The following is a 115,343-nucleotide window of genomic DNA, read 5'->3' as shown; positions in this document are numbered from 1 at the left end:
CCTAGTTTTGAGGCGGTCAAGGAATTTTTAGCTCTTTTCCCAGCAGAAGAAAACCTTTATCTAAAGGTAGGGATGGAGCTCTATTATGCAACGGGTCCTGATATCGTGTCTTACTTGAAAGGTCTGGGTCATAGTGTCTTTCTGGATCTCAAGCTTCATGACATTCCCAATACAGTCAAGTCAGCTATGAAGGTCTTGTCTCAGCTTGGTGTGGATATGACCAATGTTCATGCTGCTGGTGGTGTGGAGATGATGAAGGCTGCGCGTGAAGGTCTTGGGACACAAGCCAAATTGATCGCTGTGACCCAGCTTACATCAACGTCGGAAAGTCAGATGCAGAATTTTCAAAATATCCAAACCAGCCTGCAAGAGTCTGTGATTCACTATGCTAAAAAGACAGCTGAAGCGGGCTTGGATGGTGTCGTTTGCTCGGCTCAGGAAGTGCAACTCATCAAAGAAGCCACCAATCCAGATTTTATCTGTCTGACACCGGGAATTCGTCCAGCGGGAGCTGCGGTTGGAGACCAAAAACGCGTCATGACGCCAGCGGATGCTTATCAAATCGGTAGTGACTATATCGTAGTAGGACGTCCCATTACCCAAGCTGAGGATCCTGTTGCAGCTTATCATGCTATCAAGGATGAATGGAACCAAGACTGAAATTAAAGAAATAGATTAGAAAAACAAAAGGAGAATACTATGACACTTGCTAAAGATATCGCTAGCCATCTCTTAAAAATCCAAGCCGTTTACCTCAAACCAGAAGAGCCTTTTACTTGGGCATCTGGTATCAAGTCACCGATTTACACTGATAATCGTGTGACACTAGCCTATCCAGAAACTCGTACCTTAATTGAAAATGGCTTTGTGGATGCTATCAAAGAAGCCTTTCCAGAAGTTGAGGTGATTGCAGGAACAGCAACAGCGGGGATTCCTCACGGAGCTATCATTGCTGACAAGATGAACTTGCCTTTTGCCTACATTCGTAGCAAACCAAAAGACCACGGTGCAGGCAACCAAATCGAAGGGCGGGTAGCTCAAGGTCAAAAAATGGTGGTGGTTGAAGACCTTATTTCAACTGGCGGTTCTGTTCTTGAAGCTGTAGCAGCCGCTAAACGAGAAGGAGCAGATGTGCTTGGAGTTGTAGCGATTTTCAGCTACCAATTGCCAAAAGCAGATAAGAATTTCTCAGACGCAGGTGTCAAATTGGTGACGCTGTCTAACTACAGTGAACTGATCCACCTAGCTCAAGAAGAAGGTTACATCACACCAGAAGGACTTGCTCTCCTAAAACGCTTTAAAGAAGACCAAGAAAATTGGCAAGGATAATTTATAAAAAAGACCAGACAAGTTTGAGCGAGCTTATCTGCCCAACTTTTAAAATGAAGGTCAGACTAAAGAAAAGGTCTCGATTAGTGAATTGATTTCCTCTTTTCTTCATAGTCAATTACAGTAAAACTCCTAGAACGATTGGAATATCCATCTTTCTAGGAGTTTTTTATTATGTATTTAATTGAGGTTTATTTGGAATGATTTTCATTCAAATCAGCTTTTCTTTTTAATTGATAGCTGCAAGAAGGTCGTCAGCTTGTTTTGCAAGTGATGAGTCAGCTGCTTTGTCTAGCACCAATTTTCCGTCTGCCCAAGCAGAGTCATTGACACGAGCGGCAGTAAAGTCGCCAACGACTTGTGTACGGATAAATGGCAAGAGGTCTTTGTAAATCGCAAAGAGTTGTTCGTGACCGGCATTGGCTACAGAAGAGACAGTAACAAACTTGTCTTGGAGGGCAGAAGCACTACGTGTATCAGACAAATCAATGGCACGAGAGAGCCAGTCAAGCAAGTTCTTCACTGTTCCAGGGATAGAGAAGTTATAGACTGGAGAGAAAATCCAGATGGCATCGGCAGCAAGGACAGCCTCGCGAGCAGCAGCTACAGCTGGATGAGTTGGAACTTCAAGATCTTGGCTGAAGAGAGGAACAGCTGAGTAATCAAGATAGCTAACTTTCGCTTTTCCGGCAAGTGCTTTTTCAGCTTCGAGTGCCATTTGGTGGTTGAAAGAACCTTGGCGTAGTGAACCGACGATAAATAGTACTTTTTTAGACATGATGTGTCTCCTTTAGTTTAAAATTTAAAGAGCGAACTCTTTTGTCACCATCTATGTTACAACAAATGATACTAATAAGCAATAAATGTGCTCAGCTAAGTTTACTTGTTAGGGGTGGAAAGACTTAGTTCTGAGAAAACAGTATTTGATAGACAGGCAGATATTGTATTTAATTTCAAGGGGAAAATAATCTCGGAATGTTCCTGTCTTCACTTGTAATAAAGGAAGAGAGATGGTAAAATAGACGAGTGAAACTAAGACAGAAAAAAGCAAAAAACAAGCTACTTATACAGTATGGAATCGGCATTGCTTTGGTATTACTAGTCATGACCACTTCCTTTCTTTATCTGATATCTCTCAGCATGAAACCTTATCAAGATGCGAGGGTTAAGGGAGAAAAACTGGCCAAGCAGTATGCAGAATTGGAAAAGGCAGATCAGGTTGATTTTTTTAATGGTTCGGAAGCTTATTACAGCGTTCTGGGGCATAATAAAAAACAAGAGGCCATTGCCGTGCTGATCGAAAAGAATGACCACAAGATTTACATTTATCAGCTTGATAAGGGGATTTCTCAAGACAAGGCAGCGACGATTTCGAGGGAAAAAGGAGCTAGTGACATTGATAAGATCACCTTTGGTCGCTATCAGGACAAGCCAATTTGGGAAGTTAAGTCAGGAAATCACTACTATCTAGTCGATTTTGAAACAGGAGCAGTGATCCAATAAGGAGGGCATATGAAACTATCCAAGCGTGTACTAGAAATGGAAGAAAGTGTTACTCTAGCCAGTGATGCAAGAGCTAAAGCATTAAAAGCTCAAGGAAAGGATGTTCTTTTCTTAACCTTGGGACAGCCAGACTTTCATACTCCTGAAAATATTCAGGATGCGGCGGTGGAAGCGATTCGTGATGGTCGAGCTTCCTTCTATACAGTTGCTTCAGGCCTACCAGAGTTAAAAGCAGCGGTTAATAGCTATTTTGAACGCTACTATGGGTATTCCGTAGCAGCAAACGAGGTTACCTTTGCCACAGGTGCTAAGTTCTCTCTCTACACCTTCTTTATGGCTGTGGTCAATCCAGGCGATGAGGTCATCATTCCTACACCATACTGGGTCAGTTATGGGGACCAAGTCAAGATGGCAGAAGGTGTGCCAGTCTTTGTACAGGCCAAGGAAGACAATCACTTTAAAGTAACGGTCGAGCAGCTAGAAGCAGCCCGAACAGATAAGACCAAGGTCTTGGTCCTCAATTCGCCATCGAATCCGACTGGTATGATCTACACTCGCGAGGAATTGCTGGCTATCGGAAATTGGGCTGTAGAACATGATATTCTCATCTTAGCAGATGATATCTATGGTCGCCTAGTTTATAACGGAAATGAATTTGTTCCAATCTCTAGTCTGTCAGAAGCTATTCGCAAGCAAACCATTGTTATCAACGGTGTATCTAAGGCTTATGCCATGACTGGTTGGCGGGTAGGTTATGCAGTAGGAAATCCTAAGATTATTGCTGCCATGAGCAAGCTAACAGGTCAAACAACCTCCAACCTTACTGCTGTATCACAATATGCTACCATTGAAGCCCTAACTGGGCCACAAGACTCTGTCGAAACCATGCGCCAAGCATTTGAGGAACGTTTGAATACTATTTATCCTCTTTTGTGCCAAGTACCAGGATTTGAAGTTGTCAAACCCCAAGGAGCCTTCTATCTTTTCCCAAATGTTAAAAAAGCGATGGAGATGAAGGGCTATACCGATGTGACGGACTTTACAACGGCTATTCTTGAGGAAGTCGGTCTTGCCTTGATTACAGGAGCAGGGTTTGGGGCGCCAGAAAATGTTCGTCTCAGTTATGCAACTGACTTGGACACCTTGAAAGAAGCGATTCGCCGTTTGCATCAATTTATGGAGGAAGTGTAATGATAGATCATTTCACCCTTAAGGTAAAGAATTTAGAAGTTTCTAAAGCTTTCTATCAAGCCACTTTAACTACTTTAAATTATCACCTTCAATTTGATACGGGGCAGGTCGTTAGTTTCACAGAACCGCGAAATGTGGATCCAGGTGGTGATTTTTGGCTAAGTGTTGGTCAACAAGAGCCGATGCATTTTGCCTTTAGTGCTCAAACTTGTCAAGAAGTAGATGCTTTCTATCAAGCGGCTTTGGCTGCTGGAGGAAAGGATAATGGTGCACCTGGCGAACGTAAAAATTACCATGTGGGATACTATGCGGCCTTTGTGATAGACCCAGACGGAAATAACATAGAGGCAGTTTGCCATAAAGAAGAATAGAAAAGGAAAAATAATGACAAAACGTGTAACAATTATCGAAGTAAAAGACTACGTTGGTCAAGAAGTGACCATCGGGGCCTGGGTTGCCAACAAATCAGGAAAAGGAAAAATTGCCTTCTTGCAATTGCGTGATGGAACAGCCTTTTTCCAAGGAGTTGCCTTCAAACCAAACTTTATTGAAAAATTTGGTGAAGAGGTAGGTCTTGAAAAATTTGAAACGATCAAACACTTGAGCCAAGAAACTTCTGTTTATGTGACAGGAATTGTCAAAGAGGACGAACGTTCTAAGTTTGGCTATGAGTTGGATATTACAGACATCGAAGTGATCGGTGAATCTCAAGACTACCCAATCACACCAAAAGAACACGGAACAGACTTCTTGATGGACAACCGTCACTTATGGCTCCGCTCTCGTAAGCAAGTGGCTGTGATGCAAATCCGTAACGCTATCATTTATGCAACTTATGAGTTCTTTGATAAGAACGGCTTCATGAAGTTTGATAGCCCAATTCTTTCAGGAAATGCGGCAGAAGATTCAACAGAGCTTTTTGAAACAGACTACTTCGGAACGCCAGCCTACTTGAGTCAATCAGGTCAGCTTTACCTAGAAGCAGGTGCTATGGCTCTTGGTCGTGTCTTTGACTTTGGTCCAGTATTCCGTGCTGAGAAATCAAAAACGCGCCGTCACTTGACTGAGTTCTGGATGATGGACGCAGAGTACTCATACCTGACACACGATGAGTCACTTGACTTGCAAGAAGCTTATGTAAAGGCTCTTCTTCAAGGTGTTCTAGATCGTGCGCCTCAAGCCTTGGAAACCTTGGAACGTGATACAGAGCTCTTGAAACGCTACATTGCAGAGCCATTCAAACGTATCACTTACGATCAAGCCATTGACCTCTTGCAAGAGCATGAAAACGATGCTGATGCAGACTACGAACACCTTGAGCATGGTGATGACTTTGGTTCACCACATGAAACTTGGATCTCAAACCACTTTGGTGTGCCAACATTTGTCATGAACTACCCAGCAGCCATCAAAGCCTTCTACATGAAACCAGTTCCTGGCAATCCAGAGCGCGTGCTTTGTGCAGACTTGCTTGCTCCAGAAGGCTATGGAGAAATTATCGGTGGTTCTATGCGTGAGGAAGACTATGATGCTCTTGTAGCTAAGATGGAAGAACTTGGTATGGACCGTACAGAGTACGAATTTTACCTTGACCTTCGTAAATACGGTACTGTACCACACGGTGGATTTGGAATCGGTATCGAGCGTATGGTAACTTTCGCAGCAGGTACAAAACACATCCGCGAAGCTATTCCATTCCCACGTATGTTGCATCGTATCAAACCATAAACTAGAAAAAAAGAAGATGATTTCATCTTCTTTTTTCACTTTTATCTTGCGATCTATCAGTTTTTCTAGTATAATAGTTAATTGTGAGCAAACCTCACTTACCCCTTGCAAAGACTAGGGGTCATTAGACCAAAAGGAGGAACATATCAATGGCTAAATACGAAATTCTTTATATCATTCGTCCAAACATTGAAGAAGAAGCGAAAAACGCTTTGGTAGCACGTTTTGACTCTATCTTGACTGACAACGGTGCAACTGTTGTTGAATCAAAATCATGGGAAAAACGTCGTCTTGCATACGAAATCCAAGATTTCCGCGAAGGACTTTACCACATCGTTAACGTTGAAGCTAACGACGACGCAGCTCTTAAAGAGTTTGATCGTCTTTCAAAAATTAACGCTGACATTCTTCGTCACATGATCGTCAAACTTGACGCGTAAGAAGGTAAACTATGATTAACAATGTTGTACTTGTAGGGCGTATGACACGTGACGCTGAGTTGCGTTATACCCCATCAAATGTAGCAGTTGCGACTTTTACTCTTGCAGTAAACCGTACATTCAAGAGTCAAAATGGCGAACGTGAGGCTGATTTCATCAATGTCGTTATGTGGCGCCAACAGGCTGAAAATCTTGCTAACTGGGCTAAAAAAGGCTCTCTTATCGGGATCACAGGTCGTATCCAGACTCGTAGTTACGATAACCAGCAAGGACAACGTGTCTACGTAACAGAAGTCGTGGCTGACAATTTCCAAATGTTGGAAAGCCGTAGCGTGCGTGAAGGACATACAGGTGGAGCTTATTCTGCGCCAACTGCTAGTTATACAGCACCTATACAATCAGTACCTGACTTTTCACGTGATGAAAATCCATTTGGAGCAACCAATCCGTTGGATATTTCAGATGATGATTTACCATTCTAATGGACAATTAAAACTATAAAGGAGAAAAAACATGGCTCAACAACGTCGTGGCGGATTCAAACGCCGTAAAAAAGTTGATTACATCGCAGCAAACAAAATTGAATATGTTGATTACAAAGATACTGAGCTTCTTAGCCGTTTCGTTTCAGAACGTGGGAAAATTCTTCCTCGTCGTGTAACAGGAACTTCAGCTAAAAACCAACGTAAAGTAACAACAGCTATCAAACGCGCTCGCGTAATGGCTTTGATGCCTTTCGTAAACGAAGATTAAAGAAAAAAAAGACCCCAACGGGTCTTTTTTTCACGAGCTTTGAAATGAGAAGGCGAGTCAGGTCCGAGGGACCTCTTTTTCTGATCCACCCGGGTCTTTTTTCAGATTCGATTGAACCTCTTTTTCAGACTTTTACGGGGTTCTGTTGGACAGAGCTACTTTTGACCTAGTAAGATGCTTTTTTCTTACTAGGTTATTTCTTTTTATTTTTATTATCGTGCTATAATGGTAGGAGAAAGCTTTAAAGGAGCAACTTATGAAGACGACATGTTCAATTAGGAAAATGCAAGAATCTGACATTAAAAATCTCTCTCGAGGATTTACTAGCCAAGGTTGGCCAAGTAGAGAGGAGATTTTAACTCGATACTTTAAGGAGCAGGAAAGTGGAGAGAGGGAAGTGTTAATTGCTGACCTTACCAGTGCTGTAGTGGGCTACATTACTATTTTACCTGATGCTAAGCAGGGACCCTTTGCTGGAACGGCTCCAGAACTGTCAGATTTCAATGTCTTTGAAACCTTTCAAAATCAAGGTATTGGCAATCTCTTGATAGAAGAAGCAGAAAAACGAGTAAAGCTTTTTTCGGACAAAGTGACGTTAGGTGTAGGTTTGCACTCAGGCTATGGAGCTGCCCAGAGATTGTACATGAAACGAGACTATATTCCAGATGGTTCAGGCGTTTGGTATCGAAACCAACCTTTGGAAATGAATGCCACTATTCAAAATAATGATGATTTAGTTCTGTACTTATCTAAGGAATTAGAATAAGAGATAGCGAATTTTTTGGAGATGTGGGATTTCTCTACTTTATGGTATAATGGAAAGAGTTAGATTGAAAGAGGTAGAGAGATGGATGCAAAATTAAAATACAAGGCAAAGAAGATTAAAATCGTCTTTTTTGATATCGATGATACCCTGCGTGCGTCAAAGACAGGTTTTATTCCGGATACAATTCCTACTGTCTTTAAGCAGTTGCGTGAAAAAGGGATTTTGACAGGAATTGCTTCTGGACGTGGCATTTTTGGAGTTGTTCCAGAGATTCGTGAACTCAAGCCGGACTTTTTTGTAACCTTGAATGGTGCTTATATAGAAGATAAAAAAGGAAATATTATTTATCAAAATCGAATTGAGAAGTCAGATGTAGAGGAGTACATTTCTTGGACGAAGGAAGAGGGAATTGAGTATGGCTTGGTTGGAAGTCATGACGCCAAACTCTCCACGCGAACAGAAATGATCAGTGAGGCTATTGATCCGATTTACCCGAACTTGGATGTGGATCCTGACTTCCATGAAAAAGCAGATATTTACCAGATGTGGACCTTTGAAGATAAAGGGGATGACTTGCACTTGCCAGATTCCTTGTCGGATAAACTTCGCATGGTGCGTTGGCATGAACATTCATCTGATATCGTGCCCATTTCAGGATCAAAAGCAAGTGGTGTAGCTAAGGTTGTGGAGCATCTAGGCTTGAAACCAGAAAATATCATGGTTTTTGGAGACGGTCTCAATGACTTGGAACTCTTTGATTATGCAGAAATTAGTATTGCCATGGGAGTTTCCCATGAAAAAATCAAAGAAAAAGCAGATTATACTACAAAAACAGTAGAAGAAGATGGTGTTTTTGATGCCTTAACTAAGTTTGGTTTAGTAGAAAAAGAATTGTATTTCCCACAAGTAGACATTGAAACAGTAGAAGGTCCGCTAGCGACCATTAAGACAAATCACGGAGACTTGCGTATCAAGCTCTTCCCTGAACATGCTCCTAAAACAGTAGCTAACTTTATCGCTCTTTCAAAAGATGGTTACTATGATGGCGTCATTTTCCACCGCATCATCAAGGACTTTATGATCCAAGGTGGAGACCCAACTGGTACTGGTATGGGAGGAGAATCTATCTATGGAGATGCTTTTGAAGATGAGTTTTCTGAAGAACTCTATAATGTTCGTGGGGCTCTGTCTATGGCCAATGCTGGGCCAAATACCAATAGCAGTCAGTTCTTTATCGTGCAAAACCAACACTTGCCATACTCTAAGAAAGAGATTGCGCGTGGTGGTTGGCCAGAACCAATCGCTGAGATTTATGCAGAGCAAGGCGGAACTCCTCACCTTGACCGCCGTCACACTGTTTTTGGGCAATTGGTCGATGCAGAATCTTTTGCAGTCTTGGATGCCATTGCAGCTGTTGAAACTGGTGCTATGGACAAGCCAGTTGAAGATGTAGTAATTGAAACGATTGAAATTGAGGACTAATATGAAAATTGGTGATAAGCTAAAGGGGCGTATTACAGGAATTCAGCCTTATGGTGCCTTTGTCGAATTAGAGACAGGGGTGATTGGGCTGATCCATATTTCAGAGATTCGGACAGGATTTATCGAAAATATCTATGAAGTTTTGAAAATTGGTGAAGAAGTGCAAGTTCAGGTTGTTGATTTGGACGAATTTTCAGGTAAAGCCAGTCTGTCTATTCGCACGCTGGAGGAAGAAAAACACCAACTGCCAAGACGAAGACGTTTTTCAAATGACCGTATCAAGCACGGTTTTGCTCCACTTAGCCGAATGATGCCTGTCTGGACAAGGGAAGCCCTCAACAATCTGAAAGAGAAAAACTAGTCTATTAGATTTCGTATTTTAAAATCAATATATGGAAGAACAATTATTAAAATCAGGAGAGCGCATCAACCAGCTCTTTTCGACAGATATCAAGATCATTCAAAATAGAGAAGTATTTAGCTATTCGGTGGATAGTGTTCTCTTGTCACGCTTTCCTCGCTTTCCTAAAAATGGCTTAATTGTGGACTTTTGTGCTGGAAATGGTGCAGTTGGACTTTTTGCAAGTAGTCGTACCAAGGCCAAAATTCTCTCTGTGGAGATTCAGGAGCGCTTGGCGGATATGGCTGAGCGTTCAGTTCAATTGAATGGTTTGGAAGAGCAGATGCAGGTTATCTGCGATGATTTGAAAAATATGCCTGCACACATTAAGGGAAGTAAGGTGGATATGATCTTGTGCAATCCGCCTTATTTCAAGGTGGACCCGCATTCCAATCTGAACGAGAGTGAACACTACCTCTTAGCTAGACATGAAATTACAACTAATCTAGAGGAAATCTGTCGAAGTGCTCAGAGTATTCTCAAGTCTAATGGCCGTTTGGCTATGGTTCATCGTCCAGATCGACTTTTGGATATTCTAGACATGCTTCAACGTCACAATTTGGCACCTAAGCGCCTGCAATTTGTCTATCCTAAACGAGAGAAGGAGGCAAATATGCTCTTAATCGAAGCTATCAAGGATGGATCGACGAGTGGCTTCAAGGTCTTGCCACCACTCATTGTTCACAATGATGATGGTTCCTATACGCCAGAAATTCAAGAGATTTACTATGGATCATAAGGCTTATATGTACGTGGTGGAGTGCCGTGACGGTTCTTACTATACTGGTTACACGACAGACGTGAAGAAACGCCTTGCCGTTCATAATAGTGGAAAGGGAGCCAAATATACTCGAGCTCGCTTGCCAGTCAAACTCATCTATGTAGAGGGCTGTGCTAGCAAGGAAGAAGCCATGTCAGCAGAGGCTCTCCTCAAACGTAAGAAAAGACCGCAGAAAGAACGATTTCTATCCGAAAATCAAGAGAAAAATCTAGTTAACGATATTGGCTCTTTGTCAACTGTAGTGGGTTGATAAAGAGTCTAAAAAAATCGATTAGCTAAGTCTAGTCGATTTTTTTACTAGTGTAAAAAGTGGATTGAGGTGATAAAGATGAATACTATTCAAGAAATTTATGAAAAATGGCATGAATATGCTAAGGGAAGAGATACAGAAGCATTGATTTCATTATATGCAGAGGACGCTATTTTTGAAAGCCCTTTAGTGCCAGCTATTCTAGATACAACAAACGGCGCTTTGGAAGGGAAAACTGCTATTCGTCATTTTTTAGAAGAAGGTACCAAACGTCGTCCTAATGAACTCGTGAAGTGGTTCCGAACGGGTGAATATCTAACGAATGGAGACATTTTAATGTGGGAGTATCCAAGGATAACAGATAATGGAGAACAAATTGATATTCTTGAGGTCATGGAAATTGAGGAAGGCTTGATTCATAAACATAGGATATATTGGGGCTGGAAGGGATGTATGATGCTAAGTTCGACTTTATCTAAGTTGCTGAAATAGTTTTATTTGACATGAATTATCTTTTTTGTGCTACAATGTAATACAAAAGATAAGTAGAAAACAAATGAGTACAGTGACAGTTAGATTAAATCAAGAGGAAGAAGAATTTTTTAAAAGTTATGCTCAATTTACTGGTCGAAGTCTTTCTAGTTTGTTTAAAAAGTCACTCAAACGTACCATAGAGGACGAATATGACTTAAAACTCTATTATCAGGCTTATAAAGATTACCAGGAAGAGCCTGAAACGATTTCACATGCTGATTTTAAGAAAGAATTAGGATTGTAGTATGTATCATGTTCACTATTCTAAAAGAGCGCAGAAGCAAATTAAAAGGTGGATCCAAATTCTAATCTGAACGAGAGTGAACACTACCTCCTAGCAAGACACGAAATCGCGACTAACCTAGAAGAAATCTGCCGAAGTGCTCAGAGTATTCTCAAGTCTAATAGGCGTTTGGCCATGGTTCATCGTCCAGATCGCCTTTTGGATATTCTAGACATGCTTCAACGCCACAATTTAGCACCTAAGCGCCTGCAATTTGTCTATCCTAAACGAGAAAAGGAAGCAAATATGCTCTTAATTGAGGCTATAAAGGATGGATCGACGAGTGGCTTCAAGGTCTTACCATCGCTCATTGTTCACAATGATGATGGTTCCTATACGCCAGAAATTCAAGAGATTTACTATGGATCATAAGGCTTATATGTACGTGGTGGAGTGCCGTGACGGTTCTTACTATACTGGTTATACGACAGATGTGAAGAAACGTCTTGCCGTTCATAATAGTGGTAAGGGGGCCAAGTATACCCGAGCTCGCTTGCCAGTCAAACTCATCTATGTAGAGGGTTTTGCCAGTAAGGAAGAAGCCATGTCTGCCGAAGCTCTCCTCAAACGAAAGAAACGTCCACAGAAAGAACGATTTTTATCCGAAAATCAAGATAAAAATCTAGTCAACCATATTGATGTCTAACGAGGAGTCTTTTGGCTCCTCTTACTTTTGTCAAAAGAGGAAAAAAGTGCTACAATAAGATGAATAAATTTAAAGAGGTATTATCATGTCTAAGATTCTAGTATTTGGTCACCAAAATCCAGACTCAGATGCCATCGGGTCATCTGTAGCCTTTGCTTACCTTGCAAAAGAAGCTTATGGATTGGACACAGAAGCGGTTGCTCTCGGTACTCCAAACGAAGAAACAGCCTTTGTGTTGAACTATTTTGGTGTAGAAGCACCACGCGTCATCACATCTGCTAAAGCAGAAGGTGCAGAGCAAGTTATCTTGACTGACCACAATGAATTCCAACAATCAGTGTCAGATATCGCTGAAGTAGAAGTTTACGGAGTAGTGGATCACCACCGTGTGGCTAACTTTGAAACTGCAAGTCCGCTCTACATGCGTTTGGAACCAGTTGGATCAGCTTCATCTATTGTTTACCGCATGTTCAAAGAACATGGTGTAGCAGTTCCTAAAGAGATTGCAGGTTTGATGCTTTCGGGTTTGATTTCAGATACCCTTCTTTTGAAATCACCAACAACGCACCCAACAGATAAGGTTATTGCTCCTGAATTGGCAGAATTAGCAGGTGTGAACTTGGAAGAGTACGGCCTCGCGATGCTGAAAGCTGGTACAAACTTGGCTAGTAAATCTGCTGAAGAATTGATTGATATCGACGCTAAGACTTTTGAACTCAACGGAAATAAGGTCCGTGTTGCCCAAGTAAACACAGTTGACATTGCTGAAGTCTTGGAACGCCAAGCTGAAATCGAAGCTGCAATGCAAGCTGCCAACGCAGCAAACGGCTACTCAGATTTTGTTTTGATGATTACAGATATTGTGAACTCAAACTCAGAAATTTTGGCTCTTGGATCAAACATGGACAAGGTTGAAGCTGCCTTCAACTTTAAACTTGAAAACAACCATGCCTTCCTTCCAGGTGCCGTTTCACGTAAGAAACAAGTGGTGCCACAGTTGACTGAAAGCTTTAATGGCTAATAGCCTGAGTGATGATTGAAATGTGGAAACACTTGTTTCCATATAGCTAAAGGAGTCTCGGCTCCTTTTTTTCTAGGAGAGAAAGATGTTAGAAAATGGCTATTTGATTTTTGTGAAGGACCTTTCAGATATGGGGCAGGCCATCCAGGCTTCTACTGGGAACTATAGTCATGTAGCCATCTTTTTGGATGGTTTGATTTTCCATGCTAGTGGGCAAGCAGGTGTTATCTGTCAAGAACCAGCTGATTTTTTTGAACCGACTCATCTCTACGACCTTTATGTCTATCCAGAGATGGAAGCTGACTTGGTGAAGGAGAAGGCTTACAAGCATCTAGGAGCTCCTTATAATAGCTCTTTTTATCCCAATGGGGATGGCTTTTACTGCTCCCAGTACATCGCAGAAATCCTGCCTATTTTTGAGACGATTCCGATGCAATTTGGGGACGGGGAGCAGGAGATTAGTGATTTCTGGAGGGAATATTACAGGAAACTCGAACTTCCTGTGCCTCTGAACCAGCCGGGGACTAATCCCAGTCAGTTAGCAGCATCTCCTCTTTTAGAATGTAAAGAAAGGAATCTTCATGATTCAGATTTTTAATCCCTCTCGTTTGACTCGACAGCCATTTTTTATAGATTTGGTGGACTATCTGGACCAGCATGATGATGTAATCCTCCGAGAAATCAAGGCTCAGTTTCCAGATGTGGCAGTTGATAAACTCATGGAAGAGTATATTAAGGCAGGCTTGATCCTAAGGGAAAACAAACGATATTTTCTCAATCTCCCTTTTCTAGAATCGATAGACAATCTATCCCTTGACCAAGAGATTTTTGTCAGAGAGGATAGTCCAGTCTATCAAGCCTTGTTAGAGAAGACTTTTGAGACGGAATTGCGCAATCAAACCAATGCAGCCATTTTAGTCGAATCTACGGATTTTGCCAGAGAAAAAATGACCCTGTCTAATTATTTCTACAAGGTAAAGAATCAATATCCTTTGACAGAAAAACAGCAGGAACTCTATGCCATTTTGGGAGATGTCAATCCAGAGTATGCCCTCAAGTACATGACGACTTTTTTACTCAAATTCCTCAAAAAGGATCAGCTCATGCAGAAACGGCGTGATATCTTTGTGGACAGTTTAGTCGTCTTGGGTTATATTGTTCAAAACGAAGAAGGGAAATATGAGTTGGCTGTTGATTTTGACAAGGAATGCTTGTCTTTCTATTTGCCTTAATTGTTTGCTTTTGAGCAGATTGTTTGACTTTACTAAAGAATAAGCATAAACTGAATGTAAGCGATAACCATTATCGTATTAAAACAAAAAGGAGACAGAGCTATGTCACTTGAAAATAAATTGGAACAAGCAACTGGTGCTATCAAAGAAGGATTTGGTAAGGTTACTGGTGATAGCAAAACAGAAGCAGAAGGTGCTGTAGAAAAAACAGTTGCCAAAGCAAAAGAAGTTGTTGAAGATGCTAAGGGTGCTGTAGAAGGTGCCGTTGAAGGTCTTAAAAACTCATTTAAGAAAGAAGACTAAAAAAATCAAGGGAGGACTTCCCCTGATTTTTTGATTTTATAGGTAACGTTCTGCAACGGCTGCATCTCCAGGGTAGGATTCTTTCACTCCATTGACGATCTGGTAGCAGTCAGCTCCCTTACCTGCAATAATCACGGCATCGAGTTCTTGGTCTGTAATGGCCATTGCCGCCTTGATGGCTTGTTCGCGATCGGTAATCTTTTCAACAGGATGGCTGATATAGCTACTGATTTCCTCTGCAATCTCCATTGGATCTTCATAGTTGGGGTCGTCGGCTGTGAGAAAGACTTGAATCTCAGGGTGTTGATTGAGGAGGAGACCAAAGTCTTTGCGACGACTTTCCCCCTTGTTTCCAGTAGAACCGAGAACCAGAGCGATTTTTCCAGTTTGATGAGTTTCAACCACATTGATGAGTTTTTTCAGACTGTCCCCGTTGTGGGCATAGTCAATGAAAACCTTAGCTCCATTTTTCTGTGTGAGGACTTCCATGCGTCCAGGAACTCGGGTTGTAGCAATTCCTTTTTTGATGTCCTCTAGACTAGCACCTAGACGAAGGCAGGCAAGTCCAGCAGCAACTGCGTTTTCTTGGTTAAAGTGGCCAATTAGCTGAATATCATAATCGCCAGCGAGTTTTCCTGTAGCTGAAAAGCTAAAGGCTTTGGAATTCTCGATTTGGTTGCCAGACTTACTACCATAGAAGTCATGCTCTTGTTGTTCCACTTGTTCTTTCAGTACAGAGAAGTGGTCCATGTCGCTGTTAATGACAACTGCTCGGCTATTTTTCATCAAGAGACGTTTGTGGTAGAAGTAATCTTCAAAAGTCGGATGCTCAATCGGACCGATGTGGTCAGGAGTGATGTTAAGAAAGACTCCTACATCAAAGGTCAGACCATAGACTCGATGGACTAGATAGGCTTGACTAGAGACTTCCATTACGAGATGGGTTCTACCATTTTTAACAGCCTGAGCCATCATGTCGAAAAGATCGATATTTTCAGGTGTTGAAAAGGAAGATTTAAAGAAGGTCTTGCCATCTAGAGTTGTGTTCATAGTTGACAAAAGGGCTGTTGGGTAGCGTTGAGATAGGATGTTGTATGAAAAGTAAGCTGCTGTTGTCTTACCCTTGGTCCCTGTGAAGGCGAGAATTTTGAGTTTCTCTTGGGGATTACCATAAAATTCCATAGCAATCAAACTCATGGCTTTCTTGATATCGTTCACAATGATAACAGGGATACCGACTTCGTAGTCCTTTTCAGCTACATACCAGGCTAATCCCTGAGTTATAGCAGAAAGAAGGTATTCTTTTTTAAAGGCAGCACCTTTTGCAAAAAAAAGAGTGCCCTCTTTTACTTTCCGGCTGTCGTAACTGATGCTGTCAAAAACAACTTTACTGTAGTTGTAGTGGTAGTGTCCTTGGTCGATAATCTCGCGAAAAAGGCCATCTTTCTTTAAAACATCTAATACATTTTCAATCTTAATCATACTTTCTATTATAAACTTCAAGCCCGAATTTTACAAGTAACAAGGAAAAGTTTATAATGGAAGATAAGGAACTTTGTCCTAGTTATCAAAATTGAATGAGGAAGCTATGTCTAACGAAAACAATCACCAGCAAGCCCAGATGTTGCGAGGGACTGCTTGGCTAACAGCTAGTAACTTTATTAGTCGCCTGCTTGGTGCTATCTATATTATTCCCTGGTATATCTGGATGGGGACCTATGCAGCCAAAGCCAATGGTCTCTTTACCATGGGCTACAATATCTATGCTTGGTTCTTGCTGATTTCAACAGCGGGTATCCCAGTTGCGGTCGCTAAACAAGTAGCCAAGTACAATACCATGCGAGAAGAAGAGCACAGCTTTGCCTTGATTCGGAGTTTCCTAGGCTTTATGACAGGCTTGGGCCTAGTCTTTGCCTTGGTCTTGTATCTCTTTTCTCCTTGGTTGGCAGATTTGTCCGGTGTAGGAAAAGATTTGATACCCATCATGCAGAGCTTGGCTTGGGCGGTCTTGATATTCCCGTCTATGAGTGTCATCAGAGGCTTCTTCCAAGGGATGAACAACCTTAAGCCCTATGCTATGAGTCAAATCGCGGAGCAGGTGATCCGTGTTATCTGGATGTTGCTGGCGACCTTCTTCATTATGAAGATGGGGTCTGGTAACTACCTATCAGCAGTTACCCAGTCGACCTTTGCAGCTTTTGTGGGGATGGTGGCTAGTTTTGCAGTCTTGATTTATTTTCTTTCCAAGGAGGGACTGCTTCAAAAGGTATTTGAAACACGGGACAAGATCAATAGCAAGCGACTTTTAGTTGATACCATCAAGGAAGCCATTCCCTTTATCCTTACAGGATCAGCCATCCAGCTCTTCCAGATTTTAGACCAGATGACCTTCATCAATAGCATGACCTGGTTTACCAACTACAGCAATGAAGACTTGGTTGTCATGTTTTCTTATTTCTCTGCCAACCCTAATAAAATTACTATGATTTTGATTTCTGTCGGTGTCTCGATTGGAAGTGTTGGTTTGCCACTTTTGACGGAAAATTATGTCAAAGGTGATTTGAGAGCTGCTGCTCGTCTTGTCCAAGATAGTATGACCATGCTCTTTATGTTTCTATTACCAGCAACAGTTGGAGTCGTCATGGTGGGTGAGCCTCTCTATACAGTCTTTTATGGTAAGCCAGATAGTCTGGCCATGGGCTTGTTTGTCTTTGCGGTTTTACAGTCTACTATTTTAGGCTTGTATATGGTCTTGTCTCCTATGCTTCAGGCCATGTTCCGAAACCGCAAGGCAGTTCTTTACTTTATCTATGGTTCCATTGCTAAGATCGTCTTGCAATTGCCAAGTATTGCTATTTTCCACAGCTACGGTCCCTTGATTTCAACGACTATCGGCTTGATCATTCCGAATGTCTTGATGTACCGAGATATCTGCCAGGTAACGGGTGCTCGTCGAAAGATTATCTTGAAGCGGACAATTTTAATTACGATTTTGACAATAGTCATGTTTATCTTAGTTGGTTTCCTACAGTGGATTTTAGGATTTTTCTTCCAACCAACAGGACGTTTGTGGAGCTTCCTATATGTTGCTCTTATAGGCGGTATAGGTGGAGCCCTCTATGGCTTCATGAGTCTAGCTATTTGCTTGTTGGATAAAGTAATCGGGAAATCGAAGGCAGAACGCTTGCGAGCACGATTTAAATTATCATAAAAATAAATTATAAATATAGATAAAGAAACAACCTTTCTGTTGTATGAAGGTTGTTTTTATTCTGTTTTTATCAAAAAAGGAGTATTTTTTCTAAAGTTAATAGAGTGAAAATATGTTTTTTAAATTTTTGTTTAAAAAACTATTGACTAAATAAAACTTAAGTTGTATAATAAGTCAAATATTAAAAACAGGAGGTTCTGGAAATGAAAAAGTCTAAGGCCAAGTATCTGACACTGGCAAGTGTCGTGTTAAGCGCAGGGATCCTACTAAGCGCATGTGGGAACTCAACAAGTTCATCAAAAACATATAACTATGTTTATTCAAGTGATCCATCTAGTTTGAACTATCTGGCTGAAAACCGTGCAACAACCAATGACATCGTTACCAATTTGGTGGATGGGTTGATGGAAAATGATCAATACGGTAACTATGTTCCATCATTGGCAGAGGATTGGACTGTTTCTCAGGACGGTCTGACCTATACTTACAAATTGCGTAAGGATGCAAAATGGTATACTTATGAGGGTGAAGAATACGCCCCTGTAACGGCCCAAGACTTCGTGACAGGTTTGAAATATGCTGCTGACAAAAAATCCGAAGCCTTGTACCTGGTTCAAGACTCTGTAGCAGGTTTGGATGACTATATCAACGGTAAAACAACAGACTTTTCAACTGTCGGTGTCAAGGCGATTGACGACCAAACAGTTCAGTATACTTTGACTCGACCAGAACCTTATTGGAATTCTAAAACTACGTCCACTATTCTCTTTCCTGTTAATGCTGATTTCTTGAAATCAAAAGGAGATGACTTTGGTAAGGTGGATCCTTCTAGTATTTTGTACAGTGGACCTTTCTTGATGAAATCCTTTGTTTCAAAATCTGTTATCGAATACAAGAAAAATCCGAATTACTGGGATGCTAAAAATGTCTTTGTGGACGATGTGAAATTGACCTACTATGATGGAAGTGACCAAGATGCCTTAGCACGTAACTTTACAGAAGGAGTATACAGCTACGCACGTCTCTATCCAAATAGCTCAAGTTTTGAAGGGATTAAAGAGAAGAATAAAGACAATATCATCTACAGCATGCAAGATGCCACTTCTTTCTACTTGAACTTTAACCTGGATAGAAAATCTTATAATTTCACTTCTAAAACGACTGACATCGAAAAGAAATCTACCCAAGAAGCAGTTCTGAATAAAAACTTCCGCCAAGCTATCAATTTTGCCTATAACCGTACGGCCTATGGGGCACAATCTCAAGGGGAAGACGGAGCAACGAAGATTATTCGTAACCTGGTTGTACCTCCTACATTTGTAAGCATCAACGGAAAAGACTTTGGTGATGTTGTTTCAGAAAAGATGGTTAACTATGGCCAAGAATGGCAAGGAATCAACTTTGCGGATGCGCAAGACCCATACTACAATCCTGACAAGGCTAAAGCTAAGTTTGCGGAAGCTAAGAAAGAACTAGAAGCCAAAGGTGTTCAGTTCCCGATTCACTTGGATAAGACTGTAGAAATGACCAATAAGACAGAAATTCAAGAAATTAGCTCAATGAAGCAATCCATCGAATCTGTTCTTGGAACTGAGAACGTGGTTATCGATATCCAACAACTGTCAACAGAGGATTATGATAGCTCTGGTTATTTAGCTCAGACAGCAGCCCAGAAGGATTTTGACCTTTACAATGGTGGTTGGAGTGCGGACTACTTGGATCCATCAAGCTATCTTGATATCTTAAATGTCAATAACGGTGGTATGTTGCAAAACCTTGGTCTAGAACCAGGTGAAGTCAATGACAAGGCCAAGGCAGTTGGACTTGATACCTACACTCAAATGTTGGAAGAAGCGAACAAGGAGCAAGATCCAGCAAAACGTTATGAAAAATATGCTGAAGTTCAAGCTTGGCTCGTTGATAGCGCCCTTGCAATTCCAAACGTTTCTAAGGGTGGAACACCTAGCTTGAGAAAGATAGTTCCATTCTCAGCACCATTCTCACAAGCCGGAAATAAGGGTGTCGAATCATACAAGTACCTCAAGTTGCAAGATAAGATTGTAACGACTGATGAGTATGAAAAAGCTAAAGAAAAATGGCTGAAAGAAAAAGAAGAATCCAATAAAAAAGCCCAAGAAGAACTGGCAAAACACGTTAAATAACCAGTCTATTCAACAGGAAAAACGATAGTTTCTCAAGGAACTATCGTTTTTTGTATAGTTTGAAACTATAGCTAGCTCTTGAAAACAAGAAAATGAGTTAGTGAAAATAAGTGGTACAATAGTTACTATAGATTTGGAGGTATTGTATGAGTAAAGAACTACACATCAACACAATTTTGGCCCAGGCGGGAATCAAGTCAGATAAGGCAACAGGTGCCTTAGTAACTCCGCTTCATTTTTCAACAACTTATCAGCATCCAGAGTTTGGCCAGTCTACTGGATTTGACTATACCCGTACTAAAAACCCAACTCGGAGTAAGGCGGAGGAGGTCTTGGCTGCGATCGAATCGGCAGACTATGCCCTAGCAACGAGCTCAGGTATGGCTGCGATCGTACTGGCCTTCAGTGTCTTTCCAGTAGGAAGTAAGATCCTAGCAGTGCGTGACCTTTATGGTGGTTCTTTCCGTTGGTTCAACCAAGTTGAGCAGGAAGGTCGGTTCCATTTTACCTATGCCAATACTGAAGCAGAGTTGATTGCTCAGCTGGAAAATGATGTGGATGTTCTCTATATCGAAACGCCAACCAATCCGTTGATGTTGGAATTTGATATTGCAAAACTTGCAAAACTAGCTCATGCCAAGGGTGCTAAGGTAGTGGTAGACAATACCTTCTACAGTCCGATTTACCAACGTCCGATTGAAGAGGGTGCAGATATTGTCCTTCATTCAGCTACCAAGTATCTAGCAGGGCACAATGATGTCTTGGCTGGGGTAGTTGTGACTAATAGTTTAGAACTATATGAACAACTGTTCTATAATTTGAATACGACAGGTGCTGTCTTGTCGCCGTTTGATAGTTATCAGTTGATTCGTGGTCTTAAGACCTTGTCATTGCGCATGGAGCGTTCGACAGCTAACGCGCGAGAAATAGTAGCTTTTCTAGAAACTTCGCCCGCAGTCAAGAAAGTTCTCTATACTGGTCGTGGGGGAATGATATCCTTTAAAGTAGTGGATGAAAAACGTATTCCTCACATTTTAAATAGCTTGAAGGTCTTCTCTTTTGCTGAGAGTTTGGGTGGAGTGGAAAGCCTAATCACCTATCCAACGACGCAAACCCATGCGGATATTCCGGCAGAAGTACGTCATTCCTATGGTTTGACAGATGACCTTTTGCGCTTGTCAATCGGGATTGAGGATGTCAGAGATTTGATTGGGGACTTGCGCCAAGCTTTGGAAGGGTAAGACAGATATGGGAAAATATGATTTTACAAGCCTGCCCAATCGTTTGGGGCATCATACCTATAAATGGAAAGAGGCAGAAGCTGATCGAGAAGTTCTACCAGCCTGGATAGCGGATATGGACTTTGTGGTCTTGCCTGAAGTTCGACAAGCTGTACAAGCCTACGCGGATCAGTTGGTTTATGGTTATACTTATGCTAGCGACTCTTTGATTGAGTCGGTTCAGGATTGGGAAGCCAGTCAACACGGGTATCACTTTGACAAAGATGCTCTTGTCTTTATCGAGGGAGTGGTACCAGCTATTTCAACGGCTATTCAAGCCTTTACAAAAGAAGGTGAGGCTGTTCTGATTAACACACCGGTCTATCCACCTTTTGCTCGCAGTGTCAAACTCAACAATCGCCGATTGATTACCAACTCTTTGGTAGAAAAGGATGGTCTATTTGAGATTGACTTTGACCAGCTGGAGAAGGAATTGGTGGAGGAAGATGTGAAACTTTATATCCTCTGCAATCCTCATAATCCTGGTGGTCGTGTTTGGGAAAAGGAAGTATTGGAAAAGATAGGCCATCTCTGCCAAAAACATGGTGTATTGTTGGTTTCGGATGAGATTCACCAAGATTTGGCTCTCTTTGGTCACAAACACCAGTCTTTCAATACCATTGACCCTGCTTTTAAAGACTTTGCCCTTATCTTGAGCAGCGCCACTAAGACATTTAATATTGCTGGAACGAAAAATTCCTATGCTGTCATTGAAAATCCAAAACTTCGAGTGGCTTTTCAGAAACGCCAGTTGGCCAATAACCAGCATGAAATTTCAGGCTTAGGTTATTTGGCGACAGAAGCTGCCTATCGATATGGCAAGGCTTGGTTAGGAGAACTAAAAGAAGTCATCGAGGACCACATTAATTATGTAGTGGAGGTCTTGGGTAAAGAAACCAAGATTAAGGTCATGAAACCGCAAGGGACCTACTTGATTTGGCTTGATTTTTCAGCATATGATCTAACGGATGACCGCTTGCAAGAGCTTTTGAAGAATGAAGCAAAGGTTATCTTGAACCGAGGTTTGGACTTTGGGGAGGAAGGAACCCTTCACGCCCGCCTCAATGTTGCCATGCCTAAAACACTTCTGGAAGAGGTTTGCCAACGCATCGTGACTACTTTTGCTACACTTTAAAAATCGAGCCTTCTAGGAGAAAAGTCTTCCTGGAAGGCTATTTTCATAAGGGAAAATGTGGTATAATGAAGAGATAAGATAAAGGGGTAACTATGGCTAAATTGATTCCAGGAAAGTTGCGCATGGAGGGGGTCGCCCTCTATGAGACGGGCAAGATTGAGATCATCAAGGAAAAAGGGAATCGACTCTATACACGTGTGGCGGGAGAAGACTTGCGCTACAGTTTAGAGGATGATCTTGTTTTTTGTGCTTGTGATTTTTTCCAAAAAAGAGGTTATTGTGTTCACCTAGCAGCGCTCGAGCATTATCTGAAAAATGATGAAGAAGGCCAGGTGATTTTACAAGCCTTAGAAAAAGGACATGAAGAGCAAGAAGAGGTCGAAACCAAGGTTAGTTTTGGTGGAAGTTTTTTGGAGCGCGTTCAACCTCAAAAACGAGAAGAGACTTACACTTTGTCGGCTCAAGGCCAGGTGGAAGCTGGAACCAATCGCCTCCTTTGGACTCTCCGAATCGGTTTGCTTAAGAGTCAAAAGTATTACGTCATCCGTGATATTCCACTCTTTTTGAAGGTCTTAGTCCACCGAAAACCATATATGATTGGGAAACACTACGAGAATGACTTGTCTTGGGATGCTTTTGATACAGCTAGCCAAGAAGTTCTTACTTTTTTATGTGGCTTGATTGAGGAGGGACTGAGTCAAGACCTCTTTTTCCCTAATCAAGGTCGTCACCTCTTTTTTCCTCTGACCTTTTTTGAGCAGGGGGTGGAGTTGCTGATGAACTTGGAGGATTTTCATTTTGAACACCAGATAGATAGTTATGCAAATCTCCTCTTTCATGATTTAGATCTGGAAGCGAATCTTTTCTCTTTTAATGTGCAGGAGTACCCAGATTATTTTGGAATGGAAATCTCTGAGACTGAACGGGTCAATGTATTCTATGGAGGGGCGGTTCTCTTTCGTAAGGGGAATGTTTATCTCTTAAACCCTAAACAAATCAGTCTTTTGAAGGAAATCAATGAACTTCCTCAGGAAACAAAAGGGAGAAAATGCCTCCAATTTGATACTGGCGATCGGGATCGATTGGCTTCCTGTCTTCCTTTGTTTGGGCAACTGGGCAAGATTTCTGCTCCAGAACGTTTACAAATACGCCCCTTTTCACCGATTTTTTACTTTGACAAGGAGAAGGATGGTCGTATCCGCTTGGATATCGAGTTTGATTATGGAGATATTCAGGTGGCTAGCCATCAACAGCTGGAAGAATTACCTTTCGCTAGTGATGCTGCCGTGGAAAGCCAGATATTTCAAGTTAGTTTAGGGGCTGGTTTTGAGGCTGATTTTCAGTCTTGGAGACAGGCTTTGAAGCCAGAGGCAGTTTATTCTTTCTTTAACCATACGATTCCAGCTTTTGAGAAGTTGGGTCAGGTTTTCTTGTCTGATGAGATAAATCAGCTCTACAGTGTCCAAGCTCCTCAGGTTCAGATTGAGTCCAAGGGGGGACTGTTGGAAATCCAGTTTGATTTCCAAGGGATTGCTCAAGAAGAGATTGATCAAGCTCTTAAAGCCCTGACCAGCAATCAGGATTTCTATATCAGTTCTTCTGACCAAGTGTACTTTTTTGATGAGGAAACCAAGCAGATTCGTCAAAATTTACAGGAACTGGGGGTTGAGCTAAAAGATGGTTCTTTTCAAGCTCGGAAATCTCTAGCTTATAGCCTTTCTCAGCTTTTTGAAGGTCAAGATAGAATCTCCTTTTCGGAGGAATTTCAGCATTTAGCACATGATTTGACCCATCCTGAGGACTTTCCTTTGGGAGATATACGGGTACAGGCGAGTTTGAGAGACTATCAGGAAAAGGGAGTGCGTTGGCTCCAGATGCTTCATCGCTATGGCTTTGGTGGAATTCTGGCAGATGATATGGGACTGGGAAAAACACTGCAAACTATTGCTTTTTTGACAAGTCAGGTGACCGAAGACAGTCGGGTCTTGATTTTAGCGCCGTCAGGTTTAATCTACAATTGGGCAGATGAATTCAGGAAATTTGCCCCACAGTTGGATTTGGCTGTTGTTCATGGTTTGAAAGCGAATCGAGAAGCGATTCTTTCTGAAAATCACCAAATCTATGTGACTAGCTATGCAACCTTTCGTCAAGACAGCGAGCTTTATCAAGAGATGGCTTTTGATTTTCTCTTCTTAGATGAAGCCCAGGTCATGAAAAATGCTCAAACCAAGATTGCTCAGAGTTTGCGCCAGTTTGTGGTGCCAGCAGTCTTTGCATTGTCAGGAACGCCCATAGAAAACCATCTAGGAGAGTTGTGGTCTATCTTTCAAATTGTGCTACCAGGGCTCTTGCCAAATAAAAAGGAGTTTATGAAATTACCGGCTGAGCGAGTGGCGCAGTTTATCAAGCCCTTTGTCATGCGACGTAAGAAAGAAGAAGTCCTTACAGAACTGCCTGACCTAATCGAAGTCGTCTATAAAAACGAACTGGAAGACCAGCAGAAGGCCATCTATCTGGCCCAGTTGCAACAGATGCGAGACCGACTAGCCCAAGTGACCGATCAAGAATTCCAGAGGAGTCGCGTAGAAATCTTATCTGGTCTCATGCGTTTACGTCAAATCTGCGATACTCCAGCTATCTTTATGGACGATTATCAGGGTGCCAGCGGTAAACTCGATAGTCTCCGAGATTTATTGCTACAAGTGGCTGATGGTGGGCATCGTGTCTTGATTTTTTCCCAGTTCAAAGGAATGTTAGAAAAAATCGAGCAAGAACTCCCAGATTTAGGCTTGACCTCCTTTAAAATCACAGGCTCAACTCCTGCTCAAGACAGACAAGAGATGACTAAGGCCTTTAATCAAGGAGAAAAAGATGCCTTTCTCATCTCTCTGAAGGCAGGTGGAGTCGGTCTTAATCTAACGGGAGCTGATACCGTCATCCTAGTGGATCTCTGGTGGAATCCTGCGATTGAAGCTCAGGCTATCGGACGTGCCCATCGTATGGGGCAGGAGCAGAAGGTCGAGGTCTATCGCTTGATTACGAAAGGAACTATTGAAGAAAAAATTCAAGAACTGCAAGAACAGAAGAAACATTTGGTTTCCCAAGTTTTAGATGGTACGGAGTCGCGTGCGAGCCTCAGTCTGGCAGAAATTCGAGAAATTTTGGGAATTTCTGAAGCCAGCACTTGAAAAATCAAGACAATACGCTATAATGAAGTGTTGAAAGGAAATACAAAATGAAACAAGATCGATTTCCATTGGTGTCAGATGACGAGATCATGCTGACCGAAATGCCAGTCATGGACTTGTACGATGAGTCAGACTTTATTAGCAATATCAGAGGTGATTACCGAGATAAAAATCATTTAGAATGGTCTCCTATCAATGAGGAAGAAACCGTAGTTTCTCCAGTGGTTAAAAAGGAGTCAAAGCCGAGCCCAGAACCTAAAAAAGTTGAAAAAACGTATGCTGAACTGGCTCGAGAAGAGGCGCGTGCGGACTTGAAGAAGAAACGTTCAGCTAAGTATTTGACCCAAGATGTTAGCCATACCAGACGACACAATGGTTCAACACTTGTTCGTCAAGGAAACCAACCAACAGCACCATTTCAAAAGGAAAATCCAGGTGAGTTTGCCAAATTTAGTAAAAACTTGAGCCAGTCCCACTATATTTTAGCTGAAGAAGTTGGCCAAGTAACGAATCCAACTCCGAAAACCCAAACGGGAAAAGCTAAAAAGAACAACTATGATTTTCTGAAGAAAAGCCAAATCTATAATAAAAAGAACAAGAAAACAGATCAGGAACGTCAGGTTGCCCAAGAGTTGAATCTGACAAGAATCACTGAATAAGGGAGAAAAGCATGTTAAAGACATATCATTTTATTGGAATTAAAGGATCAGGGATGAGTGCCTTGGCCTTGATGTTGCACCAAATGGGACACAAGGTTCAAGGTTCAGACGTTGAAAAATACTACTTTACTCAACGTGGACTAGAGCAGGCAGGGATTGCGATTCTTCCTTTCGATGAAAAGAACCTTCAAGGTGGTGTAGAGATTATCGCTGGAAATGCCTTTCGTCCAGATAACAACGTTGAAATCGCCTATGCAGACCAAAATGGTATTAGCTACAAACGTTACCATGAATTCCTAGGTAGCTTTATGCGCGATTTTGTCAGCATGGGAGTGGCAGGAGCACATGGGAAAACCTCAACAACTGGTATGTTGTCTCATGTCTTGTCTCACATTACAGATACGAGCTTCTTGATTGGGGATGGAACAGGCCGTGGTTCAGCCAATGCCAAATATTTTGTCTTTGAATCAGACGAATATGAGCGCCATTTCATGCCTTACCATCCAGAGTACTCTATCATCACCAACATTGACTTTGACCATCCAGACTACTTTACAAGCCTAGAGGATGTTTTCAATGCCTTTAACGACTATGCTAAACAAATTACGAAAGGTTTATTCGTCTACGGTGAAGATGCTGAGCTGCGTAAGATTACAGCCAATGCTCCTATTTACTATTATGGATTTGAAGCAGAAGGCAATGACTTTGTAGCTAGCAATCTCCTTCGTTCAACAACGGGTTCGACCTTCACAGTTCATTTCCGTGGACAAGAGTTGGGTCAATTCCACATCCCAACCTTTGGTCGTCACAATATCATGAATGCGACAGCTGTTATTGGACTTCTTTACACGGCAGGCTTTGATTTGAACTTGGTGCGTGAACACCTGAAAACATTTGCCGGTGTTAAGCGTCGTTTCACTGAGAAAATCGTTAATGATACGGTAATCATCGATGACTTTGCCCACCATCCAACAGAAATTATCGCGACCTTGGATGCAGCTCGTCAGAAATACCCAAGCAAGGAAATTGTAGCAATCTTCCAACCGCATACTTTTACTAGAACCATTGCTTTGTTGGACGAATTTGCCCATGCTTTGAACCAAGCGGATGCTGTTTACTTAGCGCAAATCTATGGATCAGCTCGTGAAGTGGACCATGGCGATGTTAAGGTAGAAGACCTAGCTAATAAAATCAACAAGAAACACCAGGTTATCACAGTTGAGAATGTATCGCCACTCCTAGACCACGACAATGCTGTTTACATCTTTATGGGAGCGGGAGACATCCAAACCTATGAGTACTCATTTGAACGTCTCTTGTCTAACTTGACAAGCAACGTCCAATAGGAAAATCAAATGGAAATTCCAATCACCATAAGGCAAGTTACCCTATCAGATTTAGATGAAATTTTGGCGATTGAAGAAGCCAATTTTTCATCAGAAGAGGCATTTAGCCGTCAATCCTTAGAAGAGAGTATCCGTAAGACTGCGGATACCTTTCTTGTAGCTAGGGATGAAAACCAGCTCGTGGGCTATATTTTAGGAGAGGCTCAGTCTCTTCATCCCAAATGGATAGCAATAAAATCATTGACAATTCATCCTGACCATTGTGGACAAGGGCTGGGAAGTCTTCTGATTGCAGCCTTGAAGCAGGTGACAGTCGAACTAGATTACCAAGGTATTTTTTTGCAAAGTCCTGATGAGCTACTATCTTATTTTGAAATGAATGGCTTTGTTGAAGAAGTGACAGAGAGTCATTATGGCAGTGGTTCTGAATGGCATCTGATTTGGGCAAATCCTTTTTATCAGGAGGAAATATGAAAATCAGACAAGCAAGATTTTCGGATTTGGACCGAATTTTAGAGATAGAGCTAGAGAATTTCTCCCTTGAAGAAGCCATTCCGCGTTCGGTCTTTGAGGCTCATTTACGTGAAATTCAGACTAGCTTTCTCGTCGCTGAAAAAGAGGGACGTGTCCTTGGATACATTGAAGGACCAGTCGTCCTACACCGCCATCTACAAGATCAGTCTTTTACGGAAGAAGTAGAGGACCACAGTCACAGATCTGGCGGTTATATCTCCGTTACCTGTCTATCTATTGCCAAGGAAGCGCAAGCTTTGGGTGTGGGTAAGAGATTACTGACCGCCCTAAAAGAAGTTGCTGTAGAGCAGGAAAGAGAAGGTATCAATCTGACATGCCATGACTATCTGATTCTCTATTATGAGAAACATGGCTTTGTTAATGAAGGGATATCTCAGTCAAATTTTGCAGGTGAGACCTGGTACGATATGGTTTGGGAAAATAAGAAATAAGCATAAGAAAGCCATCTATGGTTGCTTTTCTTTACTTTTTAAGATATAATATTATGGATTATCAACAAGGAGGTTGAACCTTTGAGCGAAAATTCGAGAGAAGAAGAAAAATTAAGTTTTAAAGAACAGATTCTACGTGATTTAGAAAGGGCACGGGAAAGAGAACGGTTAGCTGGAGAAGGAGATGCTACGCCTTTCATTCCCCCTATCGAGAATGATACTCTTTCTACTTTTTCTGATTTGGAAATAGAGGATTCGGCTGAGAATGCGGTTGACGATTCTTTAGCTTCTATAGAGGATGTTCTAAAAAAAGCTCCAACTGTATTGCCACGTAAAGATTCTGAACCAAGTGAAATAGTGGAACTGAAACAGGAAGATTCAGAGCCGGAAGAAGTTACTCCGACTAGGATTGAAGCTGTAGAACCTAAAAAAGACGAAAAAGCTTTTAACGAAGTAACGACAAGAATAGCCGTTTCGTATAAGACTGCGGATAAGGTGGAAGCAGTTTCTTCTCTTACGGGAAATGAAGAAACATTCTCATCTGAAGCTACTGATCGACAAACTGATCTTCCAAGCCGTAGTCGTCGTGAAGGAGTAAAGCCAGCTAAGAAAAAGAAGAAATCAAAAGCTAAAGGTTGCTTGCTAACTTTCCTAGTTTTCCTAGTTCTTGTAGCTGTTGGAGGGTACTTTGGTTATGGTTATGTTCAAGAATCCTTGAAACCAGTTGATGCAAGTTCTAAGGACTATGTAACGGTTCAAATCCCAGAAGGTTCAAATGTTCAAGAAATTGGGAGCACTTTGGAAAAATCTGGTTTGGTAAAACATGGACTCATCTTTAGTTTGTACGCCAAGTATAAGAACTATTCTGATTTGAAATCAGGTTACTACAACTTGAAGAAGAGTATGAGTACGGATGAGTTGATTCAAGAATTGCAAAAAGGTGGAACACCTGAACCACAAGAGCCTATCCTTGCAAGTTTGACTATTCCAGAAGGATATACTTTGGAGCAAATCGCTCAAACAGTAGGGCAACTTCAAGGTGAATTTAAAGAGTCGCTTACATCGGAAGCTTTCTTGGCTAAGGTACAAGATGAGACCTTTATCTCACAATTAGTAGCCAAGTATCCTAACTTACTTGGAAGTCTTCCAACAAAAGATAGTGGTGTTCGCTATCGCTTAGAAGGTTACCTTTTCCCAGCAACTTATACCATTAAAAACAGCACAACAGTTGAAAGTTTGATTGATGAAATGGTTGCAGCTATGGATAAGGCGCTATCGCCACATTATACGACTATAAAAGATAAAGGCCTCACAGTAAACGAATTGCTCAGCATTGCTTCTCTTGTAGAAAAAGAAGGGGCTAAAACGGAAGATCGCAAGACCATTGCAGGTGTCTTCTATAACCGATTGAATCTCGGTATGCCACTTCAAAGCAATATTGCTATCCTGTATGCTGAAGGCAAGCTTGGGCAAAAAATTAGCCTAGCTGATGACGCTGCAATTGATACAAATATCGATTCACCATACAATGTCTATACGCACCTTGGCCTCATGCCTGGACCAGTTGATAGTCCAAGTTTGGATGCTATTGAAGCAAGTGTAAACCAGACAAAGAGTGACTACTTGTACTTTGTAGCCAACGTAGAAGATGGTAAAGTATACTTTGCAGCGACCAAAGAAGAACATGATCAAAACGTTGCAGAACACATCAATAGCAAATTAACACAATCAAGTAGTTCAAACTAAAATTATGTGGTTTTCCACATAATTTTGTTTTAAAAACAAATTAAGAAAAGAAAGTTGAGAAAAATGGCAGAAAAAACTTACCCAATGACCCTTGAAGAAAAGGAAAAGCTTGAAAAAGAATTAGAAGAATTGAAGCTCGTTCGTCGTCCCGAAGTAGTAGAGCGTATTAAAATCGCTCGTTCATACGGAGACCTTTCAGAAAATAGTGAGTACGAAGCAGCGAAAGATGAACAGGCTTTTGTTGAAGGACAAATTTCTAGTCTGGAAACAAAGATCCGCTATGCCGAAATCGTCAATAGCGATGCAGTAGCACTGGACGAAGTTGCGATTGGTAAGACTGTAACTATCCAAGAAATCGGGGAAGATGACGAAGAAGTTTACATCATCGTTGGTTCTGCGGGTGCGGATGCTTTCGCTGGTAAGGTTTCAAATGAGAGCCCGATTGGACAAGCCTTGATCGGTAAAAAGACTGGTGATACAGCGACCATTGAGACACCAGTTGGTAGCTATGATGTAAAAATCTTGAAGGTTGAAAAAACAGCTTAATGAGAATAAAAAGGAGTAGGGGAGGCTTTTCACCTCGTTCAACTCCTTTTTGGTTTTTTAGATGAAATGGGAGACTATATGAGTGAAAATAAGAAGAAAAATAAAATGGAGCGTGGATTAACCAATCGCCACGTTCAGGTGATGGCCATTGCTGGGACAATTGGAACTGGGCTTTTCCTAGGTGCCGGTCGTTCTATCAGCCTTACTGGGCCTTCTATCATCCTGATTTACATGATTACAGGAGCCTTTATGTTTTTGATGATGAGGGCTGTTGGAGAGATGCTCTATCAGGATCCAGAACAACATACTTTTATCAACTTTATCACCCGTCATTTGGGGAAAGGCTGGGGTTATTTCTCAGTTTGGTCTTATTGGTTGTCTGTCGTCTTTATCGGTATGGCAGAAATCACTGCGATTTCGCATTATGTTCAGTTTTGGTTTCCTAGCTGGCCTAGTTGGTTGATTCAGATTGTCTTTTTAACGATTCTGGCCTTGGTCAATCTGATCGCGGTTAAGCTCTTTGGAGAAGTCGAGTTTTGGTTTGCAATGGTTAAGATTGTGGCTATTTTGGCTATGATTGCAACGGGAGCCTTTATGGTTTTAACTGGATTTGAGATGCCGCATGGGGCTGCAAGTTTGGCAAATATCAGCGATCAGTTCTCTCTTTTTCCAAACGGAGTCATGAACTTTGTCATGGCCTTTCAAATGGTATTTTTTGCCTATCTGATGATTGAATTTATCGGGGTGACAACTTCTGAAACGAAAAACCCTCGGGAGGTTCTTCCCAAGGCAGTTAAGGAGATTCCTCTCCGAATTGTCTTCTTCTATGGTGGAGCTCTATTAGCCATTATGTCTATCATTCCCTGGAGAGAACTTGCTTCTTCAGATTCACCATTTGTAACGGTCTTTGAACTGGCAGGTATCAAGTGGGCAGCGGCTCTGATTAACTTTGTCGTTTTGACGTCGGCAGCGTCTGCCCTTAACTCAACTCTCTACTCAACAGGGCGACACTTGTATCAGATAGCCCATGATTCGCCCAATCGCTTCTTAAAGGCCATTAAGGCAGATACTCTTTCTCGTCACAATGTTCCGCAAAATGCCATCATCGCCTCAGCAATTTTAATTGCTCTGGCTGCCTTTATCAATGTGTTGCCGGGTGTCTCGGATGCTTTTGCTTTAATTACGGCATCTTCATCAGGTGTCTATATTGCAATTTATATCTTGATTATGGTGGCTCACCTCAAATACCGCAAGTCACAAGACTTCATGGCTGATGGCTATCTCATGCCTCAGTATCGTTTGCTCAATCCCCTAACGATCCTCTTTTTTGTCTTTGTTTTTGTGACTCTCTTTTTGCAAGAGTCTACTTTTATGGGGGCAGTTGGTTCAGCCATCTGGATTCTTGTTTTTGGGATTTATAGCCAGTGGAAATTTAGGAAATAAAGGTTTTTTATCAACTGAGTCGGTTAACGAAAGGTCAGATTCAGGAGAGAACCATGGTGGTTCTCTCCTTTTTATATTCAAGGAAATAAGGATTCTAGTAGTTTGTAAGATTGAAGGTATAGGTTCGTATTTCTTAATAATGTTACAGGGATTTTCCCAGCAGGATAAATACCAACGACCTGTTATTGGAAGTTACCAGTATGATGATAATGTAATTTTCTAGGGACAGCATTCTCCTCTTGCCTTACTATGACCTAGCATAGATATAAGCTACTTTTAGCATAGTCTGCATAGATGTTAGCTTTTTTTGAGGATATGAAAACTCCCCTATCGTTTCTAGTGAGTCGTAGCCTCTTCACTATCCGCTATAAGGGGAGTATATCATTTGGTTTTTCTACGGAAGACATGGGATTCGAACCCACGCACGCTGTTACACGCCTACCGCGTTTCCAACACGGCCTCTTAAGCCTCTTGAGTAATCTTCCAATACTTACTCAAATAGTCTACCATAAAGCTACTTATCTTGCAATAAAAATGTTGGAATTGGCAAAAATGATAGTTTTTGAAAGAAAATGATAAAAAATGCTTGACTTTGGTAGAAAATGTGCTAGAATGAATAGTGTAAACGATAACAGGAGGTGATTTGGTGTTAAAAACTGAGCGGAAGCAACTGATTTTAGAGGAGTTAAATCAACATCATGTAGTTTCCCTAGAAAAATTGGTTAGTCTATTAGAAACATCAGAATCAACGGTACGAAGAGATTTGGATGAGTTGGAGACAGAAAACAAGCTTCGCCGTGTGCATGGTGGAGCAGAATTACCCCACTCCTTGCAGGAAGAAACTATTCAAGAAAAATCTGTCAAAAACCTTCAAGAGAAGAAGCTACTGGCTCAGAAAGCAGCCTCTCTTATCAAGGAACAAGATGTTATCTTTATTGATGCTGGAACGACAACTGCTTTTTTGATCAAGGAATTGATTAATAAGAACATCACAGTTGTGACCAACTCCATTCATCATGCGGTTCAGTTGGTTGAAAAACAGATTCCGACTGTCATGGTTGGAGGAAGTGTCAAGATGGCAACAGATGCATGTATCGGTGGAGTGGCTCTTAACCAAATCAATCAATTGCACTTTGACCGTGCCTTTATCGGGATGAATGGTGTGGACGATGGTTATTATACAACTCCCGATATGGAGGAAGGAGCTGTTAAGCGTGCTATTTTAGAGAATGCCAAACAGACTTATGTCTTGGTGGATTCGTCAAAGATTGGTCAAACTTGCTTTGCCAAGGTAGCACCACTCAAACGCGCTATTGTCATCACAAGTCAAGGGCACGAGCTCTTGCAGGCTATTAAGGAGAAAACGGAGGTAATAGAAGTATGATTTATACAGTCACACTCAATCCATCCATTGACTATATCGTGCGCTTGGACCAAGTCCAAGTCGGCAGTGTCAATCGTATGGACAGTGATGATAAGTTTGCTGGTGGAAAAGGAATCAATGTCAGTCGTGTTTTGAAACGCTTGGATATTCCTAATACTGCGACTGGATTTATTGGAGGCTTTACTGGTAAATTTATCACAGATACCCTTGCAGAGGAAAAAATCGAGACGCGTTTTGTCCAAGTAGCAGAAGATACTCGTATCAATGTTAAAATTAAAGCAGACCAAGAAACAGAAATCAACGGAACGGGTCCAAATGTCGAACCAGCTCAGTTAGAAGAATTGAAAGCTATCTTATCTAGTCTGACTGCAGATGATACGGTCGTGTTTGCGGGTTCAAGTGCTAAGAATCTAGGCAATGTTATCTATAAGGATTTGATTGCATTGACACGCCAGACTGGTGCGCAAGTCGTTTGTGACTTTGAAGGACAGACCTTGATTGATAGTTTAGACTACCAGCCACTTTTGGTTAAACCAAACAATCACGAGCTTGGAGCTATCTTTGGAGTGAAACTCGAAAGTTTAGATGAAATCGAGAACTATGCTCGAGAATTGTTGGCTAAAGGTGCTCAAAACGTTATCATCTCTATGGCTGGAGACGGTGCACTTCTTGTCACATCTGAGGGAGCTTACTTCGCTAAACCAATCAAGGGAACAGTGAAAAATTCAGTGGGAGCTGGTGACTCTATGGTTGCTGGATTTACAGGTGAATTTGTCAAATCCAAGGATGCGGTAGAAGCCTTCAAATGGGGAGTGGCTTGTGGAACAGCAACCACCTTCTCGGATGACTTGGCAACAGCAGAATTTATTAAAGAAACATATGAAAAAGTTGAGGTAGAAAAACGATGAAAATTCAAGACCTATTGAGAAAAGATGTCATGTTGCTAGATTTGCAGGCGACTGAAAAAACAGCAGCTATCGAAGAGATGATTCATAGCTTAGTAGATCATGGTTATGTGACGGATTTTGAAACCTTTAAAGAAGGAATCTTAGCGCGTGAAGCTCTCACTTCCACTGGCTTGGGTGACGGAATTGCTATGCCTCACAGCAAAAACTCAGCTGTCAAAGAAGCAACGGTTCTCTTTGCAAAGTCAAACAATGGTGTTGACTATGAAAGTTTGGATGGGCAACCAACAGACCTCTTCTTCATGATTGCAGCTCCAGAAGGTGCCAATGACACTCACTTGGCAGCCTTGGCAGAATTGTCTCAATACTTGATGAAAGACGGATTTGCTGACAAACTTCGTCAAGTAACATCTGCAGATCAAGTTATCGAACTTTTTGACCAAGCTTCAGAAAAAGCTGAGCAGCCTATTCAAGCACCTGCCAATGAATCTGGCGACTTTATCGTAGCTGTTACAGCTTGTACGACAGGCATTGCCCACACTTACATGGCCCAAGAAGCCCTTCAAAAAGTAGCCGCCGAAATGGGTGTTGGGATCAAGGTAGAAACCAACGGTGCCAGCGGTGTTGGGAACCAACTAACATCAGAGGACATCCGTAAGGCTAAAGCAGTTATCATCGCAGCAGACAAGGCTGTTGAGATGGATCGTTTCGACGGCAAACCATTGGTTAATCGTCCAGTTGCAGACGGTATCCGTAAGACAGAAGAATTGATCAACTTGGCTCTTTCAGGAGATGCTGAAGTTTACCATGCTGCTAATGGAGCAAAAACCGCAGCAACAAGTAACGAAAAACAAAGCCTTGGTGGTGCCTTCTACAAACACTTGATGAGTGGTGTATCTCAAATGTTGCCATTCGTTATCGGTGGTGGTATCATGATTGCCCTTGCTTTCTTGATCGACGGAGCTTTTGGTGTGCCACAAGATAGTCTTGGCAATCTCGGATCCTACCATGAGCTAGCTTCTATGTTCATGAAAATTGGTGGCGCGGCCTTTGGCTTGATGCTCCCAGTCTTTGCAGGATATGTTGCCTACTCTATCGCTGAAAAACCTGGTTTGGTAGCAGGTTTCGTGGCTGGTGCTATTGCCAAAGAAGGTTTTGCCTTTGGTAAAATCCCTTATGCTGCAGGCGGAGAAGCAACTTCAACTCTTGCAGGTGTCTCATCTGGTTTCCTAGGTGCCCTTGTTGGTGGATTTATCGCAGGAGCCTTGGTTCTTGCTATCAAGAAATACGTTAAAGTTCCTCGTTCACTTGAAGGTGCTAAATCAATCCTTCTCTTGCCACTTCTTGGAACAATCTTGACTGGATTTGTCATGCTAGCTGTTAACATCCCAATGGCAGCAATTAACACTGCTATGAATGACTTCCTTGGCGGTCTTGGAGGTGGTTCAGCTGTCCTTCTCGGTATCGTTCTTGGTGGAATGATGGCTGTTGATATGGGTGTGGTCCAGTTAATAAAGCAGCCTATGTCTTTGGTACAGGTACGCTTGCAGCGACTGTTTCTTCAGGTGGTTCTGTAGCTATGGCAGCAGTTATGGCTGGAGGAATGGTTCCACCACTTGCAATCTTTGTCGCAACTCTTCTTTTCAAAGATAAATTCACTAAGGAAGAGCGCAACTCTGGTTTGACAAACATCATCATGGGCTTGTCATTTATCACTGAGGGAGCGATTCCGTTTGGTGCAGCCGACCCAGCTCGTGCTATTCCAAGCTTCATCCTTGGTTCTGCGGTGGCAGGCGGACTCGTTGGTCTTGCAGGTATCAAACTCATGGCGCCACACGGAGGAATCTTCGTCATCGCACTTACTTCAAATGCCCTTCTTTACCTAGTCTTTGTTTTGATTGGAGCAATTGTAAGTGGTGTGGTTTATGGTTACCTACGCAAACCACAAGCATAAAAAGAATTCATATACCAAAATGACTGAACACGAAAGTGGGTAGTCATTTTTTTGATAATGGAGTTAGGGATACTGGGCTTTAAAGTGATATAGAAGTAGATCGTAGAGATTTTCACTCTTCATTTAAACGATAGAATACTAAAGTTTGTATAAATACTATGGAGGTGAAAAGTGTCTTGAATGATTCTAGAAAAGAAGCCAGAGAATGAAAAGTTCCGTAGTCAAAGTATTCTAAATGAAGAGTTACAAGCGACCCATGTCAGTATGGTGGAGGAGAATTTTCCCGATTCTAAATGAACCAATTTTATAGCTGATTTAGGTAGGAGACGAGAAATAACTAAAAGCTTTATATCTCAATAAATAATTGATATAATAATAGTTAAAGAATTACTAGAGGGAGAGATAAATTAATGGAAAGAGAATATAAATTTCGAGCACTTACTTCAAATAAAGATGTTGAAATAAAGCCAGTGACAGAAAGAGCACTTGAATTTGCGATTGACAAAAATTCGGAAGTAACCAACGTAGCTATTACTGGGAATTATGGAGCGGGGAAAAGTAGTGTTGTTGAGAGTTTTGAGAGGAAATGTACAGATAAAAAATTCATTCATATTTCTTTGGGGCAATATGATGAAATGAAAAGTAGTGAAAAAAATGGACTCGATAAGCGCGAAATTAATACCATTGAAGGAAAAATAATCAATCAATTGCTTCATCAAATAAATCCTAACAAAATAAGGAAATCCATTTTTAAAACTCTTGATGCTGAATCACAGATCAACCCCCTCAATATTACACTATATCTAAGTTTAACAATACTATTATCTTTGTATCTTTTTAATATTTCTTCATGGAGTGAATTGGTTTATAACTTTTGTTGGTTATCTTGGACTACGAAACCTATTATTTCCCTTCTTGTACTAATAATTTTATTTGTTTTAATTGTATATGGAATTTATTTTTTACTGAAGCTACAAAAAGATTTTGGTTTTATCAAAAAATTATCCTTAAAGGCAGAAAAAATTGAAACTGATATTGAAATCTTCTCAAATGAAAGTTCAAGGGTATCTTATTTTGATCGCTATTTAGATGATGTACTTTATTTATTCAAGCAATCAGGAGCAGATGTTATAGTATTTGAAGATATTGAACGTTTTAATGACTCTAGAATTTTTGAAAAATTGAAGGAATTAAATATAGTTATCAATAGAAATAGAAAGGCAAATCACAAACGTAAACTGGTGTTTTTCTATCTTGTAAAGGATGATTTGTTTGAATCACAAGAAAGAACGAAGTTTTTTGATTTTATTATTCCTATAGTCCCTGTTGTAACTGCTTCTAATTCTCATGACATATTAAAAAAATTGCTAACAGAAATGTGGGAATACGATAGTTTAGACAAGACGTTTTTATTTAATATTTCTTTATATCTTGACGATATGAGATTAATCAATAATATTTGTAATGAGTATCTTACTTATAAAGACACATTAAATACTTTAAAGCTAGATTATGAAAAACTATTTGCAATGGTAGTCTATAAAAATATTTTCCCTAAAGATTTTTCACTTTTACAAAGAAATCAAGGATATTTATATGAATTGTTGAACTCAAAAGAAATATCATTAAAAAATCTTAGAGAGGAGTTAAATAATAAGAAGAATGCTTTGGAGAGAAAGATAGAGAATGCTGAGGAAGAACATTTAAACGATGAAGTTGAATTATATGGAACTATATTAAAAATACCATCTGGAAGAAAAATAATTAAAGTAAATGGAAAATTTGAAAAAGATTTTTCAACACGTTATGATTACATAAAAGAGTTAATTGCAGGAGATAGTGAAATTTATTCCTTTGATAGTTATCATGATGCAGAGTATAATCAATATAAGCGAAATGAGGATATTGATTCTTTATTTCCTAGTAGGAATACTCCAGAATTTCAAGAGCGTTTAAAGAATACTAAAAATAAAAAAATAATAGAAAAATTAAAAGAAGAAATTAAGAAAATAAACGATGAGCTTGGGAAACTAGATAGTTATAGATTATCAGATGTTTATCAATATGCTACAGATATTGATGATTTTAAAAGTGATTTTACAAAAGAAATAAGAAAGAATCCTCAATTCTCAATAATCTCTTTCCTAATTAGAAATGCTTATATTGATGAGAGCTATCAAGATTATTTGAATCATTTCTATGAGAATACGATAACGGTAGAAGAAAAAGAATATTTAAGAAATGTAATTTCTGGCAGACAGAATAAATATAATATTTCTCTAAAAAATTTTGATGAAATCTTTAATTATTTAGAATTAAAAAATTATAAAAGTAGTAATGTGTTAAATTATGATTTATTTAGATTTCTGTTATATTCAAATGAACATAATGAGAAGTTGAAATTAATCTTTTACCAAGATAATATTTTGGAATTTTTACTGGACTTTTATAACGAATTATTTAGATTAAATGTTGAAAATAAATCGTTTTTCTCAGAGCGTGATATAAGGGTATTTTTGAGAAAATGGCTACATCATAACTCGGATCTCTTCAACGAATATATTAACCAAGAACATGGCGATTTTATTTACGTTGATAAAAGAAAATTGATATTATCTTTAATGAATTTAGTTGATTTGAGTGATTGTACAAAAGAAACAAAAGAGCAGATTTCTAAATATCTAGAGATGACACAAGAGGTTTTTCTTAACATTTTTCATAATAATTATTGTGATTTTGAGAAGTTTAATTTTAATTTATCGGCTATAGATTTTAAAATTAAGGAATTTGATTTTGAGAGTTCAGGATATGAGGAAAATGTGCTGAATTATATTTATAAGAATGGCTTATACGATATTTGCAAATCTAATGTACTATTTTTCATGGAACGGTATTCTGATATGGGTACAGAGTTATCAGATGTAAAACATAAAAATTATGAAATCATGACTAGTCAAAATGGATTAAAACCTTTACTAGATTATTGTCAATCTTCTGATGAAGAATTTCTAAAGTATATTCTAATGTATGTTACTTTATCAGAGGGAGAGATGCGTGATAAACCTGAGTATATTGAACAATTATTAAATAATAATGTTGTATTTAATCATCAATTATCTCAAGAAAAGTTAGGAAGTGATGAATCTGACGAGTCAGATAATGATGAAAAAATTAAAAATGTTACATTAGTAGAAAAAATTATCGCTAGTGTCCCAGAATTTTATATAACTTATACTCAAGATAAATTCAATGACCTATCTAGTGAAAATAGAGAAATACTAGTACAAAATCTTGTTAATGCTCAAAAAGCAGAAGTAAATACTGAAATTGTTTTAGAATATTTTAGTCAATATAAGAAAGATGGTAATTTCTTGGTAGATTTTATTAATCAAAAACCTAATTTTGAGTTTGATAAAGAGATCTATTTGAGGTTTGATAAGGAAATACAAGAAAAATTTGTATATTTTGTTTTAGAAGAGTCGAACATGAATAAAAATATCAGAATTAGATTAGTGAAAGAAATAGGATATCCTTATTATGAAACATTTAATGAAATTGATGAGGATGATAATCAGATGGACCATCTCATAAAATATAAATTGATAGATTTTAATGAAGATAATCTTGAGTTTATACGTCAGAAATACCCAAAACATTTAGCCTCCTTTATTAGGATGAATAAATTTGATTATTTAAATACTGCAAAAGATATTCGTGATGAAGAACAAATTAGAGAATTGCTAGAGAATCTGTATCTATCTGAAAAATATAGAGCAGAAATATTAGTGTTTCTTTTAGATAATAAATTTGATGAGTATGACTTTTACAACTTAATAAATCAAAATAGCTATGATTCGTTAGATGTGACGCTTCAAAATAAAATACAAAAAATAGTTAAAAAATATATAAGACAATTTATAGCATTAGATGAAAATGAAATTAGCGTTCCATTGTATGAATCTATACTAAATTCGAATGATGTTTTACTTGAACATAAGAAAGAACTTTTTGAAAAATTAATTTCTAATTCGGGAAGTCAAATAGAAGTAGATAAGCTTACTTTGCTAGGTGATTATTTAGATTTATTAGAATTACCGGATATTATGCAAATCTTGAAGGAACAAATAGATTATGATATCTACACTGAATGGGAAGTTGCCTTGGACAAACTAAATCAAAATGAAGATAATAGTGGAAATGGTAATCAGGAAGCGAAAGTGTCGTATTCTAAATTTAACGAAAAACTTCTTGATTACTTAAAGAAAAAGAAATTGATTTCTAATAAATCCAAACATGAAAATTCTGTATTAAAGCTATATGGATTAAGAAAGAAGCAGATTGAATATAGTGATGAAGCAGAAGAAAAGCAATAGTTATCACATTCAAATGACTGAACACAAAAGTGGGCAGTCTTTTTGATTTCTCTAGAAGTTTCTGAAATATGGTATAATAAAAGAATGGCAAACAAGAATACTACAAAAACAAGACGGAGACCGTCTAAAGCAGAACTCGAAAGAAAACAGGCTATTCAGAGGATGTTGATTTCCTTAGGGATTGCCTTATTGTTGATCATTGCAGCCCTCAAGCTCGGTGCGGCAGGTATCACCCTTTATAATCTCATTCGACTGGTGGTCGGAAGTTTGACCTATGTGGCCATTGGTGCCCTCCTCATTTATCTCTTTCTATTTAAATGGATACGCAAGCAAGAAGGACTTCTGTCAGGATTCCTCTGTATCTTCGCTGGCTTACTCTTAATTTTTGAGGCTTATCTTGTCTGGAAATATGGCTTGGAGCAGTCAGTTCTAAAAGGGACCTTGTCTCAAGTTATGACGGACCTTACTGGTATGCGGGTGACTAGTTTTGCTGGTGGAGGCCTGCTTGGTGTCGGACTTTATATCCCCATAGCCTTTCTTTTTTCAAATATAGGCTCTTACTTTATTGGAGTTCTCTTGATTCTGGTTGGGGCACTCTTGGTCAGTCCCTGGTCTATTTATGATGTTGCAGCCTTTATTGGAGCGCAGTTCAGATCCTTCATGGAAAAACAGGAACAGAGAAAACAGGAACGCTTCATCAAGAGAGAAGAGGAGAAGGCTCGTCAAGAAGCTGAAGAAGCTGCCAGAATTCAGAGAGAACAAGAAGAACAGGATGCGCTACCACTTCCTCCTGTAGATCCTGAAACGGGAGAAATCTTATCAGAGGTACCAGACTACGATCTCCCCCCAATTCCTGAGGAAGAATGGATCGAACCGGAGATTATCCTCCCTCAAACTGATTTTGACGTTCCAGATGTGGAAGAAGACTTTGAGGATGAAGAGGTGCAGGTTGATTTTTCTGCCAAGGAAGCCCTCGAATACAAACTGCCAAGCTTGCAACTCTTTGCGCCAGATAAACCCAAAGATCAGTCCAAGGAAAAGAAGATCGTCCGAGAAAACATCAAAATCCTAGAAGAAACCTTTGCTAGCTTTGGTATCAAGGTGACGGTGGAACGAGCTGAAATCGGCCCATCAGTGACCAAGTATGAAGTTAAGCCAGCAGTTGGAGTCCGAGTTAATCGCATTTCTAACTTGGCAGATGACTTAGCACTAGCTCTGGCGGCCAAGGATGTCCGGATTGAGGCTCCAATACCTGGTAAATCCTTAGTCGGGATTGAGGTTCCTAACTCTGAAATTGCGACCGTTTCCTTCCGTGAACTCTGGGAACAGTCTCAAACAAAACCAGAAAATCTCCTTGAAATACCTCTAGGTAAGGCTGTCAATGGAACTGCTCGCACCTTTGACCTTTCCAAAATGCCCCACTTACTTGTTGCAGGTTCAACGGGATCAGGGAAGTCAGTCGCAGTTAACGGGATTATCGCTAGCATTCTGATGAAAGCAAGACCAGACCAGGTCAAGTTTATGATGGTGGATCCAAAGATGGTTGAGCTATCGGTTTACAACGACATTCCTCACCTCTTGATCCCAGTTGTGACCAATCCACGCAAGGCTAGCAAGGCTTTGCAAAAGGTTGTAGATGAGATGGAAAACCGTTACGAACTCTTCGCTAAGGTTGGTGTGCGAAATATCGCTGGTTACAATGCCAAGGTCGAAGAATTTAATAGCCAATCTGAGTACAAACAAGTACCCCTGCCTTTGATTGTTGTCATTGTGGATGAGTTGGCTGATCTTATGATGGTGGCCAGCAAGGAAGTGGAAGATGCCATCATCCGTCTCGGACAGAAGGCACGTGCTGCAGGGATTCACATGATTCTCGCAACGCAGCGCCCATCGGTTGATGTCATCTCTGGTCTTATCAAGGCCAATGTCCCTTCTCGTGTGGCATTTGCAGTTTCATCGGGTACAGATTCACGAACTATCTTGGATGAGAACGGAGCTGAAAAACTGCTTGGTCGAGGGGATATGCTCTTTAAACCAATCGATGAAAATCACCCAGTCCGTCTGCAAGGGTCCTTTATCTCGGATGATGATGTTGAACGTATCGTAAACTTCATCAAGGCTCAGGCAGATGCGGACTACGATGATAGCTTTGACCCAGGAGAAGTCTCTGAAAATGAAGGAGAATTTTCTGACGGCGAAACTGATGGCGATCCGCTTTTTGAAGAAGCCAAGGCTCTGGTTATCGAAACGCAGAAAGCCAGTGCTTCTATGATTCAGCGTCGTTTGTCGGTTGGATTTAACCGCGCGACTCGTCTCATGGAGGAACTAGAGATGGCAGGTGTCATCGGTCCAGCTGAAGGAACCAAACCACGAAAAGTATTGCAACAATAGAATAAACATGTGTGAAACTTTCTCTTAAAAAGGAACTATTCTAGCTCCATTTTTGAGAGTTAGTTTCATTTTTTATTGCTTTCCCAAACTCTTATTCAGCAGGGGTTGAAACTGGATTTAGAGTTGTCTAATATTTTGATTATACTTTTACTACTTTTACCTATTAAGCTATTGATTTTTTAAGCTGTTTTTGATATATTGAATTGGAATAGAAAATATTTGTTTAGAAAGTAGTGTTTAAAAATGGAGGAGGTTATTTTTTTAGAGAAATATGCAAACGCTTACTTTTTAAACTAGGAGGAACAAAAATTTATGAATAAAGGATCATTTGAAAAACGTTGTAAATATAGTATTCGGAAATTTTCATTAGGTGTTGCTTCTGTTATGATTGGGGCTGCATTCTTTGGAACAAGTACAGTTCTTGCAGATAGCGTGCAGTCTGGCTCCACAGCGAATTTACCAGCGGATCTAGCTACTGCTCTTGCAACAGCAAAAGAGAATGATGGGCGTGATTTTGAAGCACCAAAGGCGGGAGAAAATCAAGGGTCTCCAGAAGTTACGGATGGACCTAAGACAGAAGAAGAACTATTAGCACTTGAAAAAGAAAAATCAGCTAGTTCAGATAAGTTACCAGAAGGTTTAGGGGGCAAATTAGATAAGGCTGAAGATAAAGGGAAAGAAGTTGACAAGGATCAATTAGCTAAGGATACTGAGAATCTCGTTCCAGAAAATGTAGCTAAAACCAAGAATGGTGAATTAAACTACGGAGCAACTGTCAAAATCAAGACACCATCAGGTGAAGGTAGTGGGATTGTCATTGGCGAAAATCTTGTTTTAACTGTTTCACATAACTTTATAAAAGACGTTCCAGATGGGAATAATCGCAAGGTCGTTGACAATGATAATGGTGATGGAGATATCTATAGCATTTCCTATCCAGGACTACCAGATGTTAAATTTAGTAAAAAAGACATTATTCACTGGGATCGTGAAGGTTTCCTAAAAGGCTACAAGAATGATTTGGCTCTTGTTCGATTGCGAACTGTTCTGGAAAATGCTCCAGCAGAAGTGACTGAAAAACCTGCAGTGAAAAAGGTTGGAGATAAATTGCATGTCTTTGGCTATCCAACTGGAAAATTATCACCAGTGCTCAATACAACTGTTGAATTAGTCGAATCCTACGGTGAGGGTGTAAAAGGGATCGGTTATCAAGGTAGTCATCCAGGTGCTAGTGGTGGTGGTATCTTTGATACAGAAGGAAAACTTGTCGGTGTTCATCAAAATGGAGTTGTTGGCCAACGTAGTGGTGGTATTCTCTTCTCACCTGCTCAATTGAAATGGATCCAAGATCACATGAAGGGGATTTCAAGTGTTAAACCAGCAGACTTGGAAGAGAAAGAAAAACCAGCCGAAGACAAACCCAAAGAGGACAAACCAGCTGCTAAACCTGAAACACCTGAGAAAGTGACAGCTGAATGGCAAACGGTAGAGAAAAAAGAACAACAGGGAACAGTCACTATCCGAGAAGAAAAAGGTGTCCGCTACAACCAACTATCCTCAACTGCTCAAAATGATAACGCAGGCAAACCAGCTCTGTTTGAAAAGAAGGGCTTGACCGTTGATGCCAATGGAAATGCAACTGTTGATTTAACTTTCAAAGAAGATTCTGAAAAGGGCAAGTCACGCTTTGGTGTTTTCCTGAAATTTAAAGATACCGATAATAATGTTTTTGTCGGTTATGACAAGGATGGCTGGTTCTGGGAGTATAAATCTCCAACAACTAGCACTTGGTATAGAGGTAGTCGTGTTGCTGCTCCTGAAACAGGATCAACCAACCGTCTCTCTATCACTCTCAAGTCAGATGGGCAACTCAATGCAACGAATAATGATGTGAAGCTCTTTGATACAGTAACTCTACCAGCTGCGGTCAATGACCATCTTAAAAATGAGAAGAAGATTCTTCTCAAGGCAGGCTCTTATGGCGATGAGCGAACAGTTGTTAGCGTTAAAACGGATAACCAAGAGGGGGTAAAAACAGAGGATACCCCTGCTGAAAAAGAAACAGGAGCTGCGGTTGATGATAGCAAGGTAACTTATGACACTATTCAGTCTAAGGTTCTCAAAGCAGTGATTGACCAAGCCTTCCCACGTATTAAAGAATACAGTTTGAACGGGCATACCTTGCCAGGACAAGTTCAACAATTCAATAAAGTCTTTATCAACAAACACGAAGTCACACCTGAAGTCACCTACAAAAAAATCAACGAGACAACTGCAGAGTACTTGATGAAACTCCGTGATGAGAAAAATCTAATCAATGCGGACATGACGGTTCGTTTGCAGGTTGTGGATAATCAGTTGCACTTTGATGTGACCAAGATTGTCAACCACAATCAAGTTACTCCAGGTCAAAAGATTGATGATGAAAGAAAACTGCTTTCTTCTATTAGTTTCCTTGGCAATGCTCTAGTCTCTGTTTCAAGTGATCAATCTGGTGCTAAGTTTGATGGGGCAACTATGTCAAACAATACCCATGTCAGCGGAGATGATCATATTGATGTAACCAATCCAATGAAAGACTTGGCCAAGGGTTACATGTATGGATTTGTTTCTACAGATAAGCTGGCTGCAGGTGTATGGAGCAACTCTCAAAACAGCTACGGTGGAGGTTCTTATGACTGGACTCGCTTGACAGCCTACAAGGAAACAGTCGGAAATGCCAACTATGTTGGAATTCATAGTTCTGAATGGCAATGGGAAAAAGCTTATAAGGGCATTGTCTTCCCAGAATACACCAAGGAACTTCCAAGTGCCAAGGTTGTTATCACTGAAGATGCCAATGCGGATAATAAAGTAGACTGGCAGGATGGAGCCATTGCTTATCGTAGCATTATGAACAACCCTCAAGGTTGGGAAAAAGTCAAGGATATCACAGCTTATCGTATCGCGATGAACTTTGGTTCACAAGCACAAAACCCATTCCTCATGACTCTGGATGGTATCAAGAAGATCAATCTCCATACAGATGGTCTTGGGCAAGGTGTTCTCCTTAAAGGATATGGTAGCGAAGGCCATGACTCTGGTCACTTGAACTATGCTGATATTGGGAAACGTATCGGTGGTGTCGAAGACTTCAAGACCTTGATTGAGAAAGCGAAGAAATACGGGGCTCATCTAGGTATCCACGTCAACGCTTCTGAAACTTATCCTGAGTCTAAATACTTCAATGAAAAAATTCTTCGTAAGAATCCAGATGGTAGCTATAGCTATGGTTGGAACTGGCTAGACCAAGGTATCAACATTGATGCTGCTTATGACTTGGCTCATGGTCGTTTGGCACGTTGGGAAGATTTGAAGAAAAAACTTGGTGACGGACTCGACTTTATCTATGTGGACGTTTGGGGTAATGGTCAATCAGGTGACAACGGTGCCTGGGCTACTCACGTTCTCGCTAAAGAGATCAACAAACAAGGCTGGCGCTTTGCAATCGAGTGGGGTCATGGTGGTGAGTACGACTCTACCTTCCATCACTGGGCAGCTGATTTGACCTACGGTGGCTACACCAATAAAGGTATCAACAGTGCCATCACCCGCTTTATCCGTAACCACCAAAAAGATGCTTGGGTAGGGGACTACAGAAGTTACGGTGGTGCAGCAGACTATCCACTTCTAGGTGGCTACAGCATGAAAGACTTTGAAGGCTGGCAAGGACGAAGTGATTACAATGGCTATGTGACTAACCTCTTTGCCCATGACTTGATGACCAAATATTTCCAACACTTCACTGTAAGTAAATGGGAAAATGGTACATCAGTGACTATGACCGATAATGGTAGCACCTATAAATGGACTCCAGAAATGCGAGTGGAATTGGTAGATGCTGACAATAATAAAGTAGTTGTAACTCGTAAGTCAAACGATGTCAATAGCCCACAATACCGCGAACGTACAGTAACTCTCAACGGGCGTGTGATCCAAGATGGTTCAGCTTACTTGACTCCTTGGAACTGGGATGCGAATGGTAAGAAACTTCCTACTGCTAAGGAAAAAATGTACTACTTCAATACGCAGACTGGTGCAACAACTTGGACCCTTCCGAGCGATTGGGCAAAGAGCAAGGTTTACCTTTACAAGCTGACTGACCAAGGGAAGACAGAAGAGCAAGAACTAACTGTAACAGATGGTAAGATTACCTTAGATCTTCTCGCAAACCAACCATACGTTCTCTATCGTTCAAAACAAATCAATCCTGAAATGTCATGGAGTGAAGGTATGCATATCTATGACCAAGGATTTAACAGCGGTACCTTGAAACATTGGACTATTTCAGGCGATGCTTCTAAGGCAGAAATTGTCAAATCACAAGGCGCAAATGAAATGCTTCGTATCCAAGGCAATAAGAGCAAGGTCAGTCTCACTCAGAAATTAACTGGTTTGAAACCAAATACCAAGTATGCTGTTTATGTCGGTGTCGATAACCGTAGTAATGCCAAGGCGAGCATCACTGTAAATACTGGTGAAAAAGAAGTGACTACTTATACCAATAAGTCTCTCGCTCTCAACTATGTTAAGGCCTACGCCCACAATACACGTCGTGACAATGCTACAGTTGACAATACAAGTTACTTCCAAAACATGTATGCCTTCTTTACAACTGGTTCTGACGTATCAAATGTCACTCTTACTTTGAGTCGTGAAGCTGGTGATGAGGCAACTTACTTTGATGAAATTCGTACCTTTGAAAATAATTCAAGCATGTACGGAGAAAACCATGATACAGGTAAAGGCACCTTCAAACAAGACTTTGAAAATGTTGCTCAGGGTATCTTCCCATTCGTAGTGGGCGGTGTCGAAGGAGTTGAAGATAACCGTACTCACTTGTCTGAAAAGCACGATCCATATACACAGCGTGGTTGGAACGGTAAGAAAGTTGATGATGTTATCGAAGGAAAATGGTCACTCAAGACCAATGGACTGGTTAGCCGTCGTAACTTGGTTTACCAAACCATCCCACAAAACTTCCGCTTTGAAGCTGGTAAGACCTACCGTGTAACCTTTGATTATGAAGCAGGTTCTGACAATACCTACGCCTTTGTAGTTGGTAAGGGAGAATTCCAATCTGGTAACCGTGGTACGAAAGCAAGCAACTTGGAAATGCATGAGTTGCCAAATACCTGGACGGATTCTAAAAAAGCCAAGAAGGCAACCTTCCTCGTGACAGGTGCAGAAACAGGCGATACTTGGGTAGGTATCTACTCAACAGGTAACGCAAGCAATACTCGTGGCGATTCTGGTGGAAATGCCAACTTCCGCGGTTATAACGACTTCATGATGGACAATCTGCAAATCGAAGAAATTACCCTAACAGGTAAGATGTTGACAGAAAATGCTCTGAAGAACTACTTGCCAACTGTAGCCATGACCAACTACACGAAAGAGTCTATGGATGCTTTGAAAGAGGCGGTCTTTAACCTCAGTCAGGCCGATGATGATATCAGTGTCGAAGAAGCACGTGCAGAGATTGCCAAGATTGAAGCCTTGAAGAATGCTTTAGTTCAAAAGAAAACATCCTTGGTGGCAGAAGACTTTGAAAGTCTCAATGCTCCTGCACAAGCTGGTGAAGGCTTGGGAAATGCCTTTGATGGTAATTTGTCTAGTTTATGGCATACATCTTGGAGTGGTGGAGATGTTGGTAAATCAGCAACCATGATCTTGAAAGAACCGACTGAAATCACAGGACTTCGCTATGTTCCACGTGGTTCAGGTTCAAACGGTAACTTGAGAGATGTGAAACTGGTTGTGACAGATGAGTCTGGCAAGGAGCACACTTTTACTGCAACGGACTGGCCTGATAACAATAAGCCAAAAGACATTGACTTTGGCAAGACAATTAAGGCTAAGAAAATTGTCCTTACAGGTACCAAGACTTACGGAGATGGTGGAGATAAATACCAATCTGCAGCGGAACTCATCTTTACTCGTCCACAAGTAGCAGAAACACCTCTTGACTTGTCAACTTATGAAGCAGCTTTAGCTAAAGCTCAAAAATTGACAGACAAAGAAAATCAAGAGGAAGTGGCTGGAGTTCAGGCAAGCATGAAATATGCGACGGATAATCATCTCTTGACGGAAAGAATGATCGAGTACTTCGCATACTATCTCAACCAATTACAAGATAAGACTGCTAAACCAGACGCTCCTACAAGCAGCAAAGGTGAAGAGCAACCTCCAGTTCTTGAAGTTCCTGAATATACAGGCCCACTAGGCACGGCAGGAACAGAAGCACCACCTACAGTGGAACTTCCAGAGTACACAGGTCCACTAGGAACGGTAGGAACAGAAGCGGCACCTACAGTGGATTCGTTGAAAGCAGTAGTAGATAAGACCGGAAATATCGAAATTATCGGAAAAAGTCAGGAACTAGCGGATGTTGATCAAGTAGAAAGTAATTCAGAGACTAACAAGAATTTGTCTGGTAAGAAGTATGATGTATATAACCTTCAACTTAAGAACCAAAAAGGACAAGTGGTTAAACCAAACGGTAATCTTCTTGTTAGATTGCCAGTTTCAGGGGAAGTGGAGGCACTTTATGCTATTACTCCAAGCAAGAACTTGCAAGAACTCGCTTACATTATCCAAGATGGTAAACTTGAATTTACAACAGCAGACTTGACCGCTTACGCTATCGTCTATAAGGCAGCAAGCAATGATACTCCTCCAGCTGTTGATGAGAATGTAAATCCTTCTGCTTCTAATAACCAAGAAGAAGAGCAAAAACCTCAAACGGTTGCTGTTGAAGAGAAGGGACAACTTCCAGCTACAGGGGAACAAAACTCAACTGCTCTAGCTTTGTTAGGTGGTCTAGCTTTAATTTTCTCAGCTTCTTTCATCAGAAACAGAAAGAGAAACTAAACGATAAAATTCCTTTGGACAGATAATTTTTGTAAAATCATTTATCCTAAATAACTACAAAAAAATCAGGAACGTCTGTTCCTGATTTTTTCTATGATACGAAAAAACCAGCTCTAAGTGCTGGTAAATGTTTGAGTTTAGGAGCCACTATTACTTGCAGTTGTCCCAGTCTCACTTGTTGGGCTATTTGATGAGGAAGTGTCTTTTTGTTCAATTTTGCTTGTACCGTCCTCTTTTGTTTTCTCCTCTTTACTACTAGAAGGTTGGGTTTCTTCTTTTTGAGGTGCATCTTGGTTTGGAGTTTGTTTTTGCGTAGGGCTATTTGTATCTGTAGGAGCCTCTTTTTGAATTTCTCTAATGACTGTCGTTTGTTGAGGAGTGGTTGGCTCCTCTTTTTTATTTTTATCCATTGCGTTCATGATGGTGATAGTGGCGGTGATCAGACCAAGGATACTACCGATGGTAGCAATCGTTTTTTGAAAGACCGTAAATCCCTTTTTGATGTGTTCAGTTTTTGGTTTTGAAGTTCTACGATAGTTAGACATGATACTCTCCTTTGATTATGATTTATTATACCTCATTTCTTTAAAAAAATCTTAAAAAAAGAGGAATTGCCCTTTCTTGTCGCAGGTCTCTTTTCGTGATACAATAGAGTGAGTGATTTTAGAAAGCGTGAGAAAACATGATCTACTTTGATAATTCGGCGACAACTAAGCCTTATCCTGAAGCTCTAGAGACCTATATGCAGGTCGCTTCGAAAATTCTAGGAAATCCTTCTAGCCTCCATCGTTTGGGAGACCAGGCAACACGAATTTTAGATGCTTCCCGGCAGCAAATTGCAGATTTGATTGGAAAGAAGAGTGATGAAATTTTCTTTACCTCTGGTGGAACAGAAGGGGATAACTGGGTCATCAAGGGTGTAGCCTTTGAAAAAGCCCAGTTTGGCAAGCACATCATCGTATCAGCTATTGAGCATCCAGCAGTCAAGGAGTCAGCCCTCTGGCTGAAAAATCAAGGTTTTGAGGTGGATTTTGCCCCAGTTGATGAGAAGGGATTTGTAGATGTTGAGGCCCTAGCAAGTTTGATTCGATCAGATACGACCCTCGTTTCGGTCATGGCAGTAAACAATGAAATCGGCTCTATCCAGCCTATTCAAGCTATTTCAGAACTTTTAGCTGATAAACCAACCATTTCCTTTCACGTTGATGCAGTTCAAGCACTTGCTAAAATTCCAACTGAAAAGTATCTGACGGATCGAGTGGATTTTGCGACCTTCTCGAGTCATAAGTTCCACGGTCTCAGAGGTGTTGGTTTTGTCTATATCAAGTCTGGCAAGAAGATTACACCTCTATTGACTGGTGGTGGTCAGGAGCGCGATTATCGTTCGACGACGGAAAATGTTGCAGGAATTGCCGCAACAGCTAAGGCTCTCCGTTTGGCTATGGAAAAGCTGGATATCTTTACTAGCAAGACAGGGCAGATGAAATCAGTTATTCGCCAAGCCCTTCTGGACTATCCAGATATTTTCGTCTTTTCAGATGAGAAAGGCTTTGCCCCTCATATCCTGACTTTTGGGATTAAGGGTGTTCGTGGAGAAGTCATCGTTCATGCATTTGAAGACTATGATATTTTCATTTCCACAACCTCTGCTTGTTCGTCCAAAGCAGGAAAACCTGCGGGTACCTTGATTGCTATAGGAGTGGACAAGGATAAGGCCCAGTCAGCTGTACGCCTCAGTCTAGACCTGGAAAATGATATGAGTCAGGTTGAGCAGTTTTTGACCAAGCTAAAATTAATTTACAATCAAACTAGAAAAGTAAGATAGGAGCATTCATGCAGTATTCAGAAATTATGATTTGCTACGGAGAGTTGTCAACAAAGGGAAAAAATCGTATGCGTTTCATCAATAAACTTCGCAATAACATTTCGGACGTTTTGTCCATCTATCCCCAAGTTAAGGTAACCGCTGATCGCGACCGTGCCCATGCTTATCTTAACGGAGCGGATTATACAGCAGTAGCAACATCACTTAAACAAGTCTTTGGGATTCAAAACTTTTCTCCAGTTTACAAAGTAGAAAAGTCTGTCGAAATTCTCAAAGCTGCCGTACAAGAGATTATGCAAGACATCTACAAGCAAGGCATGACCTTTAAGATTTCTAGTAAACGTAGTGACCACAACTTTGAGTTGGACAGTCGAGAACTCAACCAAACCCTTGGTGGAGCTGTTTTTGAAGCTATTCCAACTATTCAAGCCCAAATGAAAAATCCTGATATCACACTTCAAGTGGAGATTCGTGAGGAAGCGGCTTATCTTTCCTATGAAACCATTCGTGGAGCAGGTGGTTTGCCAGTGGGAACCTCTGGTAAGGGGATGCTTATGTTGTCAGGTGGTATTGACTCACCTGTAGCGGGTTATCTTGCCCTTAAACGTGGGGTAGATATCGAAGCCGTTCACTTTGCTAGTCCACCATATACTAGTCCCGGTGCCCTTAAGAAAGCGCAGGACTTGACCCGCAAATTGACCAAGTTTGGTGGCAATATCCAATTTATCGAAGTGCCTTTCACTGAAATTCAAGAGGAAATCAAGGCTAAGGCGCCAGAAGCCTATCTCATGACCTTGACGCGTCGTTTTATGATGCGGATTACCGACCGTATCCGTGAAGTGAGAAAGGGTCTGGTCATTATCAATGGGGAAAGCCTTGGCCAAGTAGCAAGCCAGACTTTGGAAAGCATGCAGGCTATCAACGCTGTGACCAACACTCCTATCATTCGCCCTGTGGTTACTATGGACAAGTTGGAAATCATTGACATCGCTCAGGAAATTGATACCTTTGAAATTTCTATCCAGCCTTTTGAGGACTGCTGTACGATTTTTGCACCTGACCGTCCTAAGACCAATCCTAAGATAGAGAATGCTGAGCAGTATGAAAAACGGATGGATGTTGAAGGTTTGGTTGAGCGAGCAGTGGCAGGAATCATGATTACTGAGATTACACCTCAAGCTGAAAAAGATGAAGTCGATAACTTGATTGATAATCTCCTCTAATCAGAAAAACCAGAAGAATTCAGAAAGTATATATGAAAAAGTTAGTTATTTATCCTTAAAATGGACATTTACTGACTTTTTTTCTATTTTTATGGTATAATGAGATAAAATTTTGAATATAGAGAGTTTTCTGACAATGAATCATTCCTACTTTTACTTAAAAATGAAAGAACACAAACTCAAGGTTCCTTATACAGGAAAAGAGCGTCGTGTGCGTGTTCTTCTGCCTAAGGATTACGAGAAAGATACAGACCGTTTTTACCCTGTTGTTTATTTTCACGATGGGCAAAATGTCTTTTACAGCAAGGAATCCTATATCGGACACTCTTGGAAGATAATCCCAGCTATTAAACGAAACCCAGACATCAGTCGCATGATTGTTGTTGCTATTGATAATGACGGAATGGGACGGATGAATGAGTATGCGGCTTGGAAATTCCAAGAATCTCCTATACCAGGCCAGCAGTTTGGCGGTAAGGGTGTGGAGTATGCTGAGTTTGTCATGGAGGTGGTCAAGCCTTTTATCGATGAGACCTATCGTACCAAAGCTGATCGACAGCATACGGCTATGATTGGCTCGTCACTAGGAGGCAATATTACCCAGTTTATTGGATTAGAGTACCAAGACCGAATTGGTTGTCTAGGTGTCTTCTCATCTGCTAACTGGCTCCACCAAGAAGCCTTTAATCGCTTTATCGAGCGCAAGAAACTGTCGCCTGATCAGCGTATTTTCATCTATGTTGGAACGGAAGAAGCAGATGATACAGACAAGACCTTGATGGCTGGCAATATCAAGCAAGCCTATATCGACTCATCACTTCGCTATTATCATGATTTGATTGCAGGAGGAGTACACTTGGATAATCTTGTTTTGAAAGTTCAGTCTGGTGCTATCCATAGTGAGATCCCTTGGTCGGAAAATTTACCAGACTGTCTCCGTTTTTTTGCAGAGAAATGGTAAGTTAGGAAAGGAGAAAGCCAATGCATATTGAACATCTTAGCCACTGGAGTGGCCACCTCAACCGTGAAATGTATCTCAACCGTTATGGACACGCTGGGATTCCAGTCGTGGTTTTTGCTTCATCTGGTGGCAGTCACAATGAATACTATGATTTTGGCATGATTGATGCCTGTGCTTCCTTTATCGAAGAAGGTCGTGTTCAGTTCTTTACCCTATCCAGTGTTGACAGTGAGAGCTGGTTGGCCACTTGGAAAAATGGTCATGACCAAGCAGAGATGCACCGTGCCTACGAACGCTATGTGATTGAGGAGGCCATTCCTTTTATCAAGCATAAGACAGGTTGGTTTGACGGTATGATGACGACAGGTTGCTCCATGGGGGCCTACCATGCACTCAATTTCTTCCTCCAGCATCCGGATGTCTTTACCAAGGTGATTGCTCTCAGTGGTGTTTACGACGCACGTTTCTTTGTCGGTGATTACTACAATGATGATGCTATTTACCAGAACTCGCCAGTAGATTATATTTGGAATCAGAATGACGGCTGGTTTATCGATCGTTACCGTCAGGCGGAGATTGTCGTCTGTACGGGTCTTGGTGCTTGGGAACAAGATGGTCTGCCATCCTTCTACAAGCTCAAAGAAGCCTTTGACCAGAAACAAATTCCAGCCTGGTTTGCGGAATGGGGACACGATGTCGCCCATGACTGGGAATGGTGGCGTAAACAAATGCCCTATTTTCTTGGACACCTGTATCTATAAAAGGAGTTGCCTATGAATTACCTTGTTATTTCTCCCTACTATCCACAAAATTTTCAACAGTTTACTATTGAACTAGCCAATAAAGGTATCACAGTTTTGGGGATTGGTCAAGAACCTTACGAGCAACTGGATGAGCCTTTGCGTAATAGCCTGACCGAGTATTTCCGTGTAGACAATCTTGAGAATATAGATGAAGTCAAGCGTGCAGTAGCTTTTCTTTTCTACAAGCATGGTCCTATCGACCGCATTGAGTCCCACAATGAATACTGGCTTGAGTTGGACGCAACACTTAGAGAACAATTCAATGTCTTTGGTGCCAAACCAGAGGATCTCAAAAAGACCAAGTTTAAGTCTGAGATGAAGAAACTCTTCCAGAAAGCAGGCGTACCTGTTGTACCTGGCGCTGTTATCCAGACAGAAGCAGATGTAGATCAAGTAGTCGAGACGATTGGCTTACCAATGATAGCCAAACCTGATAATGGAGTGGGAGCGGCAGCCACCTTTAAGTTGGAAAGTCAGGAAGATGTAGATCGGTTCAAGCAAGAATGGGACCAATCGACCGTTTATTTCTTTGAGAAATTTGTCACTTCTAGCGAAATCTGTACCTTTGACGGACTTGTAGACAAGGATGGCAACATCGTCTTTTCAACGACTTTCGATTATGCCTATACACCACTTGATCTGATGATTTATAAGATGGACAATTCCTACTATGTCCTCAAGGATATGGATCCCAAACTGCGCAAGTATGGTGAGGCCATTGTCAAGGAATTTGGTATGAAAGAACGTTTCTTCCATATCGAGTTCTTCCGTGAAGGGGACGACTATATTGCCATTGAGTACAATAACCGTCCTGCGGGTGGCTTTACCATTGATGTTTATAACTTTGCTCACTCCCTGGATCTCTACCGAGGTTATGCGGCGATTGTAGCAGGAGAAGAGTTTCCAAGATCAGAGTTTGAGCCCCAGTATTGCTTGGCAACTTCACGTCGTGCCAATGTCAACTATGTGTATTCAGAAGAAGACTTGCTTGCAAAGTATAGCCAACAATTCAAGGTCAAAAAAATTATGCCAGCAGCTTTTGCAGAGCTACAAGGGGATTATCTTTATATGCTGACAACTCCAAGCCGTCAAGAGATGGAGCAGATGATTGTAGACTTTGGTCAACGTCAAGATTAATGAAAAGGATGAAAGGAGTTTATCTTCTTTTGTCCTTTTCTTAAACATAGGTTAAATAAAGCGTTTTCCAGAGATTCTTTTAGAAAATCGGTTGCTAAAAGGCCTAAAAATTGATAGAATAAGGATTGTCTAAAAAATTTTAAGGAGAATCTATCAAATGGATTTTACATGGGCTATTAAATATGCCACTGAATTTTTGGGAACTGCCATTTTGATCATTCTAGGAAATGGTGCAGTTGCCAACGTTGAACTTAAAGGTACGAAAGGTCACCAAAGTGGCTGGCTCGTTATCGCTGTTGGTTACGGTATGGGGGTTATGATCCCAGCCTTGATGTTCGGTAACGTTTCTGGTAACCACATCAACCCAGCTTTCACTCTTGGACTTGCTGTTAGCGGACTTTTCTCTTGGGATCAAGTACCATTTTACATTCTAGCGCAAGTTTTGGGAGCAATCTTCGGTCAAGCTTTGGTTGTAGCGACTCACCGTCCTTACTACTTGAAAACAGAAAACCCAAACAATATCTTGGGTACCTTCTCAACAATTTCAAGCATCGACCACGGTACAAAAGAATCACGTTTTGCAGCTACTGTTAACGGCTTCCTCAATGAGTTTGTAGGTTCATTTGTTCTTTTCTTTGCAGCACTTGGTTTGACTAAAAACTTCTTCGGTGCTGAGGTTCTTCAATACATGAAACAAATGGCTACTCAAGCTGGACAAACTGTTGATTTAAGTGAATTGGCAGTGAAAGCTCAAGTAGCTCCACATACAGCTGCTGGGATCTCAGTTGCACACTTGGCACTTGGTTTCCTAGTGATGGCCTTGGTAACTTCACTTGGTGGACCTACTGGACCTGGTTTGAACCCAGCTCGTGACTTTGGACCACGTCTTCTTCACGAACTCCTTCCAAAATCAGTTCTTGGTCAACACAAGGGTGATTCAAAATGGTGGTATGCATGGGTTCCAGTTGTAGCTCCAATTGCAGCAGGTATTGCAGCAGTAGCACTATTCAAACTACTTTACCTATAAGAAATGAAACTGGGGAACCCCAGTTTTTTTACTGGAAATTTTTGTAAAAAATTCTGGAATTTAAGTGGAATAGCTTGTAAAAAATCTTAAAATCCTTTAAAATAAAGAGAGTTGGAGGAAGTTATGAATGGAAATCAAATGATACAAATTATTCCGACTTTGAAGGTCAATAACCGAAAATTAAATGAACGATTTTATATTGAAACCTTAGGGATGAAGCCCTTATTAGAAGAATCAGCCTTCCTCTCACTTGGTGACCAAACAGGTGTTGAAAAGTTGATACTGGAAGAGGCTCCAAGTATGCGTACTCGGAAAGTTGAAGGGCTAAAAAAACTAGCCAGACTAGTCGTCAAGGTGAAGGATCCATCTGAAATCGAGGGTCTTCTTTCACAGATGAAGTCTCTTCCTCGCCTATTTAAAGGAAGTCGTGGTTATGCTTTTGAGATTGTTTCTCCTGAACAGGATGTGATTCTTGTTCATGCGGAAAATCATATTAAAGATTTGGTTCCACTGGAAACTGTTCCTGAATTTTCTTCAAATACAAGTATAAGATATTTGAGTCAATTTGAGATTTCTATGGAGTTGCGCTTACCTGAGGGGACGGAGAGTATACTTGCTCCTGAAAAAGTGGGTACAGTTATCACATTTACTCAAGGGGAAGGGCCAGATTTGGCTGTTGAAAACAATGTTACTTGGGACTTGTCTATGCTGAAATTTTTGGTAAAGGATCTAGATTTAACTAGTCTTCGTCAGAAATTTGAAGGCACAGACTATTTTATTCCAAAGTCTGAAAAATTCTTCCTTGGTAAAGATACCAATAATATCGAATTGTGGTTTGAAGAAGCATGAAGTGGACAAAAATTCTAAGAAAAATAGAAGAACAAATCGAGGCAGGGGTCTATCCCGGGGCCTCTTTTGCGTATTTTAAGGACGGAGAATGGAGAGAATCCTACCTAGGCTTGAGTGATCCTGAGAAAGGATTAAAAACAGAGTTAGGGCTGGTCTACGACCTGGCCAGTGTGAGTAAGGTCGTGGGAGTAGGGACAGTCTTTACCTTCTTGTGGCAGCAAGGCAAATTAGATATTGATCGACCAGTGACGGATTTTTTTCCTGAATGTGATTACCCAGATATTTCTATTCGTCAACTCTTGACCCACGCAACAGACTTGGACCCCTTTATTCCCAATAGGGACCAGTTAGGTGCTGAGGAATTAAGAGAAGCCATGTTTTATCTGAATAGACGCAGTCAGCCTGCTTTTCTATACTCGGATGTTCATTTTTTACTCTTGGGCTTTCTTTTGGAGAAAATCTTTGAACAAGACTTGGATCAGATTATAAAAGAACAAGTTTTGAACCCATGGGGGATGAAGGAAACCATGTTTGGCCCTGTTGAGCTTGCTGTACCGACAGTGAGGGGAAGAGAGGCAGGCAGTATTCACGATCCCAAAGCTCGTCTTTTGGGAAAACATGCTGGAAGTGCTGGTTTATTTTCAACTGTTAAGGATTTGCAAATCTTTCTGGAACATTACTTGAAAGATGATTTTGCTGAAAACTTAAGCCGAAATTTTTCTCCCTTAGATGATAAGGAGCGTTCGCTAGCTTGGAATCTGGAGGGAGCCTGGCTTGACCATACGGGCTATACAGGTACTTTCATCATGTGGAATCAAGAGAAACAGGAAGCTGCTATCTTTTTATCCAATCGAACGTATGAGAAGGATGAACGTGCTCAGTGGATAGTCGATCGAAACCAAGTCATGGATATGATTCGTAGGGAAAGGTAGAGGGAAAGCATGTCAAAAACCGTAAAAGGAACTCTCTTTACAGTAGTGGCAGGGATTGCTTGGGGTTTGTCTGGAACCAGTGGCCAATACCTGATGGCACACGGGATTTCCGCTCTAGTCTTGACTAATCTGCGGCTCATTATTGCAGGATTGGCCCTGGTATTTTTAACTTATGCGACCGCAAAGGATAAACTCCTTGCTTTTTTAAAAGACAGAAAAAGCCTTTTCTCTCTCTTGTTATTTGCCATGTTTGGACTTTTCTTAAACCAGTTTGCCTATCTTTCTGCCATTCAGGAGACCAATGCTGGAACGGCGACGGTTCTCCAGTATGTATGTCCTGTTGGGATCTTGATTTATACTTGTATCAAGGACAAGGTAGCGCCGACTCTGGCAGAGATTATTTCAATTGGTTTAGCAATTGGAGGAACTTTTCTTATTGCTACGCATGGGGAACTTGACCAATTGTCGGTTACACCTGCTGGTCTCTTTTGGGGTCTCTTTTCTGCCTTGACCTATGCCCTCTATATTATCCTCCCTATCGCTTTGATTAAGAAGTGGGGAAGTATGTTGGTGATTGGTGTGGGCATGGTTATTTCTGGTGTCGGGGCTATTCCCTTCACAGGAGTTTTGTGGGCCAGTATACCGGCAAGTTTGGATTTTCTCTTTGCATTTGCGGGCATTATCATCATCGGAACGGTCTTTGCCTACACAGCTTTCCTAAAAGGAGCTAGTCTAATAGGACCTGTTAAGTCCAGTTTATTGGCTTCCATAGAGCCCATCTCAGCCGTTTTCTTTGCCTTTCTGATTATGAAGGAGCAATTCTATGCGATTGATTTTGTTGGTATGGCCATGATTTTGCTTGCAGTCACTATCATTTCTTTGAAAGATTTGTTGCTAGAAAATAAACGGAAGGTTGAATGAGAAACGAGTTACTCGTAAAAAGTGGTTGGTTTGAATATCCTATCGAAATACTGATTGCGGATAAGGAATGGGAGTAGAATTTTATAAAATTTTAAGTTTCTTTTCTTACAATAAACCAATCTTTAACTGCTAGAAGGAGGAGATATGAAAATTTTAAAAAGCATTCACCCAACTAAGCCCCTGCGCTACTTGAGATGGTTTGATATTCTGATTATTACAGTTCTAATGTTTGGCCAGTTTATCATTCGTTCAACGGAGCTCTTTTTAGCAAGTATGTTTCCGACAGATCTGTCAACTACAATGGATACGGTAAGTAATACTGTCGGCGAGGGAGTAGGCTATTCGAGCAACTTCACCTTGCAAGTGATACTTCTGACCTTGACCTTTCTTTACCTTTTGATTCGAAATTATGACTTCAAACAACTTCCCATTCGTTGGACCTGGTCCCTTCTCTTTTGGGTTCCTTTTATATTTGCCATTGTGGGATTGTTTGGAGACTTGGTGACGACACTAACTGGTGAATACAATTACTTAAATCCAGCTCTTTTTGCCCACATAAATCCCATGGAAATTATACGGAAATTCCTAGCGCTTAGTCCGATGGCAATTGCCTATGCCTTGCTAAATGGCTTCTATGAAGAGTTTTTCTTTCTAGGATTATTGACTTCAGTGAAAGAAAAGCACAAGTGGTGGGTTTTGCTTTATTCTACCATCATTCGGATTTCTTTTCACACTTATCAAGGACTGGTGTGGGCACTGGTTATTGGTGTCGTTTATGGCTTATTCTATTACTTCTTATACAAGTATAAATTCAAAAATCTCTTGCCATTTTTCCTCATGCATGCTCTAGCAGATATGTTTGGTTCTAGCCTCATGTATCTCTTGCTTGCGTGGGGAGCATAAGAAAAAAACTCCGTTCAATGTACCGCACCACAAAAGTAAGATTCTTCTGTCTAACTTTTTTGGGGCAGTACATTGCAACGGGATTTTCTTTATTCCAGAATTAGTAAACCATCTTTAACAGCAAACGGATCCTTCTCATTGATACGATCGTAAAACATGATTCCGTTTAGATGATCAATTTCATGTTGGACAACGATGGAGTTGTAGCCTTTGAGCTTGATACGATGTTTTTCGCCGTCCTTGTCAAAGTAATCGACAGTGACGCGGGCATGGCGGACAACGTAGCCTGGCACGTTACGGTCAACAGATAGGCAACCTTCTCCTTCGCCAAGAGCAGCGTCCTGAACAGAGTGGGATACGATTTTTGGATTGTACATAATGGCTTGTAAATCGTAGGCTTCCTGTGGAGTTTCGCCTTCTTCTACAATATTTGGGACCAAGACAGCAATAATACGTTTTGAGATATCCAGCTGGGGAGCAGCAAGTCCAACACCACCACGGAGTCCCATTTTCTCAGCCATAACAGGATCCTGAGAATGTTTGAGGAATTGCATCATTTTTTCACCAAGGATGATATCCTGATCAGATAGCGGGAAAGTGACTTCCTCAGCAACTGCACGCAGAGTTGGGTTTCCCTCACGGATAATATCTTTCATATCAATCAAATGAGCAGCTTTTGTAATACGTTCTATAGCAGACATTTTCTCTCCTTTCATTACCTCTACATGATAACACAAAAAAGGTTAGAAAGAAAGTCGCAGAAGTTCCTAAAAAATAATATAATAAACGGTATTCCCCTTTTGTCTGTGGTATAATAAAAGAAAAGACTTGCAGTAAAAGCAAGGGGGGAATAAAGATGGAAAAGCGACAAAATAGACGGCCTCATGGTCCTCTTTATGGATTGTTGAAGGCTAGTATTAGTTTCTTTAGGAGATATAAATCTTGGACCAATGCCCAGTTTATTACAGTGTTGTTGCTGGCAGTTGCCTTGTCCATGGGGCTGAACTTGTTAGTTCGAGCAGTACAAGGCAACAAGGGAACGAATCCAGTTGATTCTGCAAGTACTTCTAGTCAATTCAAGGAAAATGATTCTGATGAAAAGACAGCCCGTATCATGGCAAATGGTGACCTTCTCTACCATATCCCCATCTACCGAACAGCTCTAAAAGAAGATGGGAGCTATGATTTCCACGAAAATTTTGAGTATGTAAAGCCATGGCTCAAACAAGCGGATTTGGTAATTGGTGATTTTGAAGGAACTGTGAACAAGGATCACTATTTGGCAGGTTATCCTCTTTTTAATGCACCTGGTGAGGTGATGGATGCGATCAAGGATGCAGGCTATCAGGTTTTAGACTTGGCCCACAATCACATCCTCGATTCTCAGATAGAGGGAGTGGTCTCAACAGCTCAAGCTATTGAAAAGGCAGGGATGACGCCTATCGGAGTTTACACAAAGGAACCACGGGACGAGTCTCCCCTTGTTATCAAGGAAGTCAACGGTATCAAGGTAGCTCTCTTGGCCTATTCCTATGGTTTTAATGGCATTGAGCAGTATATTTCTCAAGAGGACTATAATCGCTACCTTTCTGACTTAGACGAAGAAAAGATGAAGGCGGAAATCGAGCGCGCAGAGAAAGAAGCGGATATCACTGTTGTTATGCCTCAGATGGGAATTGAGTACCAGCTGGAACCAACGGAAGAACAGAAGACACTGTACCACAAGATGGTGGACTGGGGAGCTGATATTATCTTTGGAGGGCATCCTCATGTCGTTGAACCTGCCGAAACGGTTGAAAAAGATGGAGACAAGAAACTCATTATCTATTCCATGGGAAATTTCCTCTCAAACCAGCGCATTGAAACCATGCAAGATGAGGAAAATGCCAGGTGGACAGAGCGCGGTGTTCTCATGGATGTGACTATTAAGAAAAAAGATGGAAAGACAAGGATTGAAACTGCCAAAGCGCATCCGACTTGGGTCAATCGAACTCCAAAAGGAACTTATTCACCAGAAGGCTATCCGCTCTTCCTCTATCAGACCTATATCCTAGAGGACTTCATCGAGGGGGGCAGTCACCGTGACAAGTTGGATGAGACGACCAAGGAACGAATTGACACAGCTTATAAAGAAATGAATGAACATGTAGGGTTGAAGTGGTAGAAACTCGCCCTAAAGGAGACGAGATGACGATTAAATTGATTGCAACGGAAATAGAGATTAAATGGATAATACAATAGAAGCAAGAAATTCCTTGGAATAAAGAGAGTTAGAGTTAAGGTGAAATTTGGTGCGAATGAAATAATTTGATTCGCAGAAGATGAAATTTGAAACGTTAAAAGAATTGGTATAAGGCAGTTTATCTTCCACAGGAACAAGCTGCGAATACACCGTCACGTTAGGAGGTAGCTTATGATTGAAAAAACAGTAACAGTTAACGACAAAGAAGTGAAGTTCAAATCATCAGCTACCATTCCACGTTTGTATCGTATCAAGTTCAAGCGTGATATTTTTAAAGATTTAGCTAAACTAGAAAAATCATTTAAAGTCAACGAACAAAGTTTTGAGATTGAAGATTTAGAGATTTTTGAGAATGTGGCATATATTATGGCGTATCACGCAGATAAAACTATTCCTCCAACCATTGATGAATGGTTAGATGAGTTTGAGATGTTTTCAATTTATGAAATCTTACCAGAGATTTTAAAAATATGAGGTAATAATTTACAAACCGATATACAATCTAAAAAAACTTGAAAAAACAAGTCGTGAAATGACAACAGTTCTATTTTTACTCAGAAGTGTTGAAATAGGCATATCAGTAGGTGATTTAGATTTACTCACAATCGGCATGGTGCTAGATATGTGGACAGAAAAAGCTAATGATGATGTGAAGTATCAACGTGTGGCTGGTCAGAGTGAGTTTGATAGGTTTTAGAAATAGGTATTTAGTAGTATAATAAGAGTTACAATACACATGGAGGTAGCTTATATATGAATGTAATATGTTCTGAAATATTTTGGACAGCATTATCTGCTGTAGGGACAATTGGAGCCGTTATTGTAGCTTTATGGCAAATATTAAGACCTAAATCAAGAAAATTATTAGTAAGTAGTACATTCTCTCAGTATCTGGATAAGAAGATGCTGGAGTTTGTAATTACATTGGAAAACATGGGTGATGTTCCCATAATTATAAAAGAATGTGGATTTGGAAAGTTTACAACTAAGGAAGGGAATCAAAAGTTTCTTACAGGTAAAAATGTTAAATTTATAGATAAGAAATTAATAAATGTAATTGATACTTCTATGAATAATTATGTCAATGATGCTAAATTTCCTTTGTTAATAAAATCAGGAGAAGCTGTTTTAATTACTTATGAATATATAAGCGAAAAATCTTTTGAATTTGATGATGAATTTATCACTCAACAAACAGAATATAAGTATTTCACTAAAAGAATAGCAGTAGTGAGAGATTCGAGAAATAAGATTTATCTATAAAACAATACATGATCATGGCATTTAATGAAAAACTCTTCAACACATTAGTGGAAAAAATGGTCATACACACAAAGGATAAAGTAGAAGTCCACTTCAAAAACGGTCAGGTCATAGAAATATGATCTGACTGTTTTTATGAATGGAATGAGACATTCATTTTATGATATAATATAAAGGATTAACAGAGATGAGAAATGATGGGGGTTGCCTAAATCGTTAAAAGATGCACACCCTAAATGCCCTTTGCACACCCCTAATAATAAAAAGGAGCTAATTGTATGATAAAACTCATTGCAACGGATATGGATGGGACCTTGCTGGATCCAAGAGGGCAACTGGACTTGCCACGTTTAGAAAAGATTTTAGATCAATTAGATGAGCGAGGTATCCGTTTTGTCATTGCGACAGGAAATGAAGTCCATCGGATGAGACAATTGCTTAAACATTTGGCGAGTAGAGTTGTCCTAGTCGTTGCCAATGGTGCTCGTATTTTTGAACATGATACATTACTTCAGGCTCAGACCTGGGATGATTCTATGGTTGACAAGGCTTTAGTTCATTTTAAAGGGAGGGAGTGTAGAGATCAGTTCGTCGTCACCAGTATGAATGGGAGTTTTGTCAAGAAAGGAACTGTTTTTACAGACCTAGAAAAATTTATGACTCCAGAGATGATTGAAAAACTTTACCAAAGAACCAATTTTGTGGATGAGCTAAACTCAGACCTCTTTGGAGGAGTACTAAAGATGAGCATGGTTGTTGGTGAGGAACGTTCTAGTTCCGTTTTGCAGGAAATTAATGATTTATTTGATGGTCGTGTAAGAGCTGTTTCTAGCGGTTATGGTTGTATAGATATCCTACAGGCTGGTGTTCACAAGGCTTGGGGATTGGAAGAATTACTCAAGCGCTGGAATTTGCAATCGGAACAAGTTATGGCTTTTGGTGACAGTGAAAATGATGTCGAGATGTTGGAGATGGCTGGTATTGCCTATGCGATGGAAAATGCAGATGATGAGGCCAAGGCAGTTGCGACTGCTCTAGCACCAGCTAACAGCCAAGGGGGCGTTTATCAGGTCCTAGAAAATTGGTTAGAGAAAGAGGGATAAGGTGGCAGTACAGTTATTAGAAAATTGGCTCCTAAAAGAGCAGGCAAAGATTCAAACCAAGTATCGTGAATTGAATCAAATCTCTGTCCTAGAGCCAGATATCATCTTTATCGGCGATTCGATTGTAGAATATTACCCTTTCCAAGAGTTACTCGGGACTGCAAAAACGATTGTCAATAGAGGGATTCGAGGATACCAGACAGGACTTTTACTAGATAACCTTGATGCCCATCTTTATGGTGATGCTGTCGATCAAATTATTCTCCTAATTGGGACAAACGATATCGGAAAAGATATTCCCATGAATGATGCTTTGGATAATCTTGAAGGTGTGATTCAATCGCTTAACCGAGATTATCCGCTATCACAAATAAAGCTCCTTTCGATTCTGCCGGTCAATGAAGGAGAAGAATACAAGCAGACAGTCTATATTCGTACCAATGAAAAGATTAGAGAATGGAATCAGGCCTTTGAGTCTCTGGCAGCTGCCTACATACAGGTGGATTTTGTGCCGATTTATGATAGTTTGACAGATTCAGAAGGACAACTCAAAAAAGACTATACAACAGATGGCCTCCATCTAAGTGTAGCAGGTTATCAAGCCTTATCAGATGCTTTGAAAACGTATCTTTTCTAAAGAATCGGCTTGATTTTGCATTTTTTATGAAGATAGGTTATAATAGTTCTATAATCTTGGGGTCGTTACGGATTCGACAGGCATTATGAGGCATATTTTGCAACCCGTGTGGCGACGTAAACGCTCAGTTAAATATAACTGCAAAAAATAACACTTCTTACGCTCTAGCTGCCTAAAAACCAGCAGGCGTGACCCGATTTGGATTGCTCGTGTTCAATGACAGGTCTTATGATTAGCGAGATACGATTAAGCCTTGTCTAGTGGTTTGATAAGAGATTGATAGACTCGCAGTTCCTAGGCTTGAGTTATGTGTCGAGGGACTGTTAAAACAATACATAACCTATGGTTGTAGACAAATATGTTGGCAGATGTTTGGACGTGGGTTCGACTCCCACCGGCTCCATTTTAAACAGGAATACAGTGTGATTTTTTAAAATTGTATCTTTTGTTGTATCCTATTTATTTTAGTGTGTTAGTGGAGAATTACTCAAGAGGCTGAAGAGGACGGTTTGCTAAATCGTTAGGTCGGATAACCGGCGCGGGGGTTCGAATCCCCCATTCTCCGTTAGATGAACCCAGTGTTTTTCTAAATAACTATCCTTGGAGGTGGCCTCCAAGAATAAATTTTCATAAAGAGGTGAAACATGAAAAAGATTAAGTTACTAAGTATCTTAGCACTTTCAACAGTTATCTTGGGTGCATGTTCTGCATTGTCTAAACAGTCATCTGAAGCTTCTTCTGATAACAAGGAGAAAACAGAACAAGTTGAGAAGAAGGATGAAGCAGCAGAAGTTAAAGAGAAAGTTACAAAAGATGCTGAAATTCTCTTAGATTCAATGCTTACTAGTGACTCTGCCCGATTCAAGAAGATTTATGGTGAAACCTATGAAAAATGGACTGAGGCCATATTTGCAGTTCAAACAAGTGAAAAAATTAAAGAAGAAGGTCTTTCGCCTGCATCTACCTACTCAGTACAATGGCACAAAGATTTTCCTGTAGAAACTCCAGAAGAAACAATTTCAGGTTTCTTGAAAATGAGACGTAGATTATACCAAGATATTGGTTCTTATTCAGTTAAAGATGTGAAGGTAGATGAATCCGGTAATACAGCAACTGTTACTTTTAACTCTAAAAAGTTGCACTCTAAGGGATTGGCTTCATCTACAAGGGAAGTTCTTACGACTCTAATTGGAGGCATTGACAACTTAGGTAAGTACAACCAATCCGGTTCAGATGTTGACATCAAGCGTTATCAAACATTAATCTCTTACTGGATTTTCGAACACCTCTTCAAGAATGATTTCACTATCTATAGCGACGTAGATCCAAATCTAGCTCATACACCTTTTACTACTGGGGATTTTGATACAGAAATCAAATTAACCAAGGACAAGGATGGCAACTGGCTCATTTCTCAAGAAGATTATCGTACTCTAGCAACTGAATTGATTGACTATACAGAAGGATATGACAAAATTGTCCGCAATAATTCTCCAAAGTCTAAAGATAAAACTACGGACAAATCTTCAGATAAAAAAGATAAAAGTAATATCTAACCTTTGATTTAAAAGTAAAGCAAGTAGTTCTATGACAGACTACTTGTTTTTAGATTTCAATGACAGTGGAAGTGAGTGATTCATAACTAAACTCGAGGGAGAATCACCTTGCTTCTCTTTTTCTTGGCATTGAAAACGATGACCATATTAGATTTAAATTTTTGAAGTTTTAATATCTAAAAACTCACTTCTTTCATATTTGTAATGTTTGCTGATTACTTTTAATGTAACTCAGGACAGGGAATTCAAGAGCATTAGTGACGTAAGCTTTATTTTAAATATTTGATTTAGAGCAAGCAAATTCTCTTCTATACAAACCAAAGAAATCTGTCTTCTCTCTTTCCTTGGAAGTAGAAAAATGCATGGTAATTGATTTGAAATCATCAGGTGAATAAAATATTTATGTTTGTCTCTTCTCAACTGATTAAATATGTGGTATTCTTAAGATATCTCATAGGAGCCTTACGAGTGAGTTGATTGAATAACTATCATCATAAGGAGGGTGGAATTTGTTTGATAGACAGAAAAATTTATAATATTTTTAGTATTTTTACTCATTAGAGATATTATTGAGGCATTTTACCCTAAAATCAAAGGAGACAGGGATGTACATTAGATTGGACAATAAGGAGCCCGAGAAAGCGCAAGAAATTGGGAATCAAATTCGTGCTTATAATCGTTCAAAAAGAGAAGAGGCTGAAAGTAAGCCGCTTAACCTTTATGTCGAAGACGAAAAGGGCAATCTCTTGGCGGGCTTGGTAGCAGAGACTTTTGGAAATTGGTTGGAAATCGAATATCTGTTTGTGAAAGAGGAGCTACGAGGACAAGGAATTGGTTCTAAACTACTGCAACAAGCAGAAAATGAAGCCAAGAATCGAAATTGTCGTTTTGCTTTTGTGAATACTTACCAGTTTCAAGCGCCAGATTTTTATCTAAGCCATGGCTACAAGGAAATCTTTACCTTGCAAGACTATCCCTACACAGGGCAAAGATTTTATTACCAAAAGGATTTGTAAGGTGAAAATAGAGAAATATAATAGAGAGTAATTCTTCATATAACCAAGGAGGTGGGCTAATGGACATCATACTAGATATGGGCAACGTCTTGTTAGAATGGAACAAGGATAAGATTTTGCAAGGTGTTTCGGATGCGAAGGAAGAATATTTGATTTTAGATAAGGCCATTTTTCAGTCGGGACTTTGGGAAAGATTAGATCTTGGAACCATGACGAGAGAAGAGTTGGTGCTTAAAGTTGTGTCAATGATTGGCAGGACCTATCAAAAGAAGGTCGAAGAAGTTATCTGGAACTGGCCTAGCTACATTGACATTTATACGAAAGTCTTTCCTGTCTTGTCAGAACTAAAGAAAAAGGGGCATCGCATCTTTGTCTTGTCCAATACCTCAAAGGTATTTTATGACTTGCTGGAAGAGCAGCTATCTCCCATAAAAGAACTTTTAGATGGCTTTGTCTTATCCTGTGATATAAAAGCTATAAAGCCTGATTTGGTAATGTTTAAGGAGATTCTCGATAAATACCAGCTAGATCCTACAAATTGTGTCTTTCTAGACGATATTGAGGACAATACAAACGCAGCTCAGAACTTGGGCATCAAGGCCCATCAGGTCAAGAAAAGAAGTGATGTCGTTGATATTTTGAAATCCTATATTTAAACTCAGAACTCTCTATTATTTTGTGGTAGAGAGTTTTTCGTTGATAGAGACCAATTTAATTTTCCTTAACAGATTAATTATATTATTTCTTTACGTCCAAAAAATTCTATGCTATACTTAGGGTGCATAGTAGAAAAATATTAGTCGGGGGCTAAATTGTTGAAGTCGAATTTAGTAGATAAAATAAAAGAAAAAGAAATTGATTACTGGGACTTTAAAAATGTAACTGCTTCAGGTATACATAAAATTAGTGCTTATCCAGCTACGATGGTTCCTGATATGCAATATGAATTAATTAAATTAATTAAAAGTGAAGATTTATCTATTACAAATATTCTTGATCCTTTTCATGGTTCTGGAACAACACTAGTTGAGGGTGAAAAGAATAACCTTTCTCCGATTGGCATAGATATTAACCCTTTAGCTAATCTTATTACAAAAGTTAAGTTGCAAGGTGTTAACAAAAAATATATAGACATAGCAAATAATAGAATTGAGAAATTTTTAAAAAGTGATAGTTTTGAATTTGACAAACACTATTTTTATAATATAGATAAATGGTATCGAAGAGATTTTATAAATACGTTTAGTAAAATTCGTTGTGCTATTCAGAGAGAAAAATACAGATACGTAAGACAGTATTATTGGGTATGTTTAATTAATATTTTAAAAAAATACAGTAATACAAGAAGTTCAACATTTAAATTGCATATAAAAGAGAAAAATGCTATTGAAAAGATGGAAAATCACATCATTGAAGATTTTTTAAAGAGCATTAACGAATACTGTCAATATTTACCTGATTATAACAGAAGTAAAAAAATTGATTTGAAAATAGGAAAATCGGAAGATATCTTATTTGGAATGAAGAGCGATTCTGTTGATTTGATTGTAACTTCTCCTCCTTATGGAGATAATTCAACTACAGTAACATATGGACAGTATTCTATGTTACCAATTTACTGGATAGACAGAAAAGATATGGAGAGTTTTGACGAGAAATTAATAGAAAATTATTCAAGTATTGACTCGAATAGTTTAGGTGGGAGAATTAGAAGAATTAAACAAAACTATCAATCAGATTGTTTAAATATGTATGTTGAAAGCATAGCTACTGATAAGAGAAAGAAAGTTGTGGATTTTATAACGGACTATTTGGCTGTAATGGGACAAATGGGACGAATTATAAAAAAGGACAAGAGAATTGTTTTAACTTTAGGCAATCGACGAGTTGATAATAAAACGGTTCCATTATCTAAAGTTACTCAAGAATTTTTTGAGAGTATTGGATTTGAATTAGAAGCATCTATCACAAGAAATATACCTATTAAGAGAATGCCGAGAAGGTTATCGAATGTAAAAGATAAATCAGTGGAATCAATGAATCAAGAATATGTTTTGATATTAAGAAAAATAAAGGAGATTTAGATGCCTAATAAAGTTGAACAAGTACCTATTACTGTAGCAGGTAATATATTGAGTGAACTATCAGAAAAAATTCCTAATAATATTATTGCATTAAATGAGTTAATAAAAAATGCGTACGATGCGTTTTCTCCCAGTGTTGATATTATATTGGATTCGAGTTCAAAAACCCTCATTATTCGAGATTATGGTATTGGTATGGATACAGAAGGAATTAAGAAATTATTCCATATATCAAGCAGTGAAAAGCAGTACGGGGCAGTTATTGCTTATGGAGATACTCAACGTTTAACACAAGGTTCAAAGGGGTTGGGATTCTTATCTGTTTTTAGGTTTGGGAACAGAGTACTATGGAAAACAGGTAAAAATAGCCAAATTTTTGAATTTGGAGTTGATTTTGAAAATTTAAAAAATGAGTACAATTTACCAGATCATAAATTAAATATAAAAATTAGTGATCAAGAGTTTAAAGGAACACAAATAGTTATAGATGTAGATGATTATAATTTAAAATCTTTAATAACAACACTAGCTAATGAAAGTAGTAGAAAGAAAATTCTTAATTCTTTTGTATCAAGCAAGGTATCGGATGAAGGAATAAAAATAGATAAAGAATTCATCATTAATTTAACATTGGACGACAAAACATATTCGAGTGATGTAAATTTAGATATTTCAAATCAAGGAAAAAAGGATCATCAACTTTTTAGAATAAAATATTCTTCTAAAGATAAAAAGATTAACTATTATAAAAATAGTATTTTAATTTACTCTAGTGGTTTTGAGTATAGTTTTGATGATTATATAGTTGATATTGATTTAATGGCTTTTGATTTTGGCCAAGGACGTAGCGGAAAAGATAAAATAAATTCAGTATTTTACAAACCTCAAACGACTAATGATATTACGCCGTTAGTATTTATTAATAATAATTTATTTAATAACTATCACTTATTTGATACGGAAATCATGGCTAGTAAACGTGGTTCGTTAGTTTTAAGACAATTGATTGGATATATATCTATTAAATCCAGCAGTCCGTTAATGCAATTTAACTCAGACCGGACACAATTTTCGCAGAATAGACTTACAGATGAAATCACAGATTTTATTAAAAACCTAAACGAGGAGATTCAAAGAACGGGTAGTTCATTAAAGAGTGAGATAAAAAAAATTGAAGAAGCATTCACACAGGATAAAATTCCTGAAGAGGATACTTCAATTTTAAAAAATATTCAAAAATATATTAGGCAGGATTTTAAATTAAAAGATTTTCTAATTTTTGAGAAAAAAGAAAATCAATTAAAATGTACTCTATTTGATAGGGGAGTTTTGCTAGATATCATCCCAAAAGCTAAAGAAACAAACGATTTAGGAACAGTTGAAGTATGGATTGGTAAAGATGAATTAAACAATGAGACTATTAATTTACAAGATCTAATCGCAGAATCAACAGAAATTCGCTTTAATGGTGATAAAGTTAATAAATTTAATGAAACACAAGAAGGTGAATGGTTGATTAAGAAAGAGACAGATTCCACAATAATTTCTATAAAGATAATTTTAAGAAATCCAACTCAGCCTAACATAGATGTAAATAAAATAGATTTATTATGTAATATTGATTACGATTTAGATAGTATTTTCACTTTGTATAATAGTTTTGGAACTGCATGGGAGAGAATAGAGCCCGATATAAAAACAAATGGGAATAATACAATCAGATACGATAATAGAAAAGGAAAAATTAGATTTGGAAGAACTGGAGAGCAAACCATAACAGTAAGTGCAAAGGATAAAGTTACTAATCTCAAGTATGAAGGTGATTTTACTTTTAGGATAAAATCATCTGAGGAGTATGAGATAAAACCTGAACAATTACAACAGTCCTTGATTAGATTGCCAATTACCGGAACTCCAAATTTTTCTCTAGATATTAAAGTTTTAATAAATGAAATTAATGAGTTATTTAAGACCTATTACAGTATTATTCCTGTTATTTCTTATAGAACACTTATTGAACTGACTGTTAATGATATATTAAATAACATTGAAGAAGAAAAGAAAACAGATTTATCAAAGAACTATAATAAAGTTATTTCAATGGCAGAAGATATCATCAAGGATTCACACCTTGATGATAAAGATAAGCAGATACTATTAAACATATATAAATCTATTCAGTCTCGAAGTGAAGTTAATGCTTTTGTTGCATTTTTAAACTTATCTGTACATAATGGATCTAGGATAATTACAAAAGAAGATGTAAAAACAAAAACACAAGAAATACAATTACTCCTTGTATTATTGCACTTAACCTCTCAATGATGTTTAATATTTTTTCTAAAACACTCTCTATTTTTTGTGATAGAGAGTATTTTGTTAATAAAATCTTACAAAATGACATTTATATATTGCATTAAGTTAGATATATGGTATAATGATTTTAAAAAGAAGCGCAACTTTTTAAAAAATCGAAGGAGGATGCTAGTGGCTAAAAATTTAAAGTTAAAACTAGCTCGTGTGGAGCTTGATATGACACAAGGTGATTTGGCAGAAGCTGTGGGTGTTACGCGACAGACTATCGGTTTGATAGAAGCAGGGAAATATAATCCTAGTCTCTCGCTCTGTCAGTCCATTTGCAGATGCTTAGGCAAAACCTTAGACCAACTATTTTGGGAGGAAGAAGATGAAAAATAGATTTTTTTATTATCAATTACTAGACGAAAGAGAAGAACAACTGATGAATAAAGCGGGGGCTGAAAGTTTCTATATCTCTATAGCTTTCTTGCTTTTATCTTATATGATTGCAGTATTAGCACCAAGTCTTTTTAATCCGAGAATGATTCTCATCATTATCATTATTGGAACTTCTTACTTTTTCGGCCGTGCTCGAGATTTGGGTGTGAACTACTATAGTCGTTTTCATTTTACGATTGTAGGGTGTTTGCTGGTAACTCTCGCTATTACAACTCTTTTGATGTTGCAGAATTATCAATTTAACGTAGAAATTTATCAGCACAATCCTTTGAACTTTAAATACTTGTCTGCTTGGACCATTACTTACCTGATTTACCTTCCTTGGGTTTTTATCGGCAATCTCGGGCTTAAAAGTTATGGCGAATGGGCTCAAAAAAAGTTTGAGCAAGATATGGATGAACTTGAGAGTGGAGAATAGTTTGTTAGCTTTTTATCAATATCGATAAAATGTGTTATAATAGTACTAATTTATCAGATGGTTGGAAAGCGACTAAGGGCTTTCATGGCTTATAAACAAGGAAGAAGGAAAACAGATGTATCCAGATGATAGTTTAACTTTGCACACAGACTTGTACCAGATCAACATGATGCAGGTTTACTTTGACCAAGGAATTCACAATAAGAAGGCGGTTTTTGAGGTTTATTTCCGCCAGCAACCCTTCAACAACGGCTATGCAGTTTTTGCTGGTTTGGAAAGAATTGTACAATATCTTGAAGATTTGCGTTTTTCAGATAGCGATATCGACTACTTGGAGTCACTTGGCTATCATGGAGAATTCCTGGACTACCTCCGAAATCTCAAGTTGGAGTTGACGGTTCGTTCCGCTCAGGAAGGGGATTTGGTTTTTGCTAATGAGCCGATTGTGCAGGTGGAGGGACCTCTAGCCCAATGTCAATTGGTCGAAACGGCTCTCTTAAACATCGTTAACTTTCAAACCTTGATAGCGACCAAGGCAGCACGTATTCGTTCGGTCATTGAAGATGAGCCTTTGATGGAATTCGGAACACGTCGTGCGCAAGAAATGGATGCTGCTATCTGGGGAACACGCGCAGCCGTGATTGGTGGAGCCAACGGAACTAGCAACGTGCGAGCAGGGAAGCTCTTTAGTATTCCTGTCTTGGGTACTCATGCTCATGCTTTGGTACAGGTTTATGGAAACGACTATGAGGCCTTTAAGGCTTATGCTTCAACCCATCGTGACTGTGTCTTTCTAGTAGATACTTATGATACGCTTCGCATCGGTGTGCCAGCTGCCATTCAGGTTGCTCGTGAACTGGGAGACAAGATTAACTTTAAGGGTGTTCGTATCGACTCTGGGGATATTGCCTATATTTCCAAGAAAGTTCGTCAACAGTTAGATGAAGCTGGATATCCAGATGCCAAAATTTACGCTTCCAATGACCTCGATGAAAATACCATCCTTAACCTCAAAATGCAACACGCTAAGATCGATGTCTGGGGTGTTGGAACCAAGCTGATCACAGCCTATGATCAGCCTGCTCTTGGCGCAGTTTATAAGATTGTAGCCATTGAAGATGAAAATGATCATATGCGCAACACCATCAAGCTTTCAAGCAATGCTGAAAAAGTATCGACACCAGGTAAGAAGCAGGTATGGCGCATTACCAGTCGTGAAAAAGGCAAGTCAGAAGGTGACTACATCACCTATGACGGTGTGGATGTTGCCAGCATGACAGAAATCAAAATGTTCCATCCGACCTATACTTACATTAAGAAGACTGTTCGAAATTTTGATGCTGTTCCTCTCTTGGTGGACATCTTCAAAGAAGGGAAATTGGTTTACAACTTGCCTAGTTTGACAGAAATTCAGGCCTATGCTCGCAAAGAATTTGACAAGCTTTGGGATGAGTATAAACGGGTACTCAATCCACAGCACTATCCAGTAGATTTGGCCCGTGATATTTGGCAAGATAAGATGGACTTGATTGATAAGATGCGCAAGGAAGCCCTTGGCGAAGGAGAAGAAGAATGAGTTTGCAAGAGACCATTATCCAGCAATTGGGTGTCAAACCAGTAATCGACGCCCAGGAAGAAATCCGTCGTTCGATTGACTTCTTAAAAAAATACCTAAAAAAACACCCCTTCCTTAAAACTTTTGTACTAGGGATTTCTGGGGGACAAGACTCAACCTTAGCAGGACGCTTGGCACAATTAGCTATGGAAGAAATGCGAGCAGAAACTGGTGATGATAGCTACAAATTTATTGCTGTCCGCCTACCTTATGGAGTCCAAGCTGACGAAGAGGATGCCCAAAAAGCCCTTGCTTTCATCCAACCAGACGTCAGTTTAGTGGTGAATATAAAAGATTCTGTTGATGCCATGGCCTTAGCAGTAGAAGCTACAGGCAGTCCAATGACGGATTTTAATAAAGGAAATATCAAGGCTCGTAGTCGTATGATTGCCCAATATGCGCTAGCAGGAGCATATAGCGGAGCGGTCATTGGAACAGACCATGCAGCTGAAAATATCACAGGTTTCTTTACTAAGTTTGGTGACGGTGGTGCGGACATTCTCCCTCTTTACCGACTCAATAAACGCCAAGGAAAACAACTATTGAAAGAACTTGGAGCAGATCCTGCCCTCTATGAAAAAGTACCCATCGCAGACCTTGAAGAAGATAAGCCAGGCTTGGCTGACGAAGTCGCTCTCGGAGTCACTTATGCAGAGATTGATGACTACCTAGAAGGCAAAACAATCAGCCCAGAAGCTCAAGCAAGGATCGAAAACTGGTGGCATAAAGGCCAACACAAACGTCACTTACCCATCACCGTCTTTGATGACTTTTGGGAGTAAAAAGGTCCGGGGGACCTTTTTAGCCCGAGTCTAAATATGGGAAAACGAGGAACCTCCAGTGGAGGTTTTTAGCCTTTTACCCTGAAATAAAAAAGTGAGAGTAGATTCGAGGGATCTTTTTACCCCAAGTACGGAAATAAGGAAGCGAGGTCGCATCATGAAAGAAATCGGTACGCAAATGTTACAGACAGAATGTTTGAACTTAAGAAGATTTGTGGAGAGCGATGCAGAAGCTATGTTTCAAAATTGGGCTTCGTCTGCTGAGAATCTGACCTATGTCACCTGGGCTCCCCACCTAAATGTTGAACAGACTCGAAACTCGATTCGCAATTGGGTTTCCTCCTATGCCAAGCCCAACTATTACAAATGGGCGATTTGTCTCAAAGAAAACCCAGAGCAAGTGATAGGTGATATCAGCATCGTTGCAATGGATGAGAATGATTCTTCTTGTGAAATTGGGTATATTTTAGGAAAAAACTATTGGAGCCGAGGTATGATGACGGAGGCCTTGAAAGCTGTCTTAGACTTCTGTTTTACTCGAGCAGGCTTTCAAAAGGTCAGAGCACGTTATGCCAGTCTCAACCCAGCTTCAGGTCGTGTGATGGAAAAAGCGGGGATGTCCTATCTAAAAACTATTGCCAATGGGGTTGAGAGAAAAGACTACGTTGCGGACCTTATTTATTACCAGATAAGTAGGGAAGACAGGTGATTTTCTTTTCTGTTTCTATCAAAGTCAGATCTTGTCTGGCTTTTTTTGTACCATATTTCTGAATAAACTGATTAAATTCCTATTTTTTCCTATCATTGTCCCTGTTTTTTCTTAGGCTTGGGAATTATAATAGACTTATCAAAAGAAAGAAGGGTGAAAAGATATGGACAATGTATTCTTTTTTATCAGTGTTTTTCTTGCTGGGATTCTTTCCTTCTTTTCTCCTTGTATCTTACCCTTATTACCGGTTTATGCAGGGGTCTTGTTGGATGATAAAGATGGTGCTCAGGCTTCTAGCGAGAAATTTTCAATCTCAATTGTTAGTTTATTGCGAACTCTGGCTTTTATAGCGGGGATTTCCTTTATCTTTATCCTACTGGGTTATGGAGCTGGCTTTTTAGGAAACCTTTTGTATGCCTCTTGGTTTCAGTATGTGACGGGTGCGGTTATCATTCTCTTGGGCTTGCACCAGATGGAGGTCTTACATTTTCAGGGGCTCTACAAGGAAAGGAGGCTACAATTAAAGAGACAGGGACAAAAGGGTAATGGCTATAGTCAGGCATTTTTACTGGGGTTGACCTTTAGTTTTGCTTGGACGCCATGTGTAGGGCCGGTTCTAGGGTCTGTTTTGGCCTTAGCGGCTTCAGGTGGCTCAGGTGCTTGGCAGGGAGCTGGTCTCATGTTGGTTTACACGCTGGGTTTGGCGCTACCATTTTTAGTTCTAGCTCTCGCCTCCAGCTATGTTTTGAAACATTTCCGAAAACTCCATCCTTACCTCGGAATCCTCAAAAAAGTGGGTGGTTTCCTCATTATCCTGATGGGAATCTTGGTGCTTTTGGGAAATGCTTCCATTTTGACTACATTATTTGAATAGAGAGGAAAAAGAAATGAAAAAATGGCAAACATGTCTCCTTGGAGTAGGCTCAATTTGTTGCTTGGCAGCCTGTTCGGCTAAAAACATGTCAGACGAATCAACTATGAAGGAGCAAACCAAAACAGAACAAGTTGGTGCGCAAACTGCGACTAAAGGTCAGGCGGTTGCTGATTTTGAACTAACAGGAGTAGATGGTAAGACCTATCGTTTATCTGACTACAAAGGCAAGAAAGTCTATCTTAAATTCTGGGCTTCTTGGTGTTCCATCTGTCTAGCCAGCCTTCCAGATACGGACGAAATTGCTAAGGATGCTGGTGATGATTATGTGGTCTTGACGGTAGTGTCACCTGGACACAAGGGAGAACAATCTGAAGCTGACTTTAAGAACTGGTATAAGGGCTTAGATTATAAAAATTTTCCAGTTTTAATTGATCCGTCAGGCAAACTTTTGGAAAGTTATGGTGTCCGTTCTTACCCGACTCAAGCCTTTATAGACAAGGAAGGCAAGCTGGTCAAAACGCAACCAGGTTTTATGGATAAGGATATGATTTTAAAAACATTAAAGGAAATGGGGTAGAGAAAGATCATGAATGATAAAGTAAAATTGTTTGTCTTGGTAGGGATCTTTTTCCTAGCCATAACCGGTCTCTATTTTCTATTGATGCGAAATTCAGGGCAGACAGATACGTCGCAAATTGAGAAAGCGTCAGTTAGCCAAGGAGGAAAAACAGTGAAAAAAACAGAAGTCAGTAAAGACGCAGACTTGCACGAGATTTACCTAGCTGGGGGATGTTTCTGGGGAGTGGAGGAATACTTCTCTCGCGTTCCCGGAGTGACAGATGCCGTTTCAGGCTATGCAAATGGTAGAGGGGAAACAACCAAGTACGAATTGATCAACCAAACAGGACATGCAGAGACTGTCCATGTCACCTATGATGCTAATCAAATTTCCCTCAAGGAAATCCTGCTTCATTACTTCCGCATCATTAATCCAACCAGCAAAAATAAACAAGGAAATGATGTGGGGACTCAGTATCGTACCGGCGTTTATTACACAGATGACAAGGATTTGGAGGTAATCAATCAAGTCTTTGATGAGGTGGCTAAGAAATACGACCAACCTCTAGCAGTTGAAAAGGAGCCCTTGAAGAATTTTGTAGTGGCTGAGGATTACCACCAAGACTATCTCAAGAAAAATCCAAATGGCTACTGCCATATCAATGTCAATCAGGCGGCCTATCCCGTCATTGATGCCAGCAAATATCCCAAACCAAGTGATGAGGAATTGAAAAAGACCTTGTCAGCTGAGGAGTATGCAGTTACTCAGAAAAATCAAACAGAACGAGCTTTTTCAAACCGCTACTGGGATAAATTTGAATCTGGTATCTATGTGGATGTGGCAACTGGCGAACCCCTCTTTTCATCGAAGGACAAGTTCGAGTCTGGTTGTGGCTGGCCTAGTTTTACCCAGCCAATCAGTCCAGATGTTGCCACCTACAAAGAAGATAAGTCTTACAACATGACGCGCATGGAAGTGAGAAGTCGAGTTGGAGATTCTCATCTTGGTCATGTCTTTACAGACGGTCCACAGGACAAGGGGGGCTTGCGCTACTGTATCAATAGTCTTTCTATCCGCTTTATTCCCAAAGACCAAATGGCAGAAAAAGGCTATGCTTATTTACTAGATTATGTCGATTAAGAAGTCTTTCCTAAGCAGTTAGAGGAGAATTTTGCTATACTGATACTAGTAAGTGACAAAGGAGCAGAGCATGACCTACACAATCTTAATCGTAGAAGATGAGTATCTGGTAAGACAAGGCTTGACCAAGCTGGTCAATGTAGCAGCCTACGATATGGAAATCATTGGTCAGGCTGAAAATGGAAGGCAGGCTTGGGAATTGATTCAAAAGCAGGTGCCAGACATCATTTTAACCGATATCAACATGCCTCAGCTAAATGGCATCCAGTTGGCCAGCCTGGTCCGAGAAACCTATCCTCAGGTTCATCTGGCTTTTTTGACAGGTTACGATGATTTTGATTATGCCTTGTCTGCTGTCAAACTAGGTGTGGATGACTACCTGCTCAAACCCTTTTCTCGTCAGGATATTGAGGAAATGTTGGGGAAAATCAAGCAAAAACTAGATCAGGAAGAAAAGGAAGAGCAGTTACAAGGTTTATTGACTGCCAAGTTTGAAGGAAATATGGCCCAGAAAATCCAGTCTCATCTATCTGATAGCCAATTCAGTTTAAAGACCTTGGCCAGTGACTTGGGCTTTAGTTCGACTTATCTGAGTTCTTTGATTAAGAAAGAGCTGGGCATGCCTTTTCAGGATTATTTGGTGCGAGAACGTGTCAAACAAGCCAAGCTCTTGCTCTTGACAACGGATTTAAAGATTTATGAAATCGCAGAGAAGGTTGGTTTTGAAGATATGAACTACTTTACCCAACGCTTTAAACAGATTGCGGGTGTGACGCCTCGTCAGTTTAAGAAGGGAGAAGGTCGATGAAGCGTTCTTCTCTCCTAGTCAGAATGGTTATTTCCATTTTTCTGGTCTTTCTCATTCTCCTAGCTTTGGTTGGGACTTTCTACTATCACTCTAGTTCTTCAGCCATTGAGGCTACCATTGAAGGCAATAGCCAAATGACTATCAGTCAGGCTAGTCACTTTATCCAGTCTTATATCAAAAAATTAGAAACAACCTCGACTAGTTTGACCCAGCAGACGGATGTCCTAGCCTATGCTGAGAATCCCAGTCCAGACAAGGTCAAGGGAATCCGAGATTTGTTTTTGACCATCTTAAAGGCAGACCAGGATTTGAAAACGGTTGTGCTGGTGACCAAATCCGGTCAGATCATTTCTACAGATGACACTGTGCAGATGAAAACATCCTCAGATATGATGGCTGAGGATTGGTACCAAAAGGCTATTCATCAGGGGGCTAAGCCCATTTTGACCCCAGCTCGTAAATCAGACAGCCAGTGGGTCATTTCTGTCACTCAAGAACTTGTTGATGCAAAGGGAGCTAATCTGGGCGTGCTTCGTTTGGATATTTCCTACGAAACTCTGGAAACTTACCTCAACCAACTCCAGTTGGGTCAGCAGGGCTTTGCCTTTATAATCAATGGAAACCATGAATTTGTCTACCATCCTCAACACACAGTTTATAGCTCATCTAGCGAAATGGAGGCCATGAAACCCTATATTGAGACAGGGCAGGGTTATACTCCAGACCACCAATCCTACGTCAGTCAGGAAAAGATTGCTGGAACTGATTGGACGGTCCTTGGCGTGTCTTCACTGGAGAAGTTAGACCAGGTTCGGAGTCAACTCATGTGGACCTTGTTTGGGGCTAGTGTCACATCTCTTCTTGCCTGTCTCTGCTTGGTGTGGTTCAGTCTCAAGCGCTGGATTGCCCCCTTGAAGGACCTGAGAGATACCATGCTGGAAATTGCTTCTGGATCTCAAAATCTGCGTGCCAAGGAAGCTGGTGCCTATGAACTGAGAGAGGTGACTCGCCAGTTCAATGCCATGTTGGATCAAGTTGATCAGCTGATGGCAGATGTTCGCAGACAGGAAGAAACGACCCGTCAGTATGAACTTCAAGCCCTATCAAGTCAGATCAATCCGCATTTCCTCTATAATACCCTTGACACTATCATCTGGATGGCTGAATTTCAGGACAGTCAGCGAGTGGTTCAGGTAACTAAGTCCTTGGCGACCTATTTCCGCTTGGCACTCAATCAAGGAAAGGACTTGATTTGCCTGTCTGATGAAATCAATCATGTCCGCCAGTATCTCTTTATCCAGAAACAACGCTATGGCGATAAGCTGGAATATGAAATTGATGAAAATCCTACCTTTGATAATCTAGTCTTACCCAAGCTGGTGTTACAACCTCTAGTAGAAAATGCTCTTTATCATGGCATCAAGGAAAAGGAAGGTCAGGGCCATATTAAACTTTCTGTCCAGAAAAAGGATTCAGGACTAGTCATCCGCATTGAGGATGATGGAGTTGGCTTCCAAGATGTTGGTGATAGTAGTCAAAGTCAACTCAAACGTGGGGGAGTTGGCCTTCAAAATGTTGACCAACGGCTCAAACTTCATTTTGGCGAAAACTATCAGATGAAGATCGATTATGCACCCGAAAAAGGAACGACGGTTGAAATATACATAAATAGAATAGAAACTAGTTAACTCCCAGTTCATTCTGGGAGTTTTACTTTGAAAAATCAGATTGATCAGTTCGCCTTGATAAAATCAGTAAAAAAAGATATGATAGATAGTGACAAAAGAGGTATCAAGTATGACGGAAAAAGACATTCAAAGAGAAACAAGCCAGATTGTAAAAGATGTATTAGAAAAAGCTAATCTGAAGCAAGGAGCTATTTTTGTTTTGGGCCTTTCTTCTAGTGAGGTGATAGGTGGTCAGATTGGCAAGGAATCCAGCCAAGAAATTGGGGAAATCATTGTGAAGACGATTTTAGATATACTGGGAGGGGAAGGAATTCATCTAGCTGTTCAAGGTTGTGAACACGTCAATCGTGCCCTCGTCGTCGAACGTCAGGTGGCGGAGCAGTTTGGTCTGGAAATCGTCAGTGTCCTTCCTACTCTTCATGCAGGAGGTTCAGGTCAGTTGGCAGCTTTCAAGTTTATGCAGGATCCAGTTGAGGTTGAATTTATCAAGGCTCAGGCTGGATTGGATATCGGAGATACCGCAATTGGTATGCATGTCAAGCATGTGCAGGTTCCGATTCGACCAGTTTTGCGTGAGATTGGGCACGCCCATGTAACGGCTCTCGCAAGTCGTCCAAAATTAATTGGAGGTGCGCGTGCGCAGTATCCAGAAGACTTCATAAGAAAGTCATAAGTGGGCGGAGAATGATCATAAGTTAGAGAGACATTACAAGTATATAGAGGTTAAAGTGGAAAATTGTGTTTATATTATTTCGGGTCCCCCGGGTGTTGGAAAGAGCACTGTCAGCAAAGAGTTGGCCTATTCTTTTAACAAAAGTGCAGTTATAGAGGGGGATATGATTTACTTAATGATAAAAAGTGGTCTCGTAGCTCCTTGGAAAGATGATGGATTTTACATGGATTTGTTCTGGGATAATATCATCAGTCTGACCAATAATTTCTTGGATCGTGGTATTACTGTCGTGATAGAGTATGTCATATTTGAAGATCAACTGAAGAAAATTGCAGCCTTCTTAAAGGCAAAACAAATTAAGCTAAAATATTGTGTCCTAATGGCAGAAGAAGAAACCTTGAAAGATAGGGATTCTTCTCGGAAAGAAATTGAGAGAACAGGCGATTTATCAATCCAAGCAAGAAATGAATTCTTAGCTAAAAATAGTGAGAAACATCATTCTCTGTATACGGATGATTTAGATGTCAAAGAAACGGTATGCATCATTAAAACCTCAAATCAATTTTTAATTTCTGAACAGTAAAAGACAGAGAGAGTAAGGGTATAGAAACCAAGACTCTCTCTGTTTTTGTTGTTGAATTCTTGTTAAAAGCACTTCAATGTAGAAAAAAGTAACTTAGAGAATTTTTTCGTTATAGAAATCAGTAAACAAAACTGGATTTAGCTGTTCTAGACCGGCTTTTTTATGCTATACTAAAGGTATGCATAGAAAAACAGTGATTGATTTTAGAGCTTTGGGCGAGAGATACACCTTTACCCAGCCGATTAAAGAGTTAAAAACGAGAAATTTAGCAGAAGTAGCAGATTTGCTGGCACAAGTGGAAAGCTACCAAGAGCAAGGCTATTATGTCGTGGGTTATGTCAGCTATGAGGCTGCGCCTGCTTTTGAGGAAAAACTAGTAGTTCACAAGACTCCTCTACTGGGTGAGTACTTGCTTTACTTTACTGTTCACGATAGGGTGGAAACATCCCCTATTCCTCTGACTTATGAGGAAGTAGATCTGCCTTCAAATTGGCAGGAAGTAACATCTGCTGAGGACTATGAAAAGGCTATTGCCCAGATTCACCATCATTTGCGTCAGGGGGACACCTATCAGGTCAACTACACCGTCCAACTCAAGCAAGACTTAAGTACCAATCCTTTTGCCATCTACAATCGCATGGTGGTAGAACAGGAGGCGGGCTACAATGCCTATGTTGAACATGATGAGATGGCAGTGATTTCCATGAGCCCAGAGCTCTTTTTTGAGCAAAATGACCGAGAATTAACGACTCGTCCAATGAAGGGAACAACTAAACGTGGTCTGACTGACGATGAAGATTTGAAAGAGGCAGCTTGGTTGGAGCAGGATCCTAAAAATCGCTCTGAAAATATGATGATTGTGGATCTCTTGCGCAATGATATGAACCGTATTTCTGAAGTGGGCAGCGAGCACGTGGAGCGTCTGTGTCAGGTAGAGCAGTATTCAACTGTTTGGCAGATGACTTCGACCATCAAGAGTCAGTTGCGAGAGGAAATTGACCTTGTTGAAATTTTCCGTTCTCTCTTTCCTTGTGGTTCCATAACGGGAGCTCCAAAAATTGCGACCATGGAGATTATCAAGGACTTGGAGCCACAACCCAGAGGAGTTTACTGCGGAACGATTGGTCTCTTGCTTCCAAATGGACGACGAATTTTCAATGTCGCCATTCGGACCATTCAACTTTACAAGGGTCAAGCCATTTATGGAGTTGGAGGCGGGATTACTTGGGATAGTACATGGGAGTCTGAATACCGTGAAGTTCATCAAAAGGCGGCTGTTCTCTATCGTAAACAAGCTCGTTTCAAACTGATTACAACGGGGAAAATCAGTCAGAAGAGCCTGCTGTTTGAAGATCAACACTTGGAAAGACTGACAAAGGCGAGTCGTTATTTTGCCTATCCTTTTGATCCAGAAGAACTGAGACAAAAGATAGAGGAAGAGTGTCAATCTTGTGAGGTTAATCAAGACTACCGTTTGCGAATTTCTCTCAATAAATCTGGAGAAATAGAACTCAGTCGCCAAATCTTAACACCCCTCAGTCTAAGCTTCTGCAAAGCCAAACTTTGTCTGCAAAAAGCGGATTTGCAACAAGCATTTACCTACTTCAAAACCACTCACCGACCGCATTTGAGCCTAGGAGAGCAGGAAATCATTTACCATAATGCAGCAGGAGAGCTATTAGAAACCTCTATCGGGAATCTAGTTCTAAAAATTGCTGGAAAACTCTACACACCGCCTACCAGTCTAGGAATTTTGCCAGGAATTTATCGTCAGCATTTGTTGGAAACAGGACAGGTAGAGGAAAAAGTCTTGACTGTGGCGGACTTGAACCAAACAGAAGCTGTCTATGGCTGTAACGCAGTCAGAGGTTTGTATGAGTTGGAAGTGATATAACTATGGATTTTTCAATTAAGTTTTAGATTTATTTGAGAATATTTAATATTTAATTTGAAAGAAAAATTAAGCATATGGTATACTATAGGTATAAATAATTAAAAACAGTGGAGATTTTTATGAAAAAATCAAAAAAATTTTTAGTAACCAGCTTAGCAACTGCAACACTGGGACTTATTTCATTTGCAGATACAACTGGAGACTTTCCTTTTTCGACTCAGCATGTTTCTGCTCAAGAAAAGGACGCATCTAAAAATGGTAAGGTTGTAAAAGAGAAAACAACTTCGGCGTCAAATCAAGCTGAGAAACCAAAAACACCAGCGCAAAAATCTGCTGAGAAACCAAAAACACCAGCGCAAAAATCTGCTGAGAAACCAAAAACACCAGCGCAAAAATCTGCTGAGAAACCAAAAATACCAGCAGAAAAACCCGCTGAGAAATCGAAAACACCAGCGAAAAATCCTGCTGAAAAACCTAAAAATCCAACTCCTAAGGAGGATAAGTCTAAATCTTCAGCTCAGTCTGGTTGGGTAGGCTCATCATACTATCAAGATGGGAAAAAAGTCACTAGTAAGTGGATTTTTGATAAAAAAGCTAATTCTTATTTCTATCTAAATGCTTCGGGGAACTATGCCCAAAATGCTTGGGTAGGTAATTACTATCTTAAATCAGATGGAAAGATGGCTAAGAGTGAATGGATTTATGACAAAAACTATGGCTCCTATTATTATCTAACAGTAGAAGGCAGCTACGCTCGAAACACGTGGGTAGGTAATTACTATCTCAAATCAGACGGGAAGAGAGCTAAAAATGAATGGATTTATGACAAAAACTATGGCTCCTATTATTATCTAACAGCAGAAGGTAGCTACGCTCGAAACACATGGGTAGGCAACTATTATCTAAAATCAGATGGAAAGATGGCTAAGAGTGAGTGGATTTACGACAAAAACTATGGCTCCTATTATTATCTAACAGCAGAAGGCAGCTACGCTCGAAACACGTGGATAGGTAATTACTATCTAAAATCAGATGGAAAGATGGCTAAAGCTGAGTGGGTTTATGACAAGAACTACGCTTCATATTATTATCTAACAGCAGAAGGTAGCTACGCACGTAACAAATGGGTAGGAAATTATTATCTAAAATCAAACGGTAAGATGGCTAAGAATGAATGGATTTATCACACAGATTCCCTCTCTTACTATTATCTAACATCCGAAGGCAGTTACGCTCGTAATACATGGGTAGGAAATTATTATCTCAAATCAGATGGTAGGATGGCTAAAAGTCAGTGGGTAGACGGTGGTCGTTATTATGTTGATCCGAATGGTCTATGGCTACCAAAGTCAACAGATGGAAATCCATACACTGCAGCTTTAAATGAAGCAAAAACTTATAATAGGAATCATTATTCAAAACAAAGAATTTATAAGTTATTAATTCTTTTTGGGTTTAATAGTGATGTTGCACAATACACTATCGATCATTTGTATGCAGATTATAAGGCGAATGCCTTAGCTACAGCAAGGAATTATCGTAAATATACTAACCTCTCAAAAACAGAAATTCATGAGAGACTACTCTCATCCTCATATTTTACTGGTGAATTTACAAAAGAAGAAGCTAATTATGCGATTCAACATCTTGATGACTAATCATTTTGAATAGTGAACTATTTTTAGATGTTGTAATGTTGGCTTTTTAGTACGCAAACCTTTGCACAAAGTTGACGATTTTGTTATACTATATCTGTAAGCATTTTCAATTAAAAAGGAGAAGACGATGAGTCAAAAGATTATTGGGATTGACCTTGGTGGGACATCTGTCAAGTTTGCAATCTTAACTCAAGAGGGAGAAATCCAAGAAAAATGGTCTATCAAGACCAATATTTTGGACGAGGGAAGCCATATCGTAGACGATATGATTGAGTCTATTCAGCATCGTTTGGACTTGCTTGGATTGTCAGCTACGGATTTCCGAGGCATTGGAATGGGATCACCTGGTGTGGTTGACCGTGAAAAAGGGACTGTTATCGGTGCCTACAACCTAAACTGGAAAACCCTTCAACCAATTAAAGAAAAGATTGAAAAAGCCTTGGGTATTCCATTCTTCATCGATAATGATGCCAACGTAGCTGCTCTTGGTGAGCGCTGGATGGGCGCTGGTGACAACCAACCAGACGTTGTCTTTATGACACTTGGTACAGGTGTTGGTGGCGGTATCGTGGCAGAAGGCAAATTGCTTCACGGTGTTGCTGGTGCTGCTGGTGAGCTTGGTCACATCACTGTTGACTTTGACCAACCAATCGCATGTACTTGCGGTAAAAAAGGCTGTTTGGAGACAGTTGCTTCGGCAACAGGGATTGTCAACTTGACTCGTCGCTATGCGGATGAATACGAAGGCGATGCGACCTTGAAACGCTTGATTGACGACGGTGAAGAAGTAACAGCTAAAACTGTCTTTGATTTGGCAAAAGAGGGAGACGACCTTGCTCTAATCGTTTACCGTAATTTCTCACGTTACTTGGGGATCGCTTGTGCCAACATCGGTTCCATCCTCAACCCTTCAACAATCGTTATCGGTGGTGGGGTGTCAGCTGCGGGAGAATTCCTTCTTCAAGGCGTTCAAAAGGTTTATGACGAAAACACCTTCCCACAAGTACGCACAACAACTAAGCTAGCTCTTGCAACTCTAGGAAACGACGCTGGAGTTATCGGAGCAGCATCACTTGTATTGCAATAAGATAATAAAAGGGGAAAAACACTACTTCAAAGCTAGTGATTTTCCTCCTTTCTTTTTTATGCTATACTAGTTAGGACAATAAATGAGGTGAGAGAGAATGACAAAAGCAGATACGATTTTTAAAGAGAATATTGAACGAATCCTCAAAGACGGTGTCTTTTCTGAACAAGCACGTCCCAAATACAAGGATGGGACTGTTGCCAACTCCAAGTACGTAACGGGTGCCTTTGCAGAGTATGATTTGTCAAAGGGTGAATTTCCCATTACAACCCTACGTCCAATTGCCATCAAATCAGCTATCAAAGAAGTTCTCTGGATTTACCAAGACCAGTCAAATAGCCTAGAAGTGCTCAATGACAAGTACAATGTTCACTACTGGAATGACTGGGAAGTGGGAGATACGGGAACTATTGGTGAGCGCTATGGGGCGGTCGTTAAGAAACACGACATCATTAATAAGATTCTCAAGCAGTTGGAGGCTAACCCTTGGAATCGCCGTAATATCATCTCTCTTTGGGATTATGAGGCATTTGAGGAGACAGATGGCCTTCTTCCATGCGCCTTTCAGACCATGTTTGATGTCCGTCGAGTAGATGGGGAAATCTATCTGGATGCAACCTTGACCCAGCGTTCTAATGACATGCTAGTTGCTCACCACATCAACGCTATGCAGTATGTGGCTCTTCAGATGATGATTGCCAAGCATTTTGGTTGGAAGGTTGGAAAGTTCTTTTACTTCATCAACAACCTCCATATCTATGATAATCAGTTTGAACAAGCTCAGGAATTGCTTGGTCGTGAGCCGTCAAACTGTCAACCACGTTTGGTCTTGAATGTGCCAGATGGGACCAATTTCTTTGATATCAAAGCGGAAGACTTTGAGTTGGTTGACTATGATCCAGTCAAGCCGCAGCTGAAGTTTGATTTGGCTATTTAAGAAAATAAAAAGAAGTTGAGATTTCTCAACTTCTTTTGTTGCTTAGTGTGATACGCGACGGCGAGCTGCTTTTTTACGGTTTTCTTCGATGAAAGCTGCTTTTTGCTCTTCTGGCTCAATCACTTTCTTTTTAATTGCGTATACTGCACCTGCAACGGCAGCGACAGTTCCTGCGACACCTGTTACAAGACCTTTAGCGAATCCTTTAGCCATGAGTCTTCCTCCTTTATCTTCCCGATCAGCCAGGCTCCTTAAGTGGTAGCATTTTTCTGACTGACCTTTTTGTGATATAATAATAGTAACGAAAAAATGGGAATTTTTCAAGGAAAAAAGATGAAAATAAAAATAATTGTAATTGTTGGACCGACTGCTGTTGGGAAGACAGCCCTTGCTATTGAAGTAGCCAAGCGCTTTGGTGGAGAGGTAGTCAGCGGTGACAGTCAGCAAGTATACAGAGGGCTGGATATTGGGACGGCCAAGGCTAGCCCAGAGGAGCAAGCAGCTGTTCCTCATCATTTGATTGATGTCAGAGAGGTGACCGAGTCTTACTCGGCTTTTGATTTTGTTTCAGAAGCTAAGAAGGCTATTGAGAATATTCAAAGCCGTGGCAAGCTAGCCATTATCGCTGGTGGGACTGGGCTTTATATCCAGAGCTTGTTAGAAGGCTACCATCTAGGTGGAGAGACGCCCCATGAGGAGATTTTAGCCTATCGAGCTAGTTTAGAGCCTTATTCAGATGAAGAATTAGCCCATCTTGTGGAGCAAGCAAATCTTGAAATTCCCCAGTTTAACCGTCGTCGTGCTATGCGAGCCTTGGAAATCGCCCATTTTGCTCAGGATTTGGAAAATCAAGAGTCCTTGTATGAACCGTTGATTATCTGCCTGGATGATGAACGCAGTCAACTCTATGAGCGTATCAACCACAGAGTGGATCTGATGTTTGAGACTGGGCTTTTGGATGAGGCTAAGTGGCTTTTTGACCATTATCCAGATGTGCAGGCTGCCAAAGGCATTGGCTACAAGGAACTTTTTCCTTATTTCCGTGGGGAGCAGACTCTGGAGGAAGTCAGCGAGAGTCTCAAACAGGCGACGCGTCGTTTTGCCAAGCGTCAGTTGACCTGGTTCCGTAATCGCATGCAGGTGACCTTTTATCAGATAGGAGAGTCTGGAGTGAAGGACCGCATTCTAAGCCAGATTGAGGAGTTTTTGAATGATTGAAACGGAGAAAAAAGAGGAACGAGTCCTGCTCATTGGTGTGGAACTGCAGGGCATGGATAATTTTGACCTCTCCATGGAAGAGTTGGCCAGTCTGGCTAAGACAGCTGGGGCAGTCGTAGTAGATAGTTACAGACAAAAACGTGAAAAGTATGATTCTAAGACCTTTGTTGGCTCTGGTAAGTTGGAAGAGATTGCGCTCATGGTAGATGCGGAAGAAATCACAACTGTTATTGTCAACAACCGTCTGACACCAAGGCAGAATGTCAATTTGGAGGAAATTCTCGGTGTCAAAGTCATTGACCGTATGCAGCTAATTTTGGATATCTTTGCCATGAGGGCTCGAAGCCATGAAGGAAAACTCCAAGTCCACCTAGCTCAGCTCAAATATCTCTTGCCACGCTTGGTCGGTCAGGGAATTATGCTTAGTCGTCAGGCAGGGGGAATTGGTTCCCGTGGACCAGGTGAGAGCCAACTTGAGCTGAACCGTCGTAGCGTTCGCAATCAAATCACGGATATCGAGCGTCAGCTCAAGGTAGTGGAGAAAAACCGAGCTACGGTCAGAGAAAAACGTCTGGAGTCGGGTACTTTTAAGATTGGCTTGATTGGTTACACTAATGCCGGAAAATCGACTATTATGAATACTTTAACCAGCAAGACCCAGTATGAAGCAGATGAATTATTTGCGACTCTAGATGCGACGACTAAGAGTATTCATCTAGGGGGTAATCTTCAGGTGACCTTAACAGATACTGTTGGCTTTATCCAAGATTTGCCGACAGAGTTGGTGTCCAGTTTTAAGTCGACCTTGGAAGAAAGTAAGCATGTGGACCTTCTGGTTCATGTCATTGATGCCAGCAATCCTTACCACGAAGAGCATGAAAAAACAGTTCTTTCCATCATGAAAGACTTGGACATGAAAGATATTCCTCGCTTGACCATTTATAATAAAGCGGATTTGGTGGAGGATTTCACGCCTACCCAAACACCTTATGCCCTCATTTCTGCCAAGTCGGAGGATAGTCGTGAGCAGCTGCAAGCTTTATTTTTAGAGAAAATCAAAGATATTTTCGAACCCTTTACCCTACGTGTGCCTTTTTCTAAGTCCTACAAGATTCATGATTTGGAAAGTGTTGCGATTCTTGAAGATCGTGACTATCAAGAGGACGGAGAACTCATCACAGGCTACATTTCGGAGAAAAACAAATGGAGGTTAGAAGAATTTTATGACTGATATCAAAACCTTAGCTCTAAAATATGGTGGCTATACAAGTCTGGACAGGGTCTATCTAGATCAGCTTTTAGCTGGTAAGACAGAACAGGAGCAGTTGGCTCTCATTACCCCTCCACCTAGTGTCGTCAATGCCTACTTTGCTGAGCTCTACCAGAAAAAGAGTCCTGAAGCTGCGACTGATTACTTTGCAGAAGTCAGTCAGGAACTAAATCTCTACAATGCTGAACCAAGTTTTACTCTAGAAAACAAGCCCTTTATTCGCCTCAACCTATCAGGAAAATCCTTTGGCTTTTGCTATGAGAGTCAAGGTCTTGGTCGGATTTTCTCAGAAGCTGAGGAAGCAATCACTGCTGACTTGTTCTTTGAAATTGCGCAGATTTTCCCCCATCAGCTAGTCTTTGAGGAGTCTGGCAAGATCTACATGAAGGCTGCCGGAGATGAGGAAGTTGTTAGCGTGGAAAATCTTACAGATTTGACAGATTTAGAAAGCTTGGCTGATGGTCGCAAGCGTCTCAAAGGCTACAGCCAAGAGGATTTACTGCAAGAAGCTAGAGCTTTTTCTGGCAAGCGCTATTTCCGATCGGAAAACCGCACGGCCATGTTATATATTGATTAATTAGAAAGTATCGAATGGATATTCAATTTTTAGGAACGGGGGCTGGCCAGCCCTCTAAAACCCGCAACGTTTCAAGCCTCGCCCTGAAACTCTTGGACGAGATCAACGAAGTCTGGCTTTTTGACTGTGGCGAAGGAACGCAAAATCGCATTCTGGAAACCACGATTCGACCACGTAAGATCAGCAAAATCTTTATCACTCACTTGCATGGAGACCACATTTTTGGTTTACCAGGTTTCCTTTCTAGCCGTGCCTTTCAGGCCAATGAAGAGCAGACAGATTTGGAAATCTATGGACCTCAAGGAATCAAGTCATTTGTCTTAACCAGTCTTCGTGTATCAGGTTCTCGTCTGCCTTACCGCATTCATTTTCATGAGTTTGATCAAAATTCTCTAGGGAAAATTCTTGAAACCGATAAATTCACTGTGTATGTAGAGGAGCTGGATCACACTATTTTCTGCGTTGGTTACCGTGTCATGCAAAAGGACTTGGAAGGAACACTGGATGCTGAAAAACTCAAGGCTGCTGGCGTTCCATTTGGCCCTCTTTTTGGAAAAATCAAAAATGGTCAGGATGTTGTTCTAGAAGATGGGACTGAAATCAAGGCTGCTGACTATATCTCAGCTCCTCGTCCTGGTAAGATTATCACTATCTTGGGTGACACCCGACAAACCAATGCCAGTGTGCGACTAGCTGTCAATGCAGATGTCCTAGTCCATGAGTCCACTTATGGCAAGGGCGATGAGAAAATTGCTCGTAGCCATGGTCACTCTACTAATATGCAAGCTGCACAAGTAGCGGCAGAAGCAGGAGCCAAACGCCTCTTACTCAACCATATCAGCGCCCGTTTCCTTTCAAAAGATGTCAGCCAGCTCAAGAAAGATGCGGCCAGCATTTTTGAAAATGTCCATGTTGTTAAAGACTTGGAAGAAGTGGAAGTCTAAAAGATTGAAAAAGGATAAGTATGCGTACGATTCTCATTACAGGTGCTAGCGGTGGTCTAGCCCAAGAAATGGTCAAGCTTTTGCCGAATGACCAACTGATTTTGTTAGGTAGAAACAAGGAAAAACTAGGACAACTCTACGGAAATCATTCTCACACAGAATTAGTTGAGATTGATATTACTGATGACCAAGCCCTAGAAACTTTAGTAGCTGAGCTCTATCAACGATATGGCAAGATTGATGTCTTGATTAACAATGCTGGTTACGGAATATTTGAAGAATTTGACCAGATTTCTGACAAAGACATTCACCAGATGTTTGAGATCAATACTTTTGCTCTGATGAATCTGTCTCGTTGTCTTGGAGCTCGCATGAAGGAGAGAGGAAAAGGGCATATCATCAATATCGTCAGTATGGCAGGTTTGATAGCGACTAGCAAGTCCAGTCTCTACTCAGCGACCAAGTTTGCGGCTATTGGTTTTTCCAACGCTCTACGCCTCGAACTTATGCCCTATAGTATCTATGTAACGACGGTTAATCCAGGACCGATTCGCACTGCCTTTTTTGACCAGGCAGACCCGGATGGTAGCTATCTCAAGTCGGTTGACCGATTTCTCTTAGAACCAGATGCGGTCGCTAAAAAGATTGTTAAAACTATAGGAAAAAATAAACGGGAACTCAATCTTCCACTTTTGTTGAACCTAGCCCACAAATTTTATACTCTCTTCCCCAAGCTAGCTGATAAGTTGGCAGGGAAGACCTTTAATTATAAGTAAAAGAAGTTCCTTACAAAAGGAACTTCTTTATAATCTTTAACGGAGTGTCAAAAAATGTTTGTTTTTGTCCTAAATCTACATTCACATTTTTTGAATCTTCTCCAAATTTTAGAAAAAACAATCAAAATTATGATTTTTTAGTTTTAAGGATTGAAGTTATCTATATTATTTTATAGAATAGATATAAAAGACAAAAGGAGAGTTATCCGCTATCACATAAAAATGGAAGCGGTTACTAAAGGAGGTTTTTATGGATAAAAGCTATTGGAATCGTAAAAGTGTCTACAGTATTCGGAAGTTTTCTGTTGGGACATGCTCAGTACTGATTGGAACTTGCGCTGTTCTATTTGGTGCAAATCTTGCTGGAACAAGCCCTGTTTTTGCGGACGAAACGCCGATTACTGTGAATGCAGAGAAGGGTCTTGAGGAAGCAGTTCTGGAACAAGTCGCTGATACAAGTCAGACAAGTACAGTAGAGGAGACTGTAGCAAAAGAAAAGGAAGAACAAGGCCAAGTTATTAAGGAGGCGAAAGAGATTTCTAAATCTGTTGAAAAGGACACAAAAGTAGAGTTAGAAGCTTCTAGTCAAGAAAAACCTATCAAGGAAGAAGTTAAAGCTGCGACAAATGAAGAAGTAAATCAAATGATTGAAGACAGAAAAGTGAATTTTAATCAAAATTGGCACTTCAAACTCAATGCGAACTCTAAAGAAGCTGTGAAACCAGATGCAGATGTGTCAACATGGCAAAAATTGGACCTTCCACACGACTGGAGTATCTTTAACGATTTTGACCATCAATCACCTGCCCAAAACGAAGGTGGACAGCTAAATGGTGGTGAAGCTTGGTATCGTAAGACCTTTAAACTTGATGAAAAAGACCTCAAGAAGAATGTTCGTGTGACCTTTGATGGTGTCTACATGGATTCTCAAGTCTATGTCAACGGCCAGTTAGTGGGGCATTATCCAAATGGTTATAACCAGTTCTCATACGATATCACCAAATACCTTCACAAAGATGGTCGTGAGAATGTGATTGCTGTCCATGCTGTTAACAAACAACCAAGTAGCCGTTGGTACTCAGGAAGTGGTATTTACCGTGATGTGACCTTGCAAGTGACAGATAAGGTTCATGTTGAGAAAAATGGTACAACTATCTTAACTCCGAAACTGGAAGAACAGCAACACGGCAAGGTTGAAACTCATGTGACCAGCAAAATCGTCAATACAGACGATAAAGACCATGAACTTGTGGCAGAGTATCAAATCGTTGAACGTGGTGGTCAGGCCGTAACAGGCGTGGTTCGTACAGCAAGTCGTACCTTGAAAGCACATGAGTCAACAAGCCTAGATGCTATTTTAGAAGTTGAAAAACCAAAACTCTGGACAGTTTTAAATGACAAACCTGCCTTGTATGAATTGATTACGCGTGTATATCGTGATGGTCAATTGGTGGATGCTAAGAAGGATTTGTTTGGTTACCGTTACTATCACTGGACTCCAAATGATGGTTTCTCTTTAAATGGTGAACGCATTAAATTCCATGGGGTTTCCTTGCACCATGACCACGGAGCGCTCGGAGCAGAAGAAAACTATAAGGCAGAATATCGCCGTCTCAAACAAATGAAGGAGATGGGGGTTAACTCTATTCGTACAACCCACAACCCTGCTAGTGAGCAAACCTTGCAAATCGCTGCAGAACTTGGTTTGCTCGTTCAGGAAGAGGCCTTTGATACGTGGTATAATGGCAAGAAACCTTATGACTATGGTCGTTTCTTTGAAAAAGATGCCACTCACCCAGAAGCTAGAAAAGGTGAAAAATGGTCCGATTACGATCTTCGTACTATGGTCGAAAGAGATAAAAATAACCCAGCTGTCTTCATGTGGTCAATCGGAAATGAAATCGGTGAAGCCAACGGTGATGCTCATTCTCTAGCAACTGTAAAACGTTTGGTCAAAGTTATCAAGGATGTTGATAAGACTCGTTACGTTACCATGGGAGCAGATAAGTTCCGTTTCGGTAATGGTAGTGGTGGACATGAGAAAATTGCTGATGAACTGGATGCGGTTGGATTCAACTATTCTGAAGACAACTACAAAGCCCTTCGTGCGAAACATCCAAACTGGTTGATTTACGGCTCTGAGACATCTTCAGCAACCCGTACACGTGGAAGTTACTATCGTCCTGAACAGGAATTGAAACATAGTAACGGACCTGAGCGTAACTACGAACAGTCTGACTATGGTAATGACCGTGTTGGTTGGGGTAAAACTGCAACAGATTCATGGACTTTTGACCGCGACAATGCTGGCTATGCTGGACAATTTATCTGGACAGGTACAGACTATATCGGGGAGCCTACGCCATGGCATAACCAAAACCAAACTCCTGTTAAGAGCTCTTATTTTGGTATTGTAGATACAGCAGGTATTCCAAAACATGACTTCTATCTTTACCAAAGCCAATGGGTTTCTGTTAAGAAGAAGCCGATGGTTCACCTCCTTCCTCACTGGAACTGGGAAGACCCTACTCTAAAAGCGAATGTAGCTGATGCAGAAGGTAAGATTCCAGTTCGCGCCTATTCAAACGCTGCAAGCGTAGAATTGTTCTTGAACGGTCAATCTCTCGGAGTTAAGACCTTCAACAAAAAACAAACAAGCGATGGACGCACTTACCAAGAAGGTGCCAATGCCAAGGAACTCTATCTTGAGTGGAAGGTTGCTTACCAACCAGGTACTTTGGAAGCTGTAGCTCGTGATGAAGCTGGTAAAGAAATTGCACGTGACAAGATTACCACTGCAGGCCGACCAGCCGGTGTTCGTCTCATCAAGGAAGATCACGCCATCGCAGCAGATGGAAAAGACTTGACATACATCTACTACGAAATCGTTGACAGTCAAGGAAATGTGGTCCCAACTGCTAATAATCTGGTTCGCTTCCAATTGCACGGACAAGGTCAACTTGTCGGTGTCGATAATGGGGAACAAGCCAGCCGTGAACGTTATAAGGCCCAACCAGATGGTTCTTGGATTCGCAGAGCCTTTAACGGTAAAGGTGTTGCCATTGTGAAATCAACTGAGCAAGCAGGGAAATTCACCCTTACTGCCCACTCTGATCTTTTGAAATCTGGTCAAGTAACTGTCTTTACTGGTAAAAAAGAAGACCAAGAAAAGACTGTTCTCGGAACAGAAGTACCAAAAGTACGTACTGTTATTGAAAAAGAGCCAAAAATGCCGAAGACAGTCGGTTTTATCTACAGTGATGGCAGTCGTGAAAAACGTCCAGTAACCTGGTCTTCAGTTGATGTGAGCCAAGCAGGAGTTGTGACTGTTAAAGGTATGGCAGACGGACGTGAAGTTGAGGCTCGTGTAGAAGTTCTAGCAATTGCGAAAGAACTACCAACTGTTAAACGTGTTGCCCCAGGAACAGACTTGAGTGCTGTTGACAAATATGTTTCTATTGCCGTTACGGATGGAAGCGTACAAGAATACGAAGTTGATAAGTGGGAGATTGCGGAAACTGATAAAGCTAAACTGTCAGTTGCAGGATCACGTATTCAAATGACTGGTCAACTGGGCGGTGAGACTATTCATGCTACGCTTGTAGTAGAAGAAGGCAATCCTGCAACACCTGTAGTACCGACTGTAAGTGTTGGTGGTGAAGCTGTCACAGGCCTTACTAGTCAACATCCAATGCAATACCGCACTCTTGCTTATGGTGCATCCTTGCCAGAAGTCGCAGCAAGTACTGAAAATGCGGATGTTACTGTAGTCCAAGCAAGTGCAGCAAACGGCATGCGTGCAAGCATCTATGTTCAACCAAAAGATGGTGGACCTCTTCAAACCTATGCAATTCAATTCCTTGAAGAAGCACCAAAAATTGACCACTTGAGCTTACAAGTAGAGCAAGCTAACGGTCTTAAAGAAGACCAAACAGTGAAATTGTCCGTACTCGCTCACTATCAAGACGGAACACAGGCAGTTCTACCAGCGGATAAAGTAAACTTCTCTACAAGCGGTGAAGGGGAAGTTGCAGTTCGTAAAGGAATGCTTGAGTTGCATAAACCAGGAGCAGTCACTCTGAAAGCGGAATATGAGGGGGCTACAGGTCAAATCGCCCTCACCATCCAAGCCAATACTGAGACGAAGGTTGCGCAATCCATCCGTCCAGTAAATGTAGTGACAGACTTGCATCAAGAACCAAGTCTTCCAGCAACAGTAACTGTTGAGTATGACAAAGGTTTCCCTAAAGCTCACAAAGTCACATGGCAAGCTATTCCAAAAGAAAAACTAGACCACTATCAAACCTTTGAGGTGCTAGGTAAAGTTGAAGGCCTTGACCTTGAGGCGCGTGCTAAAGTCTCTGTAGAGGGTATCGTTTCGGTTGAAGAAGTCAGTGTGACAACACCAATCGCAGAAGCGCCACAATTACCAGAAAGTGTTCGTACCTACGATTCAAATGGTCACGTTTCATCTGCCAAGGTTGCATGGGATGCGATTCATCCAGACCAATACGCTAAGGAAGGCGTCTTCACAGTCACTGGCCGCCTAGAAGGTACCCAATTAACTACCAAACTTCATGTTCGCGTTTCTGCTAAAACAGAGCAAGGAGCGAATATCTCTGACCAATGGACAGGTTCAGAATTGCCACTTGCCTTTGCTTCAGACTCAAATCCAAGTGACCCTGTTTCAAATGTCAACGATAAATTGATTTCCTTTAATGACCGACCAGCCAACCGTTGGACGAACTGGAATCGTAGTAATCCAGAAGCTTCAGTTGGTGTTCTGTTTGGAGATTCAGGTATCTTGAGCAAACGTTCTGTTGATAATCTAAGTGTCGGATTCCACGAAGACCACGGAGTCGGTGTACCGAAGTCCTATGTGATTGAGTATTATGTTGGTAAGACTGTTCCAACTGCGCCTAAAAACCCTAGCTTTGTAGGTGAGGAAAACCATGTCTTTAACGACCCTGCTAACTGGAAACCTGTTACAAATCTAAAAGCTCCTGCTCAACTCAAGGCTGGAGAAATGAATCACTTTAGCTTTGATAAAGTTGAAACCTATGCTGTTCGCATTCGCATGGTTAAAGCAGATAATAAGCGGGGAACTTCTATCACAGAAGTACAAATCTTTGCGAAACAAGTTGCAGCAGCTAAACAAGGACAAACAAGAATCCAAGTTGACGGTAAAGACTTGGCAAACTTCAACCCTGATTTGACAGACTACTACCTTGAGTCTGTAGATGGAAAAGTTCCAGCAGTAACAGCAAGTGTTAGCAACAATGGTCTTGCGACGGTTGTTCCAAGCGTTCGTGAAGGTGAGCCGGTTCGTGTCATTGCGAAAGCTGAAAATGGTGACATCTTAGGTGAATACCGTCTACACTTCACTAAGGACAAAGACTTACTTTCTCGTAAACCAGTTGCTGCGGTTAAACAAGCTCGTTTGGTACAAGTAGGTCAACCGCTTGAATTGCCAACGAAGGTTCCGGTTTACTTCACAGGTAAAGACGGCTATGAAACCAAAGATTTGGCAGTGGAATGGGAAGAAGTTCCAGCAGAAAATCTAACAAAAGCAGGTCAATTTACTGTAAGAGGCCGTGTTCTTGGTAGTGACCTCGTTGCGGAGTTCACTGTACGAGTGACAGACAAACTTGGTGAAGCTCTCTCAGATAACCCTGACTATGATGAAAACAGTAACCAAGCCTTTGCCTCAGCAACTAATGATATTGACGACAGTTCTCATGACCGTGTAGACTATATCAATGACAGAGATCATTCTGAAAATCGTCGTTGGACAAACTGGTCTCCAACACCATCTTCTAACCCAGAAGTATCGGCAGGTGTGATCTTCCGTGAGAATGGTAAGATTGTCGAACGGACTGTTGCGCAAGCTAAACTTCACTTCTTTGCAGATAGTGGTACAGATGCACCATCTAAACTTGTTTTAGAACGCTATATCGGTCCAGAGTTTGACGTGCCAACCTACTATTCAAACTACCAAGCCTATGAATCAGGCCATCCATTCAACAATCCAGATAACTGGGAAGCTGTTCCTTATCGTGCGGACAAAGACATTGAAGCCGGTGATGAAATTAACGTTACCTTTAAAGCTGTGAAAGCCAAAGCTATGAGATGGCGTATGGAGCGCAAGGCCGATAAGAGTGGTGTTGCGATGATTGAGATGACCTTCCTTGCGCCAAGCGAATTGCCTCAAGAAAGCACTAAATCGAAGATTCTTGTAGATGGAAAAGAACTTGCTGATTTCGCTGAAAATCGTCAAGACTATCAAATCACCTATAATGGACAACGTCCAAAAGTGACCGTTCAAGAAAGCAATCAAGTAGCTTCAACAGTTGTAGATAGTGGAGACGATAGCCTTCCAGTACTTGTTCGCCTTGTTTCAGAAAGTGGAAAACAAGTCAAGGAATATCGTATCCAACTAGTCAAGGAAAAACCAGTTTCTGAGAAAACAGCCCCTGCTATTCAAGAAGAAAATCCAAGTCTTGAGGTTGTCGAAAAAGAACTTGCCTTCCAGACTGTTGAAAAGGAAGATTCAAGTCTATATGTAGGTGAAAGCCGTGTAGAACGAGAAGGACAAGTTGGCAAGGAACGCATTCTTACATCTGTAAGCCCAGATGGAACTCGTGAAGAGAAACTTCGTGAAGTACTTCAGACTCCTGTTAACCGGGTTCTTCTCGTTGGAACTAAGCGAGGTACAGCCCAACCACTTGATGGAGCTGCAGGTTTAGTTCATGAAAAACCAGAACTTCTAGTAGAAGAAGAGAACATTGATTTCCAAGTGCAAGAACGTAAAAACGATAAACTCCCACTAGGTCAAACCCGTGTTCTTCAAGAAGGTCAAAAAGGTATTCGTGTCCACCTAGTAGAAGTCGAAAATGGTAAGCGTACACTGAAAGAAACCTTTGATAAGATAGTTGCGCAAGATCGTATCGTGGAAGCTGGAACTGCTGTAGCACAAGAGAAACCAGAACCGCAAGCACCTGTTAAGCCAGATGAGCGTGAACAGGAACAGACGGAACCAAAACCGCAAAAAGAAAAAGCTAGTCAGACTGGAAAAGACCATCTTCCAAATACAGGAAGTGAGTCCTCTATGTCAATATTAGCAGCAGGATTGGCTCTCTTGGGCTTAGGTACAGGACTTGTAGCATCTATGCGTAAAAAAGAAGACTAAGTTTGGGTAGAAACTAAACAGGATAGTAGAAGGCCAGAGTGATGCTCTGGTCTTTCTATCTGTTGTTCTAATAAAGTTGTCCAGATTTCTTGTGATTCTGTTTGATGACTTAAAATAAGAAGATGAACTGCGAATGATTCTTCTAACTCTGCAATCGGCGTAGCTTTAAAGAGCCAAGTAATGTTTGAAGAAAGTCGCTAAATATGCTATACTAAAGGGAATTAGTGGATTTTTATAGAACGATTCATTCAGGGAAAATAAGAAATAAATCTAACAAAAATAGGTCGTCTTTCAGAGACTTTTATGTCATTTCTTAGATGAAAATGCTTGACAACCAAGGGATTTATCTTGAGAATTAGAACTGACTACAATGAAAAATTGAATGCTAAGGAGATAGAGGGAAATGTTTTACTTTGTACCATCTTGGTATTGTCAAGGTAGGAAATGGTATTCTACAGCTTTGCCTTTTTATTGTTCATCAAACCAGATGATGTTTGATGATACTATGAATTTATTACAGATGTTTCAACCAGAGAAAAAAGATAGTACAATTTTAATTTTGAACTATTCACCCCATATTCGAACCTTTTTTTATCAAGAGAGAATTGAGCCAGCTAGTATGTGGAATCTATTTGATAATCTACAAGGTTTGACAGATGTTTTGCCTCGAAAGCTCGGCTTGGATGATTTGAAATGGCCACAGGGAGCGGAATTCTTTTATACTCCCTTTCTTGTGGATGTTTATTTAAATCAGAACCACTATGCCCAGATTAATTTTTCTCAGACTGGCAATATTTTCGATATTATCTATTTTAAAAATAATCAGATGGATCACCGTTTGGTCTTTGATGATCGGGGCATAGTTTCTAGTGTGATTTATTTTGAAAATAATCAGCCAGACCATCAAGATTATCTGAATCCACAAGGTCAGTGGCAGTTTAGGGAATTCTTGACAAGAGATAATCATCAAGTGCTTGTCAATCCTGAAGTCCAAGAAGCATTCGCAAAGGATGTTTATAGTGACATTGAGGAGCTAATCAAGGAAAAACTGGACCAGTATTTATCTTCTGCCCTAACAAGAGATGATATGCTTATTGTTTCAGCAAATCCTCAACATAACCATCTTTTCCACAAGGCTAAGAGGCATTACAATCTTGCCTTCTCTTTCTTTGGTGAACGCTACCCAATTGAGGATAAAGAAAAAATCCTAGGGGATTTGCAGGGTACACCATTCTTTATTGTTGATAGCTTTAGTAAGGTTCAAAAGATGGATGAACTGATTGGCAAAGCCCAGCTTCCCCCTTATTATGAGGTGGCTCCTTATGACATTCGTCTGCAGGCAGAAGAAAGCCAGCAGGAAAAGCCAGCAACTGTCTATGTCAATGTTGATACTTTACCTCAAGAACATCTTCAAACTGTCTTTAGAACCATATTTGATATGATGCTAGAGAAGGAATGGATGAAGTTACTGATTGGAACCCAGAGTTTGGAGTCTGAAAGAGCGGTATTTATCAGACAATTTCTCAAAGAATATTTATCGTATCAGCTAGGTTCAGAAGAAAAAGCACAAATCCATGAAGATATAAAGCCTAAGGAGAGTAAGGCTCTTTTGGAACGAGGAAAAATTCTCAGAGAGAGAATGGAGATTGAGACACATCGCAGTTCTACTGAATTAGCAAAAATTTTGAAGGAGGTTCGTGTCCTTCTTGATTTGGGAAATCCAGCAGATATGCTTCTACAAATTGCAGGGCTAAGTGGGGGTATTCCTCAGATTAATTTATATAGTTCCTCTTATGTCAAGCATGCAGAAAATGGTTCGATTATAACTGACATTTCTATCCTAAAAAATGTAATATTGTATTATTTGACGGATATAGAGTCAGCATATAAATGCAAGGCTCATTCTTTGAGTAGGATGGAGCAGTACAAAAGGGGAGAAATTGTCGAAATGTGGAAAAACTCAATAAAGGGATTAAGGGAAAATGAGAGAGATTAGTGTTCTACAAATTGCTGATGAGAACTGGCAAGAGCAATATGATATTCCTAGTAATATAAGGTGGAGATTTGTTAAGCCAGAGGATATGGCATCACTTGTACCTACTGATATTGAGATGTTGAGTGGGGGCATAGAAGATAGGGTAAGGCTTGCAAAGATTTATGACCTTATATTGGTGGATACGCTAGAACATTTTGAATACATCACTGTTCTGGATAGCCTGATTCAGCCTTATCGTTTGTTTTACCATGAACGTTGCCAGATTACTACGAAAGATTTGGAAACATTCTTGTTTCGTAAGAAAGCAGTCAAATCTCAATTTGAAAATCCTGAGCAGATTTTGTATCGTTTTTCTCGTGCTTTCTTTCCTCAGCAAAGTGGTTCCAAGCTCAAAGTAAATCATTTAGCAGTTCATTCTCTCTTTAGTGGACAGATTAACTATGAAGGAAGCAATTATCTCAGTTTGGCAGGGGGATTTGGAGAGGACTATCAAACCCTAGCGAACTATCAGTATAATATCTATCTGGATGCAGATACTCCTTTGGATTTGTGGCCAGAATTTAGAATTTCAGGTGACTGCTCAGTCCGCTATGTCATCAAAGGGTATCCTGTCGCGCCTTCACCAATGCAAGAATGGGTTTATGATGAAACGGTCTATGACAAACCTCTAATTTTAGACACGCAGGATTCCTACTATCTAAGCATTAGTATTCAAGCTAAGGGACAAGGAATCGTGAAAATAGGTCCCCTTCATCATCGAGATTCTCATTTAGGCTATGGTGACTTGTTAGTTGGTGGAAATCGCATTATTGATAAAAATAGAGAGGAACTGATTTATTTCTTTCATCCAGGTGATTTGAGACCACCTCTCAATGTATATTTTTCAGGTTATCGTCCAGCAGAAGGCTTTGAAGGGTTCGATATGATGGCTGGTATGGGAGCTCCCTTTTTATTGATTGGAGATCCGCGTTCAGAGGGCGGTGGCTTTTATCTTGGATCGGATGAGTTAGAACAAAAGCTCATTCAAGTGATTCGCCACTGTTTGAATGAATTAGAATTTACAGCCGATCAGCTAGTTTTGTCTGGCTTATCAATGGGGACATTTGGCGCCCTGTACTATGCTTCTAAACTAGAACCTCACGCCGTTATTGTCGGTAAACCCTTGGTAAATTTAGGTGATATTGCTGTAAATGAGTCTTCCCTTCGTCCTGGCGGATTCCCAACGTCTTTGGATATCCTTTATCGTACGATGGGCAAGCTATCTGATGAGACAGCAACAAAACTAAATGAGTATTTTTGGAAAGCCTTTAGAGCTGCTGATTTTTCGAGAACAAAATTTATCATGGCTTATATGTGTCAGGATGATTATGATGGCCGTGCCTATTCTACCTTGGAGGAAGAGCTCGAAAATCGTAATTATAAGGTTAGCCTGATTAGCAAGGGCTTTGAGGGACGACATAATGATGATACACAGGGTGTCGTCGGATGGTTTTTTAATCAATACATAGCACTGCTAATGAATAGTTTTGAAAGGAAATTTAATTCGTGAGATATAAGGAGGAAGTCTATTTTGCTTATTGGGATATGCAAAGTGTATCTCAGTATTTATATGGTTCATCTGTCAGGGTCTTAGAGGATGGTCGAGTTTTATATGAGAATCAATTTATGCCGTCTGGGACAGTTATTCACGAATGGTACTCGAAAGCCAATTATCAGGATCTGAGAAATACAAGTCAACTTCCTGATTTGAAGCGGGGAGAGAAGTATGTCATTGGAAGCTATCTAGAAACTCTTCCTGAGAATTCAACTTACTTAAAAGTTATCTTTATGGATTCGGCTGATGAGGAGATTTTTTCTCATAGTGTGAAACCAGAGGAGACAGCGAGTGTTTATGTACCAACTGACACCCATCATTATAAAATTCAATTGGTCAGTGGAGGCTGTCAGCGCTTCTTGTTTGAGGGGATTTATATTACCCAAGAAGGTGTGGCAGACTATACAGTTAATCGCTATTGGATTTCAGATTTGCTTCATAAGAACAATGAGAAGAATACCATTTACGTTTGCTTTACAGAGCCTGAGTTCAATCGGACAGGTTTTGTTCCAGAAAGAGTGCAGGAACATTTTCCAAATTTGGTAATGGTGAACTCTTCCTACAAAAGTTCACTTTTATATATGGAAAAAGAGTTTTTTGGAATTTTACTCGAAAAAATTGAAAGCCTATCAAGACAGTATTCTTTTGAAAAAGTAGCTTTTATTGGCTATGGACCCATTTCAAATATTGCGGCCCTGTTTTACTCAAAACAATTTTCAACTTCCTATGCTTTAGTGACAGATAGTTTTCTAGCTGAATTAGACTATCATCGCTTACTGGAACGTCATCGAAAACGAGTGAATTATCCGATTTTTAGGGATTTATTGCTATATCGCTTTGATTCAACAAGAGTTAAAGAATATGGAAGTTCGAAGATGGAATCTCAGGACTTATCCAATTTTGTCTATCTGTTAGATCAGTCGGCTTTGTTGAAAAATATAAATCTAGAGACAACTGAAGAGTGGATGAGGGAAAATGTAACCTAAGAATGCCTTTCTATGAATCACTTGTCCTGAAAACCAGTAGGAAAGTCTAATCTGTGTATGACAGATTTTAGCAAAATGTAGTCAATATAAAAATTAGAGTTCAGATTGTCACGACAGTTTACACCTTTTGATGTTGAAAGGCTTTGATGAATTTTGTGAATGAAAAAACAGAAACAGAATGCTATTCACTGTGTAAAATGAGAGTCAATTCTATATTGATATGGATAACAAAAGAAAATTAGCGGTCTTTTCTGGGTAATGCTTTGACAGATTGAACTTCAACCCTTATAATAGTAGTGATAAATAGTTTTTGGGAGAAATAATAATATAATGAGCAAAAAAGAAGAGTTATCAGGATTTCAACGCCTGTTATCGAAGATTAAGCAATTGGTCAATGAGGAAGATAACGATTATGATGATCATCATTCTGATGCAGTCGAACTGAAACCTGTTAGCAAAAAGATGAAGGAACAGAAAGAAATGGTGAGGAAGGCCAGTGAGGACTTTGAATTACCACTAGAGTCTGTTTCGGTTATGGAAGTTTTAGAAGCTTTTCAGGAGAAAAATAGTTTAAACATGGCCGAGTTGATAAAAAATGTTAGCCAGAGTTTATCAACTAGTGCGCTCGCTTCTCTTAGCGACTTCATCGCGATTTCCTACAGTGAATCTTATAGTCAAAGTATTTCTGAAAAAGGCTATTCTCTGCGTAATTCAATGTCTGAGGCTAACTCACTCAGTGATTCTGTTTCGGTGTCAGAATCGCTTACGGCTACGTCTATTCAAGAATCTGTGAGTCATAGTTTATATGTTTCTGATTCGGTGAGTACGAGCATGCTATCAAGCAGTGAAAGTATTGCTAGTCATACTGATTCTAGTGAAGTTTCGAATCAGAGTGAACCTGATTCAGAGAATCTTTCGTCTAGCCAAAGCTCTAGTGTATCTGAGTCAAAATCGCCTAGTCTTTCGCAGTCCTTGTCAGTCATTGACTCTGTTTCAGAGAGTGAAGACCCAAGTGATTTAGACTCAGAATCAATTTCAGAAAGTGTTTCAGACTTTATCTCAGCAAGTGAAAGTCACAGTGACTCCGAATTGGAGCAGGACATCAACTCTGTTTCCACCATCACATCAGACTATGTCCCAGAGAGTGAAGACCCAAGCGATTTAGCATCAGAATCAATTTCTAAAATTTCTTCAGATTTTATCTCAGCAAGCGAGAGCCACAGTGAATCAGAATCCCAACAAGGCATCGACTCTGTTTCCACCATCACATCAGACTTTATCTCAGAGAGTGAAGAGCCAAGCGTTTTAGAACCAGAATCAATCTCTGAAAGTGTTTCAGACTTTATCTCAGCAAGCGAGAGTCATAGTGAATCAGAATTGGAACAAGTTATTGACTATGTCTCAGAGAGTGAAGAGCCAAGCGTTTTAGAACCAGAATCAATCTCTGAAAGTGTTTCAGACTTTATCTCAGCAAGCGAGAGACACAGTGACTCCGAATTGGAGCAGGACATCAACTCTGTTTCCACCATCACATCAGACTATGTCTCAGAGAGTGAAGACCCAAGCGATTTAGCATCAGAATCAATCTCTGAAAGTGTTTCAGACTTTATCTCAGCAAGCGAGAGTCACAGTGACTCCGAATTGGAGCAAGACATCACCTTTGTTTCCATCACCACATCAGACTTTGTCTCAGAAAGTGAAGACCCAAGCGATTTAGCATCAGAATCAATCTCTGAAAGTGTTTCAGACTTTATCTCAGCAAGCGAGAGTCACAGTGACTCCGAATTGGAGCAGGACATCAACTCTGTTTCCACCAGCACATCAGACTTTGTCTCAGAGAGTGAAGACCCAAGCGTTTTAGTATCAGAATCAATCTCTGAAAGTGTTTCAGACTTTATCTCAGCAAGCGAGAGTCACAGTGACTCCGAATTGGAGCAGGACATCAATTCTGTTTCCATCACCACATCAGACTTTATCTCAGCAAGTGAAGACCCAAGCGATTTAGCATCAGAATCAATCTCTGAAAGTGTTTCAGACTTTATCTCAGCAAGTGAGGAAATATTTATTACCGAATCTATCTTTGATAGCTCTTCAGATGAAGTGGATTCAAAACATCTAGTTAATTTAGTAGAAGTTGAAGATAATGTAGGTGAGTTTGTGGATGAGACAAATCCCCCGGTAGCTCTGCCAACGGAGGATTTGGAGAATGAAAATTCATGGATGGGGCAAGAGAGAGAAGAGGATATGCAAAAATCAGATTCTCAGCAGCTATCTCGTGAATTTAAAAATGTCGTAAGTGGATTATCTGGTTTGAGCTCTATTATTCATAACAAGGGCGGAAAGAATCATTCAATAGCTAATGATATTTTTGAATAATAACAATCTAGTTTATAAAGAAAAAAATAAAAGGAGTCGTCATGATTAGAAATTTTTTGTCAAATAGTGGGAAAGGTTTAGGAACAACAGATGTTCTTCCAGTTGGTGAATTTCGTGGAGGAGTATTGCACGGGAAAATCGACTATAAAACAGTACCACTAGGTTTTTACGATTTACTAGGACAATCGAAACCGATTAGTTCAAGAAACTATATTGAGGATTTGAATTTGATTCAATCTATGGGCTTTAATGCCTATCGTATCTCTATCTCTTGGGCTCGCCTATTTCCAACTGGAGAAGAGTTAGAGCCAAGCGAAGAAGGATTGAAGTACTATGAAACGATCATTGACGAAGTTCTGGAGAAAGATATCGAACCAATTGTTACGCTCAGTCATTTTGATATCCCTCTTAACCTACATGAAAAGTACGGTGCCTGGAGAAGTCATCAGATGATTGAACTATTTGAGCGCTACGCAGAAGCTGTTTTCCATTATTTTAAAGACAAGGTAAAATACTGGATTACATTCAATGAATTTAATATTTTGCACCATTTACCATTTTTGGGTGGAGGCTTGTTATTTGAAAATAGAGATAATCGTGAACAGTTAATCTGGCAAGCGGCTCATTATCAATTAGTTGCATCTGCTCGTGTTGTTCAACTAGGAAAAACAATCAATCCAGAGTTTCAGTTTGGTGGAATGCTTGTCGTCAGTCAAAACTATAGCCAGCAAATTGACAATGCTATAGATGCTATGGAAGCTGAAGTTAAGAATCGTGAAAACTATGTATTTACGGACGTTCAAGTTCGTGGTTACTATCCGAACCACTTCTTGCGTCGCTTGGAACGTGAGCAGATTGCTTTGGATATTTCAGATGAAGATCTTTCTAGCTTAAACAGAGGTACAGTTGATTTTATAAGCTTTAGTTATCATGCATCGAATAACTCTGAAGAAGTTTTTGCTGATAAGTATGTAGCTGAGACTAGCACAGAAAAATCAGCTGATCCAGTTGGTCTTCGTTTGGTTATGAATAGTCTATATGACCGTTACCAAAAAGCATTGTTTGTCGTAGAAGATGAACTAGTCTTGGATGGTCCAGATAACTCTGTTATGGAAGAATTGAAAACAAATATTCAAGAAATCGTTAAAACAGTAGAGTTTGATGGTGTTGAACTCCTAGGTTATACACCTCTCAGCTGGGTAGAACTTGATTTTTAAAATAAAATTGGAGCTATTCTATTGAACAGCACCTCAAAAGTTAGATTATTTGTGTCTAATTTTTGGGGTGTTTTCTGATGCCGTAATTTATGAGCCTAAAGTTCATATCTATTAGCTAAGGACAAAAGGAACTAGATTTAATCGCTTATAGAAAAATATAAGCTTATTCTTTCGAATCTTCTGGTTGAAGGCTGTTTGCAACTAAGTGTTTGGATTGAATTTGATCTTACGAATCGTGAAATGCTTCCGCCTTGTCTGCACAATATGAGAAAAACGTCTATACTTATTGCTTCTAAAAGAAGAGGAAGACTATCTAAAATGGGACATATCTAAAGATAAGTTGGGATTAAATGAAAGAATTAGGAAATCTTCAAGCAGAAAATAAAAAAACGATATGCTGTCTAGCATAACGCTGAACTTTATCCTTAACTTAACTATACTGTTCAATTTGTCATGGGCAGTGCATTGAGGAGGTCTTTTCGCCTCTTGAATATACAATATACGTACACTCATGATCTTTGACAAACTCGCCAATCTCAAGTCCAAGTTTGGGAATCGGAATTTCTGGGCGGAAAGTTACTATGTGAGTACAGTAGGACTTAATGGAACAACAATAAAGAAATAGATTCAAGATTAAAGAAATTATCCAGTAAATGATCTCTTCACGAGTATAGAAATTCGAGAACGAGTAAGGCATGATACTGCGCCAGATAAATTAAGTGTAAAAGAATATGAGAATTCCTTTAGGGATAGTGGTAAGTAATTCCAAAGTCTCTTTAAGAGGAAAGTGATGAGTCAAGAGGAATGAGGCTTGAACAATGTAAAAGTGAGGGTCTTTTGGCGCTGGCTGATAATTTGGACTTATAGCCCTGGTCGCTGTGTAAAATGGTATTTTCATAGTATTTCTCTGTAAAGGTCTACTCCAGCATAGCTTTCCCTTGTTCTAAGTTAGGCGAAGTGGAAAGATGATAAGCAATAATTTCGCTGTTAAAGCCATCTAAAACAGGCGATAAATACAGTTTCTGAGCGCCATTTTGAATGGCAAATTCTGTCACATCCGTATAGCATTTTTCCATTGGCCTTGATACTTCAAACTGGCGTTGAATGAGATTTTCTGCTTTCTTGCCAATCTCTCCTTTGTAGGAAGAATACTTCCGTTTCCGACGAATTCGAGCCTTTAAACCAAGGATCTTCATCAGACGTTGAACCTTCTTATGATTCACCATGAAGCCACGATTTTTTAGTTCAAGAGTAACTCTCCGATAGCCATAATTTCCTTTATGCTCACTATAATTGGAAGCATTCCTTGGTTTGGGAGGCCATAATCAAGACTAACACTTCTTTGCGAACGACCTTCAAGAAGAACTTTATCCATTATTTCTCGTTTTAGTTCTGGAGAACAATAACGATTCTTCCCTTTTTTAACGATTTCTATTCCATAACAGTCAATTAATGTCACCATATATTTTAGGCCAGCAATATCCACTCCAAATCTTTTTGAAAGCTGTTTGAAGCTTTGTCCTTGCTTTCTTAGTTCATAGATATGAACTTTATCTTTATAACTCAATTTCATAATAAAATCCCCAAAAGTTAGAGTTTTCTGTCTAACTTTTGGGGTGCAGGTCAAACTGAGTGGAGCTTTTGTATTTAGATGACTAGTCTTTATTTTCGTATGGCAGGATCAAGTTTAAAAGGATACCTGTCATCGCTGATAGGGCAGTACCTGAAAGGGTTACTGGACCGAGTTTAAGAATTGCTCCACCAAGTCCAAGTACCAGCATAGCACTTGCGATGATTAGGTTACGCATCTGGCTAAAGTCCACACGTTCCTTAATCAAGACTTTCAAACCGTTGCTGGCGATAACTCCGTAGAGAAGGATGGACATCCCACCAAGCACAGCATTTGGAATGGTTGAAATCAAGGCAGTGAATTTACCTAGGAAGCTAAGAGCAATTGCGATAAGGGCTGCGTTACGGATAACAGAGACAGAAGCGATGCGAGTCATTCCGATAACCCCTGTATTTTCTCCGTAAGTCGTATTAGCAGGTCCACCGAGGAAGGCAGATACAGATGTTGCAATCCCGTCACCGAGAAGGGTACGATGAAGACCTGGTTCTTTCAAGAATTGACGGCCACAGATTTGGCTCAAGACTGTGTGGTCACCAATGTGCTCTGAAATGGTTACGATAGCAATAGGCAAGATTGCGATAGTTTCAGGACCAAAGTATAAGTTGTACTCTTTAAAGGCACCACCAGTATTAAATGGCAAGTAGAAACCAGGAATTTCGAACCAGTTGGCTTCTAGAACGGGTGTAAAATTAACTAAACCAAGCATCATAGCGAAGATATAACCACCGATAATGGCAAAGAGGAAGGGAATGATTCGTAGGAACCCTTTTCCTTTTGTATTGATAAAGGCGGCAATCAAGAATGTAACAACGGCTACAAGAGCGTTTTTCCAGTTTCCGTCTGCCACAAGCCCAGCATTCGTTACAGCAGAACCAGCAAGACCAAGACCGATAACGATAATCATTGGTCCGATAATGATTGGTGGCAAGAGTTTGTCAATCCATTTCGTACCAGCAAAACGAACACTTGCGGCTACAAGGACATAGACCAAGCCAGTCAAGATAACCCCTGTTTGAGCAGCAGATACATCCCCACCCATCTCTTTCATAGCTAGAGACATAGCCGTGATAAAGGCGAATGAAGAACCTAGATAAACTGGGACTTTAAAGCCAGTTGAAACCATATAAATCAAGGTTCCGATACCAGATGCAAAGAGGGCAACGGATACAGGCATTCCCAAAATCAAAGGAACTAGGATGGTCGCACCAAACATAGCAAAAACGTGCTGGAAGCTGAGGAGGATACCTTTCCCAGCTGAAGGACGTTGATCAACGTCTAGTAACAAATCAACAGTTGATTCCTGTTTCATAAAAACCTCACTTTTGGGCACCAAAAAAGAGCCCATTATTTTACAGCAATAGGCTCTCAGAGTAAGACTTTTTAAAAAATAGCTATCTTTTAAAAATTTATATAAATCTGCGCCTTCGCCACCTCACAGGATGACATTAAAAACCTTTGCTTAGGATAGTATAGCAGAAAAAATTCGTTTTGTAAACGAATTTTTCCCGAGCCTAGAAATAAAAGAGCGAGGCAGATTTTGTAAATCATTTTTTCCCGAGCCCAGAAATGCGAGAGCGAGGTTAATTTTGTAAATCATTTTTTCCCGAGCTCAGAAATGTAAGAACGAGGTTGATTTTGTAAATCATTTTTTCCCGAGCCCAGAAATGCGAGAGCGAGGTTGATTTTGTAAATCATTTTTTCCCGAGCTCAGAAATGTAAGAACGAGGTTGATTTTGTAAATCATTTTTTCCCGAGCTCAGAAATGTAAGAGCGAGGTTGATTTTGTAAATCATTTTTTCCCGAGCTCAGAAATGTAAGAGCGAGATTGATTTTGTAAATCATTTTTTCCCGAGCCTAGAAATAAAAGAGCGAGGCAGATTTTGTAAATCATTTTTTCCCGAGCCCAGAAATGCGAGAGCGAGGTTAATTTTATAAACATTTTTTTACTAAAAAATTTAAAGCGGGCGTTTATTGGGCATGCCAGCCTTTCTAGGATACTTGTTTGGGGTCTCTTTTTTCTTTTCTACCACAGTGATGTAACGTGGATCTCCATTTGGTAGGGCGTAGCTGAGGTTGTCTTCTACCTTGCTGAAGAGGAGATTGAGGGCATTCTTAGCTTCTAGCAATTCCTCGGGGGCATTACTGGCCTTGAGTGCCAAGAGTTTTCCGCCAACTTTAAGATAGGGAATGGTCAGTTCAGACAAGACCTGCATACGAGCAACAGCACGGGCAGTTACCACATCAAACTGAGCACGGAAGTTCTTATCTTGGGCAAAGTCTTCTGCACGACCATGGTAGAAGTGAACACCATCCAAATCCAGCTCCTGAGCCAATAGTTGGAGGAAGTTGATGCGCTTATTTAGCGAATCAATGATGGTCACATCTAACTGGGGATAGAGGATTTTCATAGGAAGGCTAGGAAATCCTGCCCCAGCTCCGATATCAAGAAGTTTGATCGTTTCATTTGAAATCAAGCCTTGTAAGATGGGCGCAAGCGAATCATAAAAGTGTTTAAGGTAGACTTCTTCTTTGTCAGTAATAGCGGTCAGGTTCATCTTTTCATTCCACTCGACCAAGAGTTCAAAATACCGTTCAAATTGTTTTTTTTGCTGGTCTGAAAGTGGAAGATTTTGCTCGGCAAGCAAGCTGTAAAATGTTTCTGGTTTCATAGTAGATTCCTTCTTTAGTCTAATCTTATTTTACCACAAATAATAGAAAATTTGATATACTAGTACTAATCTAAAAGTAGAAAGGAATAGAATATGATTTGGATTGTTCTTGGAGTTTTAGCTCTTATCGTCATTTTTGTGATTGTTAGCTATAATGGTTTGGTTAAAAATCGCATGCAAACAAAGGAGGCTTGGAGTCAGATTGATGTTCAATTGAAACGTCGAAATGATCTTTTGCCAAACTTGATTGAAACAGTCAAAGGATATGCTAAGTATGAAGGTTCAACTCTTGAAAAGGTGACTCAACTTCGTAATCAAGTAGCAGCAGCAACTTCTCCTGCAGAGGCTATGAAGGCCAGTGATGCCCTTACTCGCCAAGTCTCAGGTATTTTTGCAGTTGCTGAAAATTATCCTGACTTGAAAGCTAGTACCAACTTTATCAAGTTGCAAGAGGAGTTGACCAATACAGAAAATAAAATTTCTTACTCGCGTCAACTCTATAATAGTGTTGTTAGCAACTATAATCTCAAACTACAAACCTTCCCAAGTAATATTATTGCAGGACTATTTGGATTTAAAGCAGCAGACTTCCTTCAAACTCCAGAAGAGGAAAAGGCGGTTCCTAAAGTCGATTTTAGCGGTTTAGGTGACTAAGATGTTGTTTGATCAAATTGCAAGCAATAAGCGAAGAACCTGGATTTTGTTGCTGGTTTTCTTCCTGCTCTTGGCCTTGGTTGGCTATGCGGCCGGTTATCTCTTTATGCGTTCAGGTCTTGGAGGCATCATCATAGCCCTAATCATCGGTCTTGTCTATGCCTTAACCATGATCTTTCAATCAACAGAGATTGTCATGTCTATGAATGGGGCGCGTGAGGTTGATGAGCAAACGGCACCAGATCTCTACCATGTAGTGGAAGATATGGCCATGGTCGCTCAGATCCCTATGCCACGTGTTTTCATCATTGAGGATTCTTCTTTAAATGCCTTTGCAACAGGTTCCAACCCGCAGAATGCGGCAGTTGCGGCCACTTCGGGTCTTCTAGCGATTATGAATCGTGAGGAGATAGAAGCAGTTATGGGGCATGAAGTCAGTCATATCCGAAACTACGATATCCGCATTTCGACCATTGCTGTTGCCCTTGCTAGTGCTATTACACTGCTATCTAGTATGGCTGGTCGGATGATGTGGTGGGGTGGCGCAGACCGCAGACGGAATGATAATGATCGTGACGGAAATGGACTAGAGATTATCATGCTTGTTATCTCTCTCTTAGCCATTGTTCTGGCACCTCTCGCTGCAACCTTGGTACAACTAGCTATCTCTCGTCAGCGAGAATTTTTAGCGGATGCATCCAGTGTGGAGCTGACTCGCAATCCTCAAGGGATGATCAATGCCTTGCGCAAGTTGGACAATAGCGAGCCAATGCATCACCATGTCGATGATGCCAGCAGCGCTCTGTACATCAATGATCCTAAGAAAGGTGGCGGACTACAAAAACTATTTTACACTCATCCACCTATCTCAGAACGAATCGAACGCTTGAACCAGATGTAAAAAAATCCAGAGCTCGTCTCTGGATTTTTGCTATATTCAAAATTTATAAATCTTGTAAATCAACGACTTCAAAACCATGTTCTGTCAATCGATAGAGGCTCGTACAGACCTCTTTTAAGAAACGTCGATCATGAGAAACAGTGACCAGCCCACCGGGATAAGTGGCAAAGAGTTTTCGGATTTCTGGTTGAGAGGTGGGAGAGAAATTTCGGGTAGGCTCATCCAGAAGGAGAAAGTTTGGCTTGCTCAGTACTAAATCCAACAGAAGTAGTTTGCCTTGTTGCCCACCAGATAAGGAACGGATTTGGTGTTGCATCTCTGGATAACTGAAATTGAGACTGGCTAAGTGGGATTGGATTTTCTGTAGTTCCTCTTTTTGCCCAGTTTGGCTGAGGTAGGCTACTGGAGATAGATCCAATTCCAGTTTTTTGTGGTAATCT

The 115,343-nt window shown here is 40.4% G+C and carries 96 protein-coding genes, 2 tRNA genes, 1 other RNA gene and 4 pseudogenes (2 of these 103 cut by a window edge); 93 read left to right on the top strand and 10 right to left on the bottom strand.

Annotated features, from left to right (window positions below; all coding sequences use genetic code 11):
- On the top strand, positions 1-660 hold the 3' portion of the coding sequence (gene pyrF / locus DF216_RS02170) for an orotidine-5'-phosphate decarboxylase (RefSeq protein ID WP_129325815.1). Its footprint begins 36 nt before the window's first position; 660 of the gene's 696 nt are visible here — the last part of the coding sequence; its start codon lies off the left edge, out of view; its stop codon occupies positions 658-660.
- Positions 661-699: 39 nt separating this feature from the next.
- Positions 700-1,329 (top strand): orotate phosphoribosyltransferase, encoded by a 630-nt coding sequence (pyrE, locus tag DF216_RS02165; RefSeq protein WP_129325814.1) that lies wholly within the window; start codon positions 700-702, stop codon positions 1,327-1,329.
- Positions 1,330-1,558: 229 nt separating this feature from the next.
- Here the strand turns inward: pyrE and DF216_RS02160 are convergent, their stop codons facing one another.
- Positions 1,559-2,107, bottom strand: a complete 549-nt coding sequence (locus tag DF216_RS02160) for an NAD(P)H-dependent oxidoreductase (protein WP_129325813.1) — start codon at positions 2,105-2,107, stop codon at positions 1,559-1,561.
- Positions 2,108-2,355: 248 nt separating this feature from the next.
- Between DF216_RS02160 and DF216_RS02155 the strand changes: the two genes are divergently transcribed.
- The 20 genes and pseudogenes from DF216_RS02155 (at position 2,356) to DF216_RS02060 (ending at position 14,642) form a co-directional block, all read left to right on the top strand.
- Complete coding sequence (locus tag DF216_RS02155) at positions 2,356-2,832, top strand: cell wall elongation regulator TseB-like domain-containing protein (RefSeq protein ID WP_129325812.1); 477 nt, start codon at positions 2,356-2,358, stop codon at positions 2,830-2,832.
- Positions 2,833-2,841: 9 nt separating this feature from the next.
- Entirely contained in the window at positions 2,842-4,023 is a 1,182-nt protein-coding gene (locus tag DF216_RS02150) for a pyridoxal phosphate-dependent aminotransferase (protein ID WP_129325811.1), read from the top strand.
- Positions 4,023-4,394 (top strand): VOC family protein, encoded by a 372-nt coding sequence (locus DF216_RS02145; RefSeq protein WP_129325810.1) that lies wholly within the window; start codon positions 4,023-4,025, stop codon positions 4,392-4,394. The genes DF216_RS02150 and DF216_RS02145 overlap by 1 nt, the downstream gene beginning before the upstream one ends.
- A 13-nt stretch (positions 4,395-4,407) precedes the next feature.
- A complete protein-coding gene (asnS, locus tag DF216_RS02140) occupies positions 4,408-5,751 on the top strand; it encodes an asparagine--tRNA ligase (RefSeq protein WP_129325809.1) in 1,344 nt (447 codons plus the stop codon).
- Positions 5,752-5,900: 149 nt separating this feature from the next.
- Positions 5,901-6,191: a 30S ribosomal protein S6 gene (gene rpsF, locus DF216_RS02135; RefSeq protein WP_001151782.1), complete on the top strand. Its 291-nt coding sequence runs from the start codon at positions 5,901-5,903 to the stop codon at positions 6,189-6,191.
- Between the two features lie 11 nt (positions 6,192-6,202).
- Positions 6,203-6,673 carry a single-stranded DNA-binding protein SsbA gene (gene ssbA / locus DF216_RS02130; RefSeq protein WP_129325808.1) on the top strand — a complete coding sequence of 157 codons (471 nt, stop codon included), beginning with the start codon at positions 6,203-6,205 and terminating at the stop codon, positions 6,671-6,673.
- A 31-nt stretch (positions 6,674-6,704) separates the two neighbouring features.
- Positions 6,705-6,944 carry a 30S ribosomal protein S18 gene (gene rpsR, locus DF216_RS02125; RefSeq protein WP_000068664.1) on the top strand — a complete coding sequence of 80 codons (240 nt, stop codon included), beginning with the start codon at positions 6,705-6,707 and terminating at the stop codon, positions 6,942-6,944.
- A 256-nt stretch (positions 6,945-7,200) separates the two neighbouring features.
- Positions 7,201-7,710 (top strand): GNAT family N-acetyltransferase, encoded by a 510-nt coding sequence (locus tag DF216_RS02120; protein ID WP_129325807.1) that lies wholly within the window; start codon positions 7,201-7,203, stop codon positions 7,708-7,710.
- 81 nt (positions 7,711-7,791) lie between these two features.
- The gene (locus DF216_RS02115) at positions 7,792-9,192 is read left to right on the top strand and encodes a bifunctional Cof-type HAD-IIB family hydrolase/peptidylprolyl isomerase (RefSeq protein ID WP_129325806.1); all 1,401 of its coding nucleotides are present in this window, start codon (positions 7,792-7,794) and stop codon (positions 9,190-9,192) included.
- A 1-nt stretch (position 9,193) separates the two neighbouring features.
- Positions 9,194-9,553, top strand: coding sequence for a S1 RNA-binding domain-containing protein (locus tag DF216_RS02110; RefSeq protein WP_084971639.1), 360 nt, complete (start codon positions 9,194-9,196; stop codon positions 9,551-9,553).
- Positions 9,554-9,584: 31 nt separating this feature from the next.
- Positions 9,585-10,331: a tRNA1(Val) (adenine(37)-N6)-methyltransferase gene (locus tag DF216_RS02105; protein ID WP_084971641.1), complete on the top strand. Its 747-nt coding sequence runs from the start codon at positions 9,585-9,587 to the stop codon at positions 10,329-10,331.
- On the top strand, positions 10,321-10,623 hold the full coding sequence (locus DF216_RS02100) for a GIY-YIG nuclease family protein (protein ID WP_129325805.1): 303 nt from the start codon (positions 10,321-10,323) through the stop codon (positions 10,621-10,623). Before DF216_RS02105 ends, DF216_RS02100 begins: the two co-directional genes overlap by 11 nt.
- Before the next feature lie 78 nt (positions 10,624-10,701).
- Positions 10,702-11,115: a nuclear transport factor 2 family protein gene (locus DF216_RS02095; RefSeq protein WP_129325804.1), complete on the top strand. Its 414-nt coding sequence runs from the start codon at positions 10,702-10,704 to the stop codon at positions 11,113-11,115.
- A 64-nt stretch (positions 11,116-11,179) separates the two neighbouring features.
- On the top strand, positions 11,180-11,401 hold the full coding sequence (gene relB, locus DF216_RS02090) for a type II toxin-antitoxin system RelB family antitoxin (RefSeq protein WP_129325803.1): 222 nt from the start codon (positions 11,180-11,182) through the stop codon (positions 11,399-11,401).
- Positions 11,402-11,446: 45 nt separating this feature from the next.
- Positions 11,447-11,812, top strand: a pseudogene (locus DF216_RS02085) (tRNA1(Val) (adenine(37)-N6)-methyltransferase); the annotation flags it as partial.
- The gene (locus DF216_RS02080) at positions 11,802-12,086 is read left to right on the top strand and encodes a GIY-YIG nuclease family protein (RefSeq protein ID WP_129325802.1); all 285 of its coding nucleotides are present in this window, start codon (positions 11,802-11,804) and stop codon (positions 12,084-12,086) included. The pseudogene DF216_RS02085 and the gene DF216_RS02080, both read left to right, overlap by 11 nt.
- Positions 12,087-12,171: 85 nt before the next feature.
- Positions 12,172-13,107 (top strand): manganese-dependent inorganic pyrophosphatase, encoded by a 936-nt coding sequence (locus tag DF216_RS02075; RefSeq protein ID WP_084933749.1) that lies wholly within the window; start codon positions 12,172-12,174, stop codon positions 13,105-13,107.
- An 85-nt stretch (positions 13,108-13,192) separates the two neighbouring features.
- A complete protein-coding gene (locus DF216_RS02070) occupies positions 13,193-13,705 on the top strand; it encodes a YiiX/YebB-like N1pC/P60 family cysteine hydrolase (protein ID WP_129325801.1) in 513 nt (170 codons plus the stop codon).
- Positions 13,689-14,339: a DUF1803 domain-containing protein gene (locus DF216_RS02065; RefSeq protein ID WP_129325800.1), complete on the top strand. Its 651-nt coding sequence runs from the start codon at positions 13,689-13,691 to the stop codon at positions 14,337-14,339. Before DF216_RS02070 ends, DF216_RS02065 begins: the two co-directional genes overlap by 17 nt.
- Positions 14,340-14,441: 102 nt before the next feature.
- Positions 14,442-14,642 (top strand): CsbD family protein, encoded by a 201-nt coding sequence (locus tag DF216_RS02060; protein WP_000051185.1) that lies wholly within the window; start codon positions 14,442-14,444, stop codon positions 14,640-14,642.
- 36 nt (positions 14,643-14,678) lie between these two features.
- Here DF216_RS02060 and DF216_RS02055 read toward each other — a convergent pair whose 3' ends face one another.
- Positions 14,679-16,124: a UDP-N-acetylmuramoyl-L-alanyl-D-glutamate--L-lysine ligase gene (locus DF216_RS02055; RefSeq protein ID WP_129325799.1), complete on the bottom strand. Its 1,446-nt coding sequence runs from the start codon at positions 16,122-16,124 to the stop codon at positions 14,679-14,681.
- A 106-nt stretch (positions 16,125-16,230) separates the two neighbouring features.
- Here DF216_RS02055 and DF216_RS02050 point away from each other — a divergent pair, with 106 nt between their 5' ends.
- The 12 genes from DF216_RS02050 to DF216_RS01995 all read left to right on the top strand — a co-directional run bounded on the left by DF216_RS02050 (position 16,231) and on the right by DF216_RS01995 (position 32,323).
- Positions 16,231-17,853 carry a putative polysaccharide biosynthesis protein gene (locus DF216_RS02050; RefSeq protein WP_129325798.1) on the top strand — a complete coding sequence of 541 codons (1,623 nt, stop codon included), beginning with the start codon at positions 16,231-16,233 and terminating at the stop codon, positions 17,851-17,853.
- Positions 17,854-18,056: 203 nt separating this feature from the next.
- Complete coding sequence (locus DF216_RS02045) at positions 18,057-20,015, top strand: peptide ABC transporter substrate-binding protein (protein ID WP_129325797.1); 1,959 nt, start codon at positions 18,057-18,059, stop codon at positions 20,013-20,015.
- A 146-nt stretch (positions 20,016-20,161) separates the two neighbouring features.
- Positions 20,162-21,256, top strand: coding sequence for a cystathionine gamma-synthase (locus DF216_RS02040; RefSeq protein ID WP_129325796.1), 1,095 nt, complete (start codon positions 20,162-20,164; stop codon positions 21,254-21,256).
- A 7-nt stretch (positions 21,257-21,263) separates the two neighbouring features.
- The gene (locus DF216_RS02035; protein WP_129325795.1) at positions 21,264-22,430 is read left to right on the top strand and encodes a MalY/PatB family protein; all 1,167 of its coding nucleotides are present in this window, start codon (positions 21,264-21,266) and stop codon (positions 22,428-22,430) included.
- A gap of 92 nt (positions 22,431-22,522) precedes the next feature.
- Positions 22,523-25,618, top strand: a complete 3,096-nt coding sequence (locus DF216_RS02030; protein WP_129325794.1) for a DEAD/DEAH box helicase — start codon at positions 22,523-22,525, stop codon at positions 25,616-25,618.
- 47 nt (positions 25,619-25,665) lie between these two features.
- Positions 25,666-26,277 (top strand): cystathionine gamma-synthase, encoded by a 612-nt coding sequence (locus tag DF216_RS02025; RefSeq protein ID WP_129325793.1) that lies wholly within the window; start codon positions 25,666-25,668, stop codon positions 26,275-26,277.
- 11 nt (positions 26,278-26,288) lie between these two features.
- A complete protein-coding gene (gene murC / locus DF216_RS02020) occupies positions 26,289-27,623 on the top strand; it encodes a UDP-N-acetylmuramate--L-alanine ligase (RefSeq protein WP_129325792.1) in 1,335 nt (444 codons plus the stop codon).
- Positions 27,624-27,632: 9 nt separating this feature from the next.
- Positions 27,633-28,097, top strand: coding sequence for a GNAT family N-acetyltransferase (locus DF216_RS02015; protein ID WP_129325791.1), 465 nt, complete (start codon positions 27,633-27,635; stop codon positions 28,095-28,097).
- Positions 28,094-28,588, top strand: coding sequence for a GNAT family N-acetyltransferase (locus tag DF216_RS02010; protein WP_129325790.1), 495 nt, complete (start codon positions 28,094-28,096; stop codon positions 28,586-28,588). The genes DF216_RS02015 and DF216_RS02010 overlap by 4 nt, the downstream gene beginning before the upstream one ends.
- 81 nt (positions 28,589-28,669) lie before the next feature.
- A complete protein-coding gene (gene mltG, locus DF216_RS02005) occupies positions 28,670-30,334 on the top strand; it encodes an endolytic transglycosylase MltG (RefSeq protein ID WP_129325789.1) in 1,665 nt (554 codons plus the stop codon).
- Between the two features lie 63 nt (positions 30,335-30,397).
- Positions 30,398-30,880 carry a transcription elongation factor GreA gene (gene greA / locus DF216_RS02000; protein ID WP_084971663.1) on the top strand — a complete coding sequence of 161 codons (483 nt, stop codon included), beginning with the start codon at positions 30,398-30,400 and terminating at the stop codon, positions 30,878-30,880.
- 78 nt (positions 30,881-30,958) lie between these two features.
- On the top strand, positions 30,959-32,323 hold the full coding sequence (locus tag DF216_RS01995) for an amino acid permease (RefSeq protein WP_164978984.1): 1,365 nt from the start codon (positions 30,959-30,961) through the stop codon (positions 32,321-32,323).
- Between the two features lie 397 nt (positions 32,324-32,720).
- Here DF216_RS01995 and DF216_RS01990 read toward each other — a convergent pair.
- Positions 32,721-32,808: transfer RNA gene (locus DF216_RS01990), tRNA-Ser, on the bottom strand.
- A gap of 161 nt (positions 32,809-32,969) precedes the next feature.
- Between DF216_RS01990 and DF216_RS01985 the strand changes: the two genes are divergently transcribed.
- The 6 genes and pseudogenes from DF216_RS01985 to DF216_RS01960 all read left to right on the top strand — a co-directional run bounded on the left by DF216_RS01985 (position 32,970) and on the right by DF216_RS01960 (position 50,242).
- Positions 32,970-33,707, top strand: a complete 738-nt coding sequence (locus DF216_RS01985) for a DeoR/GlpR family DNA-binding transcription regulator (RefSeq protein WP_129325863.1) — start codon at positions 32,970-32,972, stop codon at positions 33,705-33,707.
- Positions 33,704-34,615, top strand: a complete 912-nt coding sequence (gene pfkB, locus DF216_RS01980; protein WP_129325788.1) for a 1-phosphofructokinase — start codon at positions 33,704-33,706, stop codon at positions 34,613-34,615. Before DF216_RS01985 ends, pfkB begins: the two co-directional genes overlap by 4 nt.
- Positions 34,612-36,566, top strand: a pseudogene (locus tag DF216_RS01975) (PTS fructose transporter subunit IIABC). The gene pfkB and the pseudogene DF216_RS01975 overlap by 4 nt, the downstream one beginning before the upstream one ends.
- A 410-nt stretch (positions 36,567-36,976) precedes the next feature.
- The gene (locus DF216_RS01970) at positions 36,977-40,939 is read left to right on the top strand and encodes a YobI family P-loop NTPase (RefSeq protein ID WP_129325787.1); all 3,963 of its coding nucleotides are present in this window, start codon (positions 36,977-36,979) and stop codon (positions 40,937-40,939) included.
- A gap of 84 nt (positions 40,940-41,023) precedes the next feature.
- Entirely contained in the window at positions 41,024-43,330 is a 2,307-nt protein-coding gene (locus tag DF216_RS01965) for a DNA translocase FtsK (protein WP_129325786.1), read from the top strand.
- Between the two features lie 312 nt (positions 43,331-43,642).
- Complete coding sequence (locus tag DF216_RS01960; protein WP_129325785.1) at positions 43,643-50,242, top strand: SpGH101 family endo-alpha-N-acetylgalactosaminidase; 6,600 nt, start codon at positions 43,643-43,645, stop codon at positions 50,240-50,242.
- A gap of 137 nt (positions 50,243-50,379) precedes the next feature.
- Here DF216_RS01960 and DF216_RS01955 read toward each other — a convergent pair whose 3' ends face one another.
- On the bottom strand, positions 50,380-50,787 hold the full coding sequence (locus DF216_RS01955; RefSeq protein ID WP_129325784.1) for a DUF6556 family protein: 408 nt from the start codon (positions 50,785-50,787) through the stop codon (positions 50,380-50,382).
- Positions 50,788-50,924: 137 nt separating this feature from the next.
- On the opposite strand from DF216_RS01955, the gene DF216_RS01950 reads away from it, so the two are divergent.
- The 10 genes from DF216_RS01950 to DF216_RS01905 all read left to right on the top strand — a co-directional run bounded on the left by DF216_RS01950 (position 50,925) and on the right by DF216_RS01905 (position 60,823).
- A complete protein-coding gene (locus DF216_RS01950; protein ID WP_125828236.1) occupies positions 50,925-52,067 on the top strand; it encodes a cysteine desulfurase family protein in 1,143 nt (380 codons plus the stop codon).
- Positions 52,068-52,075: 8 nt separating this feature from the next.
- Positions 52,076-53,290 carry a tRNA uracil 4-sulfurtransferase ThiI gene (gene thiI / locus DF216_RS01945; protein WP_129325783.1) on the top strand — a complete coding sequence of 405 codons (1,215 nt, stop codon included), beginning with the start codon at positions 52,076-52,078 and terminating at the stop codon, positions 53,288-53,290.
- A 136-nt stretch (positions 53,291-53,426) separates the two neighbouring features.
- Entirely contained in the window at positions 53,427-54,251 is an 825-nt protein-coding gene (locus DF216_RS01940) for an alpha/beta hydrolase (protein WP_129325782.1), read from the top strand.
- Between the two features lie 20 nt (positions 54,252-54,271).
- Positions 54,272-55,012 carry an esterase family protein gene (locus DF216_RS01935; RefSeq protein ID WP_084971679.1) on the top strand — a complete coding sequence of 247 codons (741 nt, stop codon included), beginning with the start codon at positions 54,272-54,274 and terminating at the stop codon, positions 55,010-55,012.
- A 12-nt stretch (positions 55,013-55,024) separates the two neighbouring features.
- Complete coding sequence (locus tag DF216_RS01930) at positions 55,025-56,191, top strand: ATP-grasp domain-containing protein (RefSeq protein WP_129325781.1); 1,167 nt, start codon at positions 55,025-55,027, stop codon at positions 56,189-56,191.
- A gap of 157 nt (positions 56,192-56,348) precedes the next feature.
- Positions 56,349-57,218 (top strand): aquaglyceroporin Gla, encoded by an 870-nt coding sequence (gla, locus tag DF216_RS01925; protein ID WP_049477633.1) that lies wholly within the window; start codon positions 56,349-56,351, stop codon positions 57,216-57,218.
- A 123-nt stretch (positions 57,219-57,341) separates the two neighbouring features.
- Complete coding sequence (locus DF216_RS01920; protein WP_129325780.1) at positions 57,342-58,067, top strand: CppA N-terminal domain-containing protein; 726 nt, start codon at positions 57,342-57,344, stop codon at positions 58,065-58,067.
- Positions 58,064-58,999, top strand: coding sequence for a serine hydrolase domain-containing protein (locus tag DF216_RS01915; RefSeq protein WP_129325779.1), 936 nt, complete (start codon positions 58,064-58,066; stop codon positions 58,997-58,999). Before DF216_RS01920 ends, DF216_RS01915 begins: the two co-directional genes overlap by 4 nt.
- Before the next feature lie 9 nt (positions 59,000-59,008).
- Positions 59,009-59,920, top strand: a complete 912-nt coding sequence (locus DF216_RS01910; protein ID WP_129325778.1) for a DMT family transporter — start codon at positions 59,009-59,011, stop codon at positions 59,918-59,920.
- A gap of 144 nt (positions 59,921-60,064) precedes the next feature.
- Positions 60,065-60,823 (top strand): CPBP family intramembrane glutamic endopeptidase, encoded by a 759-nt coding sequence (locus DF216_RS01905; RefSeq protein ID WP_129325777.1) that lies wholly within the window; start codon positions 60,065-60,067, stop codon positions 60,821-60,823.
- An 89-nt stretch (positions 60,824-60,912) separates the two neighbouring features.
- On the opposite strand, the gene def is transcribed toward DF216_RS01905, so the two are convergent.
- The gene (gene def / locus DF216_RS01900) at positions 60,913-61,524 is read right to left on the bottom strand and encodes a peptide deformylase (RefSeq protein ID WP_125847132.1); all 612 of its coding nucleotides are present in this window, start codon (positions 61,522-61,524) and stop codon (positions 60,913-60,915) included.
- Between the two features lie 155 nt (positions 61,525-61,679).
- Between def and DF216_RS01895 the strand changes: the two genes are divergently transcribed.
- From DF216_RS01895 to DF216_RS01760, 29 genes are all read left to right on the top strand, one after another.
- Entirely contained in the window at positions 61,680-62,987 is a 1,308-nt protein-coding gene (locus DF216_RS01895) for a CapA family protein (protein WP_129325776.1), read from the top strand.
- Between the two features lie 249 nt (positions 62,988-63,236).
- Complete coding sequence (locus DF216_RS01890) at positions 63,237-63,539, top strand: hypothetical protein (RefSeq protein ID WP_000570835.1); 303 nt, start codon at positions 63,237-63,239, stop codon at positions 63,537-63,539.
- Between the two features lie 58 nt (positions 63,540-63,597).
- On the top strand, positions 63,598-63,762 hold the full coding sequence (locus DF216_RS10805; RefSeq protein WP_164978983.1) for a hypothetical protein: 165 nt from the start codon (positions 63,598-63,600) through the stop codon (positions 63,760-63,762).
- A gap of 56 nt (positions 63,763-63,818) precedes the next feature.
- The gene (locus DF216_RS01885; RefSeq protein WP_129325775.1) at positions 63,819-64,328 is read left to right on the top strand and encodes a hypothetical protein; all 510 of its coding nucleotides are present in this window, start codon (positions 63,819-63,821) and stop codon (positions 64,326-64,328) included.
- A 278-nt stretch (positions 64,329-64,606) separates the two neighbouring features.
- A complete protein-coding gene (locus DF216_RS01880; RefSeq protein WP_129325774.1) occupies positions 64,607-65,431 on the top strand; it encodes an HAD family hydrolase in 825 nt (274 codons plus the stop codon).
- A gap of 1 nt (position 65,432) precedes the next feature.
- Positions 65,433-66,068: an SGNH/GDSL hydrolase family protein gene (locus DF216_RS01875; RefSeq protein WP_129325773.1), complete on the top strand. Its 636-nt coding sequence runs from the start codon at positions 65,433-65,435 to the stop codon at positions 66,066-66,068.
- Positions 66,069-66,126: 58 nt separating this feature from the next.
- Positions 66,127-66,474: a transfer-messenger RNA gene (ssrA, locus tag DF216_RS01870) on the top strand.
- A gap of 71 nt (positions 66,475-66,545) precedes the next feature.
- A tRNA-Ser gene (locus DF216_RS01865) sits at positions 66,546-66,633 on the top strand.
- Between the two features lie 79 nt (positions 66,634-66,712).
- Positions 66,713-67,624, top strand: coding sequence for a hypothetical protein (locus tag DF216_RS01860; RefSeq protein ID WP_129325772.1), 912 nt, complete (start codon positions 66,713-66,715; stop codon positions 67,622-67,624).
- 605 nt (positions 67,625-68,229) lie between these two features.
- Positions 68,230-68,640, top strand: coding sequence for a GNAT family N-acetyltransferase (locus DF216_RS01855; protein ID WP_129325771.1), 411 nt, complete (start codon positions 68,230-68,232; stop codon positions 68,638-68,640).
- A 59-nt stretch (positions 68,641-68,699) separates the two neighbouring features.
- Positions 68,700-69,296, top strand: coding sequence for an HAD family hydrolase (locus DF216_RS01850; RefSeq protein WP_129325770.1), 597 nt, complete (start codon positions 68,700-68,702; stop codon positions 69,294-69,296).
- A gap of 156 nt (positions 69,297-69,452) precedes the next feature.
- Positions 69,453-70,724 carry a DNA methyltransferase gene (locus DF216_RS01845; protein ID WP_129325769.1) on the top strand — a complete coding sequence of 424 codons (1,272 nt, stop codon included), beginning with the start codon at positions 69,453-69,455 and terminating at the stop codon, positions 70,722-70,724.
- Positions 70,725-73,049, top strand: coding sequence for an ATP-binding protein (locus tag DF216_RS01840; RefSeq protein ID WP_129325768.1), 2,325 nt, complete (start codon positions 70,725-70,727; stop codon positions 73,047-73,049). It begins immediately after the preceding gene.
- Between the two features lie 162 nt (positions 73,050-73,211).
- Positions 73,212-73,421, top strand: coding sequence for a helix-turn-helix transcriptional regulator (locus tag DF216_RS01835; RefSeq protein ID WP_001107501.1), 210 nt, complete (start codon positions 73,212-73,214; stop codon positions 73,419-73,421).
- The gene (locus DF216_RS01830) at positions 73,411-73,899 is read left to right on the top strand and encodes a DUF6773 family protein (RefSeq protein WP_129325767.1); all 489 of its coding nucleotides are present in this window, start codon (positions 73,411-73,413) and stop codon (positions 73,897-73,899) included. Before DF216_RS01835 ends, DF216_RS01830 begins: the two co-directional genes overlap by 11 nt.
- Positions 73,900-74,014: 115 nt before the next feature.
- Positions 74,015-75,475, top strand: a complete 1,461-nt coding sequence (locus DF216_RS01825) for a nicotinate phosphoribosyltransferase (RefSeq protein WP_129325766.1) — start codon at positions 74,015-74,017, stop codon at positions 75,473-75,475.
- Positions 75,472-76,296, top strand: a complete 825-nt coding sequence (gene nadE, locus DF216_RS01820) for an ammonia-dependent NAD(+) synthetase (RefSeq protein ID WP_129325765.1) — start codon at positions 75,472-75,474, stop codon at positions 76,294-76,296. Before DF216_RS01825 ends, nadE begins: the two co-directional genes overlap by 4 nt.
- A gap of 157 nt (positions 76,297-76,453) precedes the next feature.
- The gene (locus DF216_RS01815) at positions 76,454-77,005 is read left to right on the top strand and encodes a GNAT family N-acetyltransferase (protein WP_061453427.1); all 552 of its coding nucleotides are present in this window, start codon (positions 76,454-76,456) and stop codon (positions 77,003-77,005) included.
- A gap of 163 nt (positions 77,006-77,168) precedes the next feature.
- Entirely contained in the window at positions 77,169-77,879 is a 711-nt protein-coding gene (gene ccdA2 / locus DF216_RS01810) for a thiol-disulfide oxidoreductase-associated membrane protein CcdA2 (protein ID WP_061453428.1), read from the top strand.
- Between the two features lie 13 nt (positions 77,880-77,892).
- On the top strand, positions 77,893-78,456 hold the full coding sequence (locus tag DF216_RS01805) for a redoxin family protein (RefSeq protein WP_129325764.1): 564 nt from the start codon (positions 77,893-77,895) through the stop codon (positions 78,454-78,456).
- Positions 78,457-78,465: 9 nt separating this feature from the next.
- On the top strand, positions 78,466-79,578 hold the full coding sequence (msrB, locus tag DF216_RS01800; RefSeq protein WP_129325763.1) for a peptide-methionine (R)-S-oxide reductase MsrB: 1,113 nt from the start codon (positions 78,466-78,468) through the stop codon (positions 79,576-79,578).
- A gap of 70 nt (positions 79,579-79,648) precedes the next feature.
- Positions 79,649-80,386, top strand: a complete 738-nt coding sequence (locus DF216_RS01795) for a response regulator transcription factor (protein WP_129325762.1) — start codon at positions 79,649-79,651, stop codon at positions 80,384-80,386.
- Positions 80,383-82,074, top strand: coding sequence for a cache domain-containing sensor histidine kinase (locus DF216_RS01790; protein WP_129325761.1), 1,692 nt, complete (start codon positions 80,383-80,385; stop codon positions 82,072-82,074). The genes DF216_RS01795 and DF216_RS01790 overlap by 4 nt, the downstream gene beginning before the upstream one ends.
- Positions 82,075-82,183: 109 nt before the next feature.
- Positions 82,184-82,747 carry a TIGR01440 family protein gene (locus tag DF216_RS01785; RefSeq protein WP_164978982.1) on the top strand — a complete coding sequence of 188 codons (564 nt, stop codon included), beginning with the start codon at positions 82,184-82,186 and terminating at the stop codon, positions 82,745-82,747.
- A 55-nt stretch (positions 82,748-82,802) separates the two neighbouring features.
- Entirely contained in the window at positions 82,803-83,330 is a 528-nt protein-coding gene (locus DF216_RS01780; RefSeq protein ID WP_129325759.1) for an AAA family ATPase, read from the top strand.
- A 178-nt stretch (positions 83,331-83,508) separates the two neighbouring features.
- Positions 83,509-85,224 carry an aminodeoxychorismate synthase component I gene (gene pabB, locus DF216_RS01775; RefSeq protein WP_129325758.1) on the top strand — a complete coding sequence of 572 codons (1,716 nt, stop codon included), beginning with the start codon at positions 83,509-83,511 and terminating at the stop codon, positions 85,222-85,224.
- Between the two features lie 119 nt (positions 85,225-85,343).
- The gene (locus DF216_RS01770) at positions 85,344-86,882 is read left to right on the top strand and encodes an Ltp family lipoprotein (RefSeq protein WP_129325757.1); all 1,539 of its coding nucleotides are present in this window, start codon (positions 85,344-85,346) and stop codon (positions 86,880-86,882) included.
- Positions 86,883-87,009: 127 nt separating this feature from the next.
- Positions 87,010-87,969 (top strand): ROK family glucokinase, encoded by a 960-nt coding sequence (locus tag DF216_RS01765; protein ID WP_093587129.1) that lies wholly within the window; start codon positions 87,010-87,012, stop codon positions 87,967-87,969.
- A gap of 97 nt (positions 87,970-88,066) precedes the next feature.
- A complete protein-coding gene (locus DF216_RS01760) occupies positions 88,067-88,906 on the top strand; it encodes a thymidylate synthase (protein ID WP_129325756.1) in 840 nt (279 codons plus the stop codon).
- 42 nt (positions 88,907-88,948) lie between these two features.
- Here DF216_RS01760 and DF216_RS01755 read toward each other — a convergent pair whose 3' ends face one another.
- Positions 88,949-89,119, bottom strand: a complete 171-nt coding sequence (locus tag DF216_RS01755) for a DUF3042 family protein (protein ID WP_001051782.1) — start codon at positions 89,117-89,119, stop codon at positions 88,949-88,951.
- A gap of 120 nt (positions 89,120-89,239) precedes the next feature.
- Between DF216_RS01755 and miaA the strand changes: the two genes are divergently transcribed.
- From miaA to DF216_RS01695, 12 genes and pseudogenes are all read left to right on the top strand, one after another.
- Positions 89,240-90,124 (top strand): tRNA (adenosine(37)-N6)-dimethylallyltransferase MiaA, encoded by an 885-nt coding sequence (miaA, locus tag DF216_RS01750; protein ID WP_129325755.1) that lies wholly within the window; start codon positions 89,240-89,242, stop codon positions 90,122-90,124.
- Positions 90,117-91,355 (top strand): GTPase HflX, encoded by a 1,239-nt coding sequence (gene hflX / locus DF216_RS01745; protein ID WP_125828344.1) that lies wholly within the window; start codon positions 90,117-90,119, stop codon positions 91,353-91,355. The genes miaA and hflX overlap by 8 nt, the downstream gene beginning before the upstream one ends.
- Positions 91,348-91,971, top strand: a complete 624-nt coding sequence (locus DF216_RS01740; protein ID WP_129325754.1) for a cystathionine beta-lyase — start codon at positions 91,348-91,350, stop codon at positions 91,969-91,971. The genes hflX and DF216_RS01740 overlap by 8 nt, the downstream gene beginning before the upstream one ends.
- 14 nt (positions 91,972-91,985) lie before the next feature.
- The gene (rnz, locus tag DF216_RS01735) at positions 91,986-92,915 is read left to right on the top strand and encodes a ribonuclease Z (protein ID WP_129325753.1); all 930 of its coding nucleotides are present in this window, start codon (positions 91,986-91,988) and stop codon (positions 92,913-92,915) included.
- A gap of 20 nt (positions 92,916-92,935) precedes the next feature.
- Positions 92,936-93,691: an SDR family NAD(P)-dependent oxidoreductase gene (locus DF216_RS01730; protein ID WP_129325752.1), complete on the top strand. Its 756-nt coding sequence runs from the start codon at positions 92,936-92,938 to the stop codon at positions 93,689-93,691.
- Between the two features lie 250 nt (positions 93,692-93,941).
- The gene (gene bgaA, locus DF216_RS01725) at positions 93,942-100,880 is read left to right on the top strand and encodes an LPXTG-anchored adhesin/beta-galactosidase BgaA (protein WP_129325751.1); all 6,939 of its coding nucleotides are present in this window, start codon (positions 93,942-93,944) and stop codon (positions 100,878-100,880) included.
- Positions 100,881-101,283: 403 nt separating this feature from the next.
- Entirely contained in the window at positions 101,284-102,876 is a 1,593-nt protein-coding gene (gene asp1 / locus DF216_RS01720) for an accessory Sec system protein Asp1 (protein ID WP_129325750.1), read from the top strand.
- Entirely contained in the window at positions 102,863-104,425 is a 1,563-nt protein-coding gene (gene asp2 / locus DF216_RS01715; RefSeq protein ID WP_125828337.1) for an accessory Sec system protein Asp2, read from the top strand. Before asp1 ends, asp2 begins: the two co-directional genes overlap by 14 nt.
- Complete coding sequence (gene asp3 / locus DF216_RS01710; protein WP_125828336.1) at positions 104,422-105,456, top strand: accessory Sec system protein Asp3; 1,035 nt, start codon at positions 104,422-104,424, stop codon at positions 105,454-105,456. Before asp2 ends, asp3 begins: the two co-directional genes overlap by 4 nt.
- Positions 105,457-105,786: 330 nt before the next feature.
- Complete coding sequence (locus DF216_RS01705) at positions 105,787-107,832, top strand: hypothetical protein (RefSeq protein ID WP_129325749.1); 2,046 nt, start codon at positions 105,787-105,789, stop codon at positions 107,830-107,832.
- Between the two features lie 41 nt (positions 107,833-107,873).
- Positions 107,874-109,049 (top strand): family 1 glycosylhydrolase, encoded by a 1,176-nt coding sequence (locus tag DF216_RS01700; RefSeq protein WP_129325748.1) that lies wholly within the window; start codon positions 107,874-107,876, stop codon positions 109,047-109,049.
- Positions 109,050-109,557: 508 nt separating this feature from the next.
- Positions 109,558-109,812 (top strand): annotated as a pseudogene (locus tag DF216_RS01695) (hypothetical protein); the annotation flags it as partial.
- 157 nt (positions 109,813-109,969) lie between these two features.
- On the opposite strand, the pseudogene DF216_RS01685 reads toward DF216_RS01695, so the two are convergent.
- The 3 genes and pseudogenes from DF216_RS01685 to rsmG all read right to left on the bottom strand — a co-directional run.
- Positions 109,970-110,622: pseudogene (locus DF216_RS01685) on the bottom strand (IS3 family transposase); the annotation flags it as partial.
- A gap of 82 nt (positions 110,623-110,704) precedes the next feature.
- Entirely contained in the window at positions 110,705-111,988 is a 1,284-nt protein-coding gene (locus tag DF216_RS01675) for a uracil-xanthine permease family protein (protein WP_164978981.1), read from the bottom strand.
- A gap of 646 nt (positions 111,989-112,634) precedes the next feature.
- A complete protein-coding gene (rsmG, locus tag DF216_RS01670; RefSeq protein WP_129325745.1) occupies positions 112,635-113,348 on the bottom strand; it encodes a 16S rRNA (guanine(527)-N(7))-methyltransferase RsmG in 714 nt (237 codons plus the stop codon).
- Between the two features lie 93 nt (positions 113,349-113,441).
- On the opposite strand from rsmG, the gene DF216_RS01665 reads away from it, so the two are divergent.
- Both DF216_RS01665 and htpX read left to right on the top strand, forming a co-directional pair.
- The gene (locus DF216_RS01665) at positions 113,442-114,002 is read left to right on the top strand and encodes a LemA family protein (protein ID WP_061453447.1); all 561 of its coding nucleotides are present in this window, start codon (positions 113,442-113,444) and stop codon (positions 114,000-114,002) included.
- Position 114,003: 1 nt separating this feature from the next.
- Entirely contained in the window at positions 114,004-114,903 is a 900-nt protein-coding gene (gene htpX / locus DF216_RS01660) for a zinc metalloprotease HtpX (protein ID WP_129325744.1), read from the top strand.
- Positions 114,904-114,946: 43 nt separating this feature from the next.
- Here htpX and DF216_RS01655 read toward each other — a convergent pair whose 3' ends face one another.
- Positions 114,947-115,343: the end of an ATP-binding cassette domain-containing protein gene (locus tag DF216_RS01655; RefSeq protein WP_129325743.1), read on the bottom strand. Its footprint extends 1,163 nt past the window's final position; 397 of the gene's 1,560 nt are visible here — the last part of the coding sequence; its start codon lies beyond the right edge, outside the window; its stop codon occupies positions 114,947-114,949.

The organism is Streptococcus oralis, assembly GCF_004127215.1.
In the GTDB taxonomy this organism is placed as follows: domain Bacteria; phylum Bacillota; class Bacilli; order Lactobacillales; family Streptococcaceae; genus Streptococcus; species Streptococcus oralis_BD.
The sequence above is the reverse complement of the archived record's forward strand: the minus strand, read 5'-3'. Positions and strand labels throughout refer to the sequence as shown.

Coding starts and splice junctions, on each gene's coding strand:
- pyrE (WP_129325814.1), top strand. CDS start 700: ATGACACTTGCTAAAGATATCGCTAGCCATCTCTTAAAAATCCAAGCC.
- DF216_RS02160 (WP_129325813.1), bottom strand. CDS start 2,107: ATGTCTAAAAAAGTACTATTTATCGTCGGTTCACTACGCCAAGGTTCT.
- DF216_RS02150 (WP_129325811.1), top strand. CDS start 2,842: ATGAAACTATCCAAGCGTGTACTAGAAATGGAAGAAAGTGTTACTCTA.
- DF216_RS02145 (WP_129325810.1), top strand. CDS start 4,023: ATGATAGATCATTTCACCCTTAAGGTAAAGAATTTAGAAGTTTCTAAA.
- asnS (WP_129325809.1), top strand. CDS start 4,408: ATGACAAAACGTGTAACAATTATCGAAGTAAAAGACTACGTTGGTCAA.
- rpsF (WP_001151782.1), top strand. CDS start 5,901: ATGGCTAAATACGAAATTCTTTATATCATTCGTCCAAACATTGAAGAA.
- ssbA (WP_129325808.1), top strand. CDS start 6,203: ATGATTAACAATGTTGTACTTGTAGGGCGTATGACACGTGACGCTGAG.
- rpsR (WP_000068664.1), top strand. CDS start 6,705: ATGGCTCAACAACGTCGTGGCGGATTCAAACGCCGTAAAAAAGTTGAT.
- DF216_RS02120 (WP_129325807.1), top strand. CDS start 7,201: ATGAAGACGACATGTTCAATTAGGAAAATGCAAGAATCTGACATTAAA.
- DF216_RS02115 (WP_129325806.1), top strand. CDS start 7,792: ATGGATGCAAAATTAAAATACAAGGCAAAGAAGATTAAAATCGTCTTT.
- DF216_RS02110 (WP_084971639.1), top strand. CDS start 9,194: ATGAAAATTGGTGATAAGCTAAAGGGGCGTATTACAGGAATTCAGCCT.
- DF216_RS02105 (WP_084971641.1), top strand. CDS start 9,585: ATGGAAGAACAATTATTAAAATCAGGAGAGCGCATCAACCAGCTCTTT.
- DF216_RS02100 (WP_129325805.1), top strand. CDS start 10,321: ATGGATCATAAGGCTTATATGTACGTGGTGGAGTGCCGTGACGGTTCT.
- DF216_RS02095 (WP_129325804.1), top strand. CDS start 10,702: ATGAATACTATTCAAGAAATTTATGAAAAATGGCATGAATATGCTAAG.
- relB (WP_129325803.1), top strand. CDS start 11,180: ATGAGTACAGTGACAGTTAGATTAAATCAAGAGGAAGAAGAATTTTTT.
- DF216_RS02080 (WP_129325802.1), top strand. CDS start 11,802: ATGGATCATAAGGCTTATATGTACGTGGTGGAGTGCCGTGACGGTTCT.
- DF216_RS02075 (WP_084933749.1), top strand. CDS start 12,172: ATGTCTAAGATTCTAGTATTTGGTCACCAAAATCCAGACTCAGATGCC.
- DF216_RS02070 (WP_129325801.1), top strand. CDS start 13,193: ATGTTAGAAAATGGCTATTTGATTTTTGTGAAGGACCTTTCAGATATG.
- DF216_RS02065 (WP_129325800.1), top strand. CDS start 13,689: ATGATTCAGATTTTTAATCCCTCTCGTTTGACTCGACAGCCATTTTTT.
- DF216_RS02060 (WP_000051185.1), top strand. CDS start 14,442: ATGTCACTTGAAAATAAATTGGAACAAGCAACTGGTGCTATCAAAGAA.
- DF216_RS02055 (WP_129325799.1), bottom strand. CDS start 16,124: ATGATTAAGATTGAAAATGTATTAGATGTTTTAAAGAAAGATGGCCTT.
- DF216_RS02050 (WP_129325798.1), top strand. CDS start 16,231: ATGTCTAACGAAAACAATCACCAGCAAGCCCAGATGTTGCGAGGGACT.
- DF216_RS02045 (WP_129325797.1), top strand. CDS start 18,057: ATGAAAAAGTCTAAGGCCAAGTATCTGACACTGGCAAGTGTCGTGTTA.
- DF216_RS02040 (WP_129325796.1), top strand. CDS start 20,162: ATGAGTAAAGAACTACACATCAACACAATTTTGGCCCAGGCGGGAATC.
- DF216_RS02035 (WP_129325795.1), top strand. CDS start 21,264: ATGGGAAAATATGATTTTACAAGCCTGCCCAATCGTTTGGGGCATCAT.
- DF216_RS02030 (WP_129325794.1), top strand. CDS start 22,523: ATGGCTAAATTGATTCCAGGAAAGTTGCGCATGGAGGGGGTCGCCCTC.
- DF216_RS02025 (WP_129325793.1), top strand. CDS start 25,666: ATGAAACAAGATCGATTTCCATTGGTGTCAGATGACGAGATCATGCTG.
- murC (WP_129325792.1), top strand. CDS start 26,289: ATGTTAAAGACATATCATTTTATTGGAATTAAAGGATCAGGGATGAGT.
- DF216_RS02015 (WP_129325791.1), top strand. CDS start 27,633: ATGGAAATTCCAATCACCATAAGGCAAGTTACCCTATCAGATTTAGAT.
- DF216_RS02010 (WP_129325790.1), top strand. CDS start 28,094: ATGAAAATCAGACAAGCAAGATTTTCGGATTTGGACCGAATTTTAGAG.
- greA (WP_084971663.1), top strand. CDS start 30,398: ATGGCAGAAAAAACTTACCCAATGACCCTTGAAGAAAAGGAAAAGCTT.
- DF216_RS01995 (WP_164978984.1), top strand. CDS start 30,959: ATGAGTGAAAATAAGAAGAAAAATAAAATGGAGCGTGGATTAACCAAT.
- pfkB (WP_129325788.1), top strand. CDS start 33,704: ATGATTTATACAGTCACACTCAATCCATCCATTGACTATATCGTGCGC.
- DF216_RS01970 (WP_129325787.1), top strand. CDS start 36,977: ATGGAAAGAGAATATAAATTTCGAGCACTTACTTCAAATAAAGATGTT.
- DF216_RS01965 (WP_129325786.1), top strand. CDS start 41,024: ATGGCAAACAAGAATACTACAAAAACAAGACGGAGACCGTCTAAAGCA.
- DF216_RS01960 (WP_129325785.1), top strand. CDS start 43,643: ATGAATAAAGGATCATTTGAAAAACGTTGTAAATATAGTATTCGGAAA.
- DF216_RS01955 (WP_129325784.1), bottom strand. CDS start 50,787: ATGTCTAACTATCGTAGAACTTCAAAACCAAAAACTGAACACATCAAA.
- DF216_RS01950 (WP_125828236.1), top strand. CDS start 50,925: ATGATCTACTTTGATAATTCGGCGACAACTAAGCCTTATCCTGAAGCT.
- thiI (WP_129325783.1), top strand. CDS start 52,076: ATGCAGTATTCAGAAATTATGATTTGCTACGGAGAGTTGTCAACAAAG.
- DF216_RS01940 (WP_129325782.1), top strand. CDS start 53,427: ATGAATCATTCCTACTTTTACTTAAAAATGAAAGAACACAAACTCAAG.
- DF216_RS01935 (WP_084971679.1), top strand. CDS start 54,272: ATGCATATTGAACATCTTAGCCACTGGAGTGGCCACCTCAACCGTGAA.
- DF216_RS01930 (WP_129325781.1), top strand. CDS start 55,025: ATGAATTACCTTGTTATTTCTCCCTACTATCCACAAAATTTTCAACAG.
- gla (WP_049477633.1), top strand. CDS start 56,349: ATGGATTTTACATGGGCTATTAAATATGCCACTGAATTTTTGGGAACT.
- DF216_RS01920 (WP_129325780.1), top strand. CDS start 57,342: ATGAATGGAAATCAAATGATACAAATTATTCCGACTTTGAAGGTCAAT.
- DF216_RS01915 (WP_129325779.1), top strand. CDS start 58,064: ATGAAGTGGACAAAAATTCTAAGAAAAATAGAAGAACAAATCGAGGCA.
- DF216_RS01910 (WP_129325778.1), top strand. CDS start 59,009: ATGTCAAAAACCGTAAAAGGAACTCTCTTTACAGTAGTGGCAGGGATT.
- DF216_RS01905 (WP_129325777.1), top strand. CDS start 60,065: ATGAAAATTTTAAAAAGCATTCACCCAACTAAGCCCCTGCGCTACTTG.
- def (WP_125847132.1), bottom strand. CDS start 61,524: ATGTCTGCTATAGAACGTATTACAAAAGCTGCTCATTTGATTGATATG.
- DF216_RS01895 (WP_129325776.1), top strand. CDS start 61,680: ATGGAAAAGCGACAAAATAGACGGCCTCATGGTCCTCTTTATGGATTG.
- DF216_RS01890 (WP_000570835.1), top strand. CDS start 63,237: ATGATTGAAAAAACAGTAACAGTTAACGACAAAGAAGTGAAGTTCAAA.
- DF216_RS10805 (WP_164978983.1), top strand. CDS start 63,598: ATGACAACAGTTCTATTTTTACTCAGAAGTGTTGAAATAGGCATATCA.
- DF216_RS01885 (WP_129325775.1), top strand. CDS start 63,819: ATGAATGTAATATGTTCTGAAATATTTTGGACAGCATTATCTGCTGTA.
- DF216_RS01880 (WP_129325774.1), top strand. CDS start 64,607: ATGATAAAACTCATTGCAACGGATATGGATGGGACCTTGCTGGATCCA.
- DF216_RS01860 (WP_129325772.1), top strand. CDS start 66,713: ATGAAAAAGATTAAGTTACTAAGTATCTTAGCACTTTCAACAGTTATC.
- DF216_RS01855 (WP_129325771.1), top strand. CDS start 68,230: ATGTACATTAGATTGGACAATAAGGAGCCCGAGAAAGCGCAAGAAATT.
- DF216_RS01850 (WP_129325770.1), top strand. CDS start 68,700: ATGGACATCATACTAGATATGGGCAACGTCTTGTTAGAATGGAACAAG.
- DF216_RS01840 (WP_129325768.1), top strand. CDS start 70,725: ATGCCTAATAAAGTTGAACAAGTACCTATTACTGTAGCAGGTAATATA.
- DF216_RS01830 (WP_129325767.1), top strand. CDS start 73,411: ATGAAAAATAGATTTTTTTATTATCAATTACTAGACGAAAGAGAAGAA.
- DF216_RS01825 (WP_129325766.1), top strand. CDS start 74,015: ATGTATCCAGATGATAGTTTAACTTTGCACACAGACTTGTACCAGATC.
- nadE (WP_129325765.1), top strand. CDS start 75,472: ATGAGTTTGCAAGAGACCATTATCCAGCAATTGGGTGTCAAACCAGTA.
- DF216_RS01815 (WP_061453427.1), top strand. CDS start 76,454: ATGAAAGAAATCGGTACGCAAATGTTACAGACAGAATGTTTGAACTTA.
- ccdA2 (WP_061453428.1), top strand. CDS start 77,169: ATGGACAATGTATTCTTTTTTATCAGTGTTTTTCTTGCTGGGATTCTT.
- DF216_RS01805 (WP_129325764.1), top strand. CDS start 77,893: ATGAAAAAATGGCAAACATGTCTCCTTGGAGTAGGCTCAATTTGTTGC.
- msrB (WP_129325763.1), top strand. CDS start 78,466: ATGAATGATAAAGTAAAATTGTTTGTCTTGGTAGGGATCTTTTTCCTA.
- DF216_RS01795 (WP_129325762.1), top strand. CDS start 79,649: ATGACCTACACAATCTTAATCGTAGAAGATGAGTATCTGGTAAGACAA.
- DF216_RS01790 (WP_129325761.1), top strand. CDS start 80,383: ATGAAGCGTTCTTCTCTCCTAGTCAGAATGGTTATTTCCATTTTTCTG.
- DF216_RS01785 (WP_164978982.1), top strand. CDS start 82,184: ATGACGGAAAAAGACATTCAAAGAGAAACAAGCCAGATTGTAAAAGAT.
- pabB (WP_129325758.1), top strand. CDS start 83,509: ATGCATAGAAAAACAGTGATTGATTTTAGAGCTTTGGGCGAGAGATAC.
- DF216_RS01770 (WP_129325757.1), top strand. CDS start 85,344: ATGAAAAAATCAAAAAAATTTTTAGTAACCAGCTTAGCAACTGCAACA.
- DF216_RS01765 (WP_093587129.1), top strand. CDS start 87,010: ATGAGTCAAAAGATTATTGGGATTGACCTTGGTGGGACATCTGTCAAG.
- DF216_RS01760 (WP_129325756.1), top strand. CDS start 88,067: ATGACAAAAGCAGATACGATTTTTAAAGAGAATATTGAACGAATCCTC.
- DF216_RS01755 (WP_001051782.1), bottom strand. CDS start 89,119: ATGGCTAAAGGATTCGCTAAAGGTCTTGTAACAGGTGTCGCAGGAACT.
- miaA (WP_129325755.1), top strand. CDS start 89,240: ATGAAAATAAAAATAATTGTAATTGTTGGACCGACTGCTGTTGGGAAG.
- hflX (WP_125828344.1), top strand. CDS start 90,117: ATGATTGAAACGGAGAAAAAAGAGGAACGAGTCCTGCTCATTGGTGTG.
- DF216_RS01740 (WP_129325754.1), top strand. CDS start 91,348: ATGACTGATATCAAAACCTTAGCTCTAAAATATGGTGGCTATACAAGT.
- rnz (WP_129325753.1), top strand. CDS start 91,986: ATGGATATTCAATTTTTAGGAACGGGGGCTGGCCAGCCCTCTAAAACC.
- DF216_RS01730 (WP_129325752.1), top strand. CDS start 92,936: ATGCGTACGATTCTCATTACAGGTGCTAGCGGTGGTCTAGCCCAAGAA.
- bgaA (WP_129325751.1), top strand. CDS start 93,942: ATGGATAAAAGCTATTGGAATCGTAAAAGTGTCTACAGTATTCGGAAG.
- asp1 (WP_129325750.1), top strand. CDS start 101,284: ATGTTTTACTTTGTACCATCTTGGTATTGTCAAGGTAGGAAATGGTAT.
- asp2 (WP_125828337.1), top strand. CDS start 102,863: ATGAGAGAGATTAGTGTTCTACAAATTGCTGATGAGAACTGGCAAGAG.
- DF216_RS01705 (WP_129325749.1), top strand. CDS start 105,787: ATGAGCAAAAAAGAAGAGTTATCAGGATTTCAACGCCTGTTATCGAAG.
- DF216_RS01700 (WP_129325748.1), top strand. CDS start 107,874: ATGATTAGAAATTTTTTGTCAAATAGTGGGAAAGGTTTAGGAACAACA.
- DF216_RS01675 (WP_164978981.1), bottom strand. CDS start 111,988: ATGAAACAGGAATCAACTGTTGATTTGTTACTAGACGTTGATCAACGT.
- rsmG (WP_129325745.1), bottom strand. CDS start 113,348: ATGAAACCAGAAACATTTTACAGCTTGCTTGCCGAGCAAAATCTTCCA.
- DF216_RS01665 (WP_061453447.1), top strand. CDS start 113,442: ATGATTTGGATTGTTCTTGGAGTTTTAGCTCTTATCGTCATTTTTGTG.
- htpX (WP_129325744.1), top strand. CDS start 114,004: ATGTTGTTTGATCAAATTGCAAGCAATAAGCGAAGAACCTGGATTTTG.